This window comes from Pseudorhodobacter aquimaris, from assembly GCF_001202025.1.
Taxonomy (GTDB): Bacteria; Pseudomonadota; Alphaproteobacteria; order Rhodobacterales; family Rhodobacteraceae; genus Pseudorhodobacter; species Pseudorhodobacter aquimaris.
The window spans coordinates 56,476-171,818 of sequence record NZ_LGHS01000066.1 but is presented as its reverse complement, the minus strand read 5'-3'; the positions used below and the strand labels follow the sequence as shown (position 1 = coordinate 171,818).

General features: G+C 58.8%; 98 protein-coding genes, 1 tRNA gene and 1 pseudogene (2 of these 100 only partly in view). 48 read left to right on the top strand and 52 right to left on the bottom strand.

Translation table 11 applies throughout. The features are described 5' to 3' along the window. Positions 1-374: the 3' end of an ABC transporter ATP-binding protein gene (locus tag AKU94_RS12415; protein ID WP_050527567.1), read on the top strand. The gene continues 679 nt to the left of window position 1, outside the view; only the last 374 of its 1,053 coding nucleotides appear in the window; the start codon falls outside the window, past its left edge; it ends in the stop codon at positions 372-374. A gap of 238 nt (positions 375-612) precedes the next feature. On the opposite strand, the gene AKU94_RS12410 is transcribed toward AKU94_RS12415, so the two are convergent. Further along, on the bottom strand, positions 613-1,611 hold the full coding sequence (locus AKU94_RS12410; RefSeq protein WP_050527566.1) for an asparaginase: 999 nt from the start codon (positions 1,609-1,611) through the stop codon (positions 613-615). A gap of 189 nt (positions 1,612-1,800) precedes the next feature. Between AKU94_RS12410 and AKU94_RS12405 the strand changes: the two genes are divergently transcribed. Continuing rightward, positions 1,801-2,325 (top strand): invasion associated locus B family protein, encoded by a 525-nt coding sequence (locus AKU94_RS12405; RefSeq protein ID WP_050527565.1) that lies wholly within the window; start codon positions 1,801-1,803, stop codon positions 2,323-2,325. 105 nt (positions 2,326-2,430) lie between these two features. Beyond that, positions 2,431-3,612, top strand: coding sequence for a 23S rRNA (adenine(2503)-C(2))-methyltransferase RlmN (gene rlmN / locus AKU94_RS12400; protein ID WP_050527564.1), 1,182 nt, complete (start codon positions 2,431-2,433; stop codon positions 3,610-3,612). 25 nt (positions 3,613-3,637) lie between these two features. Here rlmN and AKU94_RS12395 read toward each other — a convergent pair whose 3' ends face one another. Next, positions 3,638-4,558 (bottom strand): DMT family transporter, encoded by a 921-nt coding sequence (locus tag AKU94_RS12395; protein ID WP_050527607.1) that lies wholly within the window; start codon positions 4,556-4,558, stop codon positions 3,638-3,640. A 126-nt stretch (positions 4,559-4,684) separates the two neighbouring features. Here AKU94_RS12395 and ade point away from each other — a divergent pair, with 126 nt between their 5' ends. The 4 genes from ade (at position 4,685) to AKU94_RS12375 (ending at position 7,984) form a co-directional block, all read left to right on the top strand. Then, positions 4,685-6,385: an adenine deaminase gene (ade, locus tag AKU94_RS12390; protein ID WP_050527563.1), complete on the top strand. Its 1,701-nt coding sequence runs from the start codon at positions 4,685-4,687 to the stop codon at positions 6,383-6,385. Then, positions 6,382-7,311: an alpha/beta hydrolase gene (locus AKU94_RS12385; protein ID WP_050527562.1), complete on the top strand. Its 930-nt coding sequence runs from the start codon at positions 6,382-6,384 to the stop codon at positions 7,309-7,311. Before ade ends, AKU94_RS12385 begins: the two co-directional genes overlap by 4 nt. Before the next feature lie 95 nt (positions 7,312-7,406). Beyond that, positions 7,407-7,745 (top strand): hypothetical protein, encoded by a 339-nt coding sequence (locus tag AKU94_RS12380; protein ID WP_157056537.1) that lies wholly within the window; start codon positions 7,407-7,409, stop codon positions 7,743-7,745. Next, on the top strand, positions 7,742-7,984 hold the full coding sequence (locus tag AKU94_RS12375; protein WP_157056536.1) for a hypothetical protein: 243 nt from the start codon (positions 7,742-7,744) through the stop codon (positions 7,982-7,984). The genes AKU94_RS12380 and AKU94_RS12375 overlap by 4 nt, the downstream gene beginning before the upstream one ends. A gap of 46 nt (positions 7,985-8,030) precedes the next feature. Here AKU94_RS12375 and AKU94_RS12370 read toward each other — a convergent pair whose 3' ends face one another. From AKU94_RS12370 to AKU94_RS12300, 15 genes are all read right to left on the bottom strand, one after another. Beyond that, positions 8,031-8,624: a cytochrome b/b6 domain-containing protein gene (locus AKU94_RS12370; RefSeq protein ID WP_050527559.1), complete on the bottom strand. Its 594-nt coding sequence runs from the start codon at positions 8,622-8,624 to the stop codon at positions 8,031-8,033. A gap of 16 nt (positions 8,625-8,640) precedes the next feature. Beyond that, on the bottom strand, positions 8,641-9,099 hold the full coding sequence (locus AKU94_RS12365) for a c-type cytochrome (protein ID WP_050527558.1): 459 nt from the start codon (positions 9,097-9,099) through the stop codon (positions 8,641-8,643). Positions 9,100-9,189: 90 nt separating this feature from the next. Further along, positions 9,190-11,064 carry an excinuclease ABC subunit UvrC gene (gene uvrC, locus AKU94_RS12360; RefSeq protein WP_050527557.1) on the bottom strand — a complete coding sequence of 625 codons (1,875 nt, stop codon included), beginning with the start codon at positions 11,062-11,064 and terminating at the stop codon, positions 9,190-9,192. Positions 11,065-11,368: 304 nt separating this feature from the next. Continuing rightward, positions 11,369-12,148, bottom strand: a complete 780-nt coding sequence (locus AKU94_RS12355; protein ID WP_050527556.1) for an SDR family oxidoreductase — start codon at positions 12,146-12,148, stop codon at positions 11,369-11,371. Beyond that, entirely contained in the window at positions 12,145-13,083 is a 939-nt protein-coding gene (locus tag AKU94_RS12350; RefSeq protein WP_050527606.1) for a calcium/sodium antiporter, read from the bottom strand. Before AKU94_RS12350 ends, AKU94_RS12355 begins: the two co-directional genes overlap by 4 nt. 15 nt (positions 13,084-13,098) lie before the next feature. Beyond that, positions 13,099-13,296: a hypothetical protein gene (locus AKU94_RS12345; RefSeq protein WP_050527555.1), complete on the bottom strand. Its 198-nt coding sequence runs from the start codon at positions 13,294-13,296 to the stop codon at positions 13,099-13,101. A 2-nt stretch (positions 13,297-13,298) separates the two neighbouring features. Beyond that, positions 13,299-14,117, bottom strand: coding sequence for a S49 family peptidase (locus tag AKU94_RS12340; RefSeq protein WP_050527554.1), 819 nt, complete (start codon positions 14,115-14,117; stop codon positions 13,299-13,301). 127 nt (positions 14,118-14,244) lie between these two features. After that, a complete protein-coding gene (locus AKU94_RS12335; protein ID WP_050527605.1) occupies positions 14,245-15,414 on the bottom strand; it encodes a phenylacetate--CoA ligase family protein in 1,170 nt (389 codons plus the stop codon). 11 nt (positions 15,415-15,425) lie between these two features. Continuing rightward, the gene (locus AKU94_RS12330; protein WP_050527553.1) at positions 15,426-16,250 is read right to left on the bottom strand and encodes an ABC transporter ATP-binding protein; all 825 of its coding nucleotides are present in this window, start codon (positions 16,248-16,250) and stop codon (positions 15,426-15,428) included. A gap of 69 nt (positions 16,251-16,319) precedes the next feature. Continuing rightward, positions 16,320-17,603 carry an ABC transporter substrate-binding protein gene (locus AKU94_RS12325; protein ID WP_050527552.1) on the bottom strand — a complete coding sequence of 428 codons (1,284 nt, stop codon included), beginning with the start codon at positions 17,601-17,603 and terminating at the stop codon, positions 16,320-16,322. Positions 17,604-17,647: 44 nt separating this feature from the next. Then, positions 17,648-18,724 carry a branched-chain amino acid ABC transporter permease gene (locus AKU94_RS12320; protein ID WP_050527551.1) on the bottom strand — a complete coding sequence of 359 codons (1,077 nt, stop codon included), beginning with the start codon at positions 18,722-18,724 and terminating at the stop codon, positions 17,648-17,650. Then, positions 18,724-19,002 (bottom strand): hypothetical protein, encoded by a 279-nt coding sequence (locus AKU94_RS12315; protein ID WP_050527550.1) that lies wholly within the window; start codon positions 19,000-19,002, stop codon positions 18,724-18,726. Before AKU94_RS12315 ends, AKU94_RS12320 begins: the two co-directional genes overlap by 1 nt. 2 nt (positions 19,003-19,004) lie before the next feature. Beyond that, on the bottom strand, positions 19,005-19,991 hold the full coding sequence (locus tag AKU94_RS12310) for a branched-chain amino acid ABC transporter permease (RefSeq protein WP_050527549.1): 987 nt from the start codon (positions 19,989-19,991) through the stop codon (positions 19,005-19,007). Positions 19,992-20,015: 24 nt separating this feature from the next. Continuing rightward, on the bottom strand, positions 20,016-20,837 hold the full coding sequence (locus tag AKU94_RS12305; RefSeq protein ID WP_050527548.1) for an ABC transporter ATP-binding protein: 822 nt from the start codon (positions 20,835-20,837) through the stop codon (positions 20,016-20,018). Beyond that, positions 20,834-22,816, bottom strand: a complete 1,983-nt coding sequence (locus AKU94_RS12300; protein WP_050527547.1) for a long-chain fatty acid--CoA ligase — start codon at positions 22,814-22,816, stop codon at positions 20,834-20,836. The genes AKU94_RS12305 and AKU94_RS12300 overlap by 4 nt, the downstream gene beginning before the upstream one ends. Positions 22,817-22,992: 176 nt before the next feature. Here AKU94_RS12300 and AKU94_RS12295 point away from each other — a divergent pair, with 176 nt between their 5' ends. Both AKU94_RS12295 and AKU94_RS12290 read left to right on the top strand, forming a co-directional pair. Then, positions 22,993-24,918, top strand: a complete 1,926-nt coding sequence (locus AKU94_RS12295; RefSeq protein WP_050527546.1) for a PAS-domain containing protein — start codon at positions 22,993-22,995, stop codon at positions 24,916-24,918. Beyond that, a complete protein-coding gene (locus tag AKU94_RS12290; protein WP_050527545.1) occupies positions 24,915-25,625 on the top strand; it encodes a response regulator transcription factor in 711 nt (236 codons plus the stop codon). The genes AKU94_RS12295 and AKU94_RS12290 overlap by 4 nt, the downstream gene beginning before the upstream one ends. A 29-nt stretch (positions 25,626-25,654) precedes the next feature. Here AKU94_RS12290 and AKU94_RS12285 read toward each other — a convergent pair whose 3' ends face one another. From AKU94_RS12285 to AKU94_RS12265, 5 genes are all read right to left on the bottom strand, one after another. Continuing rightward, on the bottom strand, positions 25,655-26,158 hold the full coding sequence (locus AKU94_RS12285; RefSeq protein WP_050527544.1) for a hypothetical protein: 504 nt from the start codon (positions 26,156-26,158) through the stop codon (positions 25,655-25,657). Further along, the gene (locus AKU94_RS12280) at positions 26,151-30,665 is read right to left on the bottom strand and encodes a MupA/Atu3671 family FMN-dependent luciferase-like monooxygenase (RefSeq protein WP_050527543.1); all 4,515 of its coding nucleotides are present in this window, start codon (positions 30,663-30,665) and stop codon (positions 26,151-26,153) included. Before AKU94_RS12280 ends, AKU94_RS12285 begins: the two co-directional genes overlap by 8 nt. A gap of 37 nt (positions 30,666-30,702) precedes the next feature. Then, positions 30,703-31,665 carry a glycosyltransferase gene (locus tag AKU94_RS12275; RefSeq protein ID WP_050527542.1) on the bottom strand — a complete coding sequence of 321 codons (963 nt, stop codon included), beginning with the start codon at positions 31,663-31,665 and terminating at the stop codon, positions 30,703-30,705. After that, positions 31,666-37,986, bottom strand: coding sequence for a type I polyketide synthase (locus tag AKU94_RS12270; protein ID WP_083445057.1), 6,321 nt, complete (start codon positions 37,984-37,986; stop codon positions 31,666-31,668). Positions 37,987-38,272: 286 nt separating this feature from the next. After that, on the bottom strand, positions 38,273-39,685 hold the full coding sequence (locus AKU94_RS12265) for a hypothetical protein (RefSeq protein ID WP_050527540.1): 1,413 nt from the start codon (positions 39,683-39,685) through the stop codon (positions 38,273-38,275). A gap of 301 nt (positions 39,686-39,986) precedes the next feature. Here AKU94_RS12265 and AKU94_RS12260 point away from each other — a divergent pair, with 301 nt between their 5' ends. Beyond that, entirely contained in the window at positions 39,987-40,733 is a 747-nt protein-coding gene (locus AKU94_RS12260; RefSeq protein ID WP_050527539.1) for a WecB/TagA/CpsF family glycosyltransferase, read from the top strand. On the opposite strand, the gene AKU94_RS12255 is transcribed toward AKU94_RS12260, so the two are convergent. After that, positions 40,734-41,702, bottom strand: a complete 969-nt coding sequence (locus AKU94_RS12255; RefSeq protein ID WP_198144902.1) for a glycosyltransferase family 2 protein — start codon at positions 41,700-41,702, stop codon at positions 40,734-40,736. A 288-nt stretch (positions 41,703-41,990) separates the two neighbouring features. Here AKU94_RS12255 and AKU94_RS12250 point away from each other — a divergent pair, with 288 nt between their 5' ends. Beyond that, positions 41,991-42,929: a CpsD/CapB family tyrosine-protein kinase gene (locus AKU94_RS12250; RefSeq protein WP_050527538.1), complete on the top strand. Its 939-nt coding sequence runs from the start codon at positions 41,991-41,993 to the stop codon at positions 42,927-42,929. A 5-nt stretch (positions 42,930-42,934) separates the two neighbouring features. Next, a complete protein-coding gene (locus AKU94_RS12245) occupies positions 42,935-44,179 on the top strand; it encodes a Wzz/FepE/Etk N-terminal domain-containing protein (RefSeq protein WP_050527537.1) in 1,245 nt (414 codons plus the stop codon). 103 nt (positions 44,180-44,282) lie between these two features. Here AKU94_RS12245 and AKU94_RS12240 read toward each other — a convergent pair whose 3' ends face one another. Continuing rightward, a complete protein-coding gene (locus AKU94_RS12240; protein WP_083445051.1) occupies positions 44,283-44,993 on the bottom strand; it encodes a sugar transferase in 711 nt (236 codons plus the stop codon). A gap of 640 nt (positions 44,994-45,633) precedes the next feature. Further along, positions 45,634-45,843 (bottom strand): hypothetical protein, encoded by a 210-nt coding sequence (locus tag AKU94_RS12235; RefSeq protein WP_050527536.1) that lies wholly within the window; start codon positions 45,841-45,843, stop codon positions 45,634-45,636. A gap of 260 nt (positions 45,844-46,103) precedes the next feature. Here AKU94_RS12235 and AKU94_RS12230 point away from each other — a divergent pair, with 260 nt between their 5' ends. Next, positions 46,104-47,321 carry a glycosyltransferase gene (locus AKU94_RS12230; protein WP_050527535.1) on the top strand — a complete coding sequence of 406 codons (1,218 nt, stop codon included), beginning with the start codon at positions 46,104-46,106 and terminating at the stop codon, positions 47,319-47,321. On the opposite strand, the gene AKU94_RS12225 is transcribed toward AKU94_RS12230, so the two are convergent. The 3 genes from AKU94_RS12225 to AKU94_RS12215 are packed head-to-tail and all read right to left on the bottom strand — an operon-like array spanning position 47,318 to position 51,637. Then, the gene (locus tag AKU94_RS12225) at positions 47,318-48,142 is read right to left on the bottom strand and encodes a glycosyltransferase family 2 protein (protein ID WP_157056535.1); all 825 of its coding nucleotides are present in this window, start codon (positions 48,140-48,142) and stop codon (positions 47,318-47,320) included. The genes AKU94_RS12230 and AKU94_RS12225 overlap by 4 nt on opposite strands. Further along, on the bottom strand, positions 48,136-50,649 hold the full coding sequence (locus AKU94_RS12220) for a hypothetical protein (RefSeq protein ID WP_050527533.1): 2,514 nt from the start codon (positions 50,647-50,649) through the stop codon (positions 48,136-48,138). Before AKU94_RS12220 ends, AKU94_RS12225 begins: the two co-directional genes overlap by 7 nt. Before the next feature lie 49 nt (positions 50,650-50,698). Then, positions 50,699-51,637, bottom strand: a complete 939-nt coding sequence (locus tag AKU94_RS12215; RefSeq protein ID WP_232295760.1) for a hypothetical protein — start codon at positions 51,635-51,637, stop codon at positions 50,699-50,701. A 98-nt stretch (positions 51,638-51,735) separates the two neighbouring features. Here AKU94_RS12215 and AKU94_RS12210 point away from each other — a divergent pair, with 98 nt between their 5' ends. Continuing rightward, positions 51,736-51,966: a WGR domain-containing protein gene (locus AKU94_RS12210; RefSeq protein WP_050527532.1), complete on the top strand. Its 231-nt coding sequence runs from the start codon at positions 51,736-51,738 to the stop codon at positions 51,964-51,966. Further along, on the top strand, positions 51,963-53,015 hold the full coding sequence (locus AKU94_RS12205) for a saccharopine dehydrogenase (RefSeq protein ID WP_050527531.1): 1,053 nt from the start codon (positions 51,963-51,965) through the stop codon (positions 53,013-53,015). Before AKU94_RS12210 ends, AKU94_RS12205 begins: the two co-directional genes overlap by 4 nt. 3 nt (positions 53,016-53,018) lie before the next feature. Here the strand turns inward: AKU94_RS12205 and AKU94_RS12200 are convergent, their stop codons facing one another. Beyond that, positions 53,019-53,747, bottom strand: coding sequence for an SDR family NAD(P)-dependent oxidoreductase (locus tag AKU94_RS12200; protein WP_050527530.1), 729 nt, complete (start codon positions 53,745-53,747; stop codon positions 53,019-53,021). A gap of 253 nt (positions 53,748-54,000) precedes the next feature. On the opposite strand from AKU94_RS12200, the gene AKU94_RS12195 reads away from it, so the two are divergent. Both AKU94_RS12195 and AKU94_RS12190 read left to right on the top strand, forming a co-directional pair. Next, a complete protein-coding gene (locus AKU94_RS12195) occupies positions 54,001-54,546 on the top strand; it encodes a sigma-70 family RNA polymerase sigma factor (RefSeq protein ID WP_050527601.1) in 546 nt (181 codons plus the stop codon). A gap of 12 nt (positions 54,547-54,558) precedes the next feature. Next, complete coding sequence (locus AKU94_RS12190; RefSeq protein WP_050527529.1) at positions 54,559-55,200, top strand: ChrR family anti-sigma-E factor; 642 nt, start codon at positions 54,559-54,561, stop codon at positions 55,198-55,200. Between the two features lie 6 nt (positions 55,201-55,206). On the opposite strand, the gene AKU94_RS12185 is transcribed toward AKU94_RS12190, so the two are convergent. Further along, complete coding sequence (locus AKU94_RS12185; protein WP_050527528.1) at positions 55,207-55,389, bottom strand: DUF1674 domain-containing protein; 183 nt, start codon at positions 55,387-55,389, stop codon at positions 55,207-55,209. A 62-nt stretch (positions 55,390-55,451) separates the two neighbouring features. On the opposite strand from AKU94_RS12185, the gene AKU94_RS12180 reads away from it, so the two are divergent. The 10 genes from AKU94_RS12180 to AKU94_RS12135 all read left to right on the top strand — a co-directional run bounded on the left by AKU94_RS12180 (position 55,452) and on the right by AKU94_RS12135 (position 67,595). Further along, entirely contained in the window at positions 55,452-56,735 is a 1,284-nt protein-coding gene (locus AKU94_RS12180; protein WP_232295759.1) for an RsmB/NOP family class I SAM-dependent RNA methyltransferase, read from the top strand. 103 nt (positions 56,736-56,838) lie between these two features. Continuing rightward, entirely contained in the window at positions 56,839-58,575 is a 1,737-nt protein-coding gene (locus tag AKU94_RS12175; RefSeq protein WP_198144901.1) for a heparinase II/III family protein, read from the top strand. Between the two features lie 27 nt (positions 58,576-58,602). After that, positions 58,603-60,192, top strand: a complete 1,590-nt coding sequence (gene purH, locus AKU94_RS12170) for a bifunctional phosphoribosylaminoimidazolecarboxamide formyltransferase/IMP cyclohydrolase (RefSeq protein ID WP_050527525.1) — start codon at positions 58,603-58,605, stop codon at positions 60,190-60,192. 1 nt (position 60,193) lies between these two features. Then, positions 60,194-60,676 (top strand): signal peptidase II, encoded by a 483-nt coding sequence (gene lspA / locus AKU94_RS12165; protein ID WP_050527524.1) that lies wholly within the window; start codon positions 60,194-60,196, stop codon positions 60,674-60,676. Between the two features lie 52 nt (positions 60,677-60,728). Next, positions 60,729-61,253, top strand: a complete 525-nt coding sequence (locus AKU94_RS12160; protein ID WP_050527523.1) for a DUF3035 domain-containing protein — start codon at positions 60,729-60,731, stop codon at positions 61,251-61,253. Positions 61,254-61,338: 85 nt separating this feature from the next. Next, entirely contained in the window at positions 61,339-62,694 is a 1,356-nt protein-coding gene (locus AKU94_RS12155) for a M16 family metallopeptidase (RefSeq protein WP_050527600.1), read from the top strand. Further along, positions 62,694-63,992 (top strand): M16 family metallopeptidase, encoded by a 1,299-nt coding sequence (locus AKU94_RS12150; RefSeq protein ID WP_408633699.1) that lies wholly within the window; start codon positions 62,694-62,696, stop codon positions 63,990-63,992. The genes AKU94_RS12155 and AKU94_RS12150 overlap by 1 nt, the downstream gene beginning before the upstream one ends. 73 nt (positions 63,993-64,065) lie before the next feature. After that, positions 64,066-65,895, top strand: a complete 1,830-nt coding sequence (mutL, locus tag AKU94_RS12145) for a DNA mismatch repair endonuclease MutL (RefSeq protein ID WP_050527521.1) — start codon at positions 64,066-64,068, stop codon at positions 65,893-65,895. Next, positions 65,892-67,058, top strand: coding sequence for a DNA recombination protein RmuC (locus AKU94_RS12140; RefSeq protein WP_050527520.1), 1,167 nt, complete (start codon positions 65,892-65,894; stop codon positions 67,056-67,058). Before mutL ends, AKU94_RS12140 begins: the two co-directional genes overlap by 4 nt. A gap of 6 nt (positions 67,059-67,064) precedes the next feature. Next, positions 67,065-67,595 carry a HutD/Ves family protein gene (locus AKU94_RS12135; protein ID WP_050527519.1) on the top strand — a complete coding sequence of 177 codons (531 nt, stop codon included), beginning with the start codon at positions 67,065-67,067 and terminating at the stop codon, positions 67,593-67,595. Positions 67,596-67,597: 2 nt separating this feature from the next. On the opposite strand, the gene AKU94_RS12130 is transcribed toward AKU94_RS12135, so the two are convergent. Next, a complete protein-coding gene (locus AKU94_RS12130) occupies positions 67,598-68,419 on the bottom strand; it encodes an ABC transporter permease (RefSeq protein ID WP_050527518.1) in 822 nt (273 codons plus the stop codon). A gap of 136 nt (positions 68,420-68,555) precedes the next feature. Between AKU94_RS12130 and cysQ the strand changes: the two genes are divergently transcribed. The 7 genes from cysQ to AKU94_RS12095 all read left to right on the top strand — a co-directional run bounded on the left by cysQ (position 68,556) and on the right by AKU94_RS12095 (position 77,011). Further along, a complete protein-coding gene (gene cysQ / locus AKU94_RS12125; RefSeq protein WP_050527517.1) occupies positions 68,556-69,350 on the top strand; it encodes a 3'(2'),5'-bisphosphate nucleotidase CysQ in 795 nt (264 codons plus the stop codon). After that, complete coding sequence (locus tag AKU94_RS12120; protein WP_050527516.1) at positions 69,347-70,558, top strand: glycosyltransferase family 2 protein; 1,212 nt, start codon at positions 69,347-69,349, stop codon at positions 70,556-70,558. The genes cysQ and AKU94_RS12120 overlap by 4 nt, the downstream gene beginning before the upstream one ends. Before the next feature lie 159 nt (positions 70,559-70,717). Continuing rightward, positions 70,718-71,614, top strand: coding sequence for a UTP--glucose-1-phosphate uridylyltransferase GalU (gene galU / locus AKU94_RS12115; protein WP_050527515.1), 897 nt, complete (start codon positions 70,718-70,720; stop codon positions 71,612-71,614). 3 nt (positions 71,615-71,617) lie between these two features. After that, the gene (locus AKU94_RS12110; protein WP_050527514.1) at positions 71,618-72,850 is read left to right on the top strand and encodes a glycosyltransferase; all 1,233 of its coding nucleotides are present in this window, start codon (positions 71,618-71,620) and stop codon (positions 72,848-72,850) included. 63 nt (positions 72,851-72,913) lie between these two features. Beyond that, positions 72,914-73,924 (top strand): glycosyltransferase family 2 protein, encoded by a 1,011-nt coding sequence (locus AKU94_RS12105; RefSeq protein WP_050527513.1) that lies wholly within the window; start codon positions 72,914-72,916, stop codon positions 73,922-73,924. Further along, positions 73,921-75,618, top strand: a complete 1,698-nt coding sequence (locus AKU94_RS12100) for a DUF5927 domain-containing protein (protein ID WP_050527512.1) — start codon at positions 73,921-73,923, stop codon at positions 75,616-75,618. The genes AKU94_RS12105 and AKU94_RS12100 overlap by 4 nt, the downstream gene beginning before the upstream one ends. 4 nt (positions 75,619-75,622) lie before the next feature. Next, on the top strand, positions 75,623-77,011 hold the full coding sequence (locus tag AKU94_RS12095; RefSeq protein WP_157056533.1) for a nodulation protein NodH: 1,389 nt from the start codon (positions 75,623-75,625) through the stop codon (positions 77,009-77,011). 9 nt (positions 77,012-77,020) lie between these two features. Here the strand turns inward: AKU94_RS12095 and fzlA are convergent, their stop codons facing one another. From fzlA to AKU94_RS12055, 8 genes and pseudogenes are all read right to left on the bottom strand, one after another. Continuing rightward, on the bottom strand, positions 77,021-77,686 hold the full coding sequence (gene fzlA, locus AKU94_RS12090; RefSeq protein WP_050527510.1) for an FtsZ-binding protein FzlA: 666 nt from the start codon (positions 77,684-77,686) through the stop codon (positions 77,021-77,023). A 75-nt stretch (positions 77,687-77,761) separates the two neighbouring features. Next, a complete protein-coding gene (gene mtgA / locus AKU94_RS12085; protein ID WP_050527509.1) occupies positions 77,762-78,478 on the bottom strand; it encodes a monofunctional biosynthetic peptidoglycan transglycosylase in 717 nt (238 codons plus the stop codon). Positions 78,479-78,566: 88 nt separating this feature from the next. Further along, a pseudogene (gltB, locus tag AKU94_RS12080) lies at positions 78,567-83,107 on the bottom strand (glutamate synthase large subunit). Positions 83,108-83,143: 36 nt separating this feature from the next. Beyond that, positions 83,144-83,518, bottom strand: a complete 375-nt coding sequence (locus AKU94_RS12075) for a hypothetical protein (RefSeq protein WP_050527508.1) — start codon at positions 83,516-83,518, stop codon at positions 83,144-83,146. Then, on the bottom strand, positions 83,508-84,206 hold the full coding sequence (locus tag AKU94_RS12070; protein ID WP_050527507.1) for a hypothetical protein: 699 nt from the start codon (positions 84,204-84,206) through the stop codon (positions 83,508-83,510). Before AKU94_RS12070 ends, AKU94_RS12075 begins: the two co-directional genes overlap by 11 nt. A gap of 49 nt (positions 84,207-84,255) precedes the next feature. Continuing rightward, positions 84,256-85,692, bottom strand: coding sequence for an NAD(P)-dependent oxidoreductase (locus AKU94_RS12065; protein WP_050527506.1), 1,437 nt, complete (start codon positions 85,690-85,692; stop codon positions 84,256-84,258). A 162-nt stretch (positions 85,693-85,854) separates the two neighbouring features. Beyond that, positions 85,855-86,658, bottom strand: a complete 804-nt coding sequence (locus AKU94_RS12060; protein ID WP_050527505.1) for an undecaprenyl-diphosphate phosphatase — start codon at positions 86,656-86,658, stop codon at positions 85,855-85,857. 18 nt (positions 86,659-86,676) lie between these two features. Beyond that, positions 86,677-87,663, bottom strand: a complete 987-nt coding sequence (locus tag AKU94_RS12055) for a complex I NDUFA9 subunit family protein (protein ID WP_050527599.1) — start codon at positions 87,661-87,663, stop codon at positions 86,677-86,679. Between the two features lie 148 nt (positions 87,664-87,811). Here AKU94_RS12055 and AKU94_RS12050 point away from each other — a divergent pair. The 3 genes from AKU94_RS12050 to AKU94_RS19760 all read left to right on the top strand — a co-directional run bounded on the left by AKU94_RS12050 (position 87,812) and on the right by AKU94_RS19760 (position 89,415). Next, positions 87,812-87,896: transfer RNA gene (locus AKU94_RS12050), tRNA-Leu, on the top strand. 710 nt (positions 87,897-88,606) lie between these two features. Beyond that, entirely contained in the window at positions 88,607-88,783 is a 177-nt protein-coding gene (locus tag AKU94_RS12045; RefSeq protein WP_157056532.1) for a hypothetical protein, read from the top strand. 245 nt (positions 88,784-89,028) lie between these two features. Continuing rightward, a complete protein-coding gene (locus AKU94_RS19760; RefSeq protein WP_050527503.1) occupies positions 89,029-89,415 on the top strand; it encodes a hypothetical protein in 387 nt (128 codons plus the stop codon). Positions 89,416-90,286: 871 nt separating this feature from the next. Here AKU94_RS19760 and ccoP read toward each other — a convergent pair. From ccoP to ccoN, 4 genes are read right to left on the bottom strand one after another with little or no spacing between them, the layout of a single operon-like run. After that, positions 90,287-91,165 (bottom strand): cytochrome-c oxidase, cbb3-type subunit III, encoded by an 879-nt coding sequence (gene ccoP / locus AKU94_RS12035; RefSeq protein ID WP_050527502.1) that lies wholly within the window; start codon positions 91,163-91,165, stop codon positions 90,287-90,289. Continuing rightward, complete coding sequence (locus tag AKU94_RS12030) at positions 91,162-91,362, bottom strand: CcoQ/FixQ family Cbb3-type cytochrome c oxidase assembly chaperone (protein ID WP_050527501.1); 201 nt, start codon at positions 91,360-91,362, stop codon at positions 91,162-91,164. Before AKU94_RS12030 ends, ccoP begins: the two co-directional genes overlap by 4 nt. Before the next feature lie 11 nt (positions 91,363-91,373). Continuing rightward, complete coding sequence (gene ccoO / locus AKU94_RS12025) at positions 91,374-92,099, bottom strand: cytochrome-c oxidase, cbb3-type subunit II (RefSeq protein WP_050527500.1); 726 nt, start codon at positions 92,097-92,099, stop codon at positions 91,374-91,376. Positions 92,100-92,111: 12 nt separating this feature from the next. Beyond that, a complete protein-coding gene (ccoN, locus tag AKU94_RS12020; protein ID WP_050527499.1) occupies positions 92,112-93,713 on the bottom strand; it encodes a cytochrome-c oxidase, cbb3-type subunit I in 1,602 nt (533 codons plus the stop codon). 197 nt (positions 93,714-93,910) lie between these two features. Between ccoN and AKU94_RS12015 the strand changes: the two genes are divergently transcribed. Next, positions 93,911-94,759 carry a universal stress protein gene (locus AKU94_RS12015; protein ID WP_050527598.1) on the top strand — a complete coding sequence of 283 codons (849 nt, stop codon included), beginning with the start codon at positions 93,911-93,913 and terminating at the stop codon, positions 94,757-94,759. 56 nt (positions 94,760-94,815) lie between these two features. Here AKU94_RS12015 and AKU94_RS12010 read toward each other — a convergent pair whose 3' ends face one another. The 8 genes from AKU94_RS12010 to AKU94_RS11975 form a co-directional block, all read right to left on the bottom strand. Next, positions 94,816-95,634, bottom strand: coding sequence for a PRC-barrel domain-containing protein (locus AKU94_RS12010; RefSeq protein ID WP_050527498.1), 819 nt, complete (start codon positions 95,632-95,634; stop codon positions 94,816-94,818). A 109-nt stretch (positions 95,635-95,743) separates the two neighbouring features. Next, a complete protein-coding gene (locus tag AKU94_RS12005; protein WP_050527497.1) occupies positions 95,744-96,223 on the bottom strand; it encodes an RNA pyrophosphohydrolase in 480 nt (159 codons plus the stop codon). A 46-nt stretch (positions 96,224-96,269) separates the two neighbouring features. After that, a complete protein-coding gene (locus AKU94_RS12000) occupies positions 96,270-97,607 on the bottom strand; it encodes a S41 family peptidase (RefSeq protein ID WP_050527496.1) in 1,338 nt (445 codons plus the stop codon). 8 nt (positions 97,608-97,615) lie between these two features. Beyond that, complete coding sequence (locus AKU94_RS11995; protein WP_050527495.1) at positions 97,616-98,740, bottom strand: murein hydrolase activator EnvC family protein; 1,125 nt, start codon at positions 98,738-98,740, stop codon at positions 97,616-97,618. Next, entirely contained in the window at positions 98,737-100,251 is a 1,515-nt protein-coding gene (gene gpmI, locus AKU94_RS11990) for a 2,3-bisphosphoglycerate-independent phosphoglycerate mutase (RefSeq protein ID WP_050527494.1), read from the bottom strand. Before gpmI ends, AKU94_RS11995 begins: the two co-directional genes overlap by 4 nt. Before the next feature lie 64 nt (positions 100,252-100,315). Then, positions 100,316-100,786: a 23S rRNA (pseudouridine(1915)-N(3))-methyltransferase RlmH gene (rlmH, locus tag AKU94_RS11985; protein WP_050527493.1), complete on the bottom strand. Its 471-nt coding sequence runs from the start codon at positions 100,784-100,786 to the stop codon at positions 100,316-100,318. Continuing rightward, positions 100,786-101,172 (bottom strand): ribosome silencing factor, encoded by a 387-nt coding sequence (gene rsfS / locus AKU94_RS11980; protein WP_050527492.1) that lies wholly within the window; start codon positions 101,170-101,172, stop codon positions 100,786-100,788. Before rsfS ends, rlmH begins: the two co-directional genes overlap by 1 nt. Positions 101,173-101,422: 250 nt before the next feature. After that, on the bottom strand, positions 101,423-102,763 hold the full coding sequence (locus AKU94_RS11975) for a mechanosensitive ion channel family protein (protein WP_050527491.1): 1,341 nt from the start codon (positions 102,761-102,763) through the stop codon (positions 101,423-101,425). Between the two features lie 248 nt (positions 102,764-103,011). Between AKU94_RS11975 and AKU94_RS11970 the strand changes: the two genes are divergently transcribed. The 7 genes from AKU94_RS11970 to AKU94_RS11940 all read left to right on the top strand — a co-directional run bounded on the left by AKU94_RS11970 (position 103,012) and on the right by AKU94_RS11940 (position 109,917). Further along, the gene (locus tag AKU94_RS11970) at positions 103,012-104,220 is read left to right on the top strand and encodes an ABC transporter substrate-binding protein (protein WP_050527490.1); all 1,209 of its coding nucleotides are present in this window, start codon (positions 103,012-103,014) and stop codon (positions 104,218-104,220) included. A 63-nt stretch (positions 104,221-104,283) separates the two neighbouring features. Then, positions 104,284-105,138: a branched-chain amino acid ABC transporter permease gene (locus AKU94_RS11965; protein WP_083445048.1), complete on the top strand. Its 855-nt coding sequence runs from the start codon at positions 104,284-104,286 to the stop codon at positions 105,136-105,138. A 3-nt stretch (positions 105,139-105,141) separates the two neighbouring features. Next, entirely contained in the window at positions 105,142-106,137 is a 996-nt protein-coding gene (locus AKU94_RS11960; protein WP_050527489.1) for a branched-chain amino acid ABC transporter permease, read from the top strand. Positions 106,138-106,141: 4 nt separating this feature from the next. Then, positions 106,142-106,924 carry an ABC transporter ATP-binding protein gene (locus AKU94_RS11955; RefSeq protein ID WP_050527488.1) on the top strand — a complete coding sequence of 261 codons (783 nt, stop codon included), beginning with the start codon at positions 106,142-106,144 and terminating at the stop codon, positions 106,922-106,924. Then, positions 106,921-107,625, top strand: a complete 705-nt coding sequence (locus AKU94_RS11950; RefSeq protein ID WP_050527487.1) for an ABC transporter ATP-binding protein — start codon at positions 106,921-106,923, stop codon at positions 107,623-107,625. Before AKU94_RS11955 ends, AKU94_RS11950 begins: the two co-directional genes overlap by 4 nt. Before the next feature lie 37 nt (positions 107,626-107,662). Then, on the top strand, positions 107,663-109,150 hold the full coding sequence (locus AKU94_RS11945) for a M81 family metallopeptidase (RefSeq protein WP_050527486.1): 1,488 nt from the start codon (positions 107,663-107,665) through the stop codon (positions 109,148-109,150). Next, positions 109,147-109,917: a FadR/GntR family transcriptional regulator gene (locus tag AKU94_RS11940; RefSeq protein ID WP_232295758.1), complete on the top strand. Its 771-nt coding sequence runs from the start codon at positions 109,147-109,149 to the stop codon at positions 109,915-109,917. Before AKU94_RS11945 ends, AKU94_RS11940 begins: the two co-directional genes overlap by 4 nt. 11 nt (positions 109,918-109,928) lie before the next feature. Here the strand turns inward: AKU94_RS11940 and AKU94_RS11935 are convergent, their stop codons facing one another. Beyond that, complete coding sequence (locus tag AKU94_RS11935) at positions 109,929-111,725, bottom strand: SLC13 family permease (protein ID WP_050527596.1); 1,797 nt, start codon at positions 111,723-111,725, stop codon at positions 109,929-109,931. Between the two features lie 235 nt (positions 111,726-111,960). Here AKU94_RS11935 and AKU94_RS11930 point away from each other — a divergent pair, with 235 nt between their 5' ends. The 3 genes from AKU94_RS11930 to AKU94_RS11920 all read left to right on the top strand — a co-directional run. After that, positions 111,961-113,577 (top strand): peptide ABC transporter substrate-binding protein, encoded by a 1,617-nt coding sequence (locus tag AKU94_RS11930; RefSeq protein ID WP_050527484.1) that lies wholly within the window; start codon positions 111,961-111,963, stop codon positions 113,575-113,577. Positions 113,578-113,644: 67 nt separating this feature from the next. Continuing rightward, entirely contained in the window at positions 113,645-114,568 is a 924-nt protein-coding gene (gene oppB / locus AKU94_RS11925; protein WP_050527483.1) for an oligopeptide ABC transporter permease OppB, read from the top strand. Between the two features lie 13 nt (positions 114,569-114,581). Beyond that, positions 114,582-115,343: the 5' portion of an ABC transporter permease subunit gene (locus AKU94_RS11920; protein ID WP_050527482.1), read on the top strand. The gene runs 156 nt beyond the window's last position; 762 of the gene's 918 nt are visible here — the first part of the coding sequence; its start codon is at positions 114,582-114,584; its stop codon lies off the right edge, out of view.

Genomic DNA, 115,343 nt, shown 5'->3' with positions numbered 1-115,343 from the left:
CCCTGTTCGCGGCACAGTTCATCGGCAGCCCGTCAATGAACGTGCTTGACGGCGAATTGACCGGCAATGGCGTGACGGTTGGGGACATGTCCCTGCCTGCGCAGATCAAGCGAACCGGCAAGGTAACCGTCGGCATTCGCCCCGAACATGTTATTGCAAACCCCGAGGGGCCGTTGTCGATGCGCGTTCAGATGGGCGAACCCTTGGGCGCGAACACGCTGCTGCACGGGCGCATGACGGGTCGTGATGATGCCTTTACCATCAGCCTGCCCGGCGTCCATCACACGTCAGCGGGACAGATCATCAAATTTGGCGTTGATCCAGCGAACCTACATTTCTTTGACCCTGCCAGCGGCGAACGGCTTGGGCCTTAGGCGCAGCGCACACAGGCAGGGATGCACGCGATAGTCGCTTGGCGAAAGAAACGCGGCACCCCAACAACGCCCCATAGCCGCCCTGATCTTGCCACGAACATAGGTCAAACATATCTCAGTAGCGAAAGATAACGGCACGGTGGTCCGGCCTTCAAGCCCCCACCCAGACCGGATCACCGGGTCGTTCGCTACGACCAAAAGAACGCCGCCAGCGCCATAAAGGGCTGGCGGCGTTTCCTCATGCACCTTCACCGAAACCCGGGGCAAGACGCAGGCTGCCGGTTTCAAACCCGCGCCAGTTCCGTTCTATTGTATTCAGGCGTTTGCGGGCGGCGGGGTGATCGGCGTCCAACACGCCCAGCTTGACCAAAAGCGCCGTGATCGCCAGCTCGGCCCCACGGGTGCCGCCGTCCATAACCTTCAGCGCAATACCTTTTTGCAGTTCGGGAATGATCCCGACAAAGACCGCCTCCGCCCCCGTCTTGATCGCAACCTTGCCCCCCATGGCGCGCATCAGCTCGGTGCAGGCACGACCCTCACCGGCCACCATTTCGGGATGCGCCATCATCCCCCGCGACAGCCGGTAGGCCGCGTTCTGGCGCGCATCCCCATCCTCGCGTGCGGTTGCAAAATAGGCCATCGCCCGCGCAAGCCCTGCCACACTGGTCGAATAATTCGGGGCAGAGCAACCATCAATCCCATAGCCTGCGCTTTGCTCGCCGGTCAGCTCCTCATGGGCCGCCTTGATTGCCATTTGTACGGGGTGGTCGGCCTCTACATAATCCGCATGACCGCCAAGATGTTTGTTCAGCATCAAGAACCCCGCGTGTTTGCCCGAACAATTGTTGTGCAACTGGCACGGGCTGCTGTCTGTCTTGATCAGACGTTCACGCTCTGCCTTGTCCTGCGGGGTCTGGTTGCCACAGCGCAAATCACTTTCACCCAGCCCCATATCCTTCAACCATGCCGCAACCGCCTCGGTGTGCAAGGCCGCGCCATTGTGACTGGCACAAACAAGCCCCAACTGCCGCGGCGTCAGATCGCGCCCTGCCCCGCTTTCCATCAAAGGCAGGGCCTGCACCATCTTGCAGCTGGATCGCGGAAAGATCACCGCCTCCGGATCGCCCCAGGCCGCCTCGACCGAACCATCCGCGCCGCAAATCACCGCATGGCCAAAATGCGTGCTTTCCAGTTGCCCGCCCCGCCACAATTCTGCGATCGCTGCCGAATCTGCCATTTTCCCCGTTCCTTTCGTGGATTGTGATCAAACATGCGCGATTTTCTGCGCATGGGGCTTTTATGACCTGCCCTTTTTGCGTTATGCATGAAATATCGAGTTGAAACGACCCGTGCCACAGCAAAAGCTTGAACCAAGGGTTATGTGGCCGGTTAAAGAGGCATTAAACAGCTGGAGGCTGTGAACGACATGAATTCACGCATCATCGGGGCAATTGCAGGCCTTATGCTTGGGATGGGGGCCTCCGCCGCCTTCGCACAATCCGAAACCGAATGTGTATCCGCGCAAACGGATTGGAGCGTTTGTGTCTGGAACGAACCCAAAGAATGCTGGGGGGTCTCCAAGCCAAAGGAAACCGTGAACACCCGTAACGGGCAGGTTGTCTCGGCGCGGCGCGGCGATATCTTGATGTTCGTCACTTTCCGTCCCGGCGCAGGTGCCAAGGGTGAGGTCTCCTTTACCGGCGGCTATCCTTTTGCCAACGGCTCTACCGTTAATGTGAAAATCGGTGACAAATCTTATGAGCTGTTTACCGATGGTGAATGGGCATGGCCCGCAAGCACCTCGGATGATGCAGGGCTTTTGGCCGCGATGAAGGCAGGGGCCTCGGCGGTTGTGACCGCCCGTTCCAGCCGTGGCACGCAAACGCAGGATACATTCTCGTTGCAAGGGTTTACCGCCGCGATGAAAGAGGCAGAGCAGCGCTGCAAATAAACCGCTGACACAGATTTCAAACGCCCTTGTGCAGCCCGCGCGGGGGCGTTTTCTTTTGCCCGCACATCCTGTATAAGGCAGGGCTTGCCCTCTAGGATCACAGATATGACCACCGCCCCGATCACCCAAGATGTCCACACCATCCCGCGCAAGCTGCCCGAGGGCGGCAAGACAAATATCATCGGCCTGACGCGCGACCAGCTGCGCGCCGCCCTGATCGCTGCCGGTTGCCCCGAAAAGCAGGCCAAGATGCGGGTCGGGCAAATCTGGCAATGGGTTTACTTTTTCGGCCTGCGCGACTTTGCGGAAATGACCAACCTGTCCAAAGATTTCCGTGCGCTTTTGGCCGAGAAGTTCGAACTGGCCCTGCCCGAGGTTGTGACGCGGCAAATCTCCGAGGATGGCACCCGCAAATATCTGGTGCGCATTCAGGGCGGCCATGAGGTAGAGGTGGTCTATATTCCCGAAACCGACCGTGGAACGCTGTGCATTTCGTCTCAGGTCGGGTGTACGTTGACCTGTTCGTTCTGTCATACCGGCACGCAAAAACTGGTGCGCAACCTAACCGCCGGTGAAATCGTGGGCCAGATCATGCTGGCGCGCGACGATCTGGATGAATGGCCGGTCAAGGGCGCGTCAAACGCCGATCCTGCCGCGCGGCTTGTGTCCAACGTCGTGCTGATGGGCATGGGTGAGCCGCTCTATAATTTTGAGAACGTCCGCGATGCGATGAATATCGTGATGGACGGCGAAGGCATTGCCCTTGGCCGCCGCCGCATAACCCTTTCGACCAGCGGCGTTGTGCCCGAAATCGCCCGCACCGCCGAGGAAATCGGCTGTCTTCTGGCCGTCAGCTTTCATGCCACCACCGATGAGGTGCGTGACCAATTGGTGCCGATCAACAAGAAATGGAACATCGCGACCTTGCTGGAGGCTCTGCGTGCCTATCCCGGCCTGACCAATTCCGAGCGGATCACCTTTGAATATGTGATGCTTGACGGGGTGAACGACAGCAAGGAAGACGCCCACCGTTTGGTTGAGCTGCTGCGCGGTATTCCGGCCAAGGTGAACCTGATCCCCTTCAACGAATGGCCCGGCGCGCCCTACAAGCGGTCCTCGGGCAACCGTATCCATGCCTTTGCCGATATCATCCATGAGGCGGGCTATGCCTCACCGATCCGTAAACCGCGGGGGGAGGATATCATGGCCGCCTGCGGTCAGTTGAAATCCGCGACCGAGCGCGCGCGCAAATCCCGCGCCCAGATTGCAAGCGACGCGGGCCTGTGACCTGAACAGGGCGTTGCGATAGGGGTCAGCCTTGCGGCGTCATCGCGCGGCGTTGCTTGGCGCGCTCCAGCCCCAACCTGCGCTCTCGCCAGATGATCAGCACGCCTGCGGTCACGACTATGGCCGCCCCCGTGAGCATGGTCAGGGTGGGCACCTCGTCAAACACCCAATAGCCAATCGCCAATGCAAACAGCATAGAGGCATAGTCAAAAGGTGCGACAACAGATGCATCCGCCTCGCGGTAGCTGGACGTTAGCAAAATCTGACCGACACCGCCCAAGAGCCCCGCCAGGATCAACAGCCCTGCCTCTTTGGGTGATGGGACGACCCAGCCAAACGGTAATGTAGCAAACGACAACAGCGTTGCCGTCAACGAGAAATAAAACACAATCGCCGCGGTGGTTTCCTGCAACACCAGCTTGCGCACAAAGACCTGTGCCAATGCGGCAAAGACCGCCCCGCCCAGCACCAGCATTGCGCCGAATGCGGCCAGATCATCACCTGCCCCCGGCGCCACCGTCAAACGCGGGCTCAGAACGATCAACACGCCGATCAACCCCAGAACAACGGCAGAAATCCGGAACAGGCGCACATCCTCGCCCAGAAACATCGCGGCGAAAATGACGGTCAGCAGGGGTGCGGCATAGCCGATCGCCGTCACCTCGGGCAAAGGCAGATAGCCAAGCCCCGCAAAGCCAAGCCCCATCGCCATGGTCCCCACCACCCCGCGCCAGACATGCCCGATTGGCGCGCTGGCCTTCAGGCCGGTCCGCAGCTCTCTGCGCATTATCAGCCAGACGACGATGACCGGCATCGCAAAGAAAGAGCGAAAGAAAACAGCCTCACCGGGGGGGACATGGGCAGCGGTGGCTTTGATCACGGACGCCATGAGGATAAAGTTCACGACCGAGCATAGTTTGTAAAAAATGCCGAGCATCGGGCGCATGGCGGAAGCCTTTTTTTCCTTGGATGTGCAAGGTGGACCATCTTTTGCAAGGTGATACAAGCCCAGCCGGGGCTGGACGTTGCCGCCGCCATAGGGTTTTCTATGCAAAAGCAAAGGATATCAGATATGCCCGCCGCCCCCCTTTCCGCCCGCATCGCCCAAGGTCAGGGACAGGCCGCCGCAGATGTGGTTTTACGCGGCGGGCGGGTGTTTGACCTGATCACCGGCGATCTGGTTGAAACCGACGTGGCAATTTGCGGCGATACCATCGTGGGTGTTTTTGACACGTATGACGGGGCGCAGGTCATTGATGTGTCGGGAAAAATCCTTGTGCCGGGGTTTATCGACACCCATCTGCATATCGAAAGCAGCCTTGTCACCCCGTTCGAGTTCGACCGTCTTGTCACCCCTTTGGGCGTGACCACCGCGATCTGTGATCCGCATGAGATTGCGAATGTCTGCGGCCTGACGGGCATTCAGTATTTTCTTGAGGCCTCAGCCCTGACGTTGATGGATATCCGCGTACAGCTTTCGTCTTGTGTGCCCTCAACCCATATGGAAACGGCGGGCGCGGTGTTGGAGGCGGCGGATCTTTTGCCGCTCAAGGATCATCCGCGCAGTCTGGGCCTTGCGGAATTCATGAACTTTCCCGGTGTTTTGATGCAGGATCCCGGAGCCATGGCAAAATTGGAGGGGTTTTCGGGCCGCCATATCGACGGGCATTGCCCCTTGCTGCGCGGTAAGGGGTTGAACGGATATATCGCGGCAGGCATCCGCACGGAACATGAGGCAACCACCGCCGAGGAGGCGCTGGAGAAGCTGCGCAAAGGTATGCGGGTGCTGATCCGTGAGGGGTCGGTTTCCAAGGATCTACATGCGCTGGCGCCTTTGATTACGGAACGTCATTCGCCCTATATCGCCTTTTGCACCGATGACCGGAACCCGCTGGATATCGGGGAACAAGGCCATCTGGATTACATGATCCGCACGGCGATTGCACTGGGCGCACCGCCACTGGCCGCCTACCGCGCCGCCAGCCTTTCTGCCGCCGAAGCCTTCGGGTTGAAGGATCGCGGCTTGATCGCTCCGGGGAAACGCGCGGATATTGTGGTGATCGACAGCCTCGAAGGCTGTCGTGCCAGCATGGTTTTTGCGGGCGGGGTATTGGCCAATGACGCCAATTTCGCAGCGCGTGAGGCGATTGAACCCGTGGCCCGCCATTCTGTCAAAGCACCAAAAATCAAAGCGACGGATTTTCGCACCGGTGGCAACCGCGCCGAGACCCCGGTGATCGGGATCATTCCCGGCAAGATCATCACCGAGCATCTGACCTTTGATATCCCCCCGCGTGACGGTGACAAAGCACCTGATATCACACGCGACCTGGTGAAAATCGCCGTGATCGAACGTCACGGTAAAAACGGCAATCGCGCGACCGGCTTTGTGCAGGGGTTTGGGCTGAAACTGGGGGCGATTGCCTCTACCGTGTGTCATGACCATCACAATATCGCGGTGGTCGGTGCGGATTACGGGGATATGGCACTTGCCGTGACGCGCCTGGGCCAGATTGAGGGCGGCTTTGTCGTGGTTGAAGGTGGCCGTGTGCTGGCCGAACTTGCACTGCCGGTTGCAGGGTTGATGAGCCTTGAACCGTTTGAAACTGTCCGCCTCGCGCTCGAACACCTGCGCGCCGCCGCCCGCAGCCTTGGTGTCACGCTGGAAGAGCCGTTCTTGCAGCTTGCCTTCCTGTGCCTGCCGGTCATCCCCCATCTGAAGATCACCGATCACGGTATGGTGGATGTTGATAAATTTGAGGTAATGCCATGAACTATGATGCAAAATACGATGCCTTGCTTAACGCCCAGACATGGGAATTCATCCGCAAAACCGAAAGCTTCTATCCGCCGGATGCGGTGGGGCTGACGGTGACCGAGCAGCGCAGGGTTTACGACGAGATGTGCTGCGCCTTTCACGCCCCCCACCCCGCGGGGCTGGCGGTGCATGATACCACCTTGGACCATATCCCCCTGCGCCACTACCGCGCCGCAAAACATGCACCCGCACAAGTGCTTTATATACATGGCGGCGGTTTCGTCGTCGGCGGCTTGGAAAGCCACGACAGTGTCTGCGCCGAGATTTCCGCGCGTACCGGGCTTGACGTCACCGCTGTCGACTACCGCTTGTCGCCCGAACATCCCTTTCCCCAAGATTTTGATGATGCGCTGCATGCCGCCAAGGCACAGACGGGCAAGCCCTTGGTTCTGGTTGGTGACAGCGCGGGGGCCAACCTTTGTGCTGCGGTTTCGGCGGCCTTGGTCGGGGCTGCGGATGCGCCCGTCGGGCAGGTGCTGATCTATCCCCAACTGGGAGCGGCAGGGGTCACAAACAGCATGTCTGCCCATGCCAATGCGCCCATGCTTTCTGCGGCAGATTGCGCCTATTATGCCGCCCTCCGCTCTGCCCGTATCGCGCAGACGGTTGAGGACCCGCGATTTTCACCTTTGCAGGCGGCCTCTTTTGCCGGGCTGCCGCCGACGGTGGCGATCAGCGCCGAATGTGACCCATTGGCCGATGATGCCGCAGTTTACTGTGATGCGATTACCGCCGCCGGTGGCCGCGCCCGGCATATCCAAGAGGCGGGTCTGGTCCATGGCTATTTGCGCGCACGCCACAGCGTTGACCGTGCCAAAGCCAGCTTTACCCGCATAATCAACGCTATATCGGATTTGTCACGCGGCGAATGGCCATACTGACAAAAGATCGCTTCCGCTTATGCCCATCTTAACCCGGTCTTTAGCCGGAAGGGGTCTAACGGCATTCTCTTGGAATGTTTTGCGCGGAGCGATTCATGACTATACCATCCTTACACCCTATAGGGCAAAATCCCGTACTCTTTGACTTTATGAAAGGCGGGCGCCGCTGGGTGCAGGCCGTTTTGGCCTTTATTGCGCTCTTGACGCTGGCTGCCTGTGAACGGGACGCCGAGGCAACCCTGCGCACCAAGCTCGACCACTGGTTTTATCTGGGGGAAACCGTCTATTTTCAATCGAAATCACGCTGCACAGGTGCCATGATCCGGTTGGAATCCGACCACCTGCGCCCCAGCATTGCGGTTCAAACCAATTATGATCGCGCTATTGAAACCTTCGCGCCAACGGTGTGGCCGCCATCCGCAAGGCCGACATGACGCCAACCGAGCTAACAGATGCGATGTTGATGCGCGGAAACGGAGACTTTGGCAAACAGGCGCTGGCGGCGGGGGCGCTGGCGGCATCCTGTTTCAAAGGGGCCCAGATTGGCACTCTTTTGTTCGAAGCGCTTCACACACCGGGGGCGACACTCGTCTATGACATGCACAGCTCGGGCTTAATGGTCGTTGATCCGGCAACAAGACGCTTGTTTTATGTCGCGGGCGATGTGTGGTGACCCCGCATTCAGGGCATTAGGCGCGGCGTTTCTGACGCGACTCCGGTCAACCCTGTCTGCGCCCGGTAATCATCGGGCGGATAAGGTTTTCGCGCTTCCATATCCGGTAGAAGGCAATCGCGGCCAGATGAATAACAACGAGGCCGATCAAGACCGGCATAAGCGTATGATGTAGCGTCAGCGCCTTGCGTGACATCTCAATCGAGATGTATCCCGCGAGTGGGCCAGTGTTGAAATAATCCTCGGGGTCCGCAAACAGGCCGGTGATCACCTGCAAGGACAACGTTACAAGCATCGCGACCACAAATACCCCACCAAGGGGATTATGCCCGCGGCGGTTCGAGGGCTGACGAACCGCCAACTGCCGCGCATAGGCCAGAATCGCGGTCGGCCCATAGATAAAGCTGGTGAAACGCGCAGTCTGGGGGCCGATCAGCCCCCAGACCAGACGTGCTCCAAGAAGCGCTGCCATCACATAGCCCGCAATAAAATGCGCAGACATGTCATCTGGTCCGAATTTGCCAAGCCCGAAGGATACAGCAAATGACGCAACAAGAGACCAATGAAAAAACCGGATAAACGGATCCCAGATGACTATCGTCGAGGCATCGCTTGGCTGGGGTGTGGGCAGCTTGGACATTCTTATAACTGCCGCATTAATAATCGGTCGCGCGGAAATCGTCGTGGCACGCCTTGCAGGTGCCGCCCAACTTGCCAAACGCCGGTTTAAAGGCGGCCTCGCCCTGATCTGCCACGACCAAAAGCCCGTCAATCGCCTCTCCGAACGCCGCCCCTTTAGCTTGCAAACCTGCCAAATCTTGCCAGATTTCCGGCTTGGCGCGGGTCTTGCCCGGCAAATCCACATTCGACGTGCCCTCTGCATACAAACCCTTGGCATTATAACTGCGCAGCGCCGCAAGGTTTTCTGCACGCTGCTTGGCAACCTCGGCGTCATAGGGGATCTCGCCCTTGGCCATCGCGGCAAGGGTCTCCATTTCCAAACCGACAAGCCGGTAATAGCCGATCCGCGCCTGCGCCACGGTTTCTGCAGGATTTGCATGTACCACAGGGGCAGCAAGGCTAAGGGTCAGGGCGGTTAGGATCAGCTTGTGCATCTGGCGCTCACTTTTTCAAATTTCAGAATATGGTGTAAAGTGGCAAACATATTCCAGAAATGATATGCGTCATATTGACACCCGGAAGGCTCAATCAGGTTTTGCGTTGAAAAAATCGCTGATCTTACGCGCCAGCGACTCCGAGATGCCATCAACCGCCATCAAATCGGGAATCGCAGCACGAGACACCGCCTTGGCAGAGCCGAAATGCGCCAAAAGCGCGCGTTTGCGCGCAGCCCCGACACCGGGAATATCATCCAGCGGGGTGGCGCTGACGGCCTTGGCGCGCTTGGCACGATGCGCGCCGATGGCCCAACGGTGGGCCTCATCCCGCAGACGCTGCACAAAATAAAGCACCGGATCATTCATCCGCAGCGCAAAGGGACGCTTGCCAACGCGGTGGAATTCCTCTTTGCCGTGATCGCGGTCCACGCCTTTGGCAACGCCGACCATGGCAATATCATCCACACCCAAATCGCGCATGATCCCTGCCACCGCAGAGACCTGTCCCGCCCCGCCGTCAATCAGCAACAGATCGGGCCAGGCCTCTGAATTCCGCTCAGGGTCCTCTTTCAACAGACGCTCAAACCGGCGGGTCAGCACCTCTTTCATCATGCCGAAATCATCCGAATTGGCACCGGCATCGGATTTGATGTTGAACTTGCGATACTGCGATTTCAAAAACCCGTCCGCCCCCGCAACGATCATCCCACCCACGGCATTGGTCCCCTGAATATGCGAGTTATCGTAAACCTCGATCCGTTTGGGCGGGGCGTCCAGATCAAAGGCCTCGGCCAGACCAAGCAAAAGTTTGTTCTGCGTGGCGCTTTCCGACATTTTGCGCGCAAGGCTTTCACGGGCGTTGCGGGCGGCGTTTTCCACCAGCTCTGCTTTTTCGCCACGTTGCGGGACGCTGATCGTCACCTTGCGGCCAGCCCGCTCTGTCAGCGCCTCGGCAACAAGGTTTTCATCCTCCAACCCATGCGAGAGTAGCAACAGCCGTGGCGGCTCTTTGTCGTCATAGAACTGGGTCAGGAAGGCCTCCATGATCTCCGGCTCCTCAGCGCCAGCGGGGGTGCGGGGATAAAAATCACGGTTGCCCCATGACTGGTTGGCACGGATAAAGAAGACCTGCACACAGGCCTGCCCCCCCTCAAAATGAAGCGCCACGATATCCGCCTCGGTCACGCCGCGCGGGTTGATGGCTTGGGCGGATTGCACTTGGGTCAGCGCCTTGATGCGGTCACGCAGGGCGGCCGCGCGCTCAAACTCCATCTCTTCGCTGGCCTTGGCCATTTCGATCGCTAGGTTGGCCTGCACATCCGTCGATTTGCCCTCTAGAAACCGTTTGGAATCCGCGACCAGACGGGCGTAATCCGCCTCGCTGATCTTGCCGACACAGGGACCGGCACAACGCTTGATCTGGTATTGAAGACAAGGCCGCGTACGCCCCGCAAACATCGCATCCGAACAGTTGCGCAGCAAGAACACACGCTGCAACTGGTTCAGCGTGCGGTTCACCGCGCCTGCACTGGCAAAGGGACCAAAGTAATGGCCTTTTTCGGACCGCTTGCCGCGATGTTTCTTGATCATCGGAAAAGGGTGTTCGGTCGGGATCAGGATATTGGGAAAGGACTTGTCATCCCGCAACAGCACATTATAGCGCGGCTTGAGTTGCTTGATGAGGTTCTGCTCCAGCAACAGCGCCTCGGTTTCGGTCCGCGTGGTCAGAAACATCATCGAGGCGGTTTCCGAGATCATCCGCGCGATCCGGCCCGAATGGCCCGAGGGGCGTGCATAGTTCGACACCCTGTTGCGAAGGCTGCGCGCCTTGCCAATATAAAGCACCTCGGATGCCGCGTTCAGCATCCGATACACCCCCGGCGACCCGTCCAGCGTTTTCAGATAGGCCTGAATAACGCCATGTCCCGTCTCTATCTCCGGCCCGTCCTGCCTCACATTCAATTAACCTTTTCTTAACCTATGATTCCCGCCTGCGCTGCAATGCCGAGGCAGCGGTGGCAAGGGGCAACCTATCCCCGCTTTCTGTGGATAACTCTGTTGGAAACAATCTGCCATCCCAGAATTATCCTTGTATTCCTGCCCTTTCATTGATCTGCACAAAAAAGTGGCAGATGTGTAAGCTGCTGTTATTATGGAAAACTTTTTTGAACATGCGGTAAGGAGTTGATATGTATAAGGAAAACGTAACAAATCGGTAATAAATGTGGCGGCGGTGTACAACTTGTCGCAGGATCGGCGCTAAAACTCATTCAACGCCCAGGATATCCGGCGTTTTCCAGCCGAGATGCTGCCCGCCGTCAACGCATAAAAGCTGCCCCGTAACAGCCGGCGCATCCAGAAAATACCCAAGGGCGGCCGTCACATCAGACGGATTCGCCCCACGGCCAAGAACTGTATTTTCGCGCTGACGGGTAAAATGCGCCTCTGACTGCCGCGCCCCGATCATCGTAGGGCCGGGGCCGATTGCATTGACACGCACCATAGGTGCCAAAGCCTGAGCGGTGGTTTGGGTCAAGGCCCACAGGCCCATCTTGGCCAATGTATAAGTCATGAATTCCGGCGTCAGCTTGCGCACACGCTGGTCAACCATATTGACGATCAGCGATTGTCCCAGACGTTCCTCATTGGCGTCGGAAATGGCGGGAAGGGCCTGCGCCGCAAATCCTTGGGTCAAGATGAAAGGTGCCCGCAGGTTGGAACCGATATGCCGGTCCCAGCTTTGCCGTGTGGCACTTTGGATCGTGTCATAGTCGAAAATAGAGGCGTTATTGACCAAAACGGTCAGCGCGCCCCCCAGCCCTTCGGCGGCACGCGCAATCAAGGTTTCAGCCTCATCCTCACTCAGCAGATCTGCTTGCAAGGCAACGGCACAACGACCCATGGCGGTAATCTCAGCAACCACCGCCTCCGCCTCCTCTTGCGAGGTGGAATAATGCACAGCAACGTCATGGCCGCGCGACGCCAGATACAGCGCCATCGCCCGGCCTAATCTACGTCCGGCACCTGTGACCAGCGCGCGGGTCATAGCGCCACCAACGAAAACGTATAGCCAGCATAGATCGCGACAAACACAATCCCCACCCACCGCGTGATATTGAACCGCATCAAAATGAACGGGATCAACAGCAAGGATGCCGCCGCCATGACCCAAAGATCGGATGCCAGCATGGATTGTGGCACCGGAATTGGCCCGACAAAGCCTGCCACACCAATGATGCCCAAAAGGTTAAAGACGTTGGAACCGATGACATTCCCCACCGCCACATCAGGCTGCTTCTTTAACGCTGCCATGACTGAGGTCGCCAGTTCAGGCAAAGACGTCCCGACCGCGACCAGTGTCAAACCGATAACAGTTTCCGAAATGCCGAACACCCGCGCCATTTCTGTGGCACCATTCACCAACAGCTCTGCGCCGATGGGCAGGCCGATCAGCCCCGCCGCCAGAAAGGCAATGATCTTCCACCAACGGGCTGATGGGTCAGCGCCCTCAAGGTCTTCCTCTCTGGTGGCGTGGCGATGGCTGCGGGCGGCATAAAAGTTATCCGTCAACATCAGCCCAAGCCCGACCAAAAGCACGGCCGCATGCCACCACGTGATCGGGCCAAGAAAACACAGCCCAATGAACAACGCCGTCGCCGCAAGCATGGTTATGAACCCGCGTGAGACGCCCAGTTTACTGGAATGGATCGTTGAGATGATCGCCGGAATACCCAAGACAAGCAAGATATTCGCGATATTGGAGCCGACAACATTGCCCAAGGCAATCCCCGGCGCACCGTCCAAAATCGCACTGACCGAGACCAGAAGTTCAGGCGCAGAGGTGCCAAAGGCCACCACCGTCAGCCCCACGATCAAAGGCGGAATCCCAAGCCGCAAGCTTAGGTTCACCGAGCCGCGCACAAGCGCATCCCCCGCCAAGACCAAAAGCACAAGGCCGATTGCCACATACAAAATATCCATCAGCATCGGCGGGATTTATCCTTTGTTTTTGGGTTTCACACCGCAATCACAACCGCTGGAGCCGATCACATGACGGCCGCAACGATGGCACTGCACGGGCTTGCGCCCTGATTTACGCAACGGCCCCGGCGCGATCGAGCCAAGCCAGCCGAGCTTGCCAAAGACAGCCAAGGCTACGATCACCACCAGAAAAAGCGAGACAAGTTTTATCACAATTACAGCCCGTATCGCTGCCAGAGCGCACGGTCCTCGACCTCTGCCAAGGCACCGGCGGCAATTTGCGCACCAGCCGCCCCAATGCCGAACCGTTGCAAAAAGGGTTTGCGCTGGACCATCTGGCGCAGGACAACCTTATCGCCGTAAAGCGCTTTCATCTTGGGCACCAGATGGGCCACCCCGTCCACCAGCCCAACATCAACCGCACCCCGCCCGACCCAGATATCCGCGTTGAAAAGATCGATATCCTGTACAAGCCGCGCACCGCGCCGCGCCTTGACATGGGCGATGAAGGCTTGGTGGATCGGCTCTTGCAGGGCCTTGAGGCGGGCGACATCCTCGGGCTTTTCGGGCAAAAAGGGATCGGCAAGCGATTTGGAGGTGCCAGCGGTATGCACCCGACGCTCTACCCCGTATTTCTCCATCAGTTGCGGAAAGCCGAAGCTGGCAAAAATCACCCCGATGGAACCGACAATAGAGCTGTTATCCACCCAGATATCATCTGCCGCACAGGCCAGCCAATAGCCGCCCGAGGCCGCGACATCCTCGACAAAAGCATGAACGGGGATGTTTTTCGCATCGGCCAGCCGCCGGATGCGGGCCGCGATCAGGCTTGATTGCACCGCCGACCCACCGGGGGAATTGACCACCAATGCCACCGCTGCGGGCTTGCCGCGCGAAAAGGCACGGTCAATCTGCGTGGCCAATCCAGCATCGCTTAACGCGGGCGAAAAGCGGCTGCCCCCGCCAATGCTGCCTGACAGGCGGATTACGGGAACGAAGGGCGGCTTTTCAAGGAAGGGGATATATTTGCGCATGGATGAGATGTAGGCGGCATGGGCCAGAGGGACAAGAAGCAGAGCGCACCGCGATGCAGATTTCTTTTGTCCGTGGCGTTTTCTGCCTAAACCTCGGGCGCGGGGAGCAAGCCCCCGCGCACAAGGATCAATCGTATTTGCGCAGGTCTTCGATCACCAAACCATCATTGGGCAAGGTCCCCGGGGGGACCAGCTCCACCTTGCCACGCAGCTTGAGGGTTTCCATAACGCTGCCTTCATAGAGGGCGGGGTTAGAGGCGCGGGTTTCCACCTTAACGGTCATCTCGTCCATTTCCCCTTTGCGGGTGGCGATCACGCGCGCGCGCACCACCTCATCATGGGCCGCGACAAAGGCTGCGACCTGTTCGGGGCGCACGAACATACCCTTGATCTTGGCGGTCTGATCGGCGCGCCCCATCCAGCCCTTGATGCGGGCATTGGTGCGACCACAAGGGCTTGTACCCTCCAACAGTGCGGAGAGATCGCCGGTGGCAAAACGGATCAACGGGTAATCGGGGTTGAGGGTGGTCACCACGACCTCCCCAACCTCACCCACGGCGACCGGATCGCCGGTACCGGGGCGCACGATTTCAACGACTACGCCCTCATCCAGTATCATCCCTTCCATCGCGGCGGATTCGTAGGCGATATTGCCAAGATCAGCCGTCGCATAGCATTGCAGGGTCTGGATGCCGCGATCCGCATATTCCTGACGTAGCGATGGGAACAACGCCCCGCCCCCCACGGCGGCACGGGTGATTTTCAGCACCTCCCCCATGGCATCAGCCCTATCCAGGATAATCTTCAGGAAATCGGGCGTACCGGCATAGGCAGTGGCCCCGATATCGACGGCAGCACGGACCTGTAGCTCGGTCTGGCCGATGCCTGCGGGGATCACACGCGCGCCAACCGCCAGAATACCGGAGTCAAAAATCATACCCGCAGGGGTCAGATGATAGCCAAAACAGTTTTGCACGATATCATCCGCACCAATCCCGCATGCATGCAAGAACCGGCCCATCCGCCACCAGTCATGGCTTTTACCGCAAGGCTCATAGATCGGGCCGGGGGATTGAAAGATATGGGTGATATTCTGGGTCGGGATACCCCCCAGCGGCGGGTTCGCCTTTTGCCGCGCCGAAAGATCCGCCTTGCGCAGAACCGGCAGCTTGACCAGATCGGACAGGCTGTTGACCTCTGGCTGGCCGACACGGGCAAGCTGGGCACGCAATTGCGCCAGTTGATCGGCCTCACGGGCGTCCTGACTGCGGGTCTCCAGCGCATCGAAATGGGTCATGGTTTGATCCTTCATGCCAGCCACCGCTTGCGGCGGCGGTAGCTGCGGACATCACGGAATGAGCGGCGACCCTTGTCGGACATGCCGAGGTAGAATTCCTTTACGTCCGGGTTTTCGCGCAGTTCCTGTGCCGTGCCTTCCATCACCACACGACCGGATTCCAGAATATATCCGGTATGGGCATAGCGCAGGGCGACGTTGGTGTTCTGTTCCGCCAAAAGGAAGGTCACACCTTCATTCGCGTTCACCGCTTTCACGATCTCAAAAATCTGTTCCACCAACTGCGGGGCAAGGCCCATCGATGGCTCATCCAGCAAGATCATCTCGGGGCGGCTCATCAAGGCGCGGCCCATGGCGCACATCTGCTGTTCCCCCCCCGAGGTATAGCCCGCTTGGGATTTACGGCGCTCGCGCAAACGGGGGAAATAATTATAGACCATCTCAAGATCGGCGGCGACGGCCCCTGCCCCGTCCGTGCGCGTATAGGCGCCGGTCAGCAGGTTTTCCTCAACCGTCAGATGCTCAAAACAATGGCGGCCCTCCATCACCTGAATGACGCCATTGCGCACCATTTCTGCCGGATCGCGGTTGGCGATATTCTTGCCCTTAAGGGAAATACTGCCCTTGGTGACCTCTCCGCGTTCGGAATGAAGCAGGTTGGAAATGGCCTTGAGTGTCGTGGTTTTTCCAGCCCCGTTACCACCCAAAAGCGCGGTAATCCGGCCTTTGGGCACCGTCAGGCTGACGCCCTTCAACACGAGGATGACGTGATTGTAGATCACCTCGATATTGTTGACGTCCAGCAACGTATCCGAGGTTTGGGGTGCGTCCAGCATGGGCTTCATCTTTGCAAAAAGGGGCGTGATCCCCGGCCGACGCCATAAGCACCGGCCGGGGTTTCTTGATTAGTTGCAGCGCTGCTCGATGTTGTTTTCCGCGGCATAGGCCTCGGAATCCTCAAGGATCAGCGGCTGGATCACATCCATGTCCGGTTCAATCCAATCAGAAATCAGGGTCCAGGTTTTGGCGGTTGCATCCCATTGCTGGATGCGCGCCTTGCCGGGGCCACCGTGATCTTCACATGTCGCTTTGAAGGCCTGGCCAAAGTCTGGCAGGCCCAGCTCTTCCATGCGCTCTTCGGTGATCTCAAGGTTCTCAAACCCGTCGCGCACCTGTGCAGGCGTCACCTGCGATGTGCCCGCCATTTCCTGTGCTGTGCGCAAAGCCTCGGCGATGATCATTGCCGCATACATGCCGCGCGAATAAAGCACGCCACCAACCTGATCGCCCGCGCCAGCACCTTTGCCCGCATCGGCGACATACTTCTTGAGGTCGGCATAGACCGGATAATCCATCCCCGTGCCATGCATCGCCAGCGACTTATAGCCGTTCGCGCCATCGCCCGCAGGCAAGACGTCATGGTCAGCGCCCGACCACCAGATGCCGATAAACTGATCCATCGGATAGCGGATGTTCGCAGCCTCTTGAATGGCCACCGCGTTCATCACGCCCCAGCCATACATGATGACGTTATCGGGCTTTTCGCGGCGGATTTGCAGCCATTGCGACTTTTGCTCTTGGCCCGGATGCTCAACCGGCAACTGGATCAACTCAAACCCGTGCTTTTTCGAAAGCTCTTCCAATGTGCGGATCGGCTCTTTGCCATAAGACGAGTTGTGATAGACCAGCGCAATCTTCTTGCCCTTCAGGTCGCCCCCGTTTTCCGCCAGCAGGTAATTGATCGCAACGCTTGCCGCAGTCCAGTAGTTTGCCGGATAGTTGAAAACGTTAGAAAATACCTTGCCGTTGGACGCCGAAGTACGGCCATAACCAGGTGTATAAAGCGTGCTGCCATCCGAGGTGACCTTTGGGATCAACTGATAGGTGATGCCGGTCGAAAGCGGGTTGAAGGCAAGCGCGTTGTTGCCTTTTGTCGCCTCATAACATTCCACGCCTTTTTCGGTATTATAGGCGGTTTCGCATTCCGGCACTTGCACAATCTCACCGCCGATGCCGCCATCGCGTTCGTTCAGCAAGGTGAAATAATCCTGAAAACCATCCGCATAGGGCACACCGCCCGGCGCATAAGGCCCGGTGCGATAGGACAGGTTCGGCACGACCAGATCGGCCATCGCGGGGGCCGCGGCCATCATGGCGGCAGCAGTCAGGGCAGCAAAATTCATTTTCATCTCAAGTCTCCTCCCAGAGTTGGTTTTTGTAATGCGGACTGCCCCTAGTGCGGGAAAGGCCAAAGCCGTAATTTCTCTTTTGCCAAGCGCCAAAGCTGGGCAATGCCATGCGGTTCGGCAATCAGGAATATGATGATAAGAGCACCGATGATGATCAACTCGATATGCGCGGCAAGGTCCGTGGGCCAGCCAAAGCCGCCAACCAGCACGTTCTTCAAGAACACCGGCAACAGCACCAAAAACGCCGCCCCTGCCAAACTGCCAAAGACAGAGCCGAGTCCGCCAATGATGATCATGAACAAGATCAAAAAGGACTTCTGAATGCCAAAGCTTTCACCAACCTCGGCAGCCCCCAGATAGACCGCAAAGAACAAAGCGCCCGCGATGCCGATGAAAAAGCTGGACACGGCAAAGGCAGACAGCTTGGCGCGCAGCGGGTTCACGCCGATGATCTCGGCCGCGATATCCATGTCGCGGATCGCCATCCATTTGCGCCCGATCGTACCACGCGTCAGGTTGCGGGCCAGCCATGCCACCAAAAGCAACATCACAGCACAGAACAGGTATTTCGCCGCCGCAGTAGTGTCCGGCCCGGTGATGACAATGCCAAGGATATCACGCTCTGGCGCGGAAATCTGACCCGAGGCGGAATAGTTGTAAAACCACGGCACCTTGTTGAACAGCCAGACAAGGAAGAACTGCGCCGCCAAAGTGGCCACCGCAAGGTAGAACCCCTTGATCCGCAAGCTTGGCAGACCGAAAAGCACACCCACACCGGCCGTGATCCCGCCCGCCAGAATGACGTGGATAAAAATCGACACTTCGGGGAAGGCGGTCATCAGCTTGTAAACCGCATAGGCGCCCACGGCCATAAAGCCGCCCGTCCCAAGCGAAAGCTGTCCGCAATAGCCGACAAGAATATTCAACCCGATGGCGGCAATCGCATAGATCAGGAAGGGCACAAACACCGCGTTGGCCCAATAATCATTGATAAAGAACGGGATAATACCAAAGGCCACGGCCAGCACCGCATAATAGCGGATGCGGTCAAATTTGATCGGGAAGGTTTGGCTGTCCTCACTGTAGGTGGTCTTGAAATCACCTGCCTCACGGTAAAACATCAGTTATTCCCTTCCGACGCTAGAAATTCGGCCTCAAGATGCGATCTATCGGCGGTTTGGGGGGGCTGGGCATAACCGCTCGCCTCCGCATAGCGAACCAGTTGCAGATAGGCCCAGATGCCGATCATCCCACCCAGAGCCGCAAGGACAAAGGCTGTGGTGATCTGGTCAATGTTCTGGGTCTCAGCCGTCAGGGCAAGATAGCCAAAGGCCCAGAACCCCGCCCATGCAATAACATTCAATATCGCGATAAACTTCTTGAAAGGGGTGGTTTTCATCGTCACACCCTCTCGATGATTTTTTCGCCGAACAGGCCCTGGGGCCGGAACACGAGGAACAAGAGCGCCAGCACATAGGCAAACCAGTTTTCAGTCGCCCCGCCGATCATCGGGCCGATGGCGAATTCAAAAAGTTTCTCGCCCATGCCGATGATCAACCCGCCAACAATCGCACCAGGAATAGAGGTGAACCCCCCCAGCATCAGCACCGGAAGTGCCTTAAGCGCGATCAGCGACAGCGAGAACTGCACACCGGATTTTGACCCCCACATGATGCCCGCAACCAGCGCCACAAAGCCCGCAATCGACCAGACCAGCACCCAAATGAACCGCAGGCTGATGCCCACCGAAAGGGCTGCTTGGTGGTCATCGGCCACAGCCCGCAACGCACGGCCGTATTTGGTGTATTGCGAAAACAGGGTCAGTGCGATCACCAGGGCCGCGGCAACCAGCGCCGCAACGATATCAAGCTTGTCGATAAAGAAGCCATAGCCGAACCAGTTATAGGTAACGGTCTCAATGGTTTCCGAGATACCCTGCGGCAGGCCCACATCCATTTTCTTGATGTCGGAACCCCAAAGCACATCGCCCAGACCTTCAAGGAAATAGGCAAGGCCAATGGTCGCCATGAACAGGATAATTGGTTCCTGGTTGACCAGATGCTTGAGGATATAACGCTCGATCACAATCGCCATGCCGACCATGACCAGCGCCGTCAGCGCGATGGCAACGATCGCCGGCAAAGTCCAGCCAAAGTGATGCAACTCTGTGCCGAAAATAGCATTGATCACATGGGAGAACGGGATTTGCCCGTCTTGCAAGCCCACCAGCGTCAGCGCCGCGAACAGCGCCAGCACACCTTGGGCATAGTTAAAGATACCAGAGGCCTTGAAGATCAGCACAAAGCCCAAGGCGACGAGGCTGTACATAATCCCCGCCATCAGGCCGTTGATCATCACCTCGGCTGCGAAAAAGAAGGTATCGGGCATCAGAAATCCCCCAGATTTTGGTGGTTAGTCATGTGACACCCCCAGATATGCATCAATCACGGCTTGGTTATTGCGCACCTCATCCGGGGTGCCATCGCCGATCTTCTTGCCGTAATCCATCACGACCACACGGTCGGACAGATCCATCACCACGCCCATATCATGTTCGATAAGGGCAATTGTGGTGCCGAATTCATCATTCACATCCAGAATAAAGCGGGACATGTCCTCTTTTTCCTCGACGTTCATCCCTGCCATCGGCTCATCCAACAGCAAAAGCTTCGGCTCGGCGGCCAAGGCGCGCGCCAGTTCCACCCGCTTTTTCAACCCGTAAGGCAAACGGCCCACAGGGGTTTTGCGGATATGCTGGATTTCCAGAAAGTCGATAACCTTTTCGACCTTTTCGCGGTGCGCGGTTTCCTCGGCCTGCGCCTTGCCCCACCAAAGGGCTTGGGCAAGCATCCCCGACTTCATCTGCGTCAGACGGCCAGTCATGATATTGTCCAGCACCGTCATCCCCTCGAACAAGGCGATATTCTGAAAGGTGCGGGCGATGCCTTGGGCGGCAACCTGATAGGGCTTCATCGCCGGGCGGCGCGATCCGTGGAACCACACTTCGCCCTCTTGCGGGACATAAAACCCCGAGATGACGTTGAGCATAGAGGATTTACCGGCACCATTGGGGCCAATGATTGCGCGGATCTCGCCTTGGCGGATGTCAAAGGAAATATCGGTAATCGCCGCCACGCCACCAAAGCGCAGGGTGATATTCTTCATTTCCATCATCACGCCGCCGATTTCGCGACCGTCTGCGGTGGTATAGCCGTCTGGGTTCTGGATATTCATTCTGCGGCAACCTTTTGTGCGGGGGCCACGGCGGCATCAGCCAGCGTCAGCGTGGCTTTGATGGCGCCCTTGCGACCGTCCTCATAGGTGACTTCGGTCTCGGTATAGATTTCGGATTTCCCGCCATAAAGCGCGCCCACGAGGTCGGAGAACTTATCCTCCACCACTTTGCGGCGCACTTTACGTGTGCGGGTCATCTCGCCGTCATCGGCATCCAACTCCTTATGCAGGATAAGGAAGCGGTGCACCTGACAGCCCGACAACATCGGATCGGCGGCCACGGATTCGTTCACCTCCGACACATGGCCCGTGATCATTTCCAACACGCGCGGATGCTGCGATAACTCTTGATAGCTGGAATAGGCGATGTTGTTACGCTCTGCCCAGTTACCAACAGCATTAAGGTCAATGTTGATAAAGGCGGTGCAGAAATCGCGGGACGCGCCGAAAACCACGGCCTCCAGGATCGAAGGATAGAATTTCAGCTTGTTTTCAACGTATTTCGGCGCGAACAGGCTGCCATCGGCCATTTTGCCCACATCCTTGGCACGGTCGATAATGCGCAGATGGCCGGTGTCTTCCTCGAAAAAGCCCGCGTCGCCGGTGGCAACCCAACCCTCGGGATCTTTGGTCGAGGCGGTGCTTTCGGGGTTTTTATAGTAACTCTCAAACGTGCCGGGGCTGCGGTAAAATACCTCGCCATTATCGGCGATTTTCACCTCAACCCCCGGCGAAGGCACGCCAACTGTATCTGCGCGCACCTGACCGTCAGGCTGCTGGGTGATGAACACCGAAGCCTCTGTCTGGCCGTAAAGCTGTTTGAGGTTGATCCCGAGCGAGCGGTAAAAGCTGAAAATCTCGGGGCCGATCGCCTCACCTGCCGTGTAGCCCACGCGCACGCGCGAAAACCCCAGCGTGTTTTTCAACGGCCCGTAGACCAGAATATCCCCAAGCCAATAGGCGAATTTATCCGCTGCCGATACCGGCTTTCCGTCCAGAATATCGGGACCAACACGGCGCGCCACAGCCATATATTTATCGAAGAGCCATTTCTTGAAACGGCCCGAATCCTCCATTCGGATCATCACATTGGTCAGCTGGCCCTCAAAAACGCGCGGCGGGGCAAAGTAGTAGGTCGGACCGATCTCGCGCAGGTCGGTCATCATGGTGGCCGCCGATTCCGGGCAGTTCACACAGAAACCGGTCCACATCGCCTGACCCATCGAGAAGATGAAATCGCCGACCCATGCCATTGGCAGATAGGCAAGCACCTCATCCCCCGCCCGAAGATGGTCAAAATCGGCAGTGTTTTTGGATGTCTCGATAATATTGCGATTGGACAGCACCACGCCCTTGGGCTTGCCGGTGGTGCCGGATGTATAAAGCATCACGCAGGTGGAATTATAATCAAGCTCGGCGGTGCGTGCGGTCAGCTCTGCCTCAAAGCGGTGATGTGCGGCCTGCCCTTCGGCGATCACATCGGCCATCGCATTCATCCGCGAATGATCGTATTTCCGCATCCCGCGCTTATCGACATAGACGATCTGCTCAACGCTCGGTTTTTGATCCTCGGTCAGCCATTCGCTTTCCACTTCAAGGATCTTGTCGACCTGTTCCTGATCGCCGCACACAACGAAACGCGCGCCGCAATGGTCCAGCACAAAGGCCATCTCTTGCGCCACGGCATCCTGGTATAGCGGCACCGGAATGGCCCCGCACATCTGTGCCGCAACCATCGCCCAATAAAGCTGGGGGCGGTTACGGCCAATAACAGCGACATAATCCCCCCGATTAAGGCCGAGTGCCATAAACCCCATCGCCATCGCACGAATTTCGGCATCGGCCTGCGCCCATGTCCAGCTTTGCCAGATCCCGAATTCCTTTTCGCGGTACGCAGGCTTACTGCCATGCTGTGCCACGTTGCGCGCAAGAAGCGCAGGGATAGAGGCAAGACCAGCCTGTGCCTGTGTCGCTTTCATTCAAGTCCCCCCTTGGTGCAGAAATGATTCGTTCACCATCCCTCGCTTGTTAATCCTATAGGTCGCCTGCAATACTTGCGTGACTTTTTCGCAAACCTTGCGAATTGTTACAGACGTGATTTGCGCTTTCGCGGAACCGACCTGCGGTGCTAACCAGTGAAAGGAGGATCTGCGCAATGGGACAGGATATCACCACCGCAATGACTGCCGCCGGATTGAATCTGATCCAGCAGGCGCTTTCGATCTATGACAGCGACTTGCGGCTTGCGGTCTGCAACCGTCGCTTTTGCGAGATGTTCAACCTGCCGGATTCCCTGTCCACCCGGGGTGCGCTGTTTGAGGATACGATCCGCTTTCTGGTCGGGCGCGGTGAATACGGCGAAGTCGAAGACGTCGAAGAGGCTATTGCAGCAAGGGTCGAGGCCGCCCGCGCCTTTGAGCCGCACTATCTGGAACGGATGCGCCCCAATGGCCGCTGGGTTTCGGTCGAGGGCGCACCTTTGACCACAGGCGGCTGGATCACGGTCTATACCGACATCACCGAGATCAAGGTCCAGGAAGGCTTGCTGCGCGCAAGATCGGAGGAATTATCCGGGCAGGTTCTGGCCAACGCCGAGCGTCTGTCGCAAGCCAACCGGCAGCTTGCCTCGGCCAATATCGCGCTAGAGGAAACCAAACGCCAGCTGATGGAAATGGAGGCCCGCACCCGCCTGACCACCGAGATGATGCCCGCCCATATCGCCCATGTCGATCGCGAATTGCGCTATACCTATACCAACCGGCGCCTGTCGTCCGTCATGCCCGGTGTCGGACGCCCGCAAAGCATTATGGGCCTGACGGGCCGCGAGGCCTTGGGCGACACCACCTTTGACAAGATTGAGCCCTATCTGTTGCGCGCGTTGAATGGCGAAGCTTCGGTTTTCGAATTTGCCGATGATGCGAACGGGCGGCGTATCCGCGCGGCCTTTACCCCTGATCAAACCAATGGCGGCCCGATAAACGGCGTCTATATTCTGGCGATGAACGTGACCGAAGAGGTGCAGGCACGCTCTGCCCTGATGCAGACCCGCAAACGCGAACTGGCCGCACAGCTGACCAGCGGCCTTGCCCATGACTTCGCCAATCTGCTGACCATCATTCTGGGGCTGCAAGGACGTCTGGAACGGGTTTCATTGCCGGGCAATGCCGCCGAGATTGTGGCAGCCACCATCGCCGCCGCCCGCCGCGGGGGCACTTTGCTGGACAGGATCGCGGGGATTTCCGGCAAGCGGGAGCTGCGGCCCGTTGTCACCGATATGCGCCAGTTTCTGACCGATCTGTCAGTCCTTGCGGATCCGATCCTGCCCGAACAGATCACCCTTTGGATGGCCCGCGAAGGGCTGGAGGCCCCCTTGCTGCTGGATGCGGGCATGTTGCAGGATGCGCTGGTAAATCTGGTGCTCAATGCCCGCGATGCGATGGGCAGCAAGGCGGGCAAGATCACCCTGACCGCCCGCGCGCTGCGCGAAACCTGGCTGGAACTGGTGGTTGAGGATGACGGCCCCGGATTTTCCGATATCGCGCTGGAACGTGGGCTGGACCCGTTTTTCACCACCAAAGGCGGCGAAGGGTCCGGCCTTGGATTGGCGATGATCTATGATCAGATCACCTTGGCGGGCGGCACCGTGCGGCTGCGCAACCGCCCCACAGGCGGCGGTATAGTCACACTGCGCCTGCCATTGCGCCCCGTTCACAAGGCCATCGAACCCGGAATGGTGCTGCTGGTCGAAGACCGGATCGAAATCCGCGAAGACGTGCGAGAGATGCTGCGCGCCATGGGCCATTCCGTGATTGAGGCAAGCACCGCCGATGAGGGGCTTGCCCTTGCCAGCCTGCCGGGCCTGACCATGGTGCTAAGCGATATTTCCCTTCCCGGTAAGCTGACAGGGGTGGATCTTGTGGAAACCCTTGCGCAGAACGGCATGAAGGGGCGATGCTTTTTGATGACCTCTCTGCCGCCCCCAAACCCGCTTCGTGCCCGCGCCGCTGCACAGTTTCCTGTGCTGTCCAAACCTTTCGACGCGGCCCAACTTGCCGCCCTTTTGATCCCCGAGGCACCATGACCGCAACAGCCCCCCTTGTCGCCATTCTGGATGATGAACCCGAAATTCGCCGCATGCTGCAGGACGCGCTGGAAGAGGCCGGCCTACGCACCCTCGCCTATGCCCGTGCAACCGAATTCGAAGCCGCGCTGAACCGCGTGACCCCGGATGTATGCCTGGTCGATCTGGGGCTGCCCGACCGTGACGGGCTGGCGCTTGTCCACCGTCTGGCGCTGGAGTCGGGGGCGGTTATCATCATCATTTCAGGGCGCGCACAGGTGCAGGATCGCGTGACAGGGTTGGAACTTGGGGCCGATGATTACATCATCAAACCCTTTGATCCCGCCGAGGTGGTCGCCCGCGTGCGCGCCCATTTGCGCAAAGGCCGCAGCAATACTGAACGTGTTGCCCAAGAGGCGCGCTTTGAGGGGTGGACCGCCCTGTTCGACCGCTATCTTCTGGTCAACAAGGACGGAACCGAAGTTGCCTTTTCCCATGCCGAGGGTGAGGTGTTGCGCCTGTTTCTAGAGTCCCCCAAACGTTTGATTTCCCGCGCACAAATGCAAGAAAGCCTTGGCGGCGCGGCAGGTGACAGCTTTGACCGTGCGATGGATGTGCGGATTTCACGGCTGCGCACCAAACTAGGCGAAGATCCTAAGAACCCGTTGTTGATCAAGACAATCTATGGCGCGGGCTATATCTTTTTGGGCGATGTTGTCTGGGCCTGACCCAATGCCGGATGACCCCGTGACGAGGGTCAGAAAATGGCCCTTGCTTTGACAAAACCATCGCTGCAACAGCGCGTCAAAGCCCAACAGGGTTCCGGATCTTGCGTATTGCGCCTTATAGGCGGCCTCTTTGGCGGAAATACCAGTTTGGCGTCCAGCCCGCCACCTAACTCCGCGCGTTCTGACGATGTTAAAACAAGATCCCACAGGTCGTATTCCAATGGGGTCGCCTCTTCCAGATCGATACCAATCAGGATCGTGCTGTGGGAGATAGAGCCGCTGACGCCCTTGGGCCAAACCGGCGCACGGGCGACCCCCATTGGAATGGCACTGGCAAGGCCAAATCCCGCCATTGCCACACGCGCAGCGGCACGCCCCGCCGCGAATTCCATCGCCCGTGCGGGGGCCGCACGCGTTAAAACCTCACCCGGCCACAGCGCAGGGGCGGGGGCGGTTGGATCGTTTGCCGCGATGGCGATCCCCTGCGGCGCAATCGCGCGCGCCGCAGATAAAAGTTTTCTAAGGTCAATCACCTAGCCGTGCAGATCGCATCGCACGCCGCCGCGCCATTGCATCGGTCCGCTTTGGACCTGCGGGCGGGGCGGCGTGAACCGAAGGTTGAACCTGCGGCGGCATGACGGCCTGCGCGGGGGCCGGTGTCGCGCCAACGGAAGCCTCCATCGTGGATTCAATATGGGCGGCCAGTTTCTCCAACACCGGAAAGCGGAAAATATCGGTAATCGATAGCTTGTCCAAACCTAAGCTGGCCCTAATCTCTCGGTGGGCCTGCACGGCCAAAAGCGAATGGCCACCCAAAGCGAAAAAGTTATCCTTGGCCCCGACTTTCGAGACACCCAATACATTCGACCATACGGCCGCCAGCGCCTCCGCCACGCCTAAGGGCGCAACATAGGCCGCGACCTTTGGTGCCGCACTGAGCGGGGCGGGCAGTGCCTTGCGGTCGACCTTGCGGTTGGGTGTCAGCGGGAAACTGTCCAGCGTCACGAAATGCTGCGGGACCATATACGCGGGCAACGACTGCCCGATGACATCGCGCAACTCTGCCTCGGGTGCGGTGCCGCGCAGATAGGCCACAAGACGCAAATCTCCGGCCGTATCTTCGCGCGCCATGACGACGGCCTGCAACACCTGAGGATGTGCCTCCAGCACGGCCTCGACCTCACCCAGCTCAATCCGGTGGCCGCGCAACTTGACCTGATGATCGGTACGACCCAGAAAAACAAGCGTGCCATTTCCATTCCAACACGCAAGGTCGCCGGTGCGGTACATACGCCCCGCATGAAACGGGTTGGGCAGGAAACGGCTGGCTGTTTGATCGTCGCGCTGCCAATAGCCGCGCGTGACCCCTTCGCCACCGATCCAAAGTTCGCCCGCCACGCCTGCGGAAATAGGGTTCAGATCGTCATCCAGCACATAGGCCTGCGTGTTGGCAATGGGTGTGCCGATGTTGACCGGACCCTGCCCTGCCGTGGCCGTGGTGGACCAGATGGTCGTTTCTGTCGGGCCATACATGTTTTCGATGCGCGCATCCGTTGCCTCGCCCAGATCCGCCACCAAGGCCACCGACAGCGCCTCGCCGCCGAGCAAAAGGGTTTTGACACCCGCCAATGCCGCACGGCTATCTTCATTCATCGCGATCATCCGCGCCATGGACGGGGTGCATTGCAAATGCGTGACCCTATGGCGGACAAGCTGTGCCGCGATCGAAAAGTCATCCACGGCAGGCCCCGAAACATTTGAGCGACGCAATACCTCGGCCAGCGGTTGCAGCCCCTCCATCACCTGTTCTGTCGCAATCCCGTAGTCGATAAGACAGGCCACCTCGGTCACGCCGATCTGTTTGAGGCGCGTAACCCTTGCGAGGCAATCCTCAACCGTGCCGAACAGGCCTGCATCCTCAAAATAGCGGTTGAAGGCGAAATCGAGGATGGCCTCGTTTTCCTCTTCCGAAAGGGATTGCAGGTCGATATCCGTGGGTTTTTCAATGCCCGCAGGCTTCTTGAAGGCCGGAAAGGCCCATGCGTATTGCTTGATCAAACCGGCGGCAGAGCTCAGATAATCCTTCATCGGGCCCCGCGCGCCATCCCGCGCCGTTTCGCGGTCACCGGCAACATAGGTATGCAACATCAGTGAAACGCTAAAGTCATCGGGGTTATGACCGGCCTTGCGCAGGGCGGCGTGATAGATCTTGATCTTTTCGCCGACCTCTTCGATCGTCTGGCCCAACAGGTGGGTCAGGATATTGGCACCGATTTCCCCCGCCTCTCGCCATGTGGCGGGATTGCCGGCGGTGGTGACCCAGACGGGCAGCTCTTTGGAGACCGGGCGCGGCTGCGTCGTCACGCCAAAATAACCCCCTGCCGTCGGAAAATCCACCACATCCCCGCGCCACAACCGCCGCACCTGATCAATCGCGGCAAACATCGCATCACGGTTATTGGGCGGCATATTTTCAGGGCGCAGCACGAAATCGTCAGGGTGCCAGCCCGAGGCAAAGGCAAGCCCCGCCCGCCCATTGGTCAAATTGTCAATAACGCCCCATTCTTCGGCGATCCGCGCCGGATGGTGCAAGGGCGCCACGCAAGAGCCAGCACGCACGGCAATATTCTTGGTGACCGCCGCAACGGCCGCCCCCGTCACTGAAGGGTTAGGATAGGGGCCACCAAAGGCGTGGAAATGCCGCTCTGGCGTCCAGACCGCGCAAAACCCGTTTGCATCGGCAAATTTCGCGCCATCCAGCAACATCTCGTATTTCTTGGGGCCTGCACCATCGTCATTGCCCCAGTAATACAGGGAAAAATCCATCCCCTTGCCACCCGTAACCGGCCCAGCCGACACAAGCGCCCGGTTCTCATCCGAGGTCAGCACCAGTTTGAAGCCGCGCGCGATCGTCCAGAACAGCTCCAATACCGAAATGTCAAAAGAGAGCGATGTGATCCCCAAGAAGACGGACCCCTCGGCGTGATCGATCCGTTGGTCCATCCCGACAAAGAAGTTCACGACATTGCCATGTTCCACCATCACGCCCTTCGGCCTGCCGGTAGAGCCGGAAGTATAGATCATATAGGCCAGATCGGCACTGGTAACGCCGCTGTCAGGATTGGTTTCAGGCGCCACGGCAATGCGCGGGTCCGTATCAATGCACAGGGCCTGCGGCCCCACCGGCAAACCACCCGTCAATGCCGTCTGGGTAACGATCACCGGTGCCGCACTATCCTCAATGAAAAGCGCAATCCGGTCCGCCGGATAGGCAGGGTCCATCGGAACATAGGCCCCGCCCGCCTTCAAGATCGCCAGCGCGCCGACCAGCATATGAAGCGAACGGTTGATATAAAGCCCGGTCAACACCCCCGGCCCGACGCCCATCTCCATCAAGACATGCGCGGCACGGTTGGCCTGCGCATTCAGCTCTGCATAGGTCAGGCTTTGGGATTCGAACACCACAGCGACCGCATCCGGCGTTTTGGCGGCCTGCACCTCAAACGCCTGATGAATGGTCAGGCTGCGGTCATAATCCACCGCCGTATCATTCCAGCGGTTTAGGATCAGATCACGCTCTGCCTCGGGCATGATCGGCAAGGCGGCACATGGCGTAACAGGGTCCGCATCGGCAAGTCCCTTTGCCAGAACGGTCAAGCGCGCAGCAAGTGCGGCGGCATCTTCGGCACTGATACGGGCCGCGTCAAAATGGAACGCATCCGGCGTAACCGTAACCGCCGAACCCGCCAGCGGACCATCCAGCGACAGCGCAACCAAAGGCGTTTGTAGCGCGACAAGCGCCGGATCACGACGCGGCAGGTCAACGGCGAAACCGGGGGCCTGCAAAGCAGCGGTCAGGGGCAAATCCGCCTCTGCCTGTGCGATTGTTCCGCTAGCATCGACATGCAACGGCGACCAGCCGGAAACATACAGCGACTGATTGGGGCTTTTGACGGCAAGATCAACCGTATCCTGCCCCAAGGCGCGCGCCACACCGATCGCGGTTGCAAATAAGGGGGCGTCATAGGGCAGGCTTTGCCAATCTGCCGTGGTCGGGGCCTTGATCTGCGGCATCTCCAACGCCGTCATAGCAGCCAAAGCGCGGCGCATGACCCCTTCGGTCGGGGCGGCGGCGGCAACGGCCTCGGTAATTTCGGATGCCGCATCGCCGGGGCTGGCAAGGCTGGTCGCATTCAGCGAGGTCGGACAAACCGCATATCCGGCAAGGTCCATCAACCCCATAAGCCGTATTGCGCCCTGCCCACAGGCAACAAAAAGCCCGTCGGGTGCTGCGACAAGCACCGTCCCCGGCACGCCCTGTCCCCGAATAATCTCAGCCGCTGTCACCAGCAATATCCGGTCATCCACCTCCAGCTTGGGCAGCGCCACAGGGTTGGCATAGATACCATGATCCAATCCGCGCACCAAAGCACAGACCTGCTCGGCGGTTTGGCTGAAGTCCAGCCGTGCAGCCGCTTCGGGGCGATCCGCGCGGCGGTATTCGGTGCGGGCCGTCAGGTCTTGGGCGGTGCCCGGCGCCTTGGATGCCAGGGCGGCCAGAACGGCAGGAAAGCTCTCAATCGCCGCCTCGAAACATTTAGAGTTCAGCGTCAGCGCCGTATCATCGGGGGCGATATCAAACAGGCGCTGTTCCAAAATAGCGCCCTTATCCACACCGGCAACCATGCGGTGCCATGTGATGCCATGCTGCGTCTCGCCATTCAGAATGGCCCAGACCGGCGCGTTGAGCCCTGCATAACGCGGCAAGGGGCCGTCGTGAAAGTTCACCGCCTGATCCGCCAATGCCAGAACCGATTCGGGAATTACATGAAGATAAGCGATCGAAAGCAGCCAATCGACATGGATATCGAGGGAATCCGCGTCCTCTGGCAACTCAACACGAATACCGTTCGCCTGCGCCCAAGCGCGCACATCCGGGCTTTCCGTGATCACCGCAACCAATCTATGACCTTGATAAATAACACTTTCTGCGCATTGAATGGTAAGGGATTGGTTGCCAAAAATCAGGGCGTCCGACATCGTTAACTCCTTCCCGCAACATGCGGGGCACACATAATTAAGCGCAACGCCCAAAGAAGGACCGCGCCGAATGGGCTATCAGATCCCGAAGAAAATGGGGTGGATCTGCCCTCTCTTTGCGCTGAAACAACAGCCGCAACCGCCATAAGATAGACCCAGAAATGAGCGATAATGTGGCAAGAGCGGCATAACCGCGCCCATGTACTTTGGTAAAATAATAAAACCGGCTGTCGAGCCAGTACTGCGGAATCCGTGCCCAGGTTTTCATGCCGGTCGATACCGACCCGATATGCATGACCGTGCTTGTGCGTACGAAATCAGAAGAATATCCGGCGACGGCGGCACGGTGGCAAAGCTCCGTTTCCTCGAAATAAAGGAAGAAGGTTTTGTCAAACAGGCCAATCTCATCCAGCACCGACTGGCGCATCATCAAGCTGGCGCCGACAAGCCAATCGACGCGCGTTGTTTTCTCGGGAATCGGTTGCGCCACGATATAGCGGTGCAAAAGACGGGACACCGGACCAAAGCGGACAGAACCTTCAAACTCCCCCGCGATCGAGGGAAAGCGAAAGGCCGCGCGATGGGGGGTGCCATCTTCGCCATGGACATAGCTGCCCGTAAAACCCGTCTGCGGATTCTCGTTCAAATGATTGTAAAGCGCCCGGATCGCCCCCTCCGTCGGAAAGGCATCAGAGTTGAGGATATAGACATAATCGGGACGGCCACCATCGGGCAGGCCCGCACGGATGCCCACATTATTCCCCGCGCCGAAGCCGCCGTTATGACCTGACTGGATCACCCGCACAGGAATCTCGTTCCTGTCCCAACCACGCTCGGCCACAGCCGCAGACAGTTTCTCGTAAGAGCCGTCACCACTGTCGTTATCCACGATGGTCAAGGCACCGGGGATGCCCTTCATTTCGCGCAGGGCGACTTCGGCCGCGCGAAGTGTCATATCGGCAGTGCGCCAATTCAGGATGACCGTTAAAAGAGTTTTCATTCATTGCTCCGACGCAGATTTATCTGCCATCTCTGAATTTGCAATCACCTTGCGCAGGGCGCTTGCCAGCACACGGACGTTCGGCTCCAAGACCATGCTGTCATGGTCGCCGGGCACCTCTATGACCTCAAGCGCGGGCGCAAAGCGGGCAAGGTCGTTATCGGGATAAACATATTCTTTGGCACGGCTGACCCACTGGCCGTTGCTAACCGCCCAATGCCGGTCAAGCGGCGGGCGGAACAGCACAGTACGCCCCTTGCGCAAAAGCAAAGGAAATTGCGGCAAGGCGGCACGGAATGCGGCCTCTATCGCGGCATTATGGAATGCTCCTTCGGCATCGGTCTCGGCCGCGCTATTCTTGCTTCGTTCCCACTCCCAACGCGAGCGCGCCCAATCAATCACATAATCAGGGCCATGTTTGCGCAGCTCCGCCAGTTTGATATAGGCCTTGTCGATGCTGGACAGGCCGGGGCGCATCGGCAAGGGCGTGTCAAGCAAGACCAGCAGCGCAACCTTTTCCCCCTGCTCTTCAAGCTGGCGCGCCATATCCCAAGCGGTCAAGCCACCGCCCGAGAACCCGCCCAGAAAATACGGCCCATGCGGCTGAACCTGACGCAGCTCGGCGATGTAATCCGCCGCCGCCTCCTGGATCGTGCTGTGGGGCGGCTCATCACCATAAAGACCCCGCGCCTGAAGGCCATAGAACGGACGGTCCTTACCGATCAACTGCGCGAGATGGCGCAGGTTCAACACATTGCCAAACATCCCCGCCACAAGGAATAACGGCGTCTTTGGCCCGCCATTCCCTTCATGCATCGCAACCACATGGGTAAAACGGCGCTTGGGTTCCTCTACCTGTTCGGGGCTATCTTGCGGGCCGATGTGTTCCTCGATCATGGCGGCACAGGCGGCAATCGTCGGAGCCTCGAACAAGACCGAAATCGGAAAATCCACATGGAAGGCTTTGCGCACCATTGCAAAAAGGCGCACCGCAATCAGCGAATGGCCCCCAAGGGCGAAAAAGTCATCCTCCACCCCGACCTGCGCCACGCCAAGCAGGTCCTGCCAAAAGCCGGTCAGGGTACGTTCCACATCGGTTCGAGGGGCCACATAGTCACTGTTGAGATCAGGGCGCGCAAAACTTTGACCCTTGGGAACACTCGGCTCCACCCGCTGGGCCTGCTCGATCAGTATGGGCAGTTCCATTGATGAAACGATAACCTGCGGGGCATGCAAAGACAGGGCACGCCCGAACGCCTCGGCCCCCAAATGCGACGGAATACCCTGCGACAGGTTATGCGCAAAGCGTTCCTCGGCCGCAGAGCGTTGCCGTTTGGGCGAATCCTCAAAGGTCAGGTCGCGTGGATCGGGCGCGGTAAAGGATAGCCCCCGATCCATGCGGCGGATGGTAAAGCCCTCAACCTCTACAATCACCCTGCCCGACAGGTCCGCCAATGTGACATCGAAGACCGCGGTCTGATCACCGGCGTGATTTGCCGCAGCGGCACGCACCCAGGACACGATCTGTGCAGGCAGGCGATCATAGACCCTGACCCGACGGTAAGACACCGGCACCCAAAGGCTATCCGGTCTGTAGCCACCAATCAGACCCATCGCCCAGCCGGTCGCCAGATCCATCAGTGCCGGATGCAGATGCCACGGCCCTGCCTCTGCCGCATATTCGGGCGGCAGGCTGAGATATGCGAGACCCTCACCACGTCCGTAGACCTGCGCATCCAGCACCTGCCAGCGTGCGCCAAAGTCCAGATGCGCCTCTTGTGGTGAGCGTAGAGGGCCGGTTTGCAAATCTCCACAGCGTTCCACAATGGCGGCGGGGTCAATGACACCGGCGGTTTGCGCCATTGGCAACAGCCGTGCCTGCGCGTTCAACTGCCAGCCCCTGCGCCCGTCGGTATCCACGGCAGAGCGCAGCTCAAACTCATAGCCTTCATCGGTTTGTGCCAATGTAGCGCGAATATCAGGCACATCGAGCGGGCGGAAGAAATAAAGATCGCGCACCTCAAACCTTGGCTGGCCCTGATGGGCCATCGCCTCGGCCGCCATTTCCAGATAGCCGGTGCCGGGGACCAGCGCATGACCGTCCTTGGTCCGGTGGCCATCCAGAATCCAGCGATCAAGCCCCAGATGGGCGGTAAACTGACGATGGCCTGCCGCGTCAAAGCCCGCCGCATCCAGCATTTGCGCCTCTATCGGCTCTTGTGGTGCCGGGGCCGGACCGGCAAGCGCCTTGGCCGCCATGCCGACATCTGCCCATATCCCCCAATTCAGTGCGGTCACTTGGGTCCTGCCGCCCTTGCGCGCCTGCGCATAGGCGTTGAGATATTCATTGGCCGCCACATAATCCACCTGCCCCAAAGATCCGGTGACGGTAGAGGTCGAGGAAAACAGCACCAGCCGCGCAATGGAACCGTCGGGAAAGATATCCTCCAACACTTTGGTACCATGCAGTTTTGGCGCAAACACCCCCTCAACCCGTGCAGGTGATTTGTCCAGAAGCGGGCCATCGTCAATCACGCCCGCCGCATGGATGACCGTATGGATGGGGCCAAAGCGTTCTGTCGCCCGCGCCACCGCCGCCTGCATTTCCTGCGTATTGGTCACATCCGCCGCAAACACCGCAACATCGCCCAGCGCCTGAAGCCGCTGCATCGCCATAATACGCTGAGCCGTGGGGTCATTCGGGCCAAGTTTCGCCAGATAGACCGGCCATTGGTCAACATCCGGCAAGGCATGGCGGGAAATCAGGGCAATCTTGGCCCCGTGATCCGTGATCAGCTTTTCCGCCAAGGTCAGGCTGATACCGCCCAAGCCGCCCGTAAACAGGACAGCCGCACCCAAGGGCATATCCAAACCTGCATCCGGCAAAACCGCAGGTTTGATCGATTTTTCCAACCGTTTCACCCCGCGAAGCGCGGCAACCGTATTGGCTGGCGCGGCAAAAAGCTCCTCTTGCACCAAGGGCAAGAGGGTCGCGAAATCCGCTTTGCCCCGACGCGGAACTTCCGGCAACACCAGATCACAGGTAGAGCAGGTTACACCCGGCACCTCACGCGGAATAACCATCACCGGCCCGGCTATCATCGCCTTTTCAGGATAGGCAAGCCCTTCTGTACGCACCTGCGCGGCGCCATTGGTAAAGACCGTAATATGTGGCGGGACGGCAAGGTTTTCCTCGGCCAGCGCCTGCCCCAGAAACATCAGTGCATAAAACCCCTGTTCCAGATTGCGGTGGAAAAAGCTGGAACCGGGACGGAAGGCCTCTTGCGCCGTGACCAGCCAGAAATGCGCGATACGGGTTGGCACCCGCCCCTGCGAGATCAGATCCCGCAGCATTGCCGCATAGCCTTCGCCCCCCTGTTCCGGCGCAAGACGGTACCCCCCCTTGCCATCCGGGCCAAAAGCATCCCCCGTACGAACCGGAATGACCCTATGCCCAGCAGCGATCAGCGGGGCAAAAGCCGCTTCGGCCAAGCCGTCCCCATCCATGAACACCAGCCAGGTTTGGGGCGGCTGGCCCTCAAACCCGGCCTCGACGTCAAACTCGGTATCAACGGCCCGCGGACGCCAATAGGGTTGCCAGCCCCAATCAGCCATATCCTCAAGGCGCATCGGCAGATCCGGGGCGGCGGCGACCTCTTTGCCCGGTTCGATAAAATACCGATTGCGTTGAAAGGCGTAGGTCGGCAGAGGGACACGGTGACGCGCCGCATCCCCCCATATCTGCGACCAATCGACATTCACCCCACAGGCCCAAAGCCGCCCGATCGTGGCGAGATGCCATTGATCATCCGGCATGACTTGTTCGGGGTGGCGCAATGCAGGGACAACCTGCGCGGCAGACACCCCATTCGCTTGCGCCAAAGACGACATCGCGCGCCCTGGCCCCATCTCCATAAAGACACGGTCAGGGGCTTTGAGCGTTTCCATACAGGCGGCAAAGTTCACCGTATTGCGCAGATGGGCCACCCAATAGTCTGGGCTTGTGGCTTGTGCAGCCGTCAATGCCTGCCCGGTCGTATTGGAGATAATCGGCATCTGTGGCGCATGGAGCGGTATCGACCGCAGATAATCGCCAAACCGCGCCAGAATCGGTTCCAGCATGCGCGAATGGGCGGCGATATCAATGGCGATCCGCTGACACTCCACCTCTTGCGCGGCAAGGGTTGCCGCAAGCGCATCAAGGGCCGCATCAGGCCCGGACACAACGCAAAGCCCCGGCGCGTTCACACTCGCCATATCCAGCCCGGCCGTCAGCATAGGCCGGATCTCTGCCTCATCCAGCGGAATGGAAAGCATACCACCTTTGGGGATGGTATCAAACAGGGTGCCACGCAGATGCACCAAGCCGATGCAATCTTCAAAGCTCAGAACACCCGCAAGACAGGCCGCAGTGTTTTCGCCCATTGAATGACCGACCAGGGCCGTCGGCTCCACTCCCCAGGACTGATAGAGCTTTGCCAAAGCGTATTCGGTGATCATAATCAGAGGCAACTGGACCGATGGCCGCTTTAGCGCCTCATTCGCGGCCACTTCATCCTCCGGCTCTGCAAGCCAGAGAGAGCGGATAAAATGATCCAGTTCCGGCGGCAAAACCGAAAGCCCGCGGTCCATCCAATCGGCAAATTCAGGCTCTGTCTGATAAAGATCGCGCGCCATGCCCGCAAATTGCGCACCGCCTCCGGGGAACATAAAGACCACCTCCGGCGCATCCAGCGCGGCATGGCTCCAGATCCGGCGGGGATCAGCGTTTTCCAGCAGGTCGGCGGCGGCGTCATGGGTTTCAGCGACGATCACACGGCGATGCTCAAACGCGCGGCGGCCCTGTTTAAGGGTCCATGCCACATCGGCGAGCGGTTGTTCAGGATGTGCGCGCAAATGGGCGGCAAGAGCCTTGGCCTGCCCGTCCAGCGCGGCTTTGGACTTGGCGGAGATCGCGAGCAGCTGGAACGGCCAGTCACTGGCCCCTGACGGGGCGCGGTCCGGGGCCTCTTGCAAGATCACATGCGCATTGGTGCCGCCGACGCCCAAGGCATTGACGCCCGCACGGCGCGGCCCTTTGCGGCGGGCCCAATCGGTCAGCCTATCGTTGACGCGGAAGGGCGAGGCATCAAAATCAATCGACGGATTCGGTGCGGTAAAGTTCAGGCTGGGCGGGATTTGACCGTGATGCAGCGCGAGGCCGGTCTTGATCAGACTTGCCACGCCCGCCGCCGTATCCAGATGGCCGATATTGGTTTTCACCGAGCCGATGCGGCAAAATCCGGTCTCTGCCGTGGTTCGACCAAAAGCCTCGGTCAGGGCGGCAACCTCGATCGGGTCGCCAAGGAAGGTGCCGGTGCCGTGGCATTCGACATAGTCGATGGTATCGGCCGTCACACCCGCAACGGCTTGGGCATCCGCGATCACCCGCGCCTGCCCGTCAACCGAAGGGGCCAGATATCCGGCCTTTGCAGACCCGTCGTTATTGACGGCGGACCCCTTGATAATGGCCCAGATATGATCGCCGTCACGCACCGCATCCACCGCACGGCGCAGCACAACCACACCCGCACCGGAACCGAACACCGTCCCCTGTGCCGCGGCATCAAACGCATGGCAATGCCCATCGGGAGACAGGATCTCACCGTCATTAAAGACGTAGCCTTGGCCCTGCGGCAGCACGATGGTCACGCCCCCCGCCAGCGCCATATCGCATTCGCCGATCAACAGGGATTCAATCGCATAATGCACCGCCACAAGCGATGTGGAACATGCGGTCTGGATGTTGATGCTCGGGCCTTTGAGATCAAAAATATGGCTGACACGGGTGGTCAGGAAATCCTTGTCATTGCCTGTGTGCCGCAACAGGAACATGCCCGTATCTTCCACCAGACCCGGGTTGCTGCACAGGTTGAAGTAAAAATAGCTGCCCATGCCGCAGCCGCCATAGACGCCGATGTTGCCCGGAAAGTTTTCGGGGGGATGGCCTGCGTGTTCAAGCGCCTCCCAGGCGACCTCCAGAAACTGACGATGCTGGGGGTCAAGTATGGCGGCCTCTTTCGGAGAAAAGCCGAAAAACTCTGCGTCGAAGTGGTCGAAACCTTCGAGCGGCGCGGCGGCGGGAACATAGTTGCGGTGGCGCATACGGGCAGGACTTTCGCCCGCGGCAAGCAATTCCTCTTGCGTCAGATGACGAACACTTTCGACGCCCGCCGCAAGATTGGACCAATATTGCGCAACTGACCCGGCCCCTGGAAAATGTGCAGCCATTCCGATAATCGCAATATCATTTTCACCAAGCTCTACATTCTTTACTGCCATCGCCATGCTAAGTTTCCAGGCCCTTTCAAGCGTCACTCATTACGGCGTCACTACATGTGGCACCCTGAACATCAATCGATCCAGCGCGTTAAAATATCGCAAAGAAACATGCGTTAAATGCTGCAGGAATACCGGCTTCTTACCTCTTTACAAGCCCCAAGCCCTCGATGCGGGCGGATCAAAGATAATTTTCCAGACCGCTTTCCCGTGATTGGGAATACGCGCAAAGTAAATGCCCGTAGTGGTTGTTTTTCAAAGCGAATCAACAAATCTGAGACCTTGGCAATCAAATCACCGTACGCGGGCCTGCGGCATTGGCCAGCCTTGCCAACCAGCGCGCGCGCGTGTCGATACGGCGTTTGATTGCCAGATCCTCGGCGTAGCCCAGCAGCGCCCCGGCCATCAGCCAGGTAAAGGGAATAAGCGTGGCATTGGGCAGCAAATCCACCAAATTCGCCGCATAGATAAGCGCGATTCCACAGGCAAAGGGTGAAAACGCAGCAGAGCGTTGCAAAAGCCCCTCTCGCGCCAAAAAGACTAGCGGCATGACCAGCAAACCGAACTCAGCGATATAGCCAAGCCAGCCATAGGTGCCCAGCACGATGATCCATTGGCCGTCCGGGATTGTCTGGATTAGCCCGGTAATAGGGTCGAGGATCAGGTTGCGACCATAGCCCCCCCAGCCAAAAATGGGCTTCTCCATCGCGCGCGCCAAAAGCCGTTCTTCATTCACCACACGGAAATTCAGGGATTGGTGACGGTCGGGGCTGATCGAATAGGCATAGTCCAGAATCGCATCCAGCGGTATCAACTGTGCGCCGCGCAACAGCGGATAGGTGATAACGATCATCCCAAGAACACCGGCCAACATAACCTGCCACCGACGCCCCACGACCAAGATCACCGGAATAAGCCCGAGCGCAAAGACCAGCGGACCCGCGCTGCGGCACATCACTAGCACAAAGAACAGATAAAGGAATACCATCAACTGTTTGGGGCGATCCTCGGCCGTGCCCGTGCGCAGGACAAGCAAGGCAGAAATCGCCGCCATAAGCGCGAAAAACGCCACCCACAGACCGTGTGGCATAAACACCATCGGGCGAAAACCACCGCCGCGCATGCTTTGCGAAAAATCATGCTGGAAAAACCCGTAAACCCAAACGTTGATCTGCGGCGACAGGCGCGCCTCTATCAGCATTGGCACCGAATAGATCAGCCCGGCAGACACCAGCGCAAGAACCATTATCCGCATCGCCTCAGGTCGGCGCAACAAGGTGCGGGCCAGAAAAAACGGGATCAGTGCAATGAACTGGTAACTGATCGTAGAGGCCGAGTCATAAAGCCGCAACGCCGGCACATCGCCCGCCTTGATCGGGATCGGGTCAGGGTTTGTAAGCGAGGTCGCAATAGGGCTGACGATATAGAAGATGATCAGTAACCGTCCAATCAGGCTGGGCGGCAAAAAATCGACCTTTTCACGCAGCACCCAAATGGTTAATCCCAGTGCACATAGATTGGAGATGGTAAATTTGTCCATATCCGGCACCGCCGGTAAATTGAAATTCGCCAGTGGCGGCAACAGCATATAGGCGGCCAGAATGGACCATATCAGCGCCTTTTCACGCGGCAAATGCAAAAACAGGACAGTTGCAAGAACCGGCCAAAGCATCAGCATTAAATAAGCAAGACCGTTGGGCATCGTCTAATTAAATTTCCTTGTTGATCTTGTGCAAATGCATTGGCAAATCCCATTAACACAAATAGATAGCCTGAAATATCCAACTGCGGGGCCTGCATCCTATTATGTGGTATCTCATTTCATTTATCGACAGCAATAGGCGAAATCTTCTTCTAAAACCCGTTGAAAAGTAGAGGTTTAGAGCTTTCATGAGCGCAGCGAACTAATTTATGCCATAAAAGAAACAAAGTGTTGCGTAAACAGATATAACGGCGCTAATTGCATTTACTGTGCGCCGCTTAAAATGGTCTTCGGGGATAGAATGCAGTTTTCTTTCGACACAACAAATATTGTGGTTACGCATAAAAATGCGGCAACCACAATAGAAGAGGTGGAATCACGGTTAATTGACGGGCGCGGATTTGCCCTTGCGACGATCAATCTTGATCATCTGACAAAACTGCGCAGCAACCCCGAATTTCTAAAGGCCTATGCCAAACAGGATATTGTCGTCACTGATGGAAACCCGCTTGTCTGGCTGTCCCATCTGGCGCACAAGCCGGTGTCACTGGTGCCGGGGGCAGATCTTGTGATCCCCTTGGTGGAAACGGCGGCCCGCACGAACAAGCCCGTGGTTTTGTTAGGGAGCACCGATGCCGCCCTCGCAGGTGCCGCACGCCATTTGACCAAACTTGTCCCGAACGTAAAATTTGCGCGCAGCATCGCTCCGGTCCACGGCTTTGACCCGACGGGTGATTCGGCCCGCGCTATTCTTGAAGAGGTCCGTCAGGTTGGCCCCTGCCTGTGTCTTGTGGCCCTTGGCGCGCCCAAACAGGAAATCCTGTCGGCTTTGGGGCGTGATCTGGCCCCGCAGGCCGGCTTTGCCTGCATCGGGGCAGGCGTGGATTTTCTGGCCGGTGATCAGATCCGCGCACCAAAATGGGTGCGCAAGATGGCGTTGGAATGGGCGTGGCGGATGATGCAAAACCCCAAACGTCTGGTGCCGCGCTATGCCGCTTGCGCAGCGATTTTGCCGGGCCAATTCATTCAGGCGATAAAGCAGCGCTAGCTACTTGTACTCGATCAGCCGCGCACGCTTTTGCCGCAAACGGCCCCACCAATAGCCCAAAACCCCCTGCGCCTCTGGCAGCTTGCCAAGCACCGAAAAGAACGCAGGCACGACCCCCATATGCCGCGTCAGGCGCAACATCTGGAGCGGCCAGAGCAGCAACACCGCAAAACCCAAGGGATGCACCGCCCCGACGACAATCGCCAAGACAGGCACAGCCAACCCCCAAAACAATGCGCGGCGGGTTTCCAGCACCCAATGGCGTTCGGAACCTGCACCATGAAGTGCTGCACCCTCGGCAAAGGCATGGCCCGCACGGCGGCTCCGCTGCCACCACTGCCCCAATCGCGTCATCGCCGCATCATGCAATGTCATCTCTGCATCTATCCGCCAGATCTGCACCCCGGTCCGGCCAAGGCGCAGGCACAGTTCCGGCTCCTCTCCTGCGATCAGGGTGTCGCGGTAGCCGCCAACAGCCCGCAAATCCGCCACCCGCATCAAGGCATCGCCTCCACATGCCAGGGCCTGACCGATCGGTGTGTCCCATTCCGTATCGCACAGTCCGTTGTAAACAGAGGCGTCGGGAAAGCGCTCACGCCTGCGCCCGCAAGCCACTGCCACCTGCGGATTGGCCTCCATAAACGCCAATGCTGTGGCGACCCAATCCGGCTGCACCACACAGTCGCCATCAACAAATTGCACATAATCGCCAGCCACAAGCGCAAGCCCGGCATTGCGCGCCCGTGCAGCGGTAAAGGGCAAGCCCATCTCCAGCTGGACCACGGTCGCGCCCATCCCCTCGGCCATCGCGGCACTGTCATCGACCGAGCCGGAGTCGACATAGATCACCCGCCCGACTTGCGGCAACAGCGATGCAATACAAGCCCGAAGACGTTCGCCCTCATTGCGCCCAATTACAACGGCATCAACACAAGGCTGGGCCGCAAAACTCGGATCTACTATTACCACCAGGAATATTCCTTCGTACAGACTACGGCGCAATCATAAACCCTGAAACCGGCCTTGACCACGGCTTCGCGCACCGATCAAGCCATGCTGATACACTTTCATTTTTAATAATTGTCTGATAGGTAGAAATGGCTGGGCGGGGGCTCGGAAAATGCTGCCAGAACGTGCCGATAACGGCATAAAACAGCAGCGAAAACCGGAAGCTTGCCTACTGCTTTGCGGGGGGCCCATTTTATAACCGCCCGTGTCGAGCAGCCGATACATCGGGCAGCAGGAGCCTGACTTTATATGACCGACCGCAATATAGTGTTGTCATCATCCTTGCGCCCGACAGATCTGGGGACATCGTCACATGATGACGAAAGTTTCCGTAAGCTAGCCAAAGAAATAAAACGGCCCCGCAGTGCCGGAGTTTCGGTTTTTCGCCACGCCCCACCACAATTTGCAACGCCCGAAAGCACCGTTTCCAATAGCGGGGAATGGGGCAAATTCCTGCATCCCGACCCTACGCCTGACCGGGTTTGGGAATCACTTAGCCCGACCCCTTTGGATGCGGAAAAGCTGCTTGGAAAGGGTCTGTTTTTACACTCGCAACAATCCAGGATTGCGGCCTCGTTCGACATTCTGCGCACACGTGTTTTGCACGCGATGCAAGAGAACAACTGGCGTCGACTGGCCATCACCTCCCCGACCGGTGAATGCGGCAAAAGCTTTGTCGCGGCCAACCTTGCCCTGAGCCTTGCACGCTGCCCTTCCAGCCGGACCGCTTTGCTGGATCTGGCGTTGCGCCAGCCGGGACTGGCCTCCTTGTTGGGCCTGCCCGACGTCGCTGCGATCCGCAGCTATTTAAATGGCGAGCAGCCGCTTGAAAGCCACTTTCACCGCTATGGTCGAACCCTGGCGCTTGGCCTGAACGGCGCCGCAATGCAAGACGCCGCCGAGGTGCTGCATGAACCGGCAACCGCCGCGGTCTTATATGCCCTGGTGCGCCTGCTTGACCCGGATCTGGTCGTTATCGACGCCCCGCCCGTTCTTGGATCAGATGACTTTCTTGCGCTTTTGCCACATGTCGATGCCGCTTTGCTGATCATCGACGGCACCAAAACCACCGCGGCAGAGGTCCGCAGCTGTGAACGGCTGCTAGAGGGGCAGTGCCCCTTGATCGGTGTGATGATGAATCGCGCGCAAGACCTTGGCCTGCGCCGCCCTCGATTTGGACGCAGGTAACGAAAATGGGAAAAATTCAGAGCTTTGACGAGTTTTTCGGCATGCTGATCCGCCGCCGTTTGATGATTGCGCTGATCGCATTGCTGGGCATAACCGCAACAGTGTTGCAGCTGAGCACCAAGGAACCCCTTTTCGAAAGCACCGCCGTCATTCAGGTGCAGGTGCCAACCATCACCGCCCCCACCGCATCCGGTACGGCCGCGCCCCATGAAAATTCCGCGCAACGTCTGCAAGCAATCCAGCAACAGCTGACCACCCGCGAGAATATGCTGGCGGTGATTGCGCGGCATAATCTTTATGCCGATCTTGCGCTGACCAGCGATCAAAAGGTGCATATCCTGCGGCAGTCGCTGCGGTTTCAAACGGTGGCAAGTGCGGCCGCAGCCTCTTTCGGCCAGCCGGCAGAAGTTTCTGCTTTGTTGATCAGCGCGCAGGCCAATACCCGCACGGAGGCGACCAATGTCGCGAATGATTTTGCGCAGGGCGTTCTGAAGGCCGGTGCAGACAGCCAAAGAGCCCGCACCATCGAAGCGCAGACTTTTTTCCAAGAAGAACAGCGCAACCTGAAAGAACAGATCGTGGCAAAAGAGGCCGAGATTGCCCAGTTTCAATCCCAAAACCTCGATGCTTTACCCACACAGCGGGATATTTTGCAGATTGAGCTTACGGGCCTAGAGACAGAGTTGCGCTCTCTCAATCAGACGTTGGTTGGCCAACGCAATGAACGCGACGCCACAGCGCGCAAAACAAACCCGCGCGCGACAGATGAACGCCGGATCGCCACGCTTAACGCGCAAATCGAGACCCTTTCGGCACAAAGCAACGCCCTTCAGACACGGCGGGCAGAAATCGTCGGCATTCTGTCAAAGGCCCAAGAGGTCGATCGGACCTTGGCAGAATTCGACCGCGATCTGGATCAACTTCAAGCCCAATATGAGGTGGCCACCCGCCGCAGCGCCGATGCTGAAACTGCCGCAAAACTGCAAGACAGCGCGCAGGGAGAGACTTTTACCCTATTGGAAGCCGCTGTCGAACCCGATTACCCGATCAGCGGTGGCAAACGGAAACTGGTGCTGGTGGGGGCATTCGCAAGCCTGATCATCGGCATGATAGCGGCCTTCGTTCTGGAACATCTACGGCCCGTCTTGCGCACCCAGCGCCAATTGGAACGAGAGCTGGATCTACGCCCGATCGTCGCCCTTCCAGAACTGCGCAAATCCGATCTGACACCGACACAACGGGGCACATAGGTCGCCGGGCCTCCTTCAGGCCGTTCGCACCACATGCAGCATAAAAACACCCCGCACCGGGACTATCGGGGCGGGGCTGTTGTAAATCAAATTGCGGGGAACCTCAGCAGCCGGTGCCTTTTGCAACAACGCCAATCGTTTCCGTCAAAACCTTTAGATCGGTCGCAAGGGATAATTCGGCATCATAGGCCTCATCATACCCAACCCGCGCCTCAAAGGTTGTGTCATTACGGCCACGCGTTTGCCAATATCCAGTGATGCCGGGACGCAGACGATAATAAGCATTGCCGGGATAAAGCGCTTGTTGATTAAGCATCATCGGGCGCGGGCCAACAAGGCTCATCTCGCCGCGCACAACGTTCCAAAGCTGTGGCAGCTCATCCAACGATGACCTGCGCAAGAACCGACCAAAGGGTGTAACCCGCGGATCTTGTTTCAGTTTCTGTGTGCTTTCCCATTCGACACGGGCCTGCGGATTTGCGGCAAGATAATCGGCCATCCGTTCATCTGCATCGCTAACCATGCTGCGCAGCTTCCACAGCCGAAAATGCCGCCCATCCAACCCAACACGTTGCTGGGTATAAAACGCTTGGCCACCATCGCGCCGAACAGCCAGGGCCAACCCGGCAATCAACGGCAATATAATCGGGGCAGCCACAACAACAGCGGCAGTATCAAAAACCCGTTTGAACACAGCGCGATAAACGCCACGCCGCGAGGTTCTTTTCTGGGTCACTGTCGAACCGACGGCGCGTGCGGGATACTTAACCGCAGCGGCTTCTGCGGCAATCATATCAGAAGAAGTCATTTTCATAGTTATGATCCCGGATTCAATTTGGCAAAATTGGCAAAAGCAACATCCCTTGCCATTACGCTACACGCAGCCTCACCACATTGTGCAATCGCAGCACTGACAGAACGATATAAACAAATCATTACGCATACCCGGCAGTTACGCCCCCAGTTACATTTTTACTCAAAATGATGGGGTTTGGCGAGAGCAATGTCATGATCCGGACGCATTTAAGTCAAATTTACCACGATATTTTGCCAATATCCGCCCAAATTCAAAGAAGAATTTTGATAACACAAGCTGTGATTGTTGAAGTCCGTGAAATTAACCAAATTAATAAAGTGAGTCGCACAATGCAAACTTGGGCCAACTCTGTTGCCCAAATAGGTTAATCAAGGGGGTGTCAGGCGCCGTGTCGCCGTTCAGAACAGTGGGGCAAACCTAAAAATCCGCCATTTGAAGGTCTAGGCCTCAAACCATAAGGCGCTGATCCTACAGTTTTGGGCATTGCATCCGTTGCCCAGCAGGGCAGTGCACTTCAAAGGCCAGCGAAGGGATCAACAGGTGTAACGGGCCTTGCCAGCCCGGGTGCGGGATGTTCACGGTCGGGGGCACCGGAGCGCACGTCCCCCCTGAATCCACGGCCGATCGGCCAGACGCTTTATCGCGCAACAACAGCCAGGGCGGTCATATCATCGGCGTCATCGCCTTTCTTGCACAACAGCGCCAATGCCATAAAACCCATCGCCCCCAAGGTCCCGGCAAGCGGGTACATCAGTAAGGCCAACCAGATCGGGAAACCTGCAAACAACGCGCCAGCCATTCCGCCAAAAGCCAAGAGAACGCCTGAAAACAAGATGCCGATGACCATATCTTCTTCCTTTGCTGCAGTTCACCGTTTGGCCCAATTCGGACCAGACAATTCGCCCACACTCAATATTGTGCTTCGGCGTTGATGCAATTTGGCCAAGGATTGCGGCAACAGTCGGGCATATATATAGCGAAGCCTAGGCTTTTTAGGGGTTTCGCCGCCCCCGCGCGCGCCCTAAATCAAAAGCCACAAATGATTTGGACAGGCATTGCCCAATTCCACGCCTAGACCTTAGCCCTCCCAATTCAGAAGGCGCCGAAATGAAAATCGCTTATATTGTGAATACCTATCCCCGCGCGTCCCACACCTTTATCCGCCGAGAGCTTCAGGCGCTGGAGCGGCGCGGTTTCGAAATCCACCGTTTCGCAATGCGGTCCGAGCGCGACAGCCTTCTGGACCCTGCCGATCTGGCCGAGGATGACCGGACAGAACATGTCTTGAAGGTCGGCATTGCCGGGCTAGCTGGCACTGCCCTGTGCTGGATGTTGCAACGGCCCCGTCAAAGCGCACAAGCCCTAGTGGCCGCGATGCGCTGCGGGGCGGCTGGTGCAGGCGGCACGCCGGGCACGGGCGGTCGTTTGCGGCACATCATTTATTTGATAGAGGCCGCCTATGTCGCGCGTCGCTGCGCCGATCTGGGCATCACACATATGCATGCGCATTTCGGCACCAACTCTGCCACTGTGGCAATGCTGGCGCGCCTTATGGACGGGCCGACCTACAGCTTTACCGTTCATGGCCCCGAAGAGTTCGACGCCCCGCTCGGGCTGTGTCTGGCTGAGAAAATGCAGCACGCGGCGTTTACCGTGGCGATCAGCAGCTTTGGCCGCAGCCAGCTTTACCGTCGGGCGGCGCTGGCCGATTGGGGCAAGCTGCATGTCGTCCATTGCGGGATTGAACCGGACAAATTCCCCGAGCCCTCGGCGCCGCCCACAGGTGGGCCGCGTCTGGTCGCGATCGGGCGGCTGGCCGAACAAAAAGGCTTTTCGCTCTTGATTGAGGCGATGGCATTGGCCGCCCCTACCAATCCCGACCTGCATCTGACCTTGGTTGGTGACGGCCCCCTGCGCCCCGAGATCGAGGCCATGATCGCCGCCAACCACCTTGAGGCCCGCGTCACACTGGCCGGCTGGCAAGATGAAGCAGGCGTGCTTCAGGCCCTGGCCGATGCGACGGCCCTGATCCTGCCCTCCTTTGCCGAAGGTCTGCCGATGGTCGTGATGGAGGCGATGGCCGCCGGTCGCCCTGTGATCGCCACTGCAATCGCCGGCGTGCCGGAACTGGTTGTCAGCGGCGAAACCGGCTGGCTCATTCCGGCGGGCGATGCGCAATATCTTGCCGAAGCAATGACGACACTGGCCCGGACCCCCCACGCCGATCTGGTCGCCATGGGCACCGCCGCACGGGCGCGGGTGTTGGAACGTCATGATATCGACACAGAGGCCGCCAAACTGGCCGCGCTAATCGGTAAGGCCTAGCGCCCGCGCGCCCATTCGCCGCCGCCCCGCCGCAGCCTCACGGCCAAGGACACAGTTGCATAGACGGCAAAACCCAGCGGATCGGCCCCTGCGCGTTGCAAAACATCGCGCAGGCCCATCTTCGGCTTTGCCTCCCGTTCCAGGATCTCGGGGTGAAGCGTTGCAATTTGCGCCACACCTTGATCCTGCCGCCGCCGCACACGCACCAAGGACCCGAACCCTTCGATCATCGGCCAGTGATAGGTCGCCGCACAGCTTACGCGCTCATCCGGGCCGAATTGCAGGCGCACAAAGGTGTCATCGGAAATCAGATCGGGGAAGGAACCCCAACGCGCACGCCCCGCCGCATTGACCGCAAACAGCCCGTATCCCGGCGCGTCACTCTGCGCAAAAGGCAAGGTCTGCCAGAACCGCGCATAGGCTCGTGTCACAGCCGATTGCGCCCGCGGGATAACCGCCCGCCCCGAGGCATAGCGCGCAGCCTCGCCGGCCAAGGCCTGCGCGATCTGCGCCGTCAGATCCGGGCTGACAATCACATCGGCATCAAGATAGGCCCGCATATCCCCCCGCGCCTGCGCATCGCCTTCATTCAGCGCGCGGATCTTACCGCCCTCTTTCAGATCAAGCACGGTAAAGCCCCATCCGGCAGCCTCGGCCTGCGCGGCATATGCCCTTGCGCGGGCGGCCGTATCATCACGGCACCCATTGGCCACCACAATCACCTCCCCGCCCCCCGGCACCGGCGTCGAGGCCAAAAGCGCCTCAAGGCATGGCCCGATATAGGATGCCTCATTGCTTGCGGGGAGGATTATACTCAACATGTCTTGCATCCTTGTGCCAGCGCATCCCAGCGGGGGTTCTCATCGCCCAAGTGGCGCAAACCGCCCCAGCTGCCCCATTTGTTCGGGGAATAGACATCAACAAAGGCATTGAAAGGGGCCGACGTCAGGGCAGCCCAACCCTCTATCAGCTTCGCATAAAGCGCGCCCATTTGCGGCGAATAGTTCAGGTGATGGAAAAAATCCGTCACCTCCGTATCATTGATCAACGTGCCATTCGCGACCACATGGGTTCCCCCTTCATACATCATCAGGGTCATACCCTCGGATTTCGCAACCGCCGCGTGATAGGGCCAGATATGGCCCAGCAAGGCAACAAGCGTATCATCGGTCTGGCCGGAGACAAAGCCGTTCTCCAACTCCATCGCCGCATTTTCCGTTGCCATATCAAAGCGATGCTTGGCGATATAGATGTCACGCGCCGCACCTGTCAAGAATTGCGCGTCGGCCTGTTCCGTCGCCCGCAAAAGGCTTTCGGCCAGCAGGTCCTTAAGCATCGGGGCCTTTGCATCACCGCCAAGACCGCCGGCAAAATAGCCCGTGACGGCATAGGCATCAAAGCTGTCTTTCGGGGAGCGGCGCCCCTCTGCGACCGCCAGAGGCGCGTCGAGGATCTGTGCCTCCAACCCCAACCAGCCGGTTTGCGTGGTGATGATCCGCGTCAGCCGGTCGCGGGCCTCGGCGCCGAAAACATCTGTCCAGATGTCGGCCACCTCTGCCGCGCGCAACCCGTAATATTGCACCCAGCAATCCTGCGCGTCCCAGCGGGCCTGACATCGCCGTTCGGCCCAAGCGGCGGTATCGAATTGCCAGTTCCAAACCTCATTGGAATATTCCACCTGCGCCTTGAGCCCCGGCGCCAACCCGTCCCGCACCGCCACCGCATAGGCTCGCACCAGCGCGTCCTCGGCCAGATGCGGGATGTTGAACCAGGCATCTGCGCGCAGCTCATTTGCCAGTGCGATCATCACCTCGATAGGAACACCGTTTACAGCCCAACTGAAATCATAGGGCTTCGGACGATCTTCCAGCTTGGCGAGGGTGGAATTGTTGGTGTCCATCCAATCCATAAAGCGCAGCCCCTTGACGCCCCGAATACGGCCCAGCCAGTCGGGGTTGAACAACGCCCCTGCATCAAAGGCCGCAACATGGTCCTGTTTTACGACCGAGATCTGGCGGATCGGATCCTCGGCATCCTGCGCAATCAGTGTCAACATCACATTGCCCGTTCCGGGACTGTAATCGAATTCTATGCGACCGGGGGCTTCTTCAAGGATCGTCGCACGCCCCTCAACCTTTAACCGCCCCTTGCCTTCATAGCGCAGCACATAGCGCCCCGCGACCTTGCCCGCATTTTCAGGCAGATCGGTCAGGATCAACGTCGACAGGCCCACCACCTCCGGCGGAAGACGCACCGGCCAGCCGTTTGCATCAAGGTAACCGCCCGTCCGCAGCGCCTCATATTCCATCCCGCCCCATGTACCGGGCAGATGCCCGAACCAAGGACGTGCGGTTTTCATCACGTCAAGAAAAGGCTGCTGCACCGACCAATCGGCAACCTCTGCCAACCCCAGGGCAAGATGCGGGTTGGTGATCGGGCGCGGGGCCTCGGGCGTGATCTTGGTGATGGCTGCGGGCAAGGCCGCACGGCCACCGCTTTGGGCCAGCGCCTCTATGCGGGCGACATCATCGGCCTGATAGCCGGACACCGCTTGCCATGCGATCCGCTGGAATACGGCGGCCTGTTCCGGGGTGATAACCGCCTGACGGCTCAGCCAATGGCGGGTCAGCTTGGGCGCAAGGCCCGACGGGTCCTTGCCCGTTATCACCGCCACATGCACCATCGCCAGAAAATAAAGCGCGCGTTCATCCGGGTGGAGATCATCGGAAAACAGCGCCTTGATGTTGTCGATACCTGCCACCTCACCCGCCGCGATCGCGTCGGCCAGCTGCACCATCGCTTGCCCCGCCGGAATGACCCGCACCAGCGGCGCACCCTCGGGGCGGGCGGCATTGGCCTGCGCGGTCATCCCCTCCCACAGCGGCAGATCGGCGGTCAAGCGCTCGCGCCATGGCACATCCGCACCCGGATCGCCCTCTACCACCGCACCCGGCCCGCTTTGCAGGCTGGGCCAAGTCTCATAGATATAGACTTGGGTATCGGGCCGCGCCTCCCACGCCAGCCCGGCAAATTTGGCAACATAAGCCGCGCTATCATTCCATTCCACATGGGCCGCCACCGGAACGGCCTCGGCCAGAACAAGCACTTTGGTATTGCCCTTGGGCAGGATCACACGGGCATCGCCGCGTTCGCCCTCTTGGCTGTTGTCCCATGAAAACCGCAAAGGCGCGCCGTTGATGACCTGCGAGGCAACCTCTACCTGCTGCCCTTGCGCACGCAGCCCCCCCTCTATCATCGGCGGCAACGAGGGGCCGACAAGGCTGTGGCCCACAAACAGAATATCGGTCAATAGCGTCAGAAATGACATCGGGCAGGCGTTCCTTTTGCAATCATACCAAGATGCAAGCCGCGCAGCGTCAGCCCGCAACCCCAGTAGAAGCATAGCGCGAGACAACCTGCCAGACCAGCCGTTGCAACGGAATGACGGCGGCATCGGGCAAAGGCACCGCGGGCTGCCCGTCAGCACGCAACAAGGCCCATGGCAGCCCTTCGGGACTTTGATGATAGAGCGTCGCAAAATGGGTGATCGCTATGATATATGCGCCCAGATCATTCAGGTGGATGGGGTCCACACCCCCCGCGGCATCGCGCGCGAACAGCTCGGTGCGGCGGGTCAAGCCCGGCAGCTTTCCGCCTTCCATTGCGCGGATTACCGCCGCAAGAACCTGCCCCCCCGGGATCAGGTGAATGGTGCCAACGCCCTTTTGCGCCATGGCCACGCGCATCAGCGCATCCTCCCAAGCCGCCGTCAGATCCCCGTCGACCCGCGCAAGCCAGCCCTCGGGATCATCCAGCCGGTGCCATGTCTCATAGAGATAGACGCGCACATCGGGATTGCCCTCTCGGGCCGTCCGCGCCCAATGGGCCAAGGCCTGCCCGCTGTCGTGATAACGGATGGCATCGCGGATCTCGACCATCTCGGTCAGGACCACGGCGTCATAATCCCCCGAAGCCAGCGCCTCTGTCGGGGCACGGTGGCTGGCATGGGTATTTTCCTCGGCAAGCCCCGGAACATCGCCTTTCCGGTGCTGGTTCAGGCTGGCACCCCAGCCAAGCTGGCTGGCATGCGAATGCCCCGCCACCAGTTGATCCAGCATCACCGGCATGTCGCGCCCTACAAGGCTGTGGCCAAGATGATAGACCGACATCCCCCCTTCGGGCGGAGCAAGCGATCGATCATAGCGCGCAGCAAATGCGGCATCGTCCAGCTTGCGCGGCCCCCGTGCCCGCCACAATCCGAACCCGGTGCCTGCCGCCAACAAGGCACCCGCCCAGATGAAATTACGTCTTTTCATATCATTACTTGCCCCGTTTTTTTCCTGTCACCTGCGTACAAATCTGCTATCTCTTATATCCGAAACCAAGCTGGGGGGCGCAATTGTTCGGTTTCCATATGCTACGCAACCGCAAGGGGCACGCACGCTATTATCGTGTCGATGTCGCCTATAACCTCTTTGGGGAATACTCGGTGCTGCGGGAATGGGGGATGCCGGGGGCGCGTTGCGGCAATCGCAAGATCACCTGGTTTTCCAACCTGAGGGAGGCCTGCCTAGCGGCAGAGCATTTACAATCCCGCGCGTCGCGGCGCGGATATGCGCAGACAAATCAAGGGGGATTACAGTGACGCACATATGGGTCCGCGCCGAGCAGCGCCCTAATGAGGAACGCACAGGCATCACCCCCGAAGGTGTGGCCGCATTGATGGCCGCAGGCTTTACCGTCACCGTTGAGCAAAGCAATGTCCGCGCCATTCCCATCGACGGCTTTCGCGCCACGGGATGTGCGATTGCACCGCAAAACACTTGGCCCGATGCCCCGCGCGACGCGATCATCTTTGGCCTCAAGGAACTGCCCGAGGATGGCAGCCCCCTGCACCACCGCCATATTCTGTTTGGTCACGCCTATAAGGGTCAGCCCGCGGGGCAAACCCTTTTGCGCCGATTCAAGGCAGGGGGCGGGACGCTTTATGACATCGAATATCTGGTGGATGAGGCAGGCCGACGTGTCGCGGCCTTTGGCTATTGGGCGGGCTATGCCGGGGCGGCAGTGGCGCTGAAATGCTGGGCCGCACAGCAGCGCGGCGGTCTTGCCGGACCGGTCAGCACCTATGGCGGCAAGGATGCGCTTTTGTCGGAATTGCGCGAGGCGCTGGCCACGGCCGACAGTTTGCCGACCGCTTTGGTGATCGGGGCGCTTGGCCGTGTTGGCACGGGGGCGGCCGACCTGTGTGAGGCGCTGAACCTGCAAGTCACCAAATGGGATATGGCCGAGACCGCACATGGCGGCCCCTTCCCCGAGGTGCTGACACATGAGATTTTCCTCAACTGCATCCTCGCGCGGCCCGTCTGTCCGGTCTTTGTGCCGCGATCGGCGCTGACGGCCCAGCGCAAGCTTTCGGTGATTGGCGATATTGCCTGCGATCCGACCTCGGATTTCTCACCGATCAAAGTCTATGACCGCACAACCGATTGGGACGTCCCCGCATTGCGGGTGGCACAAGACCCTGTGCTGGATGTGACCGCAATCGACAACCTGCCCAGCCTGCTGCCGGTTGAAAGCAGTCAGGATTTTGCCGGCCTGCTGTTGCCCTCATTGCTGACGCTGAACGATCTGAACAGCGGCGTCTGGGGGCGGGCGAAGGCGCTGTTTGATGACCACATCCAGCGCCTATAGCCGTTATTTGCGCGTAAACATCCGGTTGAACGCCGTGGCGGGCAAACAGCGCGACAGGCGCATCATCCAGGACGACCCGGTTGGAACGCTGGCTTTGAACCGCTCGGTCAGCATCAGCTCGAACATCTGCTGGGCTGCATCCTCGGGCGCCACCACAAAGGACACCCCGTCCCCGCCCTGTTGGCCGCGGATGAAGCCGAGGTTGGCAAGCTGCACCTCAATCCCGCTGCCTTGCAAATCGGCGCGCAGCGCGTCGGCCATGCCCATGACACCGGCCTTGGACGCGCCAAACCCGCTCATACCCGGCACCCCGCGATAGCCTGCTAAAGATCCTGTCAACACCAGATGCCCCGACCCGCGCGCAACCATTGCAGGCAGAACCGCGCCGATGACCCGCGCGCAGCCCGTGAAATTGCTGTTGCACATTTCCTCGACCTGCGCGGCGTTCCACTCTTGCGCTTTCACCGGCCAGTAAACCTCATCAAGGATCACCACGCCGTCGATTTCACCAACCTCTGCCGCGGCATTGGCGACCGATGCGGTCTCGGCCACATCCATGCGCACCCCATGTGCCTTGCCCGGCATTTGCGCCACAGCCTTATCCAGCTGTGCGTCAGAACTCGAGGACAGGACCACCTCTGCCCCTGCCGCGCTGATCCGGCGGGCCAGGCCCAGCCCCACACCTTCACCCGCCCCGACGATCCAATAGCGTTTGCCTTGCCAGTCCCTCATCCCAAAACCCTTTCATGCTTTGTCACTATGCTAGCGGGCCGCTTTACATCCTTGAACCCCTGAATCGCATAATTGATGCGATACGCCGCGCCCTTTGCCGGTAAAATCTTTCAAAGGTGATCCAATCGCACAAACCGCGAGTATAGAGTGCATGTTAGATACAGCACCCTTTCAAAAAGCAGATGCACTGACCGCCTCGCGGCATTATGCTGCGGCGAGCGCAGCGGTTTGCCTGCGCCAGAAAGGGAAGTCCGTGTCATCCGAGACAACACCAGAGGATTGGAGTGCGCTGATTTTGCGCGTCCGCGATACACAAGACAAGGCGGCCTTTGCCGCGCTGTTCCGGCATTTTGCCCCACGCATCAAAGGGTTTTTGATGAAATCCGGTGCCAGCGCCACTTTGGCCGAGGAATGCGCACAGGATGTCATGGCAACCCTGTGGCAAAAGGCGCATCTGTTTGATCCGGCCCGCGCCTCGGCGGCGACATGGATCTTTACCATCGCCCGCAACCGCCGCATCGACGCACTGCGCAAATCCCGCCGCCCCGAGCCCGAAGAGCTGACATGGGGCCCCGAGGCAGAACCCGACCAGCACGAGGCGCTGGAGCTGAGCCAGGACACCGAACGTCTGGGTGAGGCGCTGGCCCTTTTGCCGCAAAAACAGCGCGATCTGATTGAGCGCGCCTATTTTCACGACCTCTCTCATAGCGAAATCGCGACTGAGACCGGTCTGCCGCTTGGCACCATAAAATCCCGCATCCGGCTGGCGCTGGAACGTCTGCGCCACAAGATGAGCTGAAAGAAGACACCTATGACAATCCGCCATCATATCACTGACCAGCTTCTTATGGGCTATTCTGCGGGCCAATTGCCCGAGGCGTTCAATCTGGTCATCGCCGCCCATCTGTCGTTTTGCGATGAATGTCGCGCGCGACTGGGGGCCTTTGACGCCATCGGGGGCGCCTTGATGGGGGAATGCGACAGCGTGGCGATGATGGAAAGCAGCCTGACCGCCACATTGGACCGGCTGACACAACCCGCGCCCGCCCCGCGCCTGCGCCGCAAGGCTTGCAAGGTTCTGCCCGCACCATTGGTGGATTATGTCGGCGGTGATCTTGCGTCGGTCAAATGGCGGTCCATCGGGATGGGCGTGCGGCAGGCGATCCTGCCCACGGATGCGGGGGCGACGGCGCGTCTTCTCTATATCCCGGCCGGTCAAAAGGTGGCCGATCACAGCCACCGCGGCATGGAGCTGACGCTGGTCCTGCAAGGGGCGTTCAGTGACGAGACCGACCGTTTCGGCCCCGGCGACCTTGAGATCGCCAATGATGATTTGCACCATCAACCCGTGGCCGAGGAAGGCCCCGATTGCATCTGCCTTGCCGCCACCGAAGCGCCTTTGCGGTTCAACGGTCTGCTGCCACGTCTGGCGCAACCTTTCTTGCGTATCTGACCGCGATCAGAAATCGACGGCGATACCTTTCTTTTCCCAATCGCCATAGCGCACGGCCTCAGGCCCGTCACGCCCGCCCAGTTCTTTGGGCATGGCGGCAACCTTTGCATCGGCCTCTTTACGGCGCGCCTCGGCCTCGGCAAGCGCACGTTGGGCGGCGGGGGGGAGTTCGCTGTCTTTGTCGGGCATGGTCCGGCCTTCCTTGTCTGGGCACCTGCTTTGATATAGGCGGCTTGGGACGGACAGACAACATGGGTGAACATATGGCGGGCAACGGAACATCGGCACGCGGCGCGGCCTTGGCGCTTTTGGAGGCGGTGCTGGAAGACGGCGCGCAGCTGGGACAAGTGCTGGAGGCCGACGGTAGCCCCGTCTTGGGGCTGTCACCCTCGGATCGTGCCCGCGCACAGCGGCTTGTGCTGACCACCCTGCGCCATATCGAACAGGCCGATAAGGTCCTCAAGCCCTATCTACGCAAATCGCCGCCCGCGCTGGTGCGCAATGTCTTGCGGTTGGGTGTGGTGGAACTGGCCGTTGATGGATCGGCCGCTCATGGCGTGGTCAACGCGATGGTCGATCTGGTCCGCCACGGCAACCGCACGCAGCATATGACGGGTCTGGTCAATGCGGTGCTGCGCAAGGTCGCGGCCACGCCCGACCCTTTTGCCAAAATGCCGCCGCAGAAAATGCCCCAATGGCTGCGCCAGCCGCTGGTCCATCGTTGGGGCCGTGATGTCGTCTCGACGATTGAGGCGGTTCAGGCACAGACCCCGCCGCTGGATCTGACCCCGAAATCGACCCCACCGGAAATTGAGGGCGCGACCACCCTGCCCACTGGCAGCCTGCGAATCAACCAATCGGTACAAGTCTCTACCCTGCCCGGTTTCGAGGCCGGCGAATGGTGGGTCCAGGATGCCGCCGCCGCCCTTGCTGCACGCCTGCTGGATGCAAAAGACGGCGAAGAGGTTCTGGATCTTTGCGCCGCGCCGGGTGGGAAAACCCTGCAGCTGGCCGCCACAGGGGCCAAGGTGACAGCCGTGGATATCTCATCCCCGCGCCTTGCACGGCTGCATGAGAACCTTGCGCGTACGGGGCTTGCGGCCAAGATCATCGCTACCGATGCGCTGCATTGGGTGCCGGATGCGCGTTACGATGCGGTGCTTTTGGATGCGCCCTGTTCGGCAACCGGCACCCTGCGCCGCCACCCCGACCTGCCCTTTGCCAAGGATGGCAGCGAAGTCCCCGCATTGGCCGAATTGCAAGCGGCCCTGATCGACCGCGCGCTCGGCTTCCTCAAGCCCGGCGGGCGGCTGGTGTTTTGCACCTGCTCGCTTTTGGCCGAAGAGGGCGAGGACCAGCTGACCGCGGCCCTGACGCGCCACCCCGGCCTGACCGTAGAACCCCCGAGCCTTGACGGCATCGCCCCCGAATGGATTACCAAGGACGGCGGCATGCGCCTGCGTCCCGACTATTGGGCCGAGACCGGCGGCATGGACGGGTTTTTCATGGCGCGGCTGCGCATACCTGCAACCTGAGGCTTCAATTTGCGGTGACAGCGCCGTGACAGGCCGCTATGATCGGCACCAAGCAGACCCGAAATCGGGCGCAGTGATCGAGTGGCAACCAAAATGAGGCATCTTGGCTTACCCGCTTAAAGACGGGCTCGCAGCGCAGATATCGCGTTTGCAGAACCGGTTGGCCGCTCGGCGGGCGCAGCGCAGCCATGCCGTGACGGGATTCGTCTCACAACCCGAACCCCGCAGCATCGGGCTGTTCGCACGCGGCAAGCAGTTGACCATTGGCAACTACCTACTGGCCGGCCATCTGATAGAGGCCCCCGGAAAACCGCTTTGGGATGCGCCGACCACTGCGCCCGAATTTTGGGTCGCGGCACATGGTTTTGTCTGGCTTGATGATCTGGCCGCCGTCGGGGATCCGATTGCGCGCCGATGTGCCCAAGACTGGACATGGGAGTGGATCACACGCTTTGGCAAAGGCAATGGTCCGGGCTGGACCCCTGATATCACCGGACGGCGACTGATCCGCTGGATCCATCACGCGTTGTTCCTCCTGAGCGGGCGCAGCACCGCCGAGAGCCAAGCCTATTTCGACTCGCTCTCCGCGCAGACCACCTTCCTGTCGCAACGCTGGCAAGCCTCTGCGCCCGGCGTGCCGCGTTTTGAGGCACTGACCGGGCTGATTTATGCCGGGCTGGCCCTGACAGGTATGGAAAATGAGGTGGAGCCGGCGGTCGCCGCCCTCGCGCACGAATGTGAGACCGAGATCGACAAATTCGGCGGATTGCCCAGCCGCAATCCAGAGGAATTGCTGGATGTTTTTACGCTTTTGACATGGGCCGCCCAAGCCCTGTCAGAGGCAGGACAACCCGTCCCCCAAGCGCAGCGCGCCGCGATAGAGCGGATCGCCCCCACCCTGCGCACCCTGCGCCATGCGGATGGATCGCTTGCACGGTTCCACGGCGGCGGGCGTGGGATGGACGGGCGGCTGGACCATGCGCTTGCGGCCTCGGGGGTAAAGGCCGCCGTTGGCACCGGCCTCGCGATGGGGTTCTTGCGGCTGACGGGGGCGCGTACATCGGTGATCATTGATGCCTCGGACCCGCCCTCAGGGCGCGGGGCCGCGACGGCCCATGCCTCTACCCTTGCGTTCGAGATGACATCGGGACGGCGGCCGGTGATTGTGAATTGCGGATCGGGGGCACCTTTTGGCCCCGACTGGCTACGCGCGGGCCGTGCCACGCCCAGCCATTCCACCCTGACGATTGAGGGGTACTCCTCCAGCCGGTTGAACCGTGGCACCCCCGAGGTATTGGCCGACCGCGCCCATGTCACCCGCACCCGCCCGCGTGAGACCGCCGACGGCCACGCCCTGCGCCTGGCCCATAACGGCTGGGTTGCGACCCACGGGCTGACCCATGCGCGGCTTTTGCTTTTGTCGCATGACGGGCGGCATATGGGCGGGCAGGATGAATTGCGCGCCATCTCTGAACGCGACCGCGCCCAGCTTGCCCGCGTCCAGAAACGTGATCCAAGCGGCGAGGTCCGCTTTGCCATCCGGTTTCACTTGCACCCCGATGTGGATGCCGCGATCGACCTTGGCGGCAATGCCGTATCGCTTGCCCTCAGAAGCGGCGAGATCTGGATTTTCCGCCACACCGGCGCAAATGACCTCTCGGTAGAGCCGTCGGTTTATCTGGAAAAAGGCCGTTTGAACCCCCGTGCCTCCAAACAAATCGTACTTTCGGGCCATGTTGGCAGCTTTGATGCCGTGATTGGCTGGACCTTGGCCAAAGCACAGGATACTCCGCTGGCCATCCGCGATCTGGAACGGAGTGATGTTCCGGGCGTGATCTGACCCCAAGCTGCCAAAAGGTATTTATCCATGACCGCTGATCTTGTTCCCGTAAAACGCGCGCTTTTGTCTGTATCCGACAAGACCGGGCTTATCGACCTTGGCCGCGCCTTGGCGCTGCGGGGGGTAGAGCTGCTGTCCACTGGCGGATCGGCGGCGGCCTTGCGCAAAGCGGGGCTTGAGGTCCGCGATGTGGCCGAGGTCACCGGCTTTCCCGAGATGATGGACGGGCGGGTAAAGACCCTGCACCCGATGGTTCATGGCGGATTGCTGGCGCTGCGCGACAATGCCGATCATGTGACCGCAATGGAAACCCATGACATCGCGCCGATCGATCTGCTGGTTGTGAACCTCTATCCGTTTGAGGCCACCGTGGCGGCGGGGGCTGATTATGACACCTGCATCGAGAATATCGATATCGGCGGCCCTGCGATGATCCGCGCCGCGTCGAAAAACCACCGTTTTGTGAATGTGGTCACCGATCCTGAGGATTACGCCGCATTGCTTGAGGAACTGACCGCCAATGATGGTGCCACCAGCTATGCCTTCCGTCAGCGTTTGTCGCAGACGGCTTATGGGCGCACGGCGGCCTATGATGCGGCTGTTTCCAACTGGATGGCCGGTGCGCTTGAAATGCCCGCGCCGCGCCGCCGTGCCTTTGCTGGCACGCTGGCACAAACCCTGCGCTACGGTGAAAACCCGCATCAGGCGGCGGCATTCTATACCGACGGGACAAACCGCCCCGGTGTGGCAACCGCCAAGCAATGGCAGGGTAAAGAGCTTTCGTATAACAACATCAACGACACGGATGCGGCCTTTGAACTGGTCGCGGAATTCGCAGGGCAGGGGCCTGCTTGCGCGATCATCAAACACGCCAACCCTTGCGGCGTGGCAACCGGCGCGACCTTGGCCGAGGCCTACGCCCGCGCGTTTGATTGTGACCGCACCTCGGCATTCGGCGGGATTATCGCGTTGAACCAATTGCTTGACGGCCCGACCGCCGAAAAGATCGCGGAGATTTTTACCGAGGTCGTCATCGCCCCCGACGCCGATGAGGATGCGCGTGCCGTCTTTGCCGCCAAGAAGAACCTGCGTTTGCTGACCACCGGCACCTTGCCGGATGCCTCCACCCCCGGCCTTGCTTTCCGGCAGGTTTCGGGCGGATTTCTGGTGCAGGACCGTGACGCGGCAAATGTGACCATGGAGGATCTGCGGGTCGTGACCAAGCGCTCGCCCTCGGACGCTGAGATGCGCGATCTCTTGATGGCATGGACGGTGGCGAAACACGTCAAATCCAATGCGATCATCTATGTCAAAGACGGCGCAACGGTCGGCGTTGGCGCGGGCCAGATGAGCCGCGTTGACAGCACCCGTATCGCCGCCCGCAAGGCACAGGATATGGCCGAGGCAATGGGGCTGGCCACGCCTTTGACCATTGGCTCTGTTGTCGCGTCGGATGCGTTCTTCCCGTTTGCCGACGGGCTGATCACCGCCGCCGAGGCAGGGGCCACCGCCATCATCCAGCCCGGCGGCTCGATGCGCGACAATGAGGTCATTGAAGCAGCCGATGCCGCAGGTCTTGCCATGGTCTTTACCGGCCAGCGTCACTTCCGGCACTGATATGCGGATTTTCTGGGCGGCTTTGGTGATATTCGTACTGGATCAGGCCAGCAAACTGGCCGTGGTCTTTGGCCTTAACCTGCGTGAGGTCGGGGATATGGATATCTGGCCGCCCTATCTGACCTTTCGCATGGCTTGGAACAAAGGGGTGAATTTCGGCCTCTTTGCCCACAATTCGGATGTGATGCGCTGGGTTTTGATCGCGGTCTCGCTTGCGATTACCGCTTGGGTCTGGCGCTGGGTATCGCGCGGCAAACAGCCCAAGATGGCGCAAATATCGGCCGGGGTACTGATCGGCGGTGCTTTGGGCAATGTGATCGACCGGCTGGCTTACGGGGCCGTGGCCGACTTTTTGAATATGTCTTGCTGCGGGTTTGAAAACCCTTATGCATTCAATGTGGCCGATATCGCGATCTTTGCCGGCGCGGCGGGGCTTGTCCTTTTCGCCGCCGATAGCAAGGGAAAGGCGCGAAAGACCCCGTGACGCGCCGATTACTTTCGGCTAAACATGGGCAACCAAAGCGAAGGAGGCGGAGATGCTTGCAACAAAAGGAACCGTGGCGCTTGCCGCGATTGCGATGCTTATTTCTGCCTGTAGTGGCGGAGAGCCACGTTTGATGAACCTGCAGGCAACCGGTAATGGGCCGGATGAATTTTCGATTCTGCCGCCCAAGCCGCTGCAAATGCCGGATGATCTGGCCGCCCTGCCCGAACCCACTGCGGGTGGTGCCAACCTGACCGACCCCACCCCCGAAGCTGACGCCGTCGCCGCCCTTGGCGGACGGTTGCGCACAGGCACGGGTGTTCCTGCGGGCGACAGCACTTTGGTCAATCACACCGGGCGCTATGGCACCGCTGCTGCGATCCGCACCGAACTAGCCTCTGCCGATCTTGAACACCGCCGCGACAATAAGGGCCGGGTGATGGAACGTCTGTTTAACGTGAACGTCTATTACAAGGCCTATGACGAACAATCGCTTGACCAGCACGCCGAGCTGGAACGCTGGCGCGCCCGCGGGGTGCGCAACGTCTCGGCCCCTCCGGCACAAGACGGCGAGTAACACGCAGCTTCACATCCGCGCGAAGAAGGCTTGACCCTGACCCTTGGGCCGTTAGGTGTAACATCGCACACCAAACGGAGGATTGCTGATGTTGCGCAGCCTGTTGCTCACCCTTGTTTTGGGGGCCTTTCCAGCGAGTTCGGCGCTTGCCGATAATGTCAGCACATTCACATTGGAAAACGGGCTGGAGGCCGTGGTGATCGAGGATCATCGCGCCCCCGTTGTGACCCATATGGTCTGGTATAAAACCGGATCAGCCGATGAGTTGCCCGGCAAATCCGGCATTGCGCATTTTCTGGAACATCTGATGTTCAAAGGCACCGACACCATGGCCCCCGGCGAATTTTCCGCGACGGTCGAGGCACAGGGCGGCAATGATAACGCCTTCACCTCTTATGATTACACCGCCTATTATCAACGGGTTGCGGCCGACCGGCTTGACCTGATGATGAAGATGGAGGCCGACCGCATGCGCGGTTTGCTCCTCTCTGAGCAGGATGTCAAAACCGAACGCGCCGTGATCATCGAGGAACGCGCGCAGCGCACCGACAGCGACCCGGGCGCGCTTTTCGGCGAACAGCGGCGCGCGGCGCAATACCTCAACCATCCCTACGGCACGCCCGTTATCGGCTGGAAACATGAGGCAGAGGCCCTGACCCGCGAAGATGCTCTGGCATTTTACCGCACCTATTATGCGCCGAATAATGCCGTTTTGATCGTCGCGGGTGACGTGACCCCCGATGAGGTCAAAGCCATGGCCGAAACCCACTACGGGCCGGTGCCCCCCACCCCCGATCTTGCGCCCCGCCTGCGCACAACCGAGCCGCCGCAACTGGCCGAGCGCAGGCTCTCCATGTCGGATGACCGCGTGGCCCAACCCTATATGATCCGCACCTATCTGGCCCCCGAACGCGACAGCGGCACCCAAGAAGAGGCCGCCGCCCTCAGCGTTTTGGCAGAGCTTTTGGGCGGCAGCGGCACAACCTCTGTGATGGCGCAGGCCTTGCAGTTCGGAGAGGCGCCGAAGGCCGTGTATAGCAGTGCGTTCTACTCCGGCATGTCGTTGGATGCGACTGATTTCGGCGTTGTTGCCGTCCCCACGCCCGGCACCTCGCTTGCTGATCTGGAAAGCGCGGTTGACGGTGTTATCGCACAGTTTCTAAAGGATGGCGTGGACCCTGACGCATTCGCCCGCATCAAACGCCAGCTTCGCGCGGATGAGATCTATGCCCGCGACAACGTCGAAGGCTTGGCCCGCACCTATGGCACCGCCCTGACCACCGGCCTCACGGTCGCCGATGTGCAGGCCTGGCCCGATATCTTGCAAGCCGTCACGCCAGAGCAGGTGATGGAGGCCGCGCAAAAGGTTTTCGACCGCCGCAACGCGGTGACAGGCTGGCTGGAACGCCACGATGATTCACAGATAGAGGTGGCACAATGATGATGCGTTTTTTCTTTGCGGCCTTTCTGGCACTGTCCTTGCCCGCCCATGCAGAGCTGCCGATCCAGAAGGTCACCTCCCCCGGTGGCATCACTGCCTGGCTGATCGAGGACCATGAGATCCCCTTCACCGCGCTGGAGATCAGGATGCGCGGCGGCACTTCGCTTGATCCGGTGGATCAGCGCGGTGGGGTCAACCTGATGACGGCCTTGCTTGAGGAAGGCGCCGGCGATCTGGATGCTCAGGGCTTTGCCAATGCGCGCGATTCGCTGGCTGCCTCATTCAGTTTTCAGGCATGGGACGATAGCGTCAGCATCTCTGCCCAATTCCTGACCGAGAACCGGACCGAGGCGATGGACCTTTTGCACCTTGCCCTGACCCAGCCCCGTTTTGACGCCGATGCCGTGGAACGCGTGCGCGGGCAGGTGCTTTCCAATATCCGCTCGGACGAGAAAAACCCCGATAGCATCGCCGCAAAACGCTTCAACATGCTTGCTTATGGCGACCACCCCTATGGCCGTGACGGTGGCGGCACCGAGCAAAGCGTGGCCAGCCTGAGCCGCGCCGATATCCAAGCGGCCTTTGAGAATGCGATTACCCGCGAACATCTTTATGTTGCGGCGACGGGCGATATCTCTGCGGCGGATCTTGGGGTGCTGCTGGATGGGCTTTTGGGCGATTTGCCCGCCAAGGGCGCACCTTTGCCCGAACGTGCAGAGTGGTCCTTGCAGGGCGGTGAAACCGTGGTCGAATTCCCCGGCCCGCAATCGGTGATCCATTTCGGCCATCAGGGCATCAAGCGCGACGACCCCGAGTTTTTTGCCGCCTATATCCTGAACGAAGTTCTGGGCGGTGGCCGGTTCAGCGCCCGCCTGATGACAGAGGTGCGCGACAAACGCGGGCTGACCTATGGCATTGGCACCTATCTGGCCGATAAGGACCACGCCGAGGTGCTCTCGGGCCGTTTCTCCAGCGCCAATGCCACAGCACTTGAGGCGGTTAAGATCGTGCGCGCCGAATGGGCCCGCGCGGCGAATGAAGGCATCACCGCCGAGGAGCTGGCGAAAACCAAGACCTATCTGACCGGCTCCTATCCCCTGCGGTTCAGCGGCAATTCCCAGATCGCGCGGATTCTGGTCGGGATGCAAATGGACGGGATGCCCATTGATTATGCCACAACCCGTAACGCCAAAATCGAGGCGGTCACGCTGGAAGATGTCGCCAAGGTTGCCAAACGGCTTTTGCGCCCCGAGGATCTGCATTTCGTGATCGTCGGACAGCCCGAAGGCGCGCTTTGACAGGTCATCAAAACGGTGGATAACCCGAGGCAAGCGGTGGCTTAGATCCCTGTGCCGTGCTAAAACTGGTGTCATGAATGGACCAGACCGCAACATAAGCGCAGCACCACGCACCATCATTCGCCAGTTGGACGAATCGGCCATCAACCGTATCGCCGCGGGGGAGGTGATCGAACGACCCGCCTCAGCGGTGAAGGAACTGGTCGAAAACGCGCTGGATGCAGGGGCGCGACGCATCGCGATCGACTATGCCGATGGCGGCAAGACCCTGATCCGCATCACCGATGACGGCTGCGGGATGACGGCAGAGGACCTGCCCTTGGCCCTGTCGCGCCATGCCACATCCAAGATTGATGGCAGTGACCTGCTCAACATCCACTCCTTCGGGTTTCGCGGTGAGGCATTGCCATCCTTGGGGGCTGTCGGGCGGCTGACCATCACCTCGCGTACCGCTTACAGCGACGGGATGATGATCACCGTGTCCGGTGGCCGGATGGAGGCCCCGCGCCCTGCCCCCATCAACAGCGGCACCGTGGTCGAGCTGCGCGATCTGTTTTACGCCACCCCTGCCCGGCTGAAATTCATGCGTTCGGACCGCGCCGAGGCGATGGCCATTGCCGATGTCATCAAACGGCTTGCCCTGGCCGAACCCGAGGTCGGATTCAACCTGCGCGATGTGTCTAACGGCGAGGCGCGGGTGATGTTTCGCGCCGATCCTGTCTCGGGGGATTTCTTTGATGCGCTGCACGGGCGGGTTGCCTCGGTTCTGGGGCGTGAGTTTGCCGATAACGCCCTGCGTATTGACGCCCCGCGTGAGGATCTCCGACTGATCGGCTATGCTGCATTGCCCACCTATTCGCGCGGATCATCAGCGGCGCAATATCTGTTTGTGAACGGGCGTCCGGTGCAGGACCGCATGCTCTATGGGGCGTTGCGCGCCGCCTATATGGATGTGCTCAGCCGTGATCGCCATCCGGCCGCTGTGCTGAATATCGAATGCGATCCGCATCTGGTTGACGTGAACGTGCATCCCGCAAAATCCGAGGTCCGCTTTCGCGATCCGGCGCTTGCCCGCGGGCTTATCGTGTCCTCGCTCCGTCATGCGCTGGCCGAGGCGGGTCATCGCGCCTCCTCTACCGTGGGGGCCGAAACGCTTGCCGCTTTTCAGCCGGAACCGAGCGCGCCCGCGCGGGTCTATCAGATGGAGCGCCCCTCAGCCGGGGCGATCCGCCATTCGTTTGCCTATCAGGCCCCCGCGCCGGATATGGGCTTTGCCGAAAGCCCCTCTGCCCGTTTTGAGGAAACCCCGTCCCAAGATATCGCACGCCCCTTGGGTGCTGCGCGCGCGCAGGTCCATGAAAACTACATCATCGCGCAGACCGAAAATGGTATGGTTATCGTGGACCAACACGCCGCCCATGAACGGCTGGTCTATGAGCGCCTCAAAGCGCAGCGGGATGATAAGGGCATCGCCACCCAAGCGCTGCTTATCCCTGAAATCATTGACCTTTCGGCCAGTGATTGCACAAGGCTGATGGAGGCCGCACCCGAATTGGCCGAACTTGGCCTTGTGATCGAGGCCTTTGGCGGCAGCGCGATTGCAGTACGCGAAACGCCGGCGATCCTGGGCCGTGTCAACGCCGCCGATCTGCTGCGCGATATTCTGGATGATCTGGCCGACATCGGAAGCTCTGACCGGTTGCAAGCGCGGATGGATGCGGTTTTATCCAGCATGGCCTGCCACGGGTCCATTCGTTCCGGTCGGCAGATGCGCGCCGAGGAAATGAATGCGCTTTTGCGGGAAATGGAGGCGACGCCGCTATCAGGGCAATGTAACCACGGTCGCCCGACCTATGTTGAATTGAAGCTGGCCGACATTGAAAAGCTGTTCGGGCGCAGATGATTGAAATTGCAGGGGAAATATACAATTGGAATGATCCGCTGATCTTGCTGATTGGCGGCGGCGTTGCTGTTGTTCTGGGGTTCTTCCTGCTGATCCTGCGCGCCTTGGGGCAATCGGCCAAAGCTACAGAACCCCTGATGCGGGAAATGGGCTGGTTGGGCCAACGGGTACAGCATTTATCCGAAGGGCAGGAACGGCTGGCAGGCGGCTTGCACCATGTTTCCGAGACCCAGACCCATTCCCAAACGGCAATGCTGCAAATGATGGAAAAGCGGCTGACAGAGGTGCAACGCGGCATGACCGAAAGCCTGCACGGCACCTCAACCCGTACGGCGCGCAGTTTGGGCGAGTTGCAGCAGCGCTTGGAAACCATCGACAAGGCGCAGGCGAACATCGAGAAACTCTCTGGCAACGTTTTGGGATTACAGGATATCCTGTCCAACAAGCAAACCCGCGGTGCTTTTGGGGAAATCCAGCTGAATGACATCGTGCGCAAGGCCCTGCCGGCCGATGCCTATTCGATGCAGGCCACGCTCTCAAACGGGAAGCGGGCCGATTGCCTGATCCATCTGCCCAATCCGCCCGGCCCGATCGTCATCGACAGCAAATTCCCGCTGGAGGCCTATGAGGCCCTGCGCCGCGCACAGACGCCCGCCGAGCAATTGGATGCCGCACGGCAAATGCGCGTATCTGTCAAAGCGCATATCAAGGCGATCTCGGAGAAATATATCCTTGATGGGGAAACCGCCGATGGCGCGCTGATGTTCCTGCCGTCCGAGGCGGTCTATGCCGAGTTGCACGCCAACTTCCCCGAACTGGTGCGTGACGGCTTTGATGCAAAGGTCTGGATTGTCTCTCCCACCACGTGTATGGCGACGCTGAATACCATGCGTGCGGTGCTGAAGGATGCGCGGATGCGTGAACAGGCCGGTGCGATTCGTGCGACATTGCGGCTTTTGCACCGCGATGTAGAGCTGGTTGTGAACCGCGTCGACAAGCTGAACACCCATTTCAACCAGACCCGCGCCGATCTGGACGGGATCAGCACCGCCGCTGAGCGTGCCGGAAAACGTGCCGCCAAGCTGGATAATTTCGATTTCGAAGAGCTTTCCCCGGACCCGATACCCGGCCCCGATTTGATCGGCAACCAACAGACAGAGTAAGAACAGATGACCCGCCACCTGACCCGCGCCGATTATACCGAAATGCCCTGGGCGAATGGCCAAGGCACAACCATCGAGATCTGGCGCGCGGCAGATGATGTCGGTTTGCGCTGGCGGTTTTCTATGGCGACGGTTGCCAAGGATGGACCGTTTTCACAGTTCCCGGATATAGAGCGGAACCTGACTGTAATCGACGGGCCGGGCTTTGACCTTGTCGGGGCAGGGCATTTTCACGCCGGCCACCTGCAACCCGTCGCCTTTCCCGGTGATATCCCTCTTGCCGCGCAAGGTGTTACGGCAACCGCAGTGGATTTCAATGTGATGACCCACCGCAGCTTGCCCATACCCGCCGTTGAAGTTGTGGAAAATACCGCCCTGAGCCCGCGCGACGGCGCCACGCTTTGCATATTCGCTTTGGGCGCGGTGCAATATGGTGGCATCACGCTTGCACGCCATGATTTTCTGATTGCCGCCCCCGCCGCATCCCTGCACGGCGCGCCGGTTCTGGCCATCCATCTATTTGAACATCCGCAATAGCGCTACCGCTTTGCACCCCAGCTGATTGAGGCATGCTTGCGCGTGAAGTTTTCCGCCATCAACCCGATCACAAGGATCACCAAAGTCACTTTGAGCGGATATTCCCAATTACTATAATGCGGGTTATAATTCAAAAAGGCAAAACCGCGCCCTTGGTCTATTGTGTGAAACAAAGGGTTCCAGTCAAACAGAACAAGTTTTGATGTCGGCATGGTATTCGCAACAAACATCTTGCCGCTGGCGATCATATTGGCACGTTGATAAAGCTGCGTAATAATTCCAACAGCATCCGGTTGCCACGGCTTTAGCGCGAGCAACAATGTCCCGATCGCAACCCCACTGCTCCATGATAACAGCAGCATCCCAAGCACACCCGGAAGATTGTGAAAACTGATCGGGTTAAAAGCCGCGTGATAGATATAGAGCACCACAATCGCCGAAAGAACCTGCGTATAAAGGCTTGCCACAGCGGCGGATGCAATTGCCACAAAGGTATTCATCGGCGCATGTTTCATCATCGCAGAGGTCGGGCCTTCGCATCCCGCGACAGCGCCCAAAGCCTTGATATGCGTCATGAACATGAAAATGCCCGACATCACATAGAGCAAGTAATCCCCGCGGATCGCCATGCCGCGCATGCCCAGCACCTGAAACAGCAGATAAAACACCGCAACCAGCATGACCGTTTGCAGGATATTCAACAACAGCCCGATAATCGGATTGCCGTGGTTCTTGCGAACTGTTCGGACAGAGGCATGAAAGATCAACTCCAACATACCAAAAGCCGTAAGCAACCGACCTTTCGGGGCCTCGCGTTGGAACATTTTGGTTATTACCTCTGCTCTGGGCGACTGTTGTTAAATATGGAGGGGAAAACTTGCTGATACCTTGAACGCATATGATAAGGAGGAACAGTATTTTTGGCAATAATGCTGAGATCCGCGTGAAATGGAGAGCAGAATGGACTATTCCCCCCTCGTATCCTTGATGCGCGAACTGGCCCTGGAGGCTGGCGCCAAGATCATGGAGGTCTATGCCGCACCGGATTTCGAGGTCCGGTCCAAATCTGACGAAAGCCCCGTGACAGAGGCTGATGAGGCGGCAGATGCCATTATCGCGGCAGGTCTGCGGGCCGCATACCCGGATGTGGTGCTGATCACCGAAGAACAGGCCGAGAGCCACGCGCTGGAGGCCTCTACCTTTTTGATCGTCGATCCATTGGACGGCACCAAGGAATTTGTGAAACGTCGCGGCGATTTTACGGTCAATATTGCCTATGTCGAAAACGGTATCCCACAGCGTGGCGTGGTTTATGCCCCCGCCAAGGGGCGCTTGTTTTATACCCGTGCCGACGGTCAAGCGGTTGAAGAGACGGGTGAGTTTCTCAAAAATCAGGTCGGTCCCTGCCAAGAGATCAATGTTTCCTCACCCGATGACAGCGCGCTTATGGTCGTTGCCTCCAAATCGCACCGAGATGCGGCCACCGATGCCTATATCGGCAAATATGCAGTGCGTGATATGACCAGTGCGGGCAGCAGTCTCAAGTTCTGTCTTGTCGCGAACGGAGAGGCCGATCTCTATCCCCGTCTGGGGCGCACAATGGAATGGGACACTGCTGCCGGGGACGCCGTCCTGCGCGGCGCGGGCGGGCGGGTCGTGCATTTCGATACGCATGAACCCTTGGCCTATGGCAAAGCAGGCTGGGAAAACCCCTTTTTCATCGCCTATGCACCGGGCGTTACCCTTCGGAAATGATCCCGACCAGCCTGATTATCGTCAGCCGCCACCGCCCCGCCGCATTGGCCCGCGCGCTGGCGGGCGTGGCGCAGATGGATCACCCGTCCTTTGAGGTGATCGTCGTCGCGGATCCAGAGGGGATTCGCGCGGCACAAGGGACGCGCCTTCGGCTTAAGCTTGCGGAATATGATCGCCCCAATATCTCTGCGGCGCGCAATATCGGGCTTGGCTTAGCAGCCGCCCCTGTGGTTGCCTTTCTGGATGATGACGCGGTGCCGGAACCTTCATGGCTGTCACGGCTGACGGCGCCGTTTTCCGACCCGCGTGTGACGGCAGCAGGTGGTTTTGTCTTGGGGCGGTCAGGGCTTGCATGGCAGTGGCGGGCGGCTTGGGTGGACGGGGACGGTTTTGACCACCCCTTTGAGGCAAGCCCCGACACCCGCCTGCATTCCGGCACCGCATCACGCGCGATCAAAACCCAAGGCACCAATTGTGCCTTCGGCCGAGGGGCGCTAATCTCCGTCGGCGGGTTTGACGAGGGTTATCGCTTCTATCTGGATGAAGCTGATGTAAACCTGCGCCTTGCCGCTGCGGGGGGGCTGACGGCCGTTGTACCCGATGCGGTTGTACATCACGGATTTGCAGCATCGGCACGCCGCCGCGATGACCGTGCGCCAACTGATCTGACCGAGATCGGCCACAGCCTCGCCCTTTTCATCGCCCGACACGGCATGACCCGCACCGCATTGGCCCGCCATACGGCAAATCAAAAAGCGCGGCTGATCCGCCATATGATCCGCGGTGCAATAGAGCCGCGGCAGGTTCGCCGCCTGATGGACGGGTTCACACGTGGCATCCAAGCAGGCCAGCTTACCGCCCGCAAAAAGATCAGCCAAACCCCGATCAGCACAACGCTTTCGGATTTTTTCCCCCTCGCAGATACAGGCCCACGACCGGGTCGCATCCTCTTTGGGCAGGCTCGGGATCGCCGCATATTGCACCAGACCGCCCTACGCGCGCGTGCGCAGGGTGACATCGTAACCCTTATCCTGATGGCACGGGGCCTGTCCGCACATACGCATAGATTCACCCAAGACGGGATATGGGAGCAGTCCGGCGGGCGTTATGGGCGAAGCTTGCGCAACGGTAACCATTTTGATTGGCACAACTTTGCCGCGCGCAAATCTATCGAGTCGACACGTCTGGCGCGCTATAGGCCCGTTTAGGTTGCAAAAGGCCATTTATTGCACAAAAAAATAGGCGGTAATTGGCCAACTGTTTCCATTTTATAGGTTTCTTGATAAATTATGATCCAAATTGGATGCCAAGTTCATATTGAATGTGTATACGCGACGAAATTTTTACGACTTCTGTAAGGTGGATCAATGAAAATCAAAAAAGTCACGAAAGCCGTTTTTCCCGTCGCTGGAATGGGAACGCGCTTTCTGCCGGCAACAAAGTCGATCCCGAAAGAGATCATGACCTTGGTTGACCGTCCCCTTATCCAATACGCGATTGACGAGGCACGGGCGGCGGGCATAACTGAATTCATCTTTGTCACGTCGCGCGGGAAATCCGCGCTGGAAGACTATTTTGACGTTGCCCCGGAATTGGAGGCATCGCTGCGCAAATCCGGCAAGACCGCCCTGCTGGAGGTGTTGAAGGCCAGCAATATGGACAGCGGCGCAATTGCCTATGTCCGCCAAAATCGCCCGATGGGACTGGGCCATGCTGTCTGGTGCGCCCGCCGTCTGATTGGCGATGAGTCCTTTGCCGTTCTATTGCCTGATGATGTCATCGCCGCAGAAAAACCCTGCTTGCAGCAGATGGTTGAAGCCTATGCAGAAACCGGTGGCAACATGGTCGCAACCATGGAAGTGCCGCGGGAAAAAGCGGGCGCCTATGGCGTGCTGGATATTGCCGATGATATGGGGGCGATTGTGCGGGCAAAGGGCATGGTGGAAAAACCAAAGGCCGAGGACGCCCCATCCAATCTTGCCGTGATCGGCCGTTACATTCTATCGCCGAAAGTTCTGAATGATCTTAACACGATGAAACAGGGTGTTGGTGGCGAGATTCAGTTGACTGACGCGATTGCCCAGCAGATCCATGAAGAGGATAACGTTTACGGTTATCGTTTTCAGGGTCAACGTTATGACTGTGGCTCCAAAGCCGGGTTTTTGCAGGCGACGGTTGCCTTTGGCCTTGCCCGCCCCGAGTTTCAGGCAGAGTTTGGCGCGTATCTTCATGAATTGGTCGCCCAGCAAAAAGCTGCGCAATAGGCCATGGCCCCTCCGGCCCGGTTGCTTGATCTGACGCGTCTGCTTTCGCGCATAGGCAAAGGGCAACCGACCGGAGTGGACAGGGTAGAGACCGCCTACCTTGGGCAGCTCCTTGCCACCGGGGTGCCGGTTTTTGGCCTGATCCGCAGCCAGCTTGGTTACCTATTGCTTGATCGCGCGGGGATGGCCGCTTTTCAGGATATGGTCCTCGGGGGCATCCCCCTTCCCCGTGCAGATATGCGATCACGCTTGACGCAACGTAAGGACCCGACGCGCGCCAGAGCAGAGACCGCCGCGCGCCGTTTCGCCGTCGCGCGTGCGCGCCAAGGGCGTTTGCGGCAGATGTTGGGATTGCATCTTCCGCAGGGGTTTTCCTATATCAATGTCGGTCATTCCAATTTGACAGATCCGGGCCTCATGGCGATCAAGGCTGCGGGTGGCACCGTTTCGGTGCTGCTCCACGACACAATACCCTTGGACCACCCGGATTTCACCCGCGCCGGCACCGTACAGGGTTTTGAGCGCAAGCTTGCAGCAGCAGCCACCCATGCGGATCTGGTGATCCACACGGCTAGGGCGACGCGCGTCCTTACAGAACAGCATCTGTCGCGTCACGGCCGCATACCGGCGGGCATAGTCGCGCCTTTGGGTATTCCCCCGCCTGATCCTTCTCCAGTCGCACCACGTGACAAGCCATATTTCGTAACGCTTGGAACGATTGAACCACGCAAGAACCACAGTTTCCTGCTGGACCTATGGGAGGACTTTCACCGCAGCCTGCCCGAACAGAGCATTCCCGACCTGTTGATCCTTGGCCGTCGTGGCTGGGCTGATAAGGCGTTTTTTCAGCGTCTTGATGCGCTGCCCTGTCTGAACCGTACCGTGTTCGAGATCCCGAACCTGCCCGACAGAAATGTCATGGGCCTGCTCGCAAATGCGCGGGCGCTTTTGTTTCCCAGCCATGTTGAGGGCTATGGCCTGCCCCCGCTTGAGGCGGCCAGCCTTGGGGTTCCGGTGATCCTGCCCCCTCTGCCGATCTACTTTGAAACATTGGGGGATTACCCCGTTTACCTCACTTTGGGGGATAGATATTCTTGGCAAGAGGCAATCATCGGCTTGATGGACCGGGGTGGCATAGAACGGACCGAAGAATTGGCACCAAAGACATTACAACACCCAACACCACTAATCCCGCGATGGGAAGACCATTTCAACACTGTCTTAAACATCGCTTGATAGCAGTTAATGTGCAGACGGTCGCAAACACATAAGGCAGATCGACCCTTTGGAAGGTAACGTGTGAGTATTGTGTCTCGATATCGGTTACGACTCGCCCGCAAACGCTGGCTGTTTCGTGCATTCCGCAAAAGGCGTGAATTGATATCGGTTACCAAACGCGTAAAGGCAATCAAGCCTGCCGATATCTTGCTTTTCTCAACACTTCGGAATGAACGTGCCCGCCTGCCCTATTTCCTGAAATATTATCGGGGATTGGGCGTCAACCATTTTCTGATCGTCGATAATGAGAGCGATGACGGATCGCATGACTACCTTAAGGCGCAGCCGGATGTCTCTTTGTGGCGCTCGGCGCACAGCTACAAACGCGCGCGGTTCGGCGTGGATTGGCTGAACTGGCTGCAAATGCGGTATGGGCACGGCCATTGGACACTGGTGGTCGATCCGGATGAATTCTTTATCTACCCCTTTTGCGATACCCGCCCCTTACGCGCACTGACAGATTGGCTTGATGCGTCCTCTATAAAAGCGTTTTCCGCCATGTTGCTGGATATGTATCCCAAGGGGCCAATAAACACGCAAGCCTACACCGAAGGGCAAAATCCGTTTGAGATCCTGCAATGGTTCGACAGCGGCAATTACACAATCTCGCGCAACAAGGACTTTGGCAACCTGTGGATACAGGGCGGCCCGCGCGCGCGCGTCTTTTTTCCCGATGCGCCAGAGCGTGCGCCTGCGTTGAACAAAATCCCTCTGGTGAAATGGCACTGGCGATACGCCTATGCCTCCTCTACCCATACGCTGCTGCCGCGCGGGCTGAACCTTGTCTATGACGAATGGGGCGGTGAAAAGGCAAGTGGCTGTCTGCTACACGCCAAATTCCTTGATAGTTTCGCCACCAAGGCAGAGGAGGAGATGACGCGCAGACAGCATTACGCCAATAGCCATGAGTATACAGCCTATAAGGCCGCGCTAGAGGATAACCCAGATTTATGGTGCAAATGGTCTGAGAAATATATCAACTGGCGACAGCTAGAGATTTTGGGCCTGATGTCCAAGGGAAACTGGGCATGAGCATTGGCATCATCATGCTGTGCCACACCGCGTTGGACCGCGCGGCGCAGGTCGCGCGGCATTGGGCCAATCACGGCTGCCCCGTGGTGATCCATGTCGACAAACGCGTCACTCAAGCGGAATTCAACGCATTCCGCGCCTCCTTGTCTGGCCTTGCCGATATTCGATTTTCCGGGCGCTACGCCTGTGAGTGGGGAACCTGGGGGATTGTGGCCGCCACGCAATCCGCAGCACACATCATGTTGCAGGACTTCCCCGGTGCCAACCATATCTATCTTGCCTCCGGCTCTTGTTTGCCGCTGCGACCGGTGCGCGAGCTTGTTACATATCTTGACAGCCGACCCCGCACCGATTTCATTGAATCGGTCACGGCCGCAGATGTCGGCTGGGCGATTGGCGGGTTGGATTCGGAACGTTTCACATTACGGTTTCCGTTTTCCTGGCGCAAACACCGCCGCCTGTTTGACGGCTACGTCCAGCTGCAACGGCGGGTCGGGTTCAAACGGAAAATCCCTGCGGGCATCGTGCCACATTTTGGTAGTCAATGGTGGTGCCTGACGCGCCAGACACTCTCTGCAATCCTGAACGATCCCGAGCGGGCAAAAGTCGACAGCTACTTCCAACGGGTCTGGATACCCGATGAGTCCTACTTTCAAACACAGGCCCGGCGTTTTTCAACACATATCGAAAGCCGTTCCCTGACGCTGTCAAAGTTCGATTTTCAGGGAAAGCCGCATGTTTTCTATGATGACCATTTGCAATTGCTGCGTCGATCTGACTGCTTTGTTGCGCGCAAAATATGGCCCCATGCAAAAGAGCTTTACCGTGTTTTCCTGACCAAAGGTCCGGAACATAAAACATCGACCGAGCCCAACCCCGGCAAGATTGACCGCCTTTTTTCACGGGCGATAGAGCGCCGCACCAAGGGCCGCTCGGGTCTTTATATGCAAAGCCGCTTTCCCAATGAAAACTGGGAAAATGGTAAAAGCGCGTCGCCCTATTCGGTGTTTGAAGGGTTTTCCGACCTCTTTGAAAATTTTGAGCCTTGGCTCAGCAAAGTAACCGGAACACGCGTGCATGGTCATCTCTTCTCGCTTGAACGGGTGGAATATGCAGGCAGGGAAGCTGTCTATAACGGCGCGATGCCCGACTCTGCCGCAATCCGCGACTACAACCCCAGAAGTTTCCTGTCGAACCTGCTGTGGAATACGCGGGGGGAGCGGCAATGTTTCCAATTTGGACCTACCGACAATCAGGCAATCAACTGGCAACTTGCCAAGGACCATAATGCAACCATCTCGGTTATATCGGGGGCTTGGGCGGTGTCCTTGTTCAAATCCGACATGAACTTTGCCGACATTCTAAAAGAGGCAGCGCGCCTCCAACGGTTTGAGCAAGAGCACCTCACCATTTTGCAAAGCCCTTGGACCAAGGCGCGATACCGCATATGGACGCTGGCAGAATTTGTTGAAAACCCGATGGAGCCTTTGCAAACCCTTGTGGATGAAATCCGCCCCCGTGCGTTGCGCCGCCTGAACGAGGCGCCGCGCATGGCCGATCTTTCTGGATTCGGCCAATTCCTGCAAGACCTGCGCAATCAGGGCATGCAGCCAATGCTGATGGGGGATTTTCCGGTTGACGACAGCATAAAACCAAACGCCACCCGCAGGGGTCGGCCCTATCTGTTAAGGTAGCGCTTTGAGACAACCATTTGACAGCTTTGTCCTGCTTGCGGAAATGCGCACCGGCAGTAATTTCCTTGAGGCAAACCTCAACGCGATGCCTAGGGTCGCCTGCTATGGTGAGGCGTTTAACCCACATTTCATCGGCAAGTTGAACCAAGACGAAGCTTTCGGGGTCACCTTGGCCCAGCGAGAAGCTGATCCCCTGCTGCTGTTGCAACAGATGCGCGCACAGACCGAGGGGTTGTCCGGCTTCCGGTATTTTCACGACCACGACCCACGGGTGCTGCCCGCTGTGCTATCCGATCCGCGCTGTGCAAAGGTGATCTTGACCCGCAACCCTGTGGAAAGCTATGTCAGCTGGAAAATCGCACAAGCCACCGGCCAATGGAAACTGACACAGGCAAAGCGTCTGAAAACAGCCAAGGCGTATTTTGATGCAACCGAATTTTCTGACCATCTGGCACAATTACAGGATTTCCAGCTCCGCCTGATGCATGGGTTGCAAACCAGCGGCCAGACCGCCTTCTACATCGATTATGAGGATATCAACGACACCGATGTTCTGAACGGCCTTGGCCGGTTTTTGGGAATTGAGGGGACGCTCGCCGCACCGGATGGCACGCTCAAAAAACAAAATCCCGAAGAGATTTCCGATAAGGTCGAGAACTTCGACGAAATGGTCGCCGCCCTTGCAAAGCTTGACCGTTTCAACCTGTCCCGTACGCCAAATTTTGAACCACGGCGCGCGCCCGCGGTCCCCTCTTTTGTGGCCGCAGGTGGGGCGGTTTACATGCCCCTGCGCGGCGGGCCAGAGGATAGCGTCACACAATGGCTAGCCGGTCTGGGACCGCTGACAGGGAATTTCAGCCAGAAGACCCTGCGGCAATGGTTGCGCAATACGCCCAAGCATCGCAGCTTTACCGTATTGCGTCATCCGGTCGCCCGCGCCCATGCCGGATTTTGCAGTCATATCCTGACGGGGGCCTTGCCGAAAATCCGGGAAGGTTTGATCAAAAGCTACAAGATCGCTCTGCCCAAGCCCGGCACGATGATGCCACTTGATGCGCACCGGCAGGCGTTTCTGGATTTCCTGCGGTTTCTCAAACTCAATGTCGCGGGGCAAACCGGCCTGCGGATCGACCCGCATTTTGCCAGCCAAACCGCAGTAATCCAAGGGTTCGCACAATTCCAGGGACCTGATCTTGTATTAAGAGAGGAAAGCCTTGCCATGGGTCTTGGCTTTATCGCAAGCGAGCTTGGCATAGAGTGCCCGCCCCTGCCCTCGGCGCCCGATCCCGCGATGGATATTCTTAGCCAGATTTACGACGAGGAAATTGAGGCCGCGACCCGGGACGCCTATGGCCGCGATTACATGGGCTATGGGTTTGGAAACTGGAAATAGGATCGGGGCCTAAAAATCCAGATCGGCGTAATGGGATGGCGGTGGAAAGCCCGGCACCTGATCGGCCAAAAGCGGGCGGAACGCAGGGCGCGATTTGATTTTCGCATACCAGTCCTTGACGTTATTGGACCGGTTCCAGTCGACATCTGAAATATAGTCCAGACAGCTCAGATGGGCAGCGGCTGTGAAATCAGCGAGGGTCATCACATCCCCGGCAAGCCAGCGCCGTTGATCCAGCAGCCACGCCATATAATCCAGATGGTATTTTATCCGCTGCGCCCCAAGCTTTACCGCCTTGCTATCGGGATAGCCCAGCTTCATTACCTTCTTATTCACGCGCTCATAGACCAGATTGGACGTGACTTCCTTATGGAATTTGTCATCAAACCAAGCACATAGCCTACGCACCTCGAACCGTTCCTCGGCATCGCGCGGCATCAGCGGCGGTGTCGGGTTGGTTTCCTCGATATATTCGCAGATCGCCTGACTTTCGGACAACATCTTGCTGTCCATCTTGAGGATCGGCACCTTACCCGCAGGATTGCGCCGCAAAAACTCGGCCGAAGGTTCCCAATAGCGCTCCTCAACCAGCTCCACTTCCATCTTCTTTTCCGCAAGGGTCAGCCGGACTTTGCGGCAAAAGGGGGACAGGGGGAAATGATATAGACGGTTCATCAGATTGTAGCCTTCAACAAAGACGCCCGGCCTTTTTATCTGCCATTGGGCCTAAAATTCAATCCCGCATCACGCTTATTGCGCAAAACAGGCGGCCCGACCATCACGGCGAATCGTCTCCGCGCCATCGAGGATAGAGGCCGAACGCTTTCGCAACTGTGCTGTGGGATTCTCGGCGTTGCGGGTTTTCGGAGCGGGTAGAACGGCGGCCAGACGCGCCGCCTGCACAGGGGTCAGATCCATCGGCTCAGCCGCGAAATAATGGGCAGCGGCGGCCTTGACCCCGAACACCCCGTCATCAAACTCCGCCACATTCAGATAGACCTCAAGAATACGGCGCTTGGACCAGACCAGCTCCATCATCGGGGTAATCAGCGCCTCGGCGGCCTTGCGCGTATAATTGCGGCCGTGCCACAGGAACACATTCTTCACGACCTGCTGGCTAAGCGTGGAGGCACCGCGATTGCCACCTTCATCAATCGCGGCCCGAATTGCCCGCATGTCAAAACCCCAATGCAGGCAGAAATTCGCATCCTCTGCCGCAACCGCAGAGCGCAGCATGACAGGCGCGATTTCATCCCAATCGGCCCATTCGTGTTTGACACCGCCAAGACGCTGCCCCTCTTGCCACATATAAAAGGTCGTGGGCGGATTGATCACGGAAAACAGCAGCACCCCAAAGAACATAACCGCCACAACCAACAGCGCGGCCCGCATCAACCAGCGCAGAAGCCAGCGCCCCGGTCGCAAGGGTTTTGATTTGGTTTTGGTTTTCCTGCTGCGCTTTGCCATGCCCCGTTAAGCCATGAAGCCAGCCTGCGTTCAAGCCGGAGCAGGGTAAAAATCAGGCCCGGCGAAATGTTCCGCCGGGCCTGAGGTATTATTCCGCCGGTACTGCATCCCGCTCATCACTCAGCGGATGCGGAATATGGGCGAGCATCTCTTTGGGGCAGGCTTGCAGGAAATTCGCCCGCTCATGCGCCCAGTCATTCAGGATCTCCTGACCCTTCAGGCTGCCGGTCTCTGCAACGTGACGTTCGATCAAACCACGCAGCTGCGCTTCCCAATGCGGATTGCTGACGGCACAGGTGACAAGGCTTTCAGGGTTGATGAAATCCTCGGCCACCCCGTCCGGGTCATAGAGATAGGCCATACCGCCCGTCATCCCCGCCCCGAAGTTCGCCCCGACAGAGCCGAGGATAACCGCAACACCGCCGGTCATATATTCGCAACCATTGGTGCCACAGCCCTCGATCACCACCGAAGCGCCCGAATTGCGCACGGCAAAACGTTCACCGGCACGGCCACAGGCAAACAGGTTACCATCTGTCGCACCATAGAGCACAGTATTACCGATGATGGTATTGCGTGACGCATCCAACCTGCTGGACATCTGCGGACGCACCACGATTGTACCGCCCGAAAGCCCCTTGCCAACATAGTCGTTCGCATCACCATACACCTCCAGCTTCAGGCCCCGGGCCGCAAATGCGCCCAACGACTGCCCGCAAGATCCCGAGAGTTTCACCGTCAAGTGATCCTCTTGCAAAGTGTTGCGCATGCCAAAGCGTTTGATGATATGGCTGGACGCCCGCGTACCGATCGTCCGATGCGTGTTACGCACGGCATAGGACAGCTGCATCTTTTCGCCATCCTCAAAGAAACGCGCACCATCGCGGATAATCTCGGCATCCAGCGTATCAGGCACCGCATTGCGCGGCTTGGACCGGTCATAGGTGATCCGCTGCGCACCATCGACAGTGATCAACAGCGGGTTCAGGTCCAGATCATCCAGATGCGCCGACCCACGGCTGACCTGCGACAGCAAGTCCGCACGGCCGATAATCTCATCCAGCGAGCGCACGCCGATAGAGGCAAGGATTTCCCGAACCTCTTGCGCATAGAAGGTGATCAGGTTCACCACCTTATCCGCATTGCCAGTGAACTTCTTGCGCAACTCGTCATTCTGGGTACAGACGCCAACCGGGCAAGTGTTGCTTTGGCACTGACGCACCATGATGCAGCCCATCGCGATCAATGCCGCGGTGCCGATACCGTATTCTTCGGCCCCCAGCATTGCCGCCATCACGATATCGCGCCCCGTACGCAGGCCGCCATCGGTCCGCAGGGTAACCCGTTCGCGCAGGTTGTTCATGCTCAACACCTGATGCGCCTCGGTCAGGCCCATCTCCCACGGCAGACCCGCATATTTGATCGAGGTGCCCGGGCTGGCACCGGTGCCGCCGTTATGGCCCGAGATCAGAATCACATCGGCCTTGGCCTTGGCCACGCCGGCCGCAATCGTACCAACGCCCGAACTTGATACCAGTTTCACCGTCACCTTGGCACGCGGGTTGATCTGTTTGAGATCATAGATCAGCTGTGCCAGATCCTCGATGGAATAGATGTCATGGTGCGGCGGTGGTGAGATCAGCGTCACCCCCGGCGTCGAGTGGCGCAGCCTTGCGATCAACTCGGTAACTTTCATCCCCGGCAACTGCCCGCCTTCGCCCGGTTTGGCCCCTTGCGCGACCTTGATCTCCAGCTCTTCGCAGGCATTCAGATATTCCGCCGTCACGCCAAAGCGGCCAGAGGCGACCTGCTTGATCTTGGCCGAAGGGTTATCCCCATTGGCCTCGGGCAGGAAGTGCGCCGGATCTTCGCCGCCCTCGCCGCTGTCGGATTTGGCGCCGATGCGGTTCATCGCAACATTCAGGGTTTTATGCGCCTCGGGAGAGAGCGCCCCCAGCGACATCCCCGGCGTCACGAACCGTTTGCGGATGGAGGTGATGCTTTCCACTTCCTCGATCGGCACCGGCTTGGCCAAGGATTTGATCGCCAGCAGATCGCGCAGGTGGATCGGCGGATTGGCCTGCATCGCGGCGGAGTATTGCTTCCACAGATCAAAGCTGGCGCGATCACAGGCCGATTGCAACATATGCATCGTCTGCGCTTCCCAAGCGTGTTTTTCGCCTGATTTCCGCGATTTATAGATGCCGCCGATTGGCAGAACCTCTGCCCTGCCAAGCCACCCGCGTGCGTGGACCTCTTCCAGCTTGTGCTGGATGCCGGAAACGCCGATGCCGGAAATCCGGCTGTGCATGCCGGGGAAATATTCCGCAACCATCGCGCGCGACAGGCCGACGGCCTCAAAGTTCAGCCCCCCACGATAGGACGACAAAACCGAGATCCCCATCTTGGACATGATCTTGAGGAGACCCGCATCAATCGCCGCACGGTAGCGCGCCATCGCCTCGGTCAAGCTACCTTCGATCAGATTGCGCGAAATGCGGTCGGCGATGCTGTCTTGTGCAAGATAGGCGTTCACAGTGGTCGCGCCGCAGCCGATCAACACGGCGAAATAATGCGGGTCGATACATTCGGCCGAGCGCAGGTTCATCGAACAAAACGTCCGCAACCCTTTGCGTGTCAGCCAACTGTGCACAGCACTTGTGGCCAAGATCATCGGCATCGCCACGCGGTCCGGCCCTTGGTGTTCATCCGTCAAAACCAGGTGGCCAGCGCCCGAACGCACGGCATCTTCGGCCTCGGCACGGATCCGTTCCAGACCCTCACGCAGGGCATCCGGGCCGGTGGGGAAGGTACAGTCGATCACCGATACCGTCGCGCCAAAATGGTCCATCATCGCGTCAAATTCGGCATTGGCGATGAACGGGCTTTCAAGCAGCAGAATCTCGGTCTGGCTGCTGCCTTCATCCAGCACGTTTTTCAGGTTCCCGAAACGTGTTTTCAGGCTCATCACCCGGCTTTCGCGCAAGCTGTCGATGGGCGGGTTGGTGACCTGACTGAAGTTCTGCCGGAAGAAATGCGACAATGGCCGGTAAACCGACGACAGCACCGCGGCAGGCGTATCATCCCCCATCGAGGCGATCATCTCTTTGCCATCCTCGGCCATCGGGGCCAGAACCTGTTCCAGTTCTTCAAGTGAATAACCGGCCGCGATCTGGCGCTTGCGCAGCTCGGCACCGGTAAATCCGGCATGTTCAGGCAGGTTGATCAGATATTCATTCAGCTCCACCACCTTTTCAATCCAGTCGCCAAAGGGCTGGGCAGAGCCAGCTTATCCTTGAGCACGCCGTCGTGGTAAAGCTTGCCTTCCTGCATATCGACGGCAATCATCTGACCCGGCCCAAGCGCGCCTTTTTCGCGCACATTGGCCTCATCCACCGGCACCATGCCCGCCTCGGAGCCTGCAATCAGCAAACCATCGCCGGTGACGACATAGCGCATCGGACGCAAACCGTTACGGTCAAGCCCGCCGCAAACCCAGCGGCCATCGGTCATCGCCAACGCCGCGGGGCCGTCCCATGGCTCCATCACCGCGTTGCAATAGGCATACATATCGGCCCAAGCCTTGGGCATATCGGTTGTGGTTTTGCTCCACGCCTCAGGCACCAACATGGTCTTGGTAAAGGGCGCGTTGCGCCCCGAGCGTACCATCACCTCAAACACCGCATCCAGCGCACCACTATCCGAGGCACCCGCCGGAATGATCGGTTTGATATCATCCGCCATATCGCCAAACGTAGCAGAGGCCATGCGGATCTCATGGCTGCGCATCCAGTTTACGTTGCCCTTCAGGGTGTTAATCTCACCGTTATGGGCCAGCATGCGGAACGGCTGGGCCAACCACCACTGCGGGAAAGTATTGGTCGAATAGCGCTGGTGGTAAATCGCAAAGGCAGACTCAAAACGCTCATCCATCAGGTCGGGATAGAAAACCGCAACCTCCTCGGCCAGCATCATGCCCTTATAGATGATCGAGCGGCACGAGAGGCTGCACAGATAAAGCCCGCCGATCTGGGCCGCAGCGGCCGCTTTTTCGATACGGCGGCGGATGATATAAAGCTCACGCTCGAACTGTTCTTCTTCTATGTCCTGATCGCAACGAATCAGGATCTGTTCGATCTCGGGGCGGGTGGCGTTGGCCTTTTCGCCCAGAACAGATGTTTCGACCGGCACATGGCGCCAGCCATAAATCCTGTGGCCCATGCGCAAAACTTCGGTTTCGACAATAGTCCGGCACCGTTCCTGCGCGCCGAAATCCGTGCGCGGCAAGAAAACCTGACCGACGGCAATCATCTTGGTGGTGTCGGGTTCATGCCCCGTTCTGCGCACTTGGTCATAGAAGAATTCGACCGGGATCTGCACATGGATCCCCGCGCCGTCACCGGTTTTGCCATCGGCATCAACAGCCCCGCGGTGCCAGATCGCCTTGAGCGCGTTAATGCCGTTTTGCACGACTGCGCGGCTTGGCTTCCCCGAGATGGAAACGACCAGCCCGACCCCACAAGAGGCGTGCTCATCCTCGGATTTATACAGGCTATTTGCGTCCATATAGGCGCGTTTCGCTTCCTCGGCAGCAACCCAGGCAGCATCGTAAACGGGGGAGTTTGTCATTGGTTTTGCTCCGTCAGAAAAATTACAGGTGTCGCTTTACGCGTCTTCATCATCCATTTCGTCCAGCATCCGGGCGTAGACCTCATTGGGCGACATCGTCCAGGGGAAGGCCTCCCCTTGGTCATAGGCGCTGCGCCAGATGTGGTAGCTATCCTCAAACACCGCCTCATCGACATAAAACGGGTCTGCCTCCATAAACTCGGCAGCCATGACGACGCCTTGCCAAAAGGGGGCCATCTCGATCACGGGGCTGCCCTCGTCAGCCGCGCGGATCATCAGGCTTAGCACCGGCTCGGCGGCGACGCCCTCAATGTCTTCGGGTTGGTCAACACGGCCCAGCCAGATGACCACAGGGTCAAATCCGTCCTGCTCGCTGGTGTAGAATTCACCGACTTCCAGCTCAACTTCCATCTGCGGGCCCTTTGGCATAGCTGCTTAAAATCGCATCACATTCAAACACCGGCTGGCTGGACAGGAACCCCGGCTCATCGGGAAAGATAAATTCCACCGGACTGCCATCCATGGGCAGATAACCCGCACCCCCATCCCATTCGGATGGACCTGAAAAGAATACCCGCCATTCAGGGTGGATATATTCCCTCCCGCGTGACCGACGCAGCAAATTGCCTGCCGGATCCGTCTCGCTATATTCAAACTCGGTTTCCAGCAGGGAAATCCCGTCAATCTGTACCGATGCGCCCGTCAAACGGTCAAAGCCACGCACGCGGCTCTGTTCGCCATTGTCACGGCTCAGGTTAAAGGCATAGCTGTCCAGCCCACCCAAAAGCTCGGTGAAAGAGGCGGGATCTTCGGCCCCCGGGTCCAGCGTTTGCCGGACCATGGGGTTTACCTCATAGCTTTCGACCCATTGGCCCTCAAAATCCACGCGGCTGACAAAAAACAGCCCCTGCTGGTCAAAATCTGCGCGCCACTGGTCGCCCGACGGATCCTGACTACAGGTGTAATAATTTGAGACACGGCACGACCGCGACTGAACGGTCAAATAGGCGCTACAACCCGCAGGCGGGTTGAATGACCCCGCAGCCGCCCCCGTCGGGGCCGCCACAAGACAAATCAGCGCTAGGATCTGACTGCGCATATCAACACCTTTCCGTTTGACTAGACAATGGGTTTAACCATTGTCATGGCTACTCTGCCGCGACGATCTGTTCCTGCGAGATATAGGCAAGCATCGACGCCGCCGCCTCACGCCCGTCACGGATTGCCCAGACCACAAGGCTGGCACCGCGCACGATATCGCCCACGGCATAAACGCCGGGCAGATTGGTCGCATGGGTTGCAAAACCGGCCTTGATCGTGCCCCAGCGGGTCACTTCCAACCCAGGCTGATCCCAGAGGGTCGGCAGGTCTTCGGGTTCGAAGCCCAGTGCCATGATCGCCAGATCGGCAGGCTCGATATAATCGGCACCCTCGATCACCTCAGGGCTTTGACGGCCCGTGGCATCCGGCGCGCCAAGGCGCATCTTTTGCACCATCACGCCCTCAACCGACTCACCGCCGGTAAAGCCTTTTGGCGCGGCAAGCCAAACAAAGTCGACACCTTCCTCTTCGGCGTTCTGGGTTTCACGCTGGCTGCCCGGCATATTCGCCTTGTCGCGGCGATAGAGGCACTTCACGCTGACGGCCCCTTCGCGGATCGCCGTGCGCACACAGTCCATCGCCGTATCACCACCGCCGATAACCACCACCCGCTTGCCCGCCGCGTTCAGCGTACCATCGTCATAGGCAGGCACATCATCGCCAAAGCTCTTGCGGTTGCTGGCGGTCAGAAACTCCAGCGCGGGGACAATCCCTTTTGCGCCGACACCCGGCACGGGCAGGTCGCGGGCCTTGTATACACCAGTCGCGATCAGCACCGCATCATGCCGCCCCCGGATCGCGTCAAAGGTCAGATCCCTGCCAACAGTGCAATTCATCACAAACTGCACGCCTGCCGTTTCCAGTTGCTCTACGCGCTGCATCACGATGGGCTTTTCCAGCTTGAAGCCGGGAATGCCATAGGTCATCAGCCCCCCCGCCCGATCATAGCTGTCGTAAACCGTGACCTGCACACCCGCGCGACGCAAGACATCCGCAGCCGCCAGACCGCCCGGCCCGGCCCCGATGATGCCAACGCTTTCGGTGCGTTCCTGTGCTGGTTTGATCGGCTTGACCCAGCCGTTTTCCCAAGCCGTATCCGTCAGGTACTTTTCAACCGCGCCGATTGTCACCGTGCCGTGGCCCGATTGTTCAATCACACAGTTGCCTTCGCAAAGCCGGTCTTGCGGGCAAATGCGGCCGCAAATCTCGGGGAAGGTATTGGTGGCTTGCGACAGCTCATAGGCTTCTTGCAGGCGGCCTTGGGCAGTCAGGCGCAGCCAGTCGGGGATATTATTGTGCAAAGGGCAATGCGACTGGCAATAGGGCACGCCACATTGGCTGCACCGCGCGGCCTGCTCTGCCGCTTTGTCAGCGGCATATTCGCGGTAAATTTCATGAAAATCCTGGGAGCGTAGATCAGGTGGGCGCTTTTCAGGCATCTCACGGGCAACCGTAACGAAGCGAAGCATTTTTTCCTGGGCCATGAAGGCGCCTCCCTGAAGAATTTAGGTCAGGGTGTCGTGATACTGCGCTGGCCAATAAATTAAAAGTCAGCAATGCTTACCTAATTGGCAGTATTTTTAACTTTCTGCCTCAGCTTGTGCTTTTTTTTATCAATTACAGGTCAGTAATACTTACCTACCAACTTATAGCCCCAACGAAAGCGCCGCAAAAGCAAGGACGCCAATGATGATTCGCCACCAGCCAAACAGGGCATAGCCATGGCGGCTGACATATCCCAACAGCCAGCGTACAACGAAAATGGCCGAGATGAATGCAGCAACAAAGCCGATGGCGATCTCATTGATCGCACCGGCATCCAGCACATCGTAGTTTTTATAGAGGTCATAGGCGAACGCACCACCCATCGTCGGCATCGACAGGAAGAACGAAAACTCGGCCGCAGCACGTTTATTAGCCCCCAGCATCAAGGCCCCGACGATCGTCGCCCCCGAACGCGACACCCCCGGAATCATCGCAAGACATTGGATGAACCCGATCTTGAGCGCGACGCCCAGTGGCAGCTTCATCGCATCATCATAACGCGGTTCCGGCGCGATGCGGTCCACGAACGCCAAAACAATGCCCCCAAGGATCAACATCACCGAAATCAGGCGCGGGCTTTCAAACAGAACCGTCTTGATGAAATCATGCGCAAGCACACCAATGAAAACTGCCGGCAAAAACGCGACCAGAACCGACAGGATTGTCCTGCGTGCTGCTGGGTCATGCGGTGCCGCACGGAACAAACCCCACAGCTTTGCCGCATAGACCGACAAAACAGCAAGCACCGCGCCCAACTGGATCACGACCTCAAAGGTCTTGCCAGAGCTTTCAAAGCCGATGAAATGGCCGGCCAACAGAATATGACCCGTAGAGGAAACAGGAATAAACTCCGTCAGCCCCTCAAGTACACCCAGAAACAGGGCTGCCAGAGTGGTATCGGCCATCGTTGGCCCTTTCTTATATTAAACTTTGCGCAGGTTCTTCGCGCTGTCTTTGATCGCCGCATACTGACCCGACGGGCGAAAACGCCACAGGTATTCAGGCAGCATCGCATCCATCGACACCGGTTTGATCCCCAGATCGGCAAAGCCCTTTGCCCCATCGGCAACCACATTATCGACAGCCAGACTTTTGACCTGATCGCGGGTCAGGATCTTGTTCTTGACCAAGCCACCCGTCAGCATAGACAGGAAATCAAAGATCGCCGCCATAGCAGATGCCGCAAAAAACGGGATGTTCAACACCAAGCGACGGCGCTGCACCACCTTCAGCATTTTCTTCATCAGATCACGAAAACTCGCCGCCTCAGGCCCGCCAAGTTCATAGACGCCCGGAGTTGCCGCACCTGTTGCCGCCACTTCAGCAGCCTGCGCCACATCATCCACGAATACCGGCTGAAACCGAGTATCCGCGCCAACAACAGGCAAAACAGGTGTCAAGCCAGACATGCCGGCAAAACGGTTGAAGAAAGCATCCTCGGTCCCGAAGATGACCGAAGGCCGCAAAATCGTGGCGCTCGGGAATGCCGCCAAAACGGCTGCCTCACCTTTGGCTTTGGTGCGCGAATATTCGCTTTTCGCATCGGCATCCGCGCCGATAGACGAAATTTGCACCAGCCGGTCGACACCCTCCTGGGCTGCAAGCCGCGCAATGCGACCGGCACCCTCGGCCTGCACTGCCGCAAAGTTATTCTTGCCACGCGCGTCAAAGGTGCCAACGCAGTTGATCACAGCCTGCGCGCCCTGCAATGCCCGCTGAACCGACGCGTCATCACGAATGTTGCACAAGACAGGTTCTACCTGACCAACCACACCATAGGTTCGCACAAAGAGCGCCTCATTCGGTCGCCGCACCGCAACGCGCACCCGCCATCCGGCATGCGCCATACGCCGGGCAATATAACGCCCCACAAAACCCGAACCGCCATAGATTGTGACCAGTTTGCTCATCCGTCCTGCCTCCATCTGAAAGCTTTTCATACGGGTATCTGCATATCCCTCCAAGCCTTTTCAAACAAGCAACAAAAGGACGCATGATTTTTGATTAATACCCGTTGACAGTACCACAACCCCGCATTACACCGCCCCCACGACACCTGCCCAGGTGGCGGAACTGGTAGACGCGCACGGTTCAGGTCCGTGTGCCGCAAGGCGTGGAGGTTCGAGTCCTCTCCTGGGCACCAATGTCAACCCCAAAAACCCTTGAAAACTTCGGTTTTCGAGGGTTTTTTGTTGTCCCGATCACAACTGCCAAACAGTTCTGCATAGCTGGCCCACCATCCGGCTTTCGAGAAGGTTCGGATCGCAACGCTGCATGTGGACCGCAGGCCGCCGACGACGACCGAACGAAAAGAATTTCGGCTCGATTTCCGGCACTCTCCCTTTGAACCGAATTCCTCCTGGCAACACTGTCGCCAGGGGCAAAATGAAACCGTCACCCTCACGCCTCAAACCGGCGCTCGACCTCATGATCCGTGCTGTATCCGATCGTCCGGACGGAGAAGTCTTCGTGCCCGTAGTGCTTCATCTCGAAAAGCAATTGAAAGCGATCAAGAAAGCGGAGACTGAGTATGAACGTACCGTCAGATTGGCGCGGAATCGTGCCGCCTGACATGAGATTCTGATGGCGCACCTAACCGACGGCAACGCGTCCACGGCTGCGCACGACTGCTGACCACAAAACCCGCGCATAATGCGCCGGGTCCATCTTAAATGCATTGCTGTTTCTCAACGAGGTCGGTCTCGATGGGCAAATGCATGTTCATAAAGCGCAAGCATTTGATCAGGGATTACAAACATATTAAATCGCAAATTCTAAGCGCCGTCGATGATTTATCCTTCGTTCAAGGTCGTTCTGGCCAAGCTTCCTTGTATCAGAAGGAGACTTAACGACATGCACACGAAAGACGAGCGCCCCGAGCATCTGGGTTGGGCCGAGCAAGCGTTCCGGGCAGCCAACCCCGACCTTCCTCATCTCAGAATTTCGGCGCACTCGCATAACGGCCGACCGAACCGCCTCGCCTTCGTCGACATCTACGCTGACGCCGATCCGACCGGTGTCCGCACATGATGAGATTCGGATGCTCCGGTGCTTGCGTGCCGCCTCCAATGGAGCGCACTGAACCGACTTTACGGGATTTTCCTTCGTTGCTGCTGAAATGGCTAATATTCACTTCGACCGCAGAAAAACAGGACCTCAACCACATGGTCTCCTTCCGATCTCCTTCTTGACGGCCACGGCGGCGAACTCGCCGTTCCATCCGATGCGGCCCTTGGGCAGAGTTGCCCCAAACTTTCGATCACGGAGGTTTCGCCATGAACTCGATCGTTTTCACGCATTTTGCCGCGCCCGTGGCGGGCGTATCCATCTTGGACCTGGCCCTGGGCAGTCTTGGCAGCTGGCTCGACGCCGAACGTGACACGCTCGGCCGCCTACTGGCTCAGACCGGTAGGAATCAGGCTGCCGAAGCGCTCGAGACGCTAGACCAGCTACATCTCGAGCCGGAGTCTACCGCAGAGGATCTCCGGGATCTGCTCGACCACGCCCGGATATGTATTGGGGTCTTGCTCGAGATCCTGCGCGCCCTTCCCAGCCGCTGTCGGCTCGAGACTGACTGGGGCCTCGCGGGGCCGGACGCGATCGACGCGCATGTGCGCTGGTCTGGCGCGCGGGTCTTCTTCAACTCATACTGCCATCGGTAAATCTGCTGGCGCGTCACATCGTGCCGATGCGCAAAATGCGTGAGCGTCGCTCCGTTAATCCCGACAGACGAAACGATCGCCAGCTTGTCATCATCATTTCAGCGCCACCGCCCAATACCTAAAACCTCGCCTCGCATGACACCCTCCGCATAAGACACGTCACTAACGACGTCGCAATGCAGGTGCCTTAACCCATCACGCCAAAATCAGGCAGGCGGTGCCAATCAGGCGGTTACGGCCGTTTGCGGCTTGATTTGACTGAGTTGGGATTGCTCTTTGATGGGCGACTGCGGCATCCGCGCAGGCACCCCATCCTGACGTACACAACCTGAAAAAGGCACGCTGACGGAACTACAAATTGCCGTTCTTTGATATACTTAAGCCCTCTCACGGCTTTTGGCGCCCGAAGAACTGCTTTACTTTTTAGGATGCCCCCCTGAGGGTGCGGTTCTCTCGTCTAAGCTGGTCGCTCCCTTAGACAAGCCTTCATTGCGCCATGCATGGTCGGCCAATCTTACACGCGCCACCGAATGAGTATCGGCCCAAGCGTTTTAGCAACCACTTCCTGCAACAGGCCGGAAAAGCTATCAGGTGTCGCGGAGCCCAAACCATGTGCCATCACAGCCGTGGGGTTGAAGGCTGACATCTCCGGCGGTGTACCTTGCACGTACACCGCAAAGGTAAGTCCATGTGATATTGGTCTAGCCGCAGAAAATTAAAAAAGGCATTTTCAACGTCTAATATCAGTTCGCGCGCTGGCGGCAGAATTGAATGTATAGCCGCCGGGAAGCAATTTGCTTCCCGGCGGCTATGGCCCAACGTCCAAAATGAGTCAGCCCAAACCGGAGGGACCTTTTTTTAACAGGATCGCTTACTCGCCACCGCCCAATCCGTGGACATAGGTTGCGACCGAGCGGATATCTGCCTCTGACAAACGCGGTGCCCAATTCGGCATCACACCTCCGCGCGAATAATAGACCGAATAAGTCAACGCCTCGGTATCACCGCCATAGAGCCAGATCGCATCCGTCAGATTTGGCGCGCCCAGATCTCGATTTCCGGTGCCGTCTTCCATATGACAGGCGGCACAGTTTTCCTCAAACACCACTGCCCCTGCCGTGGCCATTTCCGCATCATGCTCTTGCCCCGAGATGGCCATAACATGCTGTACGACCTGATCGATCTCCGGTTCTTCCAGCAACTCATCCGCACCGAAACGCGGCATGTCGGAAATACGGGCATCTTCATCAGTGGTATTACGGATACCATGGGTGATCGTGGTGTGGATCGCCTCAATATCGCCGCCCCAAAGCCAGTCATCATCCAGCAGGTTCGGATAACCCGACGCCTGAACCCCGGCGGCGCCCGAGCCATGACACTGTGCGCACCATGTACGGAACACGGCAGCACCGGCGTTATTGGCATAGCCCGCCAGTTCTGGATCAGACGAAATCTCGGTCAGCTCAGCCGCTTCTAGCTTGGCGCGAATCGGTGCCAGACGGTCGGAAAACTCTTGAATTTCCGCCGCGACATCCGCCCGCGTAGAGGCGCCAAGCAAGCCCGGCGTCGCGCGGCTGATCATAGGCCATGCCGGATAGGCGATCGAATACAAAAGCGCCCAGAAGATACAGACATAGAAGGTCCACAACCACCAGCGTGGCATGGGATTGTCAAACTCTTCGATCCCGTCCCAGCTGTGGCCAGTGGTTTCCGGATCGCCCTCTTGGTGACGTATGGATTTTTTACTCATTTCCGCGCCTCATTGGGTCGGTCCGCCGGGTCCGTGGCGGGTTTGTCATCGTTGCGAAAGATGGATGCGGCAACCTCGTTATGGATGGAGCGGCTGCCGGGCCGAAAGGCCCAAAAGATTACCCCGGTAAAGACCAAAGTCAAAATCAGAAGCATCCAGCTGTCGGCGAATTCACGCAATATGCTATAGGTGTCCATGATCGCCCCCCTTACCGGCTTGCGTCAGGTTGGAAGGTCGAGAAGTCGACCATCGTCCCCAACACTTGCAAATAGGCCACCAGCGCATCCATTTCGGTCAATGCCGGAGAGCCGTCAAAGTTGCGCACAGTCGCCTTGCCATAGCGTTCCAGCAAGCCGTCATAATCGGAATCCGGGTCCGCCTGTGCCTGGAAATCCGCAACCGCGTTTTCCATCATCTCGTCGGTATAAGGCGTGCCCACGATGCGGTGTACCTTCATGGTGTCACCGATATATTCACCGTCGATCACCTTGCGCGACAAGAAGCCGTATTTCGGCATGATCGATTCGGGCACCACCGATTGCGGGTTGGTCAGGTGATCGACATGCCAGGCGTCGGAATAACGCTCGCCCACGCGGGCAAGGTCCGGCCCCGTCCGCTTGGACCCCCATTGGAACGGGTGGTCATACATCGATTCCGCCGCCAGCGAATAGTGGCCGTAACGCTCCACCTCGTCGCGCATCGGGCGGATCATCTGGCTGTGGCAGGTATAGCAACCCTCACGGACATAAATATCACGTCCGGCCAGTTCCAGCGGGGTGTAGGGGCGAACCCCCTCCACCTTCTCGATTGTGTTCTCAAGATAGAACAGCGGTACGATCTGAACCAGACCACCGATGCTTACCACCAGAAAGGACAGAACCAGCAGCAAGGTCGCGTTGGTCTCGATGACCTTGTGTTTGTCAAGAAAAGCCATTGTTCCCTCCGGTTATTCAGCAGGAACGAACGCGTTGTCGCTTGCCCGTTCGGGCTGCGCTTTCACGGTCATCCACAGATTATAGCACATGATAAGCGAACCGGTCAGGAACATAACCCCACCCAATCCACGCACCACAAGCATCGGGAACTTGGCAACAACGGTATCGGCAAAGGCGTTCACGAGGAAGCCGTTCGCATCAACTTCGCGCCACATCAGGCCTTCCATGATGCCCGTCACCCACATCGAGGAGGCGTAAAGAACGATCCCGATCGTGGCAAGCCAGAAGTGCCAGCTGACGAGCTTCAGGCTATAGAGCCCTTCGCGGTTCCACAGCTTTGGCGTCAGATAGTACAGCGCGCCAAAGGTGATCATCCCATTCCAGCCAAGCGCGCCGGAGTGGACGTGACCGATGGTCCAGTCGGTGTAATGCGACAGGGAGTTCACGGCCTTGATCGACATCATCGGGCCTTCAAAGGTCGACATGCCGTAAAAGCCGATGCTGACCACCATCATCCGGATAATCGGATCGGTGCGCAGCTTGTCCCATGCACCCGAAAGCGTCATCAGGCCGTTGATCATCCCACCCCAGCTTGGCATCCAGAGCATGATCGAAAAGACCATCCCGAGCGTCGCGGCCCAATCAGGCAGCGCGGTATAGTGCAAGTGGTGCGGACCGGCCCAGATATAAAGGAAGATCAGCGCCCAGAAGTGAATGATCGACAGCTTGTAGCTGAACACAGGACGCTCGGCCTGTTTCGGCACGAAGTAATACATCATGCCAAGGAAACCCGCCGTCAGGAAAAAGCCCACAGCGTTGTGGCCATACCACCACTGCACCATCGCATCTTGCACGCCAGAGAACACCTGAACCGATTTGGAACCAAACAAAGAGACTGGGATGCTCAGATTATTAAACACATGCAGCATCGCCACAGTGATGATGAACGCAAGGTAGAACCAGTTGGCCACATAGATATGCGGCTCTTTACGCTTGATAAGTGTGCCAAGGAACACGGCAAGATAGGCAAGCCAGACAACGGTCAACCACCAGTCGGTCATCCACTCAGGCTCGGCATATTCTTTGGACTGGGTCGCCCCCAGCAAATAGCCGGTTGCGGCCATGACGATCATCAACTGATAGCCCCAGAAAACGAACCAACCAAGGTTGCCGCCCCAAAGCCGTGCCGCGCTTGTGCGTTGCACCACATAGAATGACGACGCAATCAACGCGTTCCCGCCAAAGGCAAAGATAACCGCCGAAGTATGCAAAGGCCGCAAACGGCCAAAGTTGGCATAGCCCTGCGCCCACTCGAAATTAAGTTCCGGATAGGCCAACTGGAAGGCGATGATCACGCCGACCAAGAACCCGACAACACCCCAAAGGGCGGTCGCAATCACACCCGCCCGCACAACCCCGTCAAAATATTCATTTTGCGGTGCCACAGGTTTCGGCTCATCGGCGTGGCGCAAGGTCCACAGAAATACAGCCCCCGCCGCCAACATGATCGTCAGCGCGTTGACCATATAGGCCGGATCGCGCGCGTAATTAGCTGCAATCGCGGCAAGCACCACGATCAAGCCAAGCACGATCAATTTAATATAATCCCACATTTTGCGTCCCTTCGTCCTAACCCGGTTTGGGTTCAATGCCTGACCGGGTATTCGTTCACAGGCTGCCTTCTAATTGTCAGGCAGTCAGCCGCCTTGATCCATGTCAATGAGATCATTGTAAACACTTGACCCGTATCAATGCACTAGACAATTTCAGTAGTTAAGGTGGTGTGATGTCACAGCAGGAGATTTCTATCATGGCTTACAAATCCCTACTCACGATTTGCGCCGATGTCGCGCGCGCGCCGCAGACCTTTGCAACCGCCGCCTCTCTCGCCACCGATCAGGACGCGCATCTTGAGGTTCTGGCTATGGGCGTTGACCGCACGCAAATCGGATATTCCTATGTGGGTGCAGGTGCAATCGTTATGCAGGCCGCAATCGAAAACGCAACAAACGATGTAAAGGCGATCGAGGATGCGGTGCGTACGGCCGCCGCGGCTGCCAGCCCGACATTGCGCTGGTCATCCGAAGGCGCCGTGGCGATGGTGGGGGGGGTGGCCGATCTGGTCGCCCTGCGCGCACGTTTCTCTGATCTGGTGATCCTCGGGAAACCCTATGGCGACGGTCGCGGCGATGAAGAAGAGGCGATCATCGAATCAGCAATGTTCGAGGGGCAGGCCCCGGTTCTGGTCGTGCCCGACGCGCCGCTTGACGCCAGCAAGATCGGCAAACGCATCGTTGTCGCCTGGAATCAAAGCCGCGAGGGGCTTATTGCCATCCGCCGCGCCCTGCCCTTTCTGAAAAAAGCCGATAACGTCTGGATCACCATCGTTGATCCGCCAAAGCATGGTGCCGAACGCTCTGACCCCGGCGGGGCGCTGTGCCAGATGCTGGTGCGCCACGGCGTCAAGGCCGAGGTTTCGGTTCTGGCACGCACGATGCCGCGGGTTTCAGACGTTCTTGCGCGCCATGTGAATGACATGGACGCTGATATGCTGGTGATGGGGGCTTATGGCCACTCGCGCTTTCGTGAGGCGATCTTGGGCGGGGCGACCCGCAACATGCTGGAAACAGCCGAAGTGCCAGTTTTCATGGCCCACTAACGAAATCGGCCCGCGCCCTTTACAGGACGCGGGCCAACACTATCAGCTTGGCGCGGTTACTCGGCGTAATCAGGCATCGCTTCCAGTTCTTCTTTGGTCTGCGAGACATAGACGCGGAGATCATCGCCCGCATCAGCCCGCAAGATTGTCAGTTCTGACAGGTCCAACGAGACCGGCTTTTCGCCCATCCCTAGGAAACCACCGACATCAATCACTGCGGCACTAACCTGACCATCGGCGTCAAGGACCAATTGGCCGACTTCGCCCACGTCGTTGTCATTCCCATCATAGACACGTGCACCGGTCAGACGCTCTGCGGTCAGCACCTCACGTTCGGCGGGGGAGTAGCCCTCGCGCATGAAGGGATCTGCACCCCCGACACCCATGCCAGGCGTTGTTTCTGGCATTGTGGCCTCGCCTGCAGTGTGGCCTGCATCAGCAATGCTGCGTGACATTGGCTGATATTCGGGGGCTTGTTGGATGTTCACATCCGCCGCCGTCATAACCAGAAAATAATCATCCGGATCGTCTTCTGTCGAGTCATCCGAGATGAACCGCAGCGCGCTCATATTCACCGCGACCTGACGCTCACCCATACCAAGGAAGCCACCGATATCGACCAAGACCGCATCAACAGCGCCGTCACGGGACAAGATCACATCGTTGATCTCACCGATATCATCCCATTCGTCCTGCACACCATTCGTAGAGCTGGCCTCGACCCGTGTCTCGGCTGCATAGACACGCGCACCGATAAATTCCGATGCGTACACCTCGTCAGCGACAGCGACGCTGCGGAACATATCAGTAACTTGTGCATGCGCAGCCACGGTCGAAAAGGCCACCAAAGCGCTTGAAATCATAAGATTTTTCATTGCAGTTCTCCGTATGTTGTTTCACTCAGCGCCATTTCCCGCGCTCTGCATACACAACATTCCGGCGACCTCTTTGGTTCCAAGAAATTATAAAGGTTTTACCCGGCCGTTATCCAAGATGCGCGCGAAAGGCATCGGCAACCTGCAAATACACCGCGCGCTTGAACGGCACGATAGAGGCGATCATCTCATCGACACCGATCCAACGCCATTCTGAAAACTCGGGATGTTCGGTTGCGATGTTGATCTGGTCGTCCCTGCCGGTGAACCGGTACAAGAACCACTTTTGCCGCTGGCCGCGATATTTGCCCCCCCAAACCTTGCCCAGCAATTCCGGCGGAAGATCATAGGTAACCCAATCTTTGGTCTTGGTTACCTTTTCCACCAGATCCGCAGAAACGCCAGTCTCTTCCCACAGCTCGCGCAGGGCGGCAACGCGGGGCTTTTCGCCATCATCAATCCCGCCTTGGGGCATCTGCCATGCGGCCACATCAGAATCCAGCCGCTGGCCTGCAAAGATCAATCCCTTTGCATTGATCAGCATCACCCCCACGCAAGGGCGATAAGGAAGAAGGGATGCATCTGTCATATCATGGCCTTTGGTAAGGGGGCAAAATGCCCCCTTGGTGCTGAAATCAGGGCTGAACGGACAATGCGTTGATGCCCTTGAGGATATCCACCGCATAGGCAAGCTGGTAATCTTCCTCACGCAACTTTGCGGCCTCTTCTTCGCGGGCGCGATCATCTTCCAGCTGCTTACGCTCATCCTCGGTCATGGAGTCATTGTCCAAAGCACCACGAAGCGAGGCCTCGGTCCGGGCCTGAACGGCCGAAAGCGGCTCTTCCTCTTCCTCCAGCGGTTTGCGCGGCGGCTGTTTCACAATAACATCAGGTGCCACGCCAAGCGCCTGGATAGAGCGCCCCGACGGCGTGTAATAACGTGCCGTGGTCAGGCGCATCGCCCCGTCACCCCGCAGTGGAATGATGGTTTGCACCGACCCCTTGCCAAAGCTTTTAGTGCCCACGACAATCGCGCGACGGTGGTCTTGCAACGCCCCCGCAACAATTTCCGATGCCGAGGCGGAACCGCCATTGATCAAGACGACCAAGGGCTTGCCCCCGGTCAGATCACCAGCTTGCGCATTGAACCGTTCACCGTCGCTGGCCTCACGACCACGGGTCGATACGATCTCACCCTTTTCAAGGAAAGCGTCCGATACCTGAATCGCCTGATTGAGCAAACCACCCGGATTATTGCGCAAATCAAGCACGACGCCGGTTACATTGTCCCAGCCGCCCAACTCTTCAGAAGACTCTTTCAACCCCGTTTCCAGCCCCGGATAGGTTTGGTCATTAAAGGTGGTCATCCGCACGACAATGGTGCTGCCGACCGTGCGGGTGCGTACCGCGGTCAGTTTAATGGTGTCGCGGATGATCGACACGTCAAACGGCTCTGCCGAGCCTTCGCGCACCACGGTGATGATGATCTCGGAGCCAACAGGCCCGCGCATCAAATCAACCGCCGCATCCAGCGTCAGGCCCAGAACCGACTCACCGTCGACATGGGTGATGAAATCGCCCGCCTCAATCCCTGCGGCATCGGCAGGAGTGTCATCCATAGGCGAGACGACTTTGACAAAGCCCTCTTCTTGCGTAACCTCAATGCCCAGCCCGCCAAATTCACCGCGTGTCTGCACGCGCATATCGTCAAAATCCTTGGGCGCAAGGTAGCTGGAATGCGGATCAAGCGAGGTCAGCATCCCGTTGATCGCCGCCTCGATCAGATCATTGGTATCGGTTTCCTCGACATATTGCCCGCGGATGCGTTCAAAGATGTCGCCGAACAGATCAAGCTGCTCATAAACGCTTGTATTTTTCTTTGCCTCTTGCGCCAGCAAGGGGCCTGCGATCTGTGTCGTCAGCAAAATACCTGCAACAGTGCCGCCCAAAGCGGCCATAGCGAATTTCTTCATTGCCCGTGTCAATCCTTTGTTGCGGCGAACCATGGGGCCGGGTTGACCGGTTCGATGCCTTGTCTGATCTCAATATAAAGCGTTTCTGTCTCGCGTATACCACCCACATCCGACGCGCTGGCCAAAAACTCTGTACTATTTTTCATGGTGCTACCGCCCATCAAGCCCAAGGGTGCGCCGATGCCCACCACTTCGCCAACCTCTCCGTAGACTGTTTCTAGCCCTGCCAACACCAAAAGATAGCCGCCACCGGGTTCAAGGATGATCACATTTCCGTAGTCAAGAAGCGGCCCGAGGTAGCGGATGGTGCCGGCCCAAGGCGCTGTTACCAAGGCCTGCGGGCGTGTGGAAAGGGTCATGCCGGGGCGACGGGTGCCGCTGGCGTCGGCCTCATTGGCACGGCGCAACAGGCTGCCAAGCGTCGGCAGCAACAAGTTGCCCTTGGCAGTGGCAAAGCTGCGCAACGCATCGCTGCCTGCAAGATCCAGATCCAGCCCGTCCACAAAAGCGCCCAAAGTATCCGCACTTTCCAACAGGCTGCGCAGGGCATCGGGATCTTCGGTAAAGCGGCGTGGCAGGGCCGTGCGCTCCGAGATCGCCTGTGACAGCGTGCTGCGCGCGGCTTGCGCCACCGACAGGCCGTTTTCAAGCACGGCGCCCGCCGCGATTTGCAAGGCCCGCAAGTCGCGCAGCTCGGTCAACTCTGCCTGCAACTGTGCCACTTCGGCCTGCAGCGCAGGCGTCACCTCGGCAAGTATCATCCCCGATCGCGCGGTTCCCAAAGGCCCCGTGGGATGCAACAGCAGCAATGGCCCCGGCGTGGCCTCCAGCTGTCCCAGAACGCCAAGCAGTTGGCCCACTCGGTTGCGCTCACTATCGAACTGGATCAACAAAGAGGCCTCGCGCACCTTAGCCTGGCGCAGCCCCTCGCGCAACGCACCCAACCCCTGCTCATAGGCCTGAATTGTACGGGTCAGGGCCGACACACGGTCGCGTTTGGTTTGCGCCTCTTCCATCGCCATAACAGCCTCTGCCAGCGCGGCAGAGGCATTGGCCGCCTGCTCCCCCACGGTTTGCGCAGGGGCGACCCCGGCAAAGACCATGGCGGCAACAAAGGCAGCAGCGCGGATCATTGGATCAGGCTTGTCCCTGTCATTTCATCAGGCTGCGGCAGGCCCATAAGCTGCAAGATGCTTGGCGCAAGATCGGCCAGACGGCCGTCGCGCAGCTCTGCGCCCTTTGGCCCTCCAAACAGGATCACCGGCACAAGGTTTGTCGTATGTGCCGTATGCGGCCCGCCGGTCACAGGGTCCACCATCGTTTCGCAATTGCCGTGATCGGCGGTGACAATCATCGCGCCGCCCGCCTTTTCCAATGCCGCAATCGCCAGCCCAAGACCGCTATCCACCGCCTCACAGGCCTTCATCGCCGCTGACAAATCGCCGGTGTGTCCGACCATGTCGGGATTGGCAAAATTCACCACAATCAGGTCATAACCATGCTCTATCGCCTGCACCAGTTTCTCCGCCACCTCGGGTTCCGACATCTCGGGTTGCAGATCATAGGTGGCGACCTTGGGCGATTTTGGCATGGCGCGGTCCTCGCCCGTGTTTACCGCCTCGGAGCCGCCGTTCAAAAAGAACGTCACATGGGGGTATTTTTCCGTTTCCGCCAGCCGGAACTGTGTGCGCCCCTGTTTGGCCACCCATTCACCCAGCGTGTTGTGCAAAACCGGCTTGGGATAGGCCGTCGTCATATAGGCGTTATGGTTGACCGAATAATCCACCATCCCCAGCATCGCCGCCCATTCGGGTCGCGCCGAGGCATCAAAACCGTCAAACGCCGGATCGCCAAGGGCGGCCAAAATCTCACGCGCACGGTCAGCGCGGAAGTTGAGGCAGTAAAACCCGTCCCCTGCCTTGGCGCCCTCATATCCGGTCAGAACCGTAGGGGCGATAAACTCATCCGTTTCGCCGCGGGCATACGCCGCCGAGATCGCGGCCTGCGCATCAGGGACGGCCTCTCCTTTTGCGGCGACCATCGCATCAAAGGCACGGCCCACCCGTTCCCAACGATTATCCCGGTCCATCGCCCAATAGCGCCCGATCACGGTGCCAATGCGCGCGCCCTCAGGTAGACCCTCCAACAGCCGCGCCATATGCTCGGGCGCCGAACTGGGCGCCACATCGCGCCCGTCGGTAATTGCATGGATCACAACGGGGACACCCGCATTCGCAACCGTTTTTGCCGCCGCGATCACATGGGCGACATGCCCGTGCACCCCCCCGTCCGAGATCACGCCCATCAGATGCGCCACCCCGCCCGTGACCTTCAGCCGCGCGATAAAATCCAAAAGCTGCGGATTCTGGCCAAAGGTACCCTCCTCGATCGCCAGATCAATCGCGCCAAGGTCCATCGCCACCACGCGGCCCGCGCCGATATTGGTATGGCCAACCTCGGAATTGCCCATTTGCCCGCGTGGCAGACCGACATCAGGACCATGTGTGATCAGCGTCGCATGGGGGCAGATTGCCATCAAACGGTCAAAATTCGGCGTCTTGGCAAGAACCGGCGCGTTTGCGCTGTGGTCATCATTCAACCCCCAGCCATCCAGAATGCACAGAACTACGGGTTTAGCGGTCATTTTTATGCCCTTTTCGCTGATGTTACACAAGTTTTACGCCCAGCCTGCACATAGGGCAACCGCATCACTCACGGTGATAGGGGCTTCCCGCCAATATAGAGGCCGCGCGGTACAATTGTTCCGCCAGCATCACCCTCACCAGCATATGTGGCCAGACCATCGCCCCAAAAGACAGCGAAAAATCAGCGCAATCGCGGAACGCGGGCGCAAGCCCATCGGCCCCGCCAATGCAAAAGGCCACGTCCTGCCGCCCCGCATCGCGCCATTTCGCAAGCTGGTCGGCAAATTCGGGGCTGGTCAGCGTGCGACCACGTTCATCCATTACAACCGTCAGCGCCCCCGAAGGCACGGCGCGCGACAAGAGCGCAGCCTCAGCCTCCATCCCGCCGCCCTTGCGGTCCTCGACCTCGGCCAGTGCAAAAGGGCCAAGCCCCAAGGCCCGGCCCGTCCGGTTAAAACGCGTTACATAGTCGTCGATCAATTCGCGCTCTGGCCCGGCACGCAGCCGGCCCACGGCACAAAGATGCACCCGCATCAATCAGCCTCGCGCGCATCCATGCCCATATGGCCACCTGACTGCCACATTTTCTCAAGGTCATAAAACTCACGCACTTCGGGGCGGAAAATATGAACGATAACATCGCCGGTATCGACCAGAACCCAATCGCCGGAATCCTTGCCTTCCATCTTGCACAGAATGCCGTAGTCTTGCTTGATCCGGTCGGCCAGTCGCTCGGAAATCGAGACGACCTGACGTGTGGACCGGCCAGAGCAGATGACCATATAATCCGCCATATCGGACCGGCCGCGCAGATCGATCTGTACGACATCCTCGGCCTTGTCATCTTCGACGCTGGCCAAGACTGTGGCCAAAAGCGTTTCGGGATCGGGATGGTTTTCAGTATTGGCCGCAGTTGTCATACGCGCGGCCCTTGGTCCGACCGGAAGCCCGGTCGCAGGATCAGAATGAGACAGGACATTGTCCTCCAGAATTTCACGCGCCGGACATAAGGCTTGATGCCAACACACCCCCGGCGCAGGGCGGCATACGCAGAATATCACCCTGCGGCGCAAATCTCAATCACAGGCAGTCGGCCTGTGCAAGGGAACAGTGCCTATTTGAGGCGCCGAAATCACAAGAACGCGGCGGATTGCTCCAAGGATGCACGAATCACTGCGGATCGGCGTGACTGCGGCGCGTGCGCGTTGTCAGCTCGGAGCCTTCCAGAACCCTCACCTCGCGCTGCGGGAAGGGGATGGAAATGCCATTGGCCTTGAACGCATCCCAAAGCGCCAGATAGACATTGCCGCGAATGTTGGTCAGCCCCGCCGTGGGGTCCGCAATCCAGAAGCGCAGGATGAAATCAACCGAGCTGTCGCCAAAGCCGACGATATGGCAGACTGGCTTGCGATCCTGCAGCACGCGGTCCACGCCCAGCGCCGCCTCAACCGCCAGTTTTCGCACGAGGTGCGGGTCGTCGTCATAGGCCGTGCCAAAAAACAGATCGAGCCGCACAAATCGGTTGCTATGCGACCAGTTAACCACCTGCCCGGTAATCAGATCCTCGTTCGGGATCAGATATTCCTTGCCGTCCCGCGTGACCACCGAAACATAGCGCGCGCCCAGCGCCTCTATCCACCCAAAGGTCGTGCCAAGGCTGATGACATCGCCGGGTTTGATTGACTTATCCAGCAGAATGATGATACCGGACACAAGGTTCGACACCACCTTTTGCAACCCAAACCCAAGGCCAACACCGATCGCACCGGACAGGACCGCAAGCCCCGTCAGATCAAACCCGACCGCCTTCAGCCCGATATAAAACGCGCCCCCGAACAGGAAAAGCTGTGTCGCCTTGATCGCCAGAACCTGCATCGAGGGGCTGATGTCGGCATTGCCCTTGATCCGGCCCGTAGCGCCGCGCGTCAACATCCGCGCGCCTGCCACCAAAAGGCCGGTAACAACCAACGCCTTTATCACCGTCAGCGCCGTCAGTCGGAAATCACCAAAGCTGACCGCAAGGCTGTCCAGAAAGGAAAGCACCTCGGCGTCAAAGCCAAGGATAACCGCAACCCCCCAGATCCCGGCGCCCCAAGTCACCACGCGCGACAAGAAACGGTTGCCGATCAGCTTGGCCGCAAAATTCACGAACAGCAACATGACGCCAATCGTACCCGCCACTTCCAGCAGCTGGATACGCGACGGCCATGTGACCTGTGACAACCCCCAGAACACCAGCCAGTTAAGCACCGTAAAGATCAAGAGCGTCAGGTTGCGGTCCAATGTAACCACAAGCCGCAATTGCCACTTTTGCAGCCCCTCATGCGCGCGCGCCCAAGCCGTCAAGCGGCGCGACAAGGGCACGCGCAGCAAGCGGGCAAACAGCAAGATCGCGACAATCCCCGCAACCTGATAAAGTCGGCGCGGCAACAAAAGCGATCGTAAAAATGTCTCTGCTTGCGCAAACAGGCCTTGGGTCGCGGTCACGATCTCTTGGTTCAGCGGGTCCATAAGCGGTTAAATGCTTTCCTCAGATTTATAGCTGGACAGCAAGCCTAACGAACCTAGACGGGTTTGCACATCCTATTCCTGATAATCTGGATACGCCGCCCCGACCGACACGGATCAAAGATACCTGTCGGGGTGAAAACTTCTGGACAGAATCGTATTTATCATGATCGTTATAATCATAAGGCTATTAAAAGCCGCGGCTCGACAGCAATGAATGACTTTCGACCAATAAAACAACAGGAGGATATATGACCAACAGACGCAATTTTCTGAGGTACACTGCCGCCTTGGGCGCAACCACGGCGCTTCCGGGCATCATCGGGCGCGCATATGCGGCGACCGGGGCGATGACCGTCGGCATTCCCGTTCCGATCTCGGGGGCTTTCGCCGCCAATGGCAAATTCGCCAGCATGGGCGCGATCATCGCCGCCGAAGAGGCCGCCGCAAATCTAGGTGTCGACGTCTCGACGCTGGATCTGGACACCGAAGGCAAACCCGCAACCGCTGTACGACGTGTTCAGGACGGGATCGCCCAGGACGGGGTCAAACTTTTTGCCGGTGGTATCCTGTCTTCGGAATCCCTTGCCATGGGCAAGGAAATCGAACGGGGTGGCGGGGTTTTCATGACCACTGCGGGCGCGGATGAGATCACTGGAAGCGATTGCAACTCCGCCACCTTCCGCTGGAGCGTGCCAACCTTTGGCGCGATTGAACAAACCCTGCGCCCGATCATAGACGCGATCCCCGACGCCAAGCGCTGGTACACCATCACGCCGCAATATGTGTTCGGTGAAGGCTTGTTGAATGCGACAACCAACCTGCTTGCGGAAAAAGGGTTGGAACATGTCGGTAACAGCTATCACTCGCTGACCGAAAAAGAGTTCAGCGGCTATATCACCAATGCAATCGCGGCCAAGCCCGATGTCTTGCTGCTGCTCAACTTCGGCTCGCAATCCTCGGATACCTTGCGGCAGGCGATCAGCTTTGGCCTGAAGGAACGGATGACGATCGTGATTGCATGGGCCTCGGGTCTGGAGCAATTCGAAGGGTTGGGCGCGGATGTTTGCGAGGGCGTCTATTTCGGTGCCCAATATTGGCACAACGTCGATGCACCGCTGAACAACGCGCTGCGCGCCAAGGTGCGGGAAAAATACGACATCAACCCGAATTACTCTCTGGCCGGGTCCTATATCTGCACCAAATTGCTGTTGGATGCGGCGGCCAAGGCAGGCACCACTGACGGTCCCGCCGTGGCCGCAGCCCTGAGCGGGATGGCCTATGACGGGCTGACAGGGCCCGAGACGATCCGCGCCGAGGACCATCAGGTGATGAAGGATTATTACCTGCTCAAGGGAAAAGCCAAAGCCGATATGCAGGATGCGGATGATTATGCCGAGGTGATCAGCGCCGGACAGTCCTTCCTCTCGCCGGCCGATTCAGGCTGTAAACTGGGCTGATGCCCCTTCGGGTGCCGCGCAATTGCGGTACCCGACCCTTATCCCGTCATAGGAGCGCAATCGGTGATCTACCTTTTTCAGGTGCTGAATGGCATCGGCCTTGGCATGTTGTATTTCCTGCTCGCCGTCGGGCTGAGCATTATCTTCGGCTTGCTGCAATTTGTTAACTTCGCACATGGGGCCTTTTATTTGCTGGGGGCCTATCTGACCTATGATCTGGTCGAACGGGATATCAGTTTCTGGGTGGCGATGCCTGCGGCGGCGGTGATTGTCGCCCTGGTCGCGGGGTTGACCGAGGCCTCGCTCTTGCGACGGATCTACAAGCTGCCCCATACGTTCCACATTCTGGTAACCGTTGGCCTTGCGCTGGTTATTCAGGAGTTTGTCATCGTGGTCTGGGGCCCTCTGGGCGGCAGCGTGGCCACGCCAAAATCCTTGGCCGGTGTGCTGATCATCGGGGATTTCATCTATCCCTATTACCGTATTTTCGCGATCTGCTTTACGGCGGTTCTGGCCTTTGTCCTCTATTGGGCGCTGGAGCGGACGCGGCTTGGCGCGATCGTGCGGGCCGGGTCGGAATCGACCGAGACGATGGCCCTTCTGGGTTATGACACGCTGCGCATCAACACTGCCGTCTTTGCCTTCGGGGCGGGGCTGGCAGGGCTTGCGGGCGCGCTGGCCGCCCCCATTCGCGGGGTGGAACCCTTCATGGGCGTTGAGGCGTTGAGCGTTGCCTTTGTCGTCGTCGTCATCGGCGGCATGGGCAGCTATGTCGGCGCATTGGCCGCCGGTCTGCTGGTCGGGGTTATCCAAAGCCTGATGGCCACCATCTGGCCCGAGGGCGCGCGGTTAATGATCTATGTCGCCATGGCCTTTGTCATTGTCACAATGCCTCGCGGCCTCTTCGGGAGGGTCTGAGCGATGTTGATCAACAAACCGTTTTTCCAGTTCGGCCTAGTGGTGCTGACCGTGCTTGCCCTGCCGTTTTTCCTGCGTTCGGGCATTATGGCCAGCGAGATTCTGATCTATGGCATGGTCGTTGCCGCCAGCAACCTGTTGCTGGGCTATACCGGGCTATTGTCCTTTGGACAGGGGATCTTTTTCGGCACAGGCAGTTATCTTGCCGGGATCGTGCTGACGCGGACAGGGGTTCCCGTGGGGCTGATGCTTCCGATGGCAGCGGTGCTTGGCACGGTCATCGCGACGCTGGTCGGCGGGCTTTCGATCCGCCGTCAGGGGGTGTATTTCGTGATGCTGACGCTGGCCTTTTCCCAGCTGTTCTACTTTCTCGCCTATACGTTCAGTGATCTGACGGGCGGCGACAACGGGCTGTTGGATGTGCCGCGGCCGATGCTGAACGGGGAACAGCTTGTCGATCCATGGTCCTATTACGCCTATGTCGGGGTCTGTTTCGTGCTGGTCTTTGCCGCGATGCTGCTGGTAACGCAGTCCACCTTTGGGCGCACCCTGATCGCCGTGCGCGAAAATGAAGAACGCGCCGCCGCCATCGGCTTTCCGGTACGGGTGTTCAAGATCGCGGCCTTTGCGATTTCCGGCGCTGTTACCGCCTTTGCGGGCGCGCTTCATGCGATGCTGATCGGCGTGGCGCCCCTCTCCTCAATCGAATATCACACCAGTGAAATCATTCTGGTGATGACCATCATCGGCGGCAGCTCCTCGCTCTACGCGTCTGTTCTGGGGGCGAGCTTTTACTTGCTGATGGCGGATACGCTCTCCTCAATCTGGCCGCGTTGGCTGTTGCTTTTGGGGCTGGTGCTGGTGGTCGTGGCCCTGTTCTTGCAAAAGGGTCTGTGGGGGCTGGTCGAAAAGATTTACGCCTTGCTGACCCACAACCGCATCCCCCCCGAGGTGGAGCCATCCGACCTTGGCACCGATACCACGGCAAAGGGAGAATGAGCGCATGACACAAACAGCTTCCACAACCGATGCGCTTGTCACCAAAGGGCTGGGCGTCAGTTACAACAAATTCGTCGCCTTGGCCGATGTAGATCTCAATATCCGCGAAAACAGTGTCCATTCGATCATCGGACCAAATGGCGCGGGCAAGACCACCTTGTTTCATGCCCTGACCGGGCGGGTGCGCCCCTCTAGCGGCAAAATCACGCTGGGCGGGCGCGACATTACCAACCTTTCGGATAACGAACGGGTACGGCGCGGCATTGCGCGGTCGTTTCAGGTCACCAGCCTGTTTCCCGATCTGTCGGTGCATGAAAACCTGCGTCTGGCCGCTCAGGGCCGCACCCCTTGGCAGGCCCTTGCGATGTGGCGGCGTGCCGAAAGCAACCATGAGGCCATGGCAACCGTCGATGAAATGCTGGCGCGGCTGTCCCTGACCCGCGTGGCTACACGCGCGGCCGGTGAACTGGCGCATGGCCAGCAACGCAGGCTGGAGGTGGGCATGGCCATGGCCGCCCGCCCCCGCGTGATCTTGATGGACGAACCCACCTCGGGCATGGGCATCGATGATATCGAAACCATGAAGGACCTGATCCAGGGGCTGGCAAGCGATCACACCGTTTTGTTCATCGAGCATAACATGGGCATCGTGATGAATATCAGCGACACCGTGACCGTGCTGCGTCTGGGGCGCAAACTGGTCGAGGGGCCGCCCGCCATGGTGCGTGACGACCCCGAAGTGAAAAAAGCCTATCTTGGCAATATGATAACCGGAGACATCGCATGAGCGAGGCGCTGCGCATCGAGGATATTCACAGCTATTACGGCAAAAGCCATATCATTCAGGGCGTTTCCCTGAAGGTAGAGGAAGGCGAGATTGTTACCCTGCTTGGGCGCAATGGCGCGGGCAAGACCTCTACCCTCAAAAGCATCAGCGGGCTGTTGCCCCCCAAACGCGGCCATGTCTGGATTTCGGGCGAGGAGACCACAGGCTGGCCCGCCTATCGCACCGCGCAAAACGGGCTGGCCCTGGTGCCTGAACACCGCGGCATCTTCGGGTTGCTGACCGTAGAGGAAAACCTGCGCATCTCGCAGCGGCGGGGCGCGCAATGGTCGCTGGCCGATATCTACCAGATCTTTCCGCGTCTACAGGAAAGGCGCAAGAACAGCGGCGGGCAATTGTCGGGCGGGGAACAGCAAATGCTGGCGATTGCGCGCGCCTTGCTGGGCGGCCCCAAGGTTTTGATGCTGGATGAGCCGGTTGAGGGGCTGGCCCCGATCATCGTTGAGGAAATCGTCGCACAGATCAAAAAGGTCCGTGACGCCGGTGTCTCTATTCTTTTGGTCGAACAGAACCTTGCGGTTTGCGCCGAACTGGCCGACCGACATTATATCATCGAACTGGGCAAGGTGGTACATCATGCCACATCGGCCGAATTCATCGCCGACCATACGGTGCGCGACCGCTATCTTGGCGTCGATGCCTGACGCCGGTCGCTGTAATTAGGAAATGAAAGGCCATCTGATGCGTATTCTCGCGGCAAGGCTCAACCATGAAACCAATACCTTTTCGCCGGTGCCCACGCCCCTTGCGTCCTTTGAGCCGAAATATGACGCCGATGCGCGCGCCTTTGGCACCGGATCGAACACGGCCTTTGGTGCCTTTGTCGATTATGCCACCAAACGCGGGGATGATCTGATCACCCCGCTGGCGGCAACGGCCAACCCCAGCGGCCCCTGCCCTGATGAGGTATTCGAGGCGCTGATCGCCCCGTTGCTGCGCGCGGTTGCGGGCGGTGTGGATGTGATCTTGCTGGACTTGCACGGCGCGATGGTCAGCCAGGGCCATGAGGATTGCGAGGGGGAGCTTCTGGCCCGTATCCGCGCGCTGGCCCCCGATGTGCCCTTGGGTGTGGCGCTGGATCTGCATGGCAATATCAGCGCGAAGATCGTTGAAAACTGTGATTGCATCGTCGGGTTCAAGACCTATCCGCATATCGATATGTATGCCACCGGCGCGCATGTGACCCGCATCATCGAGGCGATGCTCTCCGAGGGACTGCGCCCGCATATGGCGCTTTCACATCCGCCGATGCTGCCGCATACGTTGAAAATGAATACCGAAGTCGATTGCGCGATGACCGATCTGATCGAACAGGCCCGCACCGCCGAGGGCAAGAACGGCGTGCTGGCCGCCACGGTATTCGGCGGCTTTGGCCTGTCCGATATTGCCGATGCGGGGCTGTCGATCGTGACGGTCGCCACCACCCCCGATCAGGCCACCGGTCTCGCCGGTGAACTGGCCCGCTGCGCTTGGGATCGGCGCGAGGATTTCGTCTACGTCGAACAGCCCCTCGCCCAATCCCTGCTAGAGGCACGCAGTGCCGCCGATCAACCCGGAACCGGCCCGGTATTGTTGCTGGATCATGGCGATAACTGCATGTCGGGGGGCAGTTGCGACAATATGGATGTGCTGGCCACCGCACTGGCCGAGGGGATGGACGGGATCATCGCAGGCCCGATCTGTGACCCTGAACTGGTCGCAACCCTGACCCAAGCAGGCCCCGGCGCCACAGTAGATGTGACGCTTGGCAATAAGGCCATCGCCAAGGGCTTCATCGCGCCACAGCCTCCGCTGCCCCTGCGTGGCAAGGTTACAGCATGCAGCGACGGGCGCTATGTGGTGAGCGGCCCGATCTATACCGGACAGGCCTGTGACATGGGCCGTGCCGTGGTACTGCAAACGCCACAAGCGACCATCCTGATCACCGAGCGCCCGCATGAGCCGTGGGATCTGGGGGTGTTCACCTCGGCAGGGATTGACCCGCTGGCGGCACGTTACCTGATCCTGAAATCGCGGATGTATTGCCGTCCGGTCTTCTCGCCCCTGTCGCGCGCGGTGATCGAATGCGCCAGCGGCGGTATCACCAGCTCTGACTACAGCCTGTTTTCCTTTGAACGACTAAAAAGGCCGATCTACCCCTTGGACAGTATCACAGGATGGCCCGCGTGAGCCGTACCCCGACCACCTCCTCTGCGCCCAAGATGCGCAGGGTCAAACTCTCGGATCAGATCGCCGAGGATCTGCGGCGCTGGATTGTGCGGGAAAACCTTGGCCCCAAAGACCGGCTTCCGAATGAACGCGCGCTGCAAGACCACTACGGCTGCTCTCGCGGGACCATGCGCGAGGCGCTCAAGGCGCTTGAGGTGGAAGGGCTGCTGATCATGCATTCCGGCCCCAATGGCGGCCCCGAGGTGCAACAAACCTCGGCCGAGATCGCATCACGTCAATTGCGGCAATTCCTGCATTTTCAAAAGCTCGACTTCAAACATGTCTATGAGCTGCGCCGATCCATGGAAGTGGCGCTGGCGGTGAATGTGGTGCACCGGCTTACTGCGGCGCATCTGACGGCGCTAGAGGAAAACATCCGCCTGTGCGAAAACGCCAACAACGAACAAGAGCGCGAGCTGGCGCGGCAAGCCGAGGTCGAATTCCACGACATTCTGGCCGAGGCCAGCGACAATCCGATTTTGGTCTTCATTTGCCAATTCCTTAACGGGCTTATCCGCGATCTGGTGGATTACCGCGCCGGCAGCCTGCAAGAGCACGAAGCCTTTGGCGCACGCAATGTCGCCTATCACAAAGAGCTCCTCGCCGCCTTCAGGCGCCGCGACCGGGATGCCGTCGCCAAGGCGATGGACGAACATATGTGCTGCGCCGAGGCCTCTATGCAACAGCTGGACGCGGCGTTTTATTCAGACCTGCTAAGCCGCCGCTGATCCGGGGCGGCTTAGAACGGAAAGAAGATCGGGATCACCGCCACACTTGCCGCCCCCACGATCAGGTTCATCGGCACCCCGATGCGCAGAAAATCCGCAAAGCGGTAGTTGCCCGCGCCGTAAACCAACGTGTTGGTCTGATAGCCGATCGGCGTGGCAAAGCTGGCACTGGCACCAAACATCACCGCCACAACAAAGGGCCGCGGATCGACCCCTGCGGCCACGGCAAGGCTGATGGCGATGGGGGTGACGATAATGGCGACGGCATTGTTGCTGACGATCTCGGTCAGGATCGAGGTCATCAGATAGAAGGCCGCCAGCATCACGATGGGCGGCAACCCCTCGACAAAGGGGGCCATTCCGCCCACCACCAATGCAACCGCACCGGTTTCCTGCAACCCGAACCCAATGATCAGCATCGAGAAGATCAGCACCAATATCCCCCCGTCCAGAAAGCCCCAAGCCTCATCGCTGTCCATACAGCGGGTGATCAGCAAAATCGCCACGGCGATCAGGGACAGAATGGCGATATCCGCCACATTCAGCGCGGCCAGAACAATGACCATCAGCATCGCCAAAGCGGCAATCGGCGCATGGCTGCGCCGGTAGGGGCGGATCGTGGGGCGGCTGATCGGCACCACGTCGACCGACCGCTCCAGCCGCTCAAACCCTGCGCGGGGCCCTTCGACCAGCAAGACATCGGCAGGGCGCAGGGTGGCGGTTTCCAGATCGGGTCCGAATTTATGCCCCGGCCGGAACGCCCCCAAGACCTGCAAGCCGTAGCGGTGGCCCAGCGACAGGCTTGCCAAGCCCCCCTGACTGCGGCGGCGATTGGGCTTGATCATAACCTGTCCCAAGACCAGTTCCTCTTCGTCTTCTGCATCCTTTACCGGCGGCGCGCCGCGTATCGCACCCAAGGATAGTTTTGGCAGGCTCTTGAGGGTCAACAGCTCTGCCGCATCCACGCGCAAGATCACCTCATCCCCTGCGGCCAGCACATGATCGTGTGATGCATCGCGGCGTAAAACACCCTGATCACGCAGGGCGACGATCTGAACCCCCGCACGCTTAAAGGCCGCCACCGAACCAAGCACCGTGCCGATACCGTCAAAATCCTCTGCGATTTTCACCTCGGTCAGGTAAACCGTGTCATGTTCCGAAAGTGCGGTGCCGCCACTGTGCCGCTTGGGCAAAAGGAACGGACCAAGAAGGGCCAGGGCGCACAGCCCGACCACGACAACAACCAAACCGATCGGCGTTATCTCGAATATCGAAAAGGCATCAAGCCCGTCATTGCGGGCGACACCCGCCACAAGGATATTGGTCGAGGTGCCAACCAGCGTCAGCGTACCGCCCAAAATCGCCACATAAGACAGCGGGATCAGCACCCGCGTTTCCGCCATACCCAGCTTTTGCGCCAGTTTGATCACAATCGGGATCAGCACCAGGACAACGGGGGTATTATTGGCCATGCCGGAACTGATAATGATCGCCAGCACAAACCCCAGTCCGGCCCAAACCGGTGAGACCTCGGCCCAAGCCAGTATCCGCCCTGCCAGCGCATCCAAAAGCCCCGTGCGCACCAAAGCACCGGAAATGACAAACATCGCCGCAATCGTCAGCGGGGCCGGATTGGAAAAGGCCAAAAGGGCGGCGTCATGGCTGACCAGCCCCAAAATCAGAAACATGGCCGCCACGCCTGCCGCCGTGACCTCGGGCGGGTAACGTTCAAGGACGAACAGAACAAACAGACAGCCGATAAGGAAAAGCGCGACCAGAGGCGTGTATTCAACGGGGAGTGAGATCACTTTGAGGGGGTCCTTTTGGCGCGACACGGCTTTGTGCACAATGCTACGCAACAACGCTTTGCATGTAAAATGCGTTCCCTGATTGCCGCAAAGCCTGCATGACAATATCGTGCTGTGGATTGCGCGAGGTCACCTGTCCACAATACTTGCAAACTGGTTAAATTCCTACATTATGATGTGGTTTAAGTTGTCGATACCGCACCCCGCGTGACGACCCCTACTCTGGAGGATTTCAATGTATCGCCGTACAATTCTTGCCATGACGACCGCGTCCGTGTTCGCTTTGGGCTTTTCGACGGCCCATGCCGCAGATGTCGCCGAGGGCGATACGCTGGCTGAAAAACAGGTCTTTTCCTATCGGTTGCTGGATCAGTTCCCGACGCTTGATCCCCAGTTGAATGAAGAAACCGCGGGCAGCCATGTGTTGCGCCAGATCATGGAAGGGCTGATGACACAGGATGCCGATGGCAACCTGCGCCCCGGCGTGGCCACCGGGTTTGAGGCCAGCGAGGGCAACACCGTCTATACCTTCACCCTGCGCGACACCGCCAAGTGGAGCAATGGTGACCCCGTCGTCGCCCAGGATTTCGTCAACGCATGGCGCCGCGCCGCCGATCCGGCAACCGCCTCGCCCTATGCGTGGTATGTCGAATTGACCCAGATGAAAAACGCCGCCGAGATTGTCGCAGGCAAGATGGACCCAAGCGAGCTTGGCGTTGAAGCGGTGGATGATCACACCCTCAAGGTGACGCTGACCCAGCCCGTGCCCTATTTCCCGGCGATGACCTCTTATGCAACCCTGTCCCCGATCCACATGCCAACGGTTGAGGAATTCGGCAGCGACTGGACCGCGCCGGAAAACTATGTCGGCAACGGGGCCTATACGCTCAAGGAACTGGCGTTGAATGAATATTTCACGCTGGTCAAAAGCCCGACCTATTGGGACGCCGACAGCGTGATCATCGAAGAGGTCACCGGCCTTGTCATCAATGACGTTAATCAGGCGCTGACCCGCTACGAGTCCGGCGAATATGACATGCTGGAGCCGCTTCCGGCGGGCACCTATCCCCGCCTGAAAACCGAGCGCCCCGATGAGGCGAAATCGGTGCCGCGCTTGTGTTCCTATTATTATGCGATCAACCAGCGCCCCGATTCCCAACCCGAATTGCGCGATCCCCGCGTGCGTCAGGCGCTTAGCTATGCCGTCGACCGCAATGTGATCGTCGACCAGATTTTGCAAGGTGGAGAGCTGCCAGGCTATAACTTTGCCCATGCCGCTACGGCAGGCTTTGAGATGCCCGAGATCGAATATGCAGGCTGGACACAGGCCGAGCGTGACGCCAAAGCCAAGGAATTGATCGCAGAGGCAGGCGTTGAGGATCTGGAACTCAAGCTGATCTATAACACCGATGAGAACCACAAGAAGATCGCAACCGTTCTCAGCCAGATGTGGAAGCAGAAACTGGGCATCACCGTGACCCTGTCCAATATGGAGTGGTCCACCTATCTGGACGTGCGGCGCGGCGGTGATTTCGATCTGGCGCGGGTGGCATGGTGTGGCGATTATAACGAGGCCTCGACCTTCCTCGATATCCTGACCACCGATCAGGAGCAAAACGACGGGAAATGGTCCAATGCCGAATATGACAAGGTGATCGCAGCGTCGAAAACCTCTGACCATCCGGCAACGGAATATAAGGCCGCCGAGCAGATCCTGTCGGATGATATGGGCATCATTCCGGTCTACCATTATGCCAACACATTCTTGCTGGATCCGGCCATCAAAGGCTTCCCGATGAACAATGTGGAAAACAACTGGTATGTCAAAGATTTCTATCGCGTCGCTGACTGAATCCGCGATTTGACATGACCGGGGGCGGTGCGCCGCCCCCCTTTTCGTTTACGCAAGGGGGAACACCATGACCGCATTCATCCTCAAACGGCTGGCCATCGCTGTGCCGACGATTCTGCTGCTGATCGTGTTTTCCTTTTTGTTGATGGAGGCCGCCCCCGGCAGCCCCTTTGCCACCGAACGCGGTGTGCCCCCGGCTGTTCTGGCCAACCTGGAGGCGAAATACGGGCTCGACAAACCCCTGCTTCAGCGGATGGGGATCTATGTCTGGGATGTGGTCGCGCATTTCGATTTCGGCCCCAGCTTCAAGTTCAAGGACCGCACGGTCAACGACCTGATCGCGCAGGGCTTTCCGGTCACTTTGACCTACGGGTTCTGGTCCTTTTTGGTGGCCGTGGCTGTGGGCGGCAGTCTGGGCGTGATGGCGGCGGTATTTCACAATTCATGGCTGGACTATCTGGCCGTCGGCATCAGCATCGGCGCGCAGGTCTTGCCCAATTTCGTAATGGCGCCGATCTTGGTGCTGATCTTTACGCTTTGGCTTGGCTGGTTGCCCGGGGGCGGTTGGCGCGGCGGGCAGATTGAATATCTGATCCTGCCGGTGATTGCCCTTTCGACATCCTATATGGCCAGCATCGCGCGGATTACGCGGTCCTCGATGCTGGAGGTGCTGAACGCAGGGTTCATCCGCACCGCACGGGCCAAGGGCCTGCCGATGCACCGCGTTATCCTGCGTCACGCGCTTAAACCTGCGATGCTGCCGGTGATCTCATATCTGGGGCCGGCCTTTGTGGGGATGATCACGGGATCGGTGCTTATTGATGTGTTCTTTTCAACCGGCGGGATCGGGCAGTTCTTTGTCAACTCCGCATTGGCGCGGGATTATTCGGTGATCATGGGGATCACCATTCTGATCGGGGCGCTGACGGTTCTGTTCAACCTTTTGGTCGATGTGATCTATGCGTGGATCGACCCCAAGATCCGTTATTAAAGGGGGCAAACCAATGATCGCAGGACGCGCAACAGTCGAGGCCGCAGCCCGGATCGAACCCGTCAAGGGCCGATCCCTATGGGAAGACGCGCGGGTGCGGTTTTTTCACAATAAGGCTGCCGTGATCAGCATGGTGATACTGGTGCTGGTGGCGCTTTTCGCCAGCCTTGGCCAATTCGCAACCCCGTGGAGCAACGAAGAGATCGACTGGTCCATGCTCGGCTCTATCCCCGAGGTGGGCGGGCCGTCATGGGAAAACCGGCATTACTTCGGCGTCGACGAATCCGGTCGTGACCTTTATGCGCGGGTCGTGCAAGGCACGCGGATTTCCTTGATGGTGGGGATCGTGGGGGCGCTGATCTCGGTCGTGGTGGGCACGGCATGGGGGGCGGTTGCGGGTTATGTCGGCGGGCGCACGGATACGGTGATGATGCGGATCGTCGATCTGATGATGTCGATCCCCTATATGTTTGTGCTGATCCTGTTGCTGGTGGTGTTCGAGCGGTCGATCGTCATGCTGTTCATCGGCATCGGGATGATCTCATGGCTGGATATGGCGCGGATCGTGCGCGGCCAGACCCTGAGCATCAAGAACAAGGAATTCGTCGAGGCCGCCATCGCCACCGGCGTCAGCACCCCGCGCATCATCGCGCGCCATATCGTGCCAAACCTTTTGGGGGTGGTGATCGTCTATGCCACACTGCTGGTCCCACAGATGATCATCTTTGAATCCTTCATCAGCTTTCTGGGTCTTGGCGTGCAGGAGCCCAGCACC

Excerpts from the sequence above, each read along its gene's own strand:
- AKU94_RS11975 (WP_050527491.1), bottom strand. The coding sequence starts at position 102,763 with ATGGACCCGCTGAACCAAGAGATCGTGACCGCGACCCAAGGCCTGTTT.
- AKU94_RS12120 (WP_050527516.1), top strand. The coding sequence starts at position 69,347 with ATGATCCCGACCAGCCTGATTATCGTCAGCCGCCACCGCCCCGCCGCA.
- AKU94_RS12055 (WP_050527599.1), bottom strand. The coding sequence starts at position 87,663 with ATGAGCAAACTGGTCACAATCTATGGCGGTTCGGGTTTTGTGGGGCGT.
- AKU94_RS12365 (WP_050527558.1), bottom strand. The coding sequence starts at position 9,099 with ATGCACAAGCTGATCCTAACCGCCCTGACCCTTAGCCTTGCTGCCCCT.
- AKU94_RS12060 (WP_050527505.1), bottom strand. The coding sequence starts at position 86,658 with ATGGCCGATACCACTCTGGCAGCCCTGTTTCTGGGTGTACTTGAGGGG.
- AKU94_RS12250 (WP_050527538.1), top strand. The coding sequence starts at position 41,991 with ATGACCGACCGCAATATAGTGTTGTCATCATCCTTGCGCCCGACAGAT.
- ccoN (WP_050527499.1), bottom strand. The coding sequence starts at position 93,713 with ATGTGGGATTATATTAAATTGATCGTGCTTGGCTTGATCGTGGTGCTT.
- AKU94_RS12015 (WP_050527598.1), top strand. The coding sequence starts at position 93,911 with ATGGCTTACAAATCCCTACTCACGATTTGCGCCGATGTCGCGCGCGCG.
- AKU94_RS12140 (WP_050527520.1), top strand. The coding sequence starts at position 65,892 with ATGATTGAAATTGCAGGGGAAATATACAATTGGAATGATCCGCTGATC.
- AKU94_RS12270 (WP_083445057.1), bottom strand. The coding sequence starts at position 37,986 with ATGGCAGTAAAGAATGTAGAGCTTGGTGAAAATGATATTGCGATTATC.
- AKU94_RS12110 (WP_050527514.1), top strand. The coding sequence starts at position 71,618 with ATGGCCCCTCCGGCCCGGTTGCTTGATCTGACGCGTCTGCTTTCGCGC.
- rlmH (WP_050527493.1), bottom strand. The coding sequence starts at position 100,786 with ATGCGGGTGCATCTTTGTGCCGTGGGCCGGCTGCGTGCCGGGCCAGAG.
- ccoP (WP_050527502.1), bottom strand. The coding sequence starts at position 91,165 with ATGAGTAAAAAATCCATACGTCACCAAGAGGGCGATCCGGAAACCACT.
- lspA (WP_050527524.1), top strand. The coding sequence starts at position 60,194 with ATGCGGATTTTCTGGGCGGCTTTGGTGATATTCGTACTGGATCAGGCC.
- AKU94_RS12290 (WP_050527545.1), top strand. The coding sequence starts at position 24,915 with ATGACCGCAACAGCCCCCCTTGTCGCCATTCTGGATGATGAACCCGAA.
- AKU94_RS12065 (WP_050527506.1), bottom strand. The coding sequence starts at position 85,692 with ATGGCCCAGGAAAAAATGCTTCGCTTCGTTACGGTTGCCCGTGAGATG.
- AKU94_RS12215 (WP_232295760.1), bottom strand. The coding sequence starts at position 51,637 with ATGAAAAGACGTAATTTCATCTGGGCGGGTGCCTTGTTGGCGGCAGGC.
- AKU94_RS12075 (WP_050527508.1), bottom strand. The coding sequence starts at position 83,518 with ATGGAAGTTGAGCTGGAAGTCGGTGAATTCTACACCAGCGAGCAGGAC.
- AKU94_RS12225 (WP_157056535.1), bottom strand. The coding sequence starts at position 48,142 with ATGTTGAGTATAATCCTCCCCGCAAGCAATGAGGCATCCTATATCGGG.
- AKU94_RS11960 (WP_050527489.1), top strand. The coding sequence starts at position 105,142 with ATGTTGATCAACAAACCGTTTTTCCAGTTCGGCCTAGTGGTGCTGACC.
- AKU94_RS12375 (WP_157056536.1), top strand. The coding sequence starts at position 7,742 with ATGACGCCAACCGAGCTAACAGATGCGATGTTGATGCGCGGAAACGGA.
- oppB (WP_050527483.1), top strand. The coding sequence starts at position 113,645 with ATGACCGCATTCATCCTCAAACGGCTGGCCATCGCTGTGCCGACGATT.
- AKU94_RS12280 (WP_050527543.1), bottom strand. The coding sequence starts at position 30,665 with ATGTCGGACGCCCTGATTTTTGGCAACCAATCCCTTACCATTCAATGC.
- AKU94_RS12350 (WP_050527606.1), bottom strand. The coding sequence starts at position 13,083 with ATGGATATTTTGTATGTGGCAATCGGCCTTGTGCTTTTGGTCTTGGCG.
- ccoO (WP_050527500.1), bottom strand. The coding sequence starts at position 92,099 with ATGGCTTTTCTTGACAAACACAAGGTCATCGAGACCAACGCGACCTTG.
- gpmI (WP_050527494.1), bottom strand. The coding sequence starts at position 100,251 with ATGACCGCTAAACCCGTAGTTCTGTGCATTCTGGATGGCTGGGGGTTG.
- AKU94_RS12000 (WP_050527496.1), bottom strand. The coding sequence starts at position 97,607 with ATGAAGAAATTCGCTATGGCCGCTTTGGGCGGCACTGTTGCAGGTATT.
- AKU94_RS12070 (WP_050527507.1), bottom strand. The coding sequence starts at position 84,206 with ATGCGCAGTCAGATCCTAGCGCTGATTTGTCTTGTGGCGGCCCCGACG.
- AKU94_RS12385 (WP_050527562.1), top strand. The coding sequence starts at position 6,382 with ATGAACTATGATGCAAAATACGATGCCTTGCTTAACGCCCAGACATGG.
- AKU94_RS12300 (WP_050527547.1), bottom strand. The coding sequence starts at position 22,816 with ATGAAAGCGACACAGGCACAGGCTGGTCTTGCCTCTATCCCTGCGCTT.
- AKU94_RS12260 (WP_050527539.1), top strand. The coding sequence starts at position 39,987 with ATGCAGTTTTCTTTCGACACAACAAATATTGTGGTTACGCATAAAAAT.
- AKU94_RS12235 (WP_050527536.1), bottom strand. The coding sequence starts at position 45,843 with ATGGTCATCGGCATCTTGTTTTCAGGCGTTCTCTTGGCTTTTGGCGGA.
- ade (WP_050527563.1), top strand. The coding sequence starts at position 4,685 with ATGCCCGCCGCCCCCCTTTCCGCCCGCATCGCCCAAGGTCAGGGACAG.
- AKU94_RS11930 (WP_050527484.1), top strand. The coding sequence starts at position 111,961 with ATGTATCGCCGTACAATTCTTGCCATGACGACCGCGTCCGTGTTCGCT.
- AKU94_RS12355 (WP_050527556.1), bottom strand. The coding sequence starts at position 12,148 with ATGACCCGCGCGCTGGTCACAGGTGCCGGACGTAGATTAGGCCGGGCG.
- AKU94_RS12295 (WP_050527546.1), top strand. The coding sequence starts at position 22,993 with ATGGGACAGGATATCACCACCGCAATGACTGCCGCCGGATTGAATCTG.
- cysQ (WP_050527517.1), top strand. The coding sequence starts at position 68,556 with ATGGACTATTCCCCCCTCGTATCCTTGATGCGCGAACTGGCCCTGGAG.
- fzlA (WP_050527510.1), bottom strand. The coding sequence starts at position 77,686 with ATGAACCGTCTATATCATTTCCCCCTGTCCCCCTTTTGCCGCAAAGTC.
- AKU94_RS12220 (WP_050527533.1), bottom strand. The coding sequence starts at position 50,649 with ATGTCATTTCTGACGCTATTGACCGATATTCTGTTTGTGGGCCACAGC.
- mtgA (WP_050527509.1), bottom strand. The coding sequence starts at position 78,478 with ATGGCAAAGCGCAGCAGGAAAACCAAAACCAAATCAAAACCCTTGCGA.
- AKU94_RS12130 (WP_050527518.1), bottom strand. The coding sequence starts at position 68,419 with ATGTTCCAACGCGAGGCCCCGAAAGGTCGGTTGCTTACGGCTTTTGGT.
- AKU94_RS11970 (WP_050527490.1), top strand. The coding sequence starts at position 103,012 with ATGACCAACAGACGCAATTTTCTGAGGTACACTGCCGCCTTGGGCGCA.
- AKU94_RS12030 (WP_050527501.1), bottom strand. The coding sequence starts at position 91,362 with ATGGACACCTATAGCATATTGCGTGAATTCGCCGACAGCTGGATGCTT.
- AKU94_RS12315 (WP_050527550.1), bottom strand. The coding sequence starts at position 19,002 with ATGAAAACCACCCCTTTCAAGAAGTTTATCGCGATATTGAATGTTATT.
- AKU94_RS11950 (WP_050527487.1), top strand. The coding sequence starts at position 106,921 with ATGAGCGAGGCGCTGCGCATCGAGGATATTCACAGCTATTACGGCAAA.
- AKU94_RS11945 (WP_050527486.1), top strand. The coding sequence starts at position 107,663 with ATGCGTATTCTCGCGGCAAGGCTCAACCATGAAACCAATACCTTTTCG.
- AKU94_RS12370 (WP_050527559.1), bottom strand. The coding sequence starts at position 8,624 with ATGTCCAAGCTGCCCACACCCCAGCCAAGCGATGCCTCGACGATAGTC.
- AKU94_RS12135 (WP_050527519.1), top strand. The coding sequence starts at position 67,065 with ATGACCCGCCACCTGACCCGCGCCGATTATACCGAAATGCCCTGGGCG.
- AKU94_RS12190 (WP_050527529.1), top strand. The coding sequence starts at position 54,559 with ATGACAATCCGCCATCATATCACTGACCAGCTTCTTATGGGCTATTCT.
- AKU94_RS12180 (WP_232295759.1), top strand. The coding sequence starts at position 55,452 with ATGGGTGAACATATGGCGGGCAACGGAACATCGGCACGCGGCGCGGCC.
- AKU94_RS12185 (WP_050527528.1), bottom strand. The coding sequence starts at position 55,389 with ATGCCCGACAAAGACAGCGAACTCCCCCCCGCCGCCCAACGTGCGCTT.
- AKU94_RS12395 (WP_050527607.1), bottom strand. The coding sequence starts at position 4,558 with ATGCGCCCGATGCTCGGCATTTTTTACAAACTATGCTCGGTCGTGAAC.
- AKU94_RS12340 (WP_050527554.1), bottom strand. The coding sequence starts at position 14,117 with ATGCGCAAATATATCCCCTTCCTTGAAAAGCCGCCCTTCGTTCCCGTA.
- rsfS (WP_050527492.1), bottom strand. The coding sequence starts at position 101,172 with ATGACAACTGCGGCCAATACTGAAAACCATCCCGATCCCGAAACGCTT.
- AKU94_RS12265 (WP_050527540.1), bottom strand. The coding sequence starts at position 39,685 with ATGCCCAACGGTCTTGCTTATTTAATGCTGATGCTTTGGCCGGTTCTT.
- mutL (WP_050527521.1), top strand. The coding sequence starts at position 64,066 with ATGAATGGACCAGACCGCAACATAAGCGCAGCACCACGCACCATCATT.
- AKU94_RS12240 (WP_083445051.1), bottom strand. The coding sequence starts at position 44,993 with ATGAAAATGACTTCTTCTGATATGATTGCCGCAGAAGCCGCTGCGGTT.
- rlmN (WP_050527564.1), top strand. The coding sequence starts at position 2,431 with ATGACCACCGCCCCGATCACCCAAGATGTCCACACCATCCCGCGCAAG.
- AKU94_RS12325 (WP_050527552.1), bottom strand. The coding sequence starts at position 17,603 with ATGAAAATGAATTTTGCTGCCCTGACTGCTGCCGCCATGATGGCCGCG.
- AKU94_RS12405 (WP_050527565.1), top strand. The coding sequence starts at position 1,801 with ATGAATTCACGCATCATCGGGGCAATTGCAGGCCTTATGCTTGGGATG.
- AKU94_RS12330 (WP_050527553.1), bottom strand. The coding sequence starts at position 16,250 with ATGCTGGACGCACCCCAAACCTCGGATACGTTGCTGGACGTCAACAAT.
- AKU94_RS12210 (WP_050527532.1), top strand. The coding sequence starts at position 51,736 with ATGCTACGCAACCGCAAGGGGCACGCACGCTATTATCGTGTCGATGTC.
- AKU94_RS12230 (WP_050527535.1), top strand. The coding sequence starts at position 46,104 with ATGAAAATCGCTTATATTGTGAATACCTATCCCCGCGCGTCCCACACC.
- AKU94_RS12335 (WP_050527605.1), bottom strand. The coding sequence starts at position 15,414 with ATGACCCATTTCGATGCGCTGGAGACCCGCAGTCAGGACGCCCGTGAG.
- AKU94_RS12010 (WP_050527498.1), bottom strand. The coding sequence starts at position 95,634 with ATGAAAAATCTTATGATTTCAAGCGCTTTGGTGGCCTTTTCGACCGTG.
- AKU94_RS12275 (WP_050527542.1), bottom strand. The coding sequence starts at position 31,665 with ATGAAAACTCTTTTAACGGTCATCCTGAATTGGCGCACTGCCGATATG.
- AKU94_RS12160 (WP_050527523.1), top strand. The coding sequence starts at position 60,729 with ATGCTTGCAACAAAAGGAACCGTGGCGCTTGCCGCGATTGCGATGCTT.
- AKU94_RS12320 (WP_050527551.1), bottom strand. The coding sequence starts at position 18,724 with ATGTTTTACCGTGAGGCAGGTGATTTCAAGACCACCTACAGTGAGGAC.
- AKU94_RS12045 (WP_157056532.1), top strand. The coding sequence starts at position 88,607 with ATGCACACGAAAGACGAGCGCCCCGAGCATCTGGGTTGGGCCGAGCAA.
- AKU94_RS12245 (WP_050527537.1), top strand. The coding sequence starts at position 42,935 with ATGGGAAAAATTCAGAGCTTTGACGAGTTTTTCGGCATGCTGATCCGC.
- AKU94_RS12305 (WP_050527548.1), bottom strand. The coding sequence starts at position 20,837 with ATGAATATCCAGAACCCAGACGGCTATACCACCGCAGACGGTCGCGAA.
- AKU94_RS11995 (WP_050527495.1), bottom strand. The coding sequence starts at position 98,740 with ATGATCCGCGCTGCTGCCTTTGTTGCCGCCATGGTCTTTGCCGGGGTC.
- AKU94_RS12005 (WP_050527497.1), bottom strand. The coding sequence starts at position 96,223 with ATGACAGATGCATCCCTTCTTCCTTATCGCCCTTGCGTGGGGGTGATG.
- galU (WP_050527515.1), top strand. The coding sequence starts at position 70,718 with ATGAAAATCAAAAAAGTCACGAAAGCCGTTTTTCCCGTCGCTGGAATG.
- AKU94_RS11955 (WP_050527488.1), top strand. The coding sequence starts at position 106,142 with ATGACACAAACAGCTTCCACAACCGATGCGCTTGTCACCAAAGGGCTG.
- AKU94_RS12380 (WP_157056537.1), top strand. The coding sequence starts at position 7,407 with ATGACTATACCATCCTTACACCCTATAGGGCAAAATCCCGTACTCTTT.
- AKU94_RS12100 (WP_050527512.1), top strand. The coding sequence starts at position 73,921 with ATGAGCATTGGCATCATCATGCTGTGCCACACCGCGTTGGACCGCGCG.
- purH (WP_050527525.1), top strand. The coding sequence starts at position 58,603 with ATGACCGCTGATCTTGTTCCCGTAAAACGCGCGCTTTTGTCTGTATCC.
- AKU94_RS12410 (WP_050527566.1), bottom strand. The coding sequence starts at position 1,611 with ATGGCAGATTCGGCAGCGATCGCAGAATTGTGGCGGGGCGGGCAACTG.
- AKU94_RS12150 (WP_408633699.1), top strand. The coding sequence starts at position 62,694 with ATGATGCGTTTTTTCTTTGCGGCCTTTCTGGCACTGTCCTTGCCCGCC.
- AKU94_RS19760 (WP_050527503.1), top strand. The coding sequence starts at position 89,029 with ATGAACTCGATCGTTTTCACGCATTTTGCCGCGCCCGTGGCGGGCGTA.
- AKU94_RS12200 (WP_050527530.1), bottom strand. The coding sequence starts at position 53,747 with ATGAGGGACTGGCAAGGCAAACGCTATTGGATCGTCGGGGCGGGTGAA.
- AKU94_RS12310 (WP_050527549.1), bottom strand. The coding sequence starts at position 19,991 with ATGCCCGATACCTTCTTTTTCGCAGCCGAGGTGATGATCAACGGCCTG.